101 protein-coding genes, 1 tRNA gene and 5 pseudogenes (2 of these 107 running past the window's edge) are annotated in these 113,480 nt (G+C 62.0%); 47 read left to right on the top strand and 60 right to left on the bottom strand.

Features of this window, described 5'->3' with window-relative positions:
• Positions 1-953, bottom strand: the 5' portion of a protein-coding gene (locus NKI79_RS04580) for a L,D-transpeptidase (protein WP_352800115.1). It extends 52 nt beyond the left edge of the window; the window shows 953 of its 1,005 coding nt (coding positions 1-953); its start codon is at positions 951-953; its stop codon lies off the left edge, out of view.
• A gap of 311 nt (positions 954-1,264) precedes the next feature.
• On the opposite strand from NKI79_RS04580, the gene NKI79_RS04575 reads away from it, so the two are divergent.
• A complete protein-coding gene (locus NKI79_RS04575) occupies positions 1,265-2,062 on the top strand; it encodes a TrmH family RNA methyltransferase (RefSeq protein ID WP_352800113.1) in 798 nt (265 codons plus the stop codon).
• Positions 2,063-2,172: 110 nt separating this feature from the next.
• Here NKI79_RS04575 and NKI79_RS04570 read toward each other — a convergent pair whose 3' ends face one another.
• Both NKI79_RS04570 and NKI79_RS04565 read right to left on the bottom strand, forming a co-directional pair.
• Entirely contained in the window at positions 2,173-3,336 is a 1,164-nt protein-coding gene (locus NKI79_RS04570) for a coiled-coil domain-containing protein (RefSeq protein WP_352800111.1), read from the bottom strand.
• A 147-nt stretch (positions 3,337-3,483) separates the two neighbouring features.
• Positions 3,484-4,065 carry a DUF1134 domain-containing protein gene (locus NKI79_RS04565; protein WP_023679557.1) on the bottom strand — a complete coding sequence of 194 codons (582 nt, stop codon included), beginning with the start codon at positions 4,063-4,065 and terminating at the stop codon, positions 3,484-3,486.
• Between the two features lie 339 nt (positions 4,066-4,404).
• Between NKI79_RS04565 and chpT the strand changes: the two genes are divergently transcribed.
• Together chpT and NKI79_RS04555 are read left to right on the top strand one after the other, a co-directional pair.
• On the top strand, positions 4,405-5,034 hold the full coding sequence (chpT, locus tag NKI79_RS04560; protein WP_254819119.1) for a histidine phosphotransferase ChpT: 630 nt from the start codon (positions 4,405-4,407) through the stop codon (positions 5,032-5,034).
• 239 nt (positions 5,035-5,273) lie between these two features.
• Positions 5,274-5,642: a response regulator gene (locus tag NKI79_RS04555; protein WP_352737701.1), complete on the top strand. Its 369-nt coding sequence runs from the start codon at positions 5,274-5,276 to the stop codon at positions 5,640-5,642.
• A 106-nt stretch (positions 5,643-5,748) separates the two neighbouring features.
• Here the strand turns inward: NKI79_RS04555 and ctrA are convergent, their stop codons facing one another.
• Complete coding sequence (gene ctrA / locus NKI79_RS04550; protein ID WP_006203583.1) at positions 5,749-6,444, bottom strand: response regulator transcription factor CtrA; 696 nt, start codon at positions 6,442-6,444, stop codon at positions 5,749-5,751.
• 451 nt (positions 6,445-6,895) lie between these two features.
• Between ctrA and NKI79_RS04545 the strand changes: the two genes are divergently transcribed.
• The gene (locus tag NKI79_RS04545) at positions 6,896-7,273 is read left to right on the top strand and encodes a flagellar export protein FliJ (RefSeq protein ID WP_254819117.1); all 378 of its coding nucleotides are present in this window, start codon (positions 6,896-6,898) and stop codon (positions 7,271-7,273) included.
• 62 nt (positions 7,274-7,335) lie between these two features.
• Here the strand turns inward: NKI79_RS04545 and NKI79_RS04540 are convergent, their stop codons facing one another.
• Positions 7,336-7,731 (bottom strand): winged helix-turn-helix transcriptional regulator, encoded by a 396-nt coding sequence (locus NKI79_RS04540; protein ID WP_352800108.1) that lies wholly within the window; start codon positions 7,729-7,731, stop codon positions 7,336-7,338.
• A gap of 93 nt (positions 7,732-7,824) precedes the next feature.
• On the opposite strand from NKI79_RS04540, the gene NKI79_RS04535 reads away from it, so the two are divergent.
• Positions 7,825-8,751 carry an NADP-dependent oxidoreductase gene (locus tag NKI79_RS04535; protein WP_352800106.1) on the top strand — a complete coding sequence of 309 codons (927 nt, stop codon included), beginning with the start codon at positions 7,825-7,827 and terminating at the stop codon, positions 8,749-8,751.
• A gap of 57 nt (positions 8,752-8,808) precedes the next feature.
• On the opposite strand, the gene sciP is transcribed toward NKI79_RS04535, so the two are convergent.
• On the bottom strand, positions 8,809-9,084 hold the full coding sequence (sciP, locus tag NKI79_RS04530) for a CtrA inhibitor SciP (protein ID WP_023679563.1): 276 nt from the start codon (positions 9,082-9,084) through the stop codon (positions 8,809-8,811).
• Positions 9,085-9,345: 261 nt separating this feature from the next.
• On the opposite strand from sciP, the gene mnmA reads away from it, so the two are divergent.
• Positions 9,346-10,536, top strand: a complete 1,191-nt coding sequence (mnmA, locus tag NKI79_RS04525; RefSeq protein WP_352478076.1) for a tRNA 2-thiouridine(34) synthase MnmA — start codon at positions 9,346-9,348, stop codon at positions 10,534-10,536.
• 14 nt (positions 10,537-10,550) lie between these two features.
• Here the strand turns inward: mnmA and NKI79_RS04520 are convergent, their stop codons facing one another.
• Positions 10,551-11,510, bottom strand: a complete 960-nt coding sequence (locus tag NKI79_RS04520) for a Gfo/Idh/MocA family protein (RefSeq protein ID WP_254819113.1) — start codon at positions 11,508-11,510, stop codon at positions 10,551-10,553.
• Positions 11,511-11,746: 236 nt separating this feature from the next.
• Between NKI79_RS04520 and NKI79_RS04515 the strand changes: the two genes are divergently transcribed.
• Positions 11,747-11,823: transfer RNA gene (locus NKI79_RS04515), tRNA-Met, on the top strand.
• A gap of 89 nt (positions 11,824-11,912) precedes the next feature.
• On the top strand, positions 11,913-12,518 hold the full coding sequence (locus NKI79_RS04510) for an alpha/beta fold hydrolase (protein WP_352800103.1): 606 nt from the start codon (positions 11,913-11,915) through the stop codon (positions 12,516-12,518).
• A 316-nt stretch (positions 12,519-12,834) separates the two neighbouring features.
• Here the strand turns inward: NKI79_RS04510 and NKI79_RS33200 are convergent.
• From NKI79_RS33200 to NKI79_RS04495, 3 genes and pseudogenes are all read right to left on the bottom strand, one after another.
• Positions 12,835-12,956 (bottom strand): annotated as a pseudogene (locus NKI79_RS33200) (DUF4326 domain-containing protein); the annotation flags it as partial.
• A gap of 576 nt (positions 12,957-13,532) precedes the next feature.
• The gene (locus NKI79_RS04500) at positions 13,533-14,249 is read right to left on the bottom strand and encodes a pentapeptide repeat-containing protein (protein WP_352800099.1); all 717 of its coding nucleotides are present in this window, start codon (positions 14,247-14,249) and stop codon (positions 13,533-13,535) included.
• 2,144 nt (positions 14,250-16,393) lie between these two features.
• Complete coding sequence (locus NKI79_RS04495) at positions 16,394-16,555, bottom strand: hypothetical protein (RefSeq protein ID WP_167522729.1); 162 nt, start codon at positions 16,553-16,555, stop codon at positions 16,394-16,396.
• A 224-nt stretch (positions 16,556-16,779) separates the two neighbouring features.
• Between NKI79_RS04495 and NKI79_RS04490 the strand changes: the two genes are divergently transcribed.
• Complete coding sequence (locus NKI79_RS04490) at positions 16,780-17,451, top strand: Crp/Fnr family transcriptional regulator (RefSeq protein ID WP_352478425.1); 672 nt, start codon at positions 16,780-16,782, stop codon at positions 17,449-17,451.
• A gap of 36 nt (positions 17,452-17,487) precedes the next feature.
• Here the strand turns inward: NKI79_RS04490 and NKI79_RS04485 are convergent, their stop codons facing one another.
• Entirely contained in the window at positions 17,488-17,715 is a 228-nt protein-coding gene (locus NKI79_RS04485) for a hypothetical protein (protein WP_352506240.1), read from the bottom strand.
• A gap of 81 nt (positions 17,716-17,796) precedes the next feature.
• On the opposite strand from NKI79_RS04485, the gene NKI79_RS04480 reads away from it, so the two are divergent.
• Positions 17,797-18,069, top strand: a complete 273-nt coding sequence (locus NKI79_RS04480) for a hypothetical protein (protein ID WP_352478423.1) — start codon at positions 17,797-17,799, stop codon at positions 18,067-18,069.
• Position 18,070: 1 nt separating this feature from the next.
• Here NKI79_RS04480 and NKI79_RS04475 read toward each other — a convergent pair whose 3' ends face one another.
• The 4 genes from NKI79_RS04475 to NKI79_RS04460 all read right to left on the bottom strand — a co-directional run bounded on the left by NKI79_RS04475 (position 18,071) and on the right by NKI79_RS04460 (position 19,442).
• Positions 18,071-18,340 (bottom strand): hypothetical protein, encoded by a 270-nt coding sequence (locus NKI79_RS04475; RefSeq protein ID WP_352478422.1) that lies wholly within the window; start codon positions 18,338-18,340, stop codon positions 18,071-18,073.
• A 246-nt stretch (positions 18,341-18,586) separates the two neighbouring features.
• On the bottom strand, positions 18,587-18,766 hold the full coding sequence (locus NKI79_RS04470; RefSeq protein WP_352478420.1) for a YodC family protein: 180 nt from the start codon (positions 18,764-18,766) through the stop codon (positions 18,587-18,589).
• A gap of 80 nt (positions 18,767-18,846) precedes the next feature.
• Positions 18,847-19,083, bottom strand: coding sequence for a DUF982 domain-containing protein (locus NKI79_RS04465; RefSeq protein WP_352800095.1), 237 nt, complete (start codon positions 19,081-19,083; stop codon positions 18,847-18,849).
• A 98-nt stretch (positions 19,084-19,181) separates the two neighbouring features.
• The gene (locus NKI79_RS04460; RefSeq protein ID WP_352478416.1) at positions 19,182-19,442 is read right to left on the bottom strand and encodes a hypothetical protein; all 261 of its coding nucleotides are present in this window, start codon (positions 19,440-19,442) and stop codon (positions 19,182-19,184) included.
• Positions 19,443-19,492: 50 nt separating this feature from the next.
• Here NKI79_RS04460 and NKI79_RS04455 point away from each other — a divergent pair, with 50 nt between their 5' ends.
• Positions 19,493-19,876 carry a DUF6894 family protein gene (locus NKI79_RS04455; protein ID WP_352478415.1) on the top strand — a complete coding sequence of 128 codons (384 nt, stop codon included), beginning with the start codon at positions 19,493-19,495 and terminating at the stop codon, positions 19,874-19,876.
• A gap of 211 nt (positions 19,877-20,087) precedes the next feature.
• On the opposite strand, the gene NKI79_RS04450 is transcribed toward NKI79_RS04455, so the two are convergent.
• The 3 genes from NKI79_RS04450 to NKI79_RS04440 all read right to left on the bottom strand — a co-directional run bounded on the left by NKI79_RS04450 (position 20,088) and on the right by NKI79_RS04440 (position 20,846).
• The gene (locus tag NKI79_RS04450; RefSeq protein WP_352478413.1) at positions 20,088-20,333 is read right to left on the bottom strand and encodes a DUF982 domain-containing protein; all 246 of its coding nucleotides are present in this window, start codon (positions 20,331-20,333) and stop codon (positions 20,088-20,090) included.
• Between the two features lie 89 nt (positions 20,334-20,422).
• Positions 20,423-20,665 carry a DUF982 domain-containing protein gene (locus NKI79_RS04445; RefSeq protein ID WP_352478412.1) on the bottom strand — a complete coding sequence of 81 codons (243 nt, stop codon included), beginning with the start codon at positions 20,663-20,665 and terminating at the stop codon, positions 20,423-20,425.
• Between the two features lie 4 nt (positions 20,666-20,669).
• Positions 20,670-20,846, bottom strand: a complete 177-nt coding sequence (locus NKI79_RS04440) for a hypothetical protein (RefSeq protein WP_352478410.1) — start codon at positions 20,844-20,846, stop codon at positions 20,670-20,672.
• A gap of 1,618 nt (positions 20,847-22,464) precedes the next feature.
• On the opposite strand from NKI79_RS04440, the gene NKI79_RS04435 reads away from it, so the two are divergent.
• From NKI79_RS04435 to NKI79_RS04385, 11 genes and pseudogenes are all read left to right on the top strand, one after another.
• A complete protein-coding gene (locus tag NKI79_RS04435; protein ID WP_352800092.1) occupies positions 22,465-23,667 on the top strand; it encodes an ABC transporter substrate-binding protein in 1,203 nt (400 codons plus the stop codon).
• A gap of 77 nt (positions 23,668-23,744) precedes the next feature.
• Positions 23,745-24,611: a branched-chain amino acid ABC transporter permease gene (locus NKI79_RS04430; protein ID WP_352478406.1), complete on the top strand. Its 867-nt coding sequence runs from the start codon at positions 23,745-23,747 to the stop codon at positions 24,609-24,611.
• Between the two features lie 5 nt (positions 24,612-24,616).
• The gene (locus NKI79_RS04425; RefSeq protein WP_352506249.1) at positions 24,617-25,591 is read left to right on the top strand and encodes a branched-chain amino acid ABC transporter permease; all 975 of its coding nucleotides are present in this window, start codon (positions 24,617-24,619) and stop codon (positions 25,589-25,591) included.
• Between the two features lie 4 nt (positions 25,592-25,595).
• The gene (locus tag NKI79_RS04420) at positions 25,596-26,375 is read left to right on the top strand and encodes an ABC transporter ATP-binding protein (protein WP_352800090.1); all 780 of its coding nucleotides are present in this window, start codon (positions 25,596-25,598) and stop codon (positions 26,373-26,375) included.
• A 2-nt stretch (positions 26,376-26,377) separates the two neighbouring features.
• Entirely contained in the window at positions 26,378-27,100 is a 723-nt protein-coding gene (locus NKI79_RS04415) for an ABC transporter ATP-binding protein (RefSeq protein ID WP_352478401.1), read from the top strand.
• A gap of 8 nt (positions 27,101-27,108) precedes the next feature.
• Entirely contained in the window at positions 27,109-27,849 is a 741-nt protein-coding gene (locus NKI79_RS04410; RefSeq protein ID WP_352800087.1) for an aspartate/glutamate racemase family protein, read from the top strand.
• Positions 27,850-27,951: 102 nt separating this feature from the next.
• Positions 27,952-28,656, top strand: a complete 705-nt coding sequence (locus NKI79_RS04405) for a GntR family transcriptional regulator (protein ID WP_352478397.1) — start codon at positions 27,952-27,954, stop codon at positions 28,654-28,656.
• Positions 28,657-29,336: 680 nt separating this feature from the next.
• A complete protein-coding gene (locus NKI79_RS04400; protein ID WP_352647719.1) occupies positions 29,337-30,479 on the top strand; it encodes an MFS transporter in 1,143 nt (380 codons plus the stop codon).
• A gap of 806 nt (positions 30,480-31,285) precedes the next feature.
• Positions 31,286-31,477 (top strand): DUF6494 family protein, encoded by a 192-nt coding sequence (locus NKI79_RS04395; protein ID WP_023679340.1) that lies wholly within the window; start codon positions 31,286-31,288, stop codon positions 31,475-31,477.
• A 178-nt stretch (positions 31,478-31,655) separates the two neighbouring features.
• Positions 31,656-31,776: pseudogene (locus tag NKI79_RS04390) on the top strand (AAA family ATPase); the annotation flags it as partial.
• 477 nt (positions 31,777-32,253) lie between these two features.
• Entirely contained in the window at positions 32,254-32,481 is a 228-nt protein-coding gene (locus NKI79_RS04385) for a hypothetical protein (protein ID WP_352800085.1), read from the top strand.
• Between the two features lie 14 nt (positions 32,482-32,495).
• Here the strand turns inward: NKI79_RS04385 and NKI79_RS04380 are convergent, their stop codons facing one another.
• Together NKI79_RS04380 and NKI79_RS04375 are read right to left on the bottom strand one after the other, a co-directional pair.
• Positions 32,496-32,696 (bottom strand): hypothetical protein, encoded by a 201-nt coding sequence (locus tag NKI79_RS04380; protein WP_352478394.1) that lies wholly within the window; start codon positions 32,694-32,696, stop codon positions 32,496-32,498.
• Between the two features lie 198 nt (positions 32,697-32,894).
• Positions 32,895-33,494 carry an S-adenosylmethionine:tRNA ribosyltransferase-isomerase gene (locus NKI79_RS04375; RefSeq protein ID WP_352800083.1) on the bottom strand — a complete coding sequence of 200 codons (600 nt, stop codon included), beginning with the start codon at positions 33,492-33,494 and terminating at the stop codon, positions 32,895-32,897.
• Between the two features lie 29 nt (positions 33,495-33,523).
• On the opposite strand from NKI79_RS04375, the gene NKI79_RS04370 reads away from it, so the two are divergent.
• Entirely contained in the window at positions 33,524-33,676 is a 153-nt protein-coding gene (locus NKI79_RS04370; RefSeq protein WP_352800185.1) for a hypothetical protein, read from the top strand.
• Positions 33,677-33,703: 27 nt separating this feature from the next.
• Here NKI79_RS04370 and NKI79_RS33195 read toward each other — a convergent pair.
• Together NKI79_RS33195 and NKI79_RS04360 are read right to left on the bottom strand one after the other, a co-directional pair.
• Positions 33,704-33,919 (bottom strand): annotated as a pseudogene (locus NKI79_RS33195) (S-adenosylmethionine:tRNA ribosyltransferase-isomerase); the annotation flags it as partial.
• A gap of 62 nt (positions 33,920-33,981) precedes the next feature.
• The gene (locus NKI79_RS04360; protein ID WP_352800081.1) at positions 33,982-34,704 is read right to left on the bottom strand and encodes an SDR family NAD(P)-dependent oxidoreductase; all 723 of its coding nucleotides are present in this window, start codon (positions 34,702-34,704) and stop codon (positions 33,982-33,984) included.
• Between the two features lie 94 nt (positions 34,705-34,798).
• Between NKI79_RS04360 and soxR the strand changes: the two genes are divergently transcribed.
• From soxR to NKI79_RS33190, 3 genes are all read left to right on the top strand, one after another.
• The gene (gene soxR / locus NKI79_RS04355) at positions 34,799-35,224 is read left to right on the top strand and encodes a redox-sensitive transcriptional activator SoxR (protein WP_502895522.1); all 426 of its coding nucleotides are present in this window, start codon (positions 34,799-34,801) and stop codon (positions 35,222-35,224) included.
• Between the two features lie 1,162 nt (positions 35,225-36,386).
• Positions 36,387-37,181, top strand: a complete 795-nt coding sequence (locus tag NKI79_RS04350; protein WP_352506254.1) for a Crp/Fnr family transcriptional regulator — start codon at positions 36,387-36,389, stop codon at positions 37,179-37,181.
• On the top strand, positions 37,135-37,368 hold the full coding sequence (locus NKI79_RS33190; RefSeq protein WP_502894195.1) for a DUF6894 family protein: 234 nt from the start codon (positions 37,135-37,137) through the stop codon (positions 37,366-37,368). The genes NKI79_RS04350 and NKI79_RS33190 overlap by 47 nt, the downstream gene beginning before the upstream one ends.
• Here the strand turns inward: NKI79_RS33190 and NKI79_RS04345 are convergent.
• Together NKI79_RS04345 and NKI79_RS04340 are read right to left on the bottom strand one after the other, a co-directional pair.
• Positions 37,266-37,778 (bottom strand): OmpA family protein, encoded by a 513-nt coding sequence (locus NKI79_RS04345; RefSeq protein WP_352478386.1) that lies wholly within the window; start codon positions 37,776-37,778, stop codon positions 37,266-37,268. The two genes, NKI79_RS33190 and NKI79_RS04345, sit on opposite strands and share 103 nt — an antisense overlap.
• Before the next feature lie 10 nt (positions 37,779-37,788).
• Complete coding sequence (locus NKI79_RS04340) at positions 37,789-38,448, bottom strand: L,D-transpeptidase (protein WP_254817044.1); 660 nt, start codon at positions 38,446-38,448, stop codon at positions 37,789-37,791.
• A 582-nt stretch (positions 38,449-39,030) separates the two neighbouring features.
• Between NKI79_RS04340 and NKI79_RS04335 the strand changes: the two genes are divergently transcribed.
• Positions 39,031-39,282: a hypothetical protein gene (locus NKI79_RS04335; RefSeq protein ID WP_352506255.1), complete on the top strand. Its 252-nt coding sequence runs from the start codon at positions 39,031-39,033 to the stop codon at positions 39,280-39,282.
• An 81-nt stretch (positions 39,283-39,363) separates the two neighbouring features.
• Here NKI79_RS04335 and NKI79_RS04330 read toward each other — a convergent pair.
• Positions 39,364-39,543 (bottom strand): annotated as a pseudogene (locus tag NKI79_RS04330) (FAD-dependent oxidoreductase); the annotation flags it as partial.
• A gap of 94 nt (positions 39,544-39,637) precedes the next feature.
• Entirely contained in the window at positions 39,638-40,969 is a 1,332-nt protein-coding gene (locus NKI79_RS04325; protein ID WP_352800078.1) for a PQQ-dependent sugar dehydrogenase, read from the bottom strand.
• A gap of 396 nt (positions 40,970-41,365) precedes the next feature.
• On the opposite strand from NKI79_RS04325, the gene NKI79_RS04320 reads away from it, so the two are divergent.
• A complete protein-coding gene (locus tag NKI79_RS04320) occupies positions 41,366-42,325 on the top strand; it encodes a DMT family transporter (protein ID WP_352800181.1) in 960 nt (319 codons plus the stop codon).
• Positions 42,326-42,475: 150 nt separating this feature from the next.
• Here the strand turns inward: NKI79_RS04320 and NKI79_RS04315 are convergent, their stop codons facing one another.
• From NKI79_RS04315 to NKI79_RS04290, 6 genes are all read right to left on the bottom strand, one after another.
• The gene (locus NKI79_RS04315; RefSeq protein ID WP_352800076.1) at positions 42,476-43,201 is read right to left on the bottom strand and encodes an ABC transporter ATP-binding protein; all 726 of its coding nucleotides are present in this window, start codon (positions 43,199-43,201) and stop codon (positions 42,476-42,478) included.
• The gene (locus NKI79_RS04310) at positions 43,201-44,349 is read right to left on the bottom strand and encodes an ABC transporter permease (RefSeq protein ID WP_352478379.1); all 1,149 of its coding nucleotides are present in this window, start codon (positions 44,347-44,349) and stop codon (positions 43,201-43,203) included. Before NKI79_RS04310 ends, NKI79_RS04315 begins: the two co-directional genes overlap by 1 nt.
• On the bottom strand, positions 44,346-45,482 hold the full coding sequence (locus tag NKI79_RS04305; protein WP_352478377.1) for an efflux RND transporter periplasmic adaptor subunit: 1,137 nt from the start codon (positions 45,480-45,482) through the stop codon (positions 44,346-44,348). The genes NKI79_RS04310 and NKI79_RS04305 overlap by 4 nt, the downstream gene beginning before the upstream one ends.
• 57 nt (positions 45,483-45,539) lie before the next feature.
• Positions 45,540-54,707 (bottom strand): SDR family NAD(P)-dependent oxidoreductase, encoded by a 9,168-nt coding sequence (locus NKI79_RS04300; RefSeq protein ID WP_352800074.1) that lies wholly within the window; start codon positions 54,705-54,707, stop codon positions 45,540-45,542.
• A gap of 272 nt (positions 54,708-54,979) precedes the next feature.
• The gene (locus tag NKI79_RS04295; protein WP_352506259.1) at positions 54,980-55,717 is read right to left on the bottom strand and encodes a 4'-phosphopantetheinyl transferase family protein; all 738 of its coding nucleotides are present in this window, start codon (positions 55,715-55,717) and stop codon (positions 54,980-54,982) included.
• A 258-nt stretch (positions 55,718-55,975) separates the two neighbouring features.
• Entirely contained in the window at positions 55,976-57,172 is a 1,197-nt protein-coding gene (locus tag NKI79_RS04290; RefSeq protein WP_352800073.1) for an ROK family transcriptional regulator, read from the bottom strand.
• 142 nt (positions 57,173-57,314) lie between these two features.
• On the opposite strand from NKI79_RS04290, the gene NKI79_RS04285 reads away from it, so the two are divergent.
• From NKI79_RS04285 to NKI79_RS04255, 7 genes are read left to right on the top strand one after another with little or no spacing between them, the layout of a single operon-like run.
• Positions 57,315-58,580, top strand: coding sequence for an ABC transporter substrate-binding protein (locus tag NKI79_RS04285; protein ID WP_352800071.1), 1,266 nt, complete (start codon positions 57,315-57,317; stop codon positions 58,578-58,580).
• A 57-nt stretch (positions 58,581-58,637) separates the two neighbouring features.
• A complete protein-coding gene (locus NKI79_RS04280) occupies positions 58,638-59,576 on the top strand; it encodes a carbohydrate ABC transporter permease (protein WP_254817038.1) in 939 nt (312 codons plus the stop codon).
• Complete coding sequence (locus NKI79_RS04275) at positions 59,569-60,471, top strand: carbohydrate ABC transporter permease (protein WP_352702898.1); 903 nt, start codon at positions 59,569-59,571, stop codon at positions 60,469-60,471. Before NKI79_RS04280 ends, NKI79_RS04275 begins: the two co-directional genes overlap by 8 nt.
• A 10-nt stretch (positions 60,472-60,481) precedes the next feature.
• Positions 60,482-61,579, top strand: coding sequence for an ABC transporter ATP-binding protein (locus NKI79_RS04270; protein ID WP_352664522.1), 1,098 nt, complete (start codon positions 60,482-60,484; stop codon positions 61,577-61,579).
• 3 nt (positions 61,580-61,582) lie between these two features.
• Complete coding sequence (locus NKI79_RS04265) at positions 61,583-62,356, top strand: SDR family NAD(P)-dependent oxidoreductase (protein WP_352647482.1); 774 nt, start codon at positions 61,583-61,585, stop codon at positions 62,354-62,356.
• Positions 62,357-62,393: 37 nt separating this feature from the next.
• Complete coding sequence (locus NKI79_RS04260; protein WP_352800068.1) at positions 62,394-63,395, top strand: sugar phosphate isomerase/epimerase family protein; 1,002 nt, start codon at positions 62,394-62,396, stop codon at positions 63,393-63,395.
• A complete protein-coding gene (locus NKI79_RS04255; protein ID WP_352800066.1) occupies positions 63,392-64,204 on the top strand; it encodes an SDR family NAD(P)-dependent oxidoreductase in 813 nt (270 codons plus the stop codon). Before NKI79_RS04260 ends, NKI79_RS04255 begins: the two co-directional genes overlap by 4 nt.
• 139 nt (positions 64,205-64,343) lie before the next feature.
• Here NKI79_RS04255 and NKI79_RS04250 read toward each other — a convergent pair whose 3' ends face one another.
• The gene (locus NKI79_RS04250) at positions 64,344-64,784 is read right to left on the bottom strand and encodes a DUF2267 domain-containing protein (RefSeq protein ID WP_352800064.1); all 441 of its coding nucleotides are present in this window, start codon (positions 64,782-64,784) and stop codon (positions 64,344-64,346) included.
• Between the two features lie 671 nt (positions 64,785-65,455).
• On the opposite strand from NKI79_RS04250, the gene NKI79_RS04245 reads away from it, so the two are divergent.
• Positions 65,456-65,827 (top strand): VOC family protein, encoded by a 372-nt coding sequence (locus NKI79_RS04245; RefSeq protein WP_352800062.1) that lies wholly within the window; start codon positions 65,456-65,458, stop codon positions 65,825-65,827.
• An 846-nt stretch (positions 65,828-66,673) separates the two neighbouring features.
• Positions 66,674-67,138, top strand: coding sequence for a hypothetical protein (locus NKI79_RS04240; RefSeq protein WP_352478355.1), 465 nt, complete (start codon positions 66,674-66,676; stop codon positions 67,136-67,138).
• Positions 67,139-67,175: 37 nt separating this feature from the next.
• Here NKI79_RS04240 and NKI79_RS04235 read toward each other — a convergent pair whose 3' ends face one another.
• The 3 genes from NKI79_RS04235 to NKI79_RS04225 form a co-directional block, all read right to left on the bottom strand.
• Positions 67,176-67,850 carry a LuxR C-terminal-related transcriptional regulator gene (locus tag NKI79_RS04235; protein ID WP_352478353.1) on the bottom strand — a complete coding sequence of 225 codons (675 nt, stop codon included), beginning with the start codon at positions 67,848-67,850 and terminating at the stop codon, positions 67,176-67,178.
• On the bottom strand, positions 67,847-69,349 hold the full coding sequence (locus NKI79_RS04230; protein WP_352478351.1) for a sensor histidine kinase: 1,503 nt from the start codon (positions 69,347-69,349) through the stop codon (positions 67,847-67,849). Before NKI79_RS04230 ends, NKI79_RS04235 begins: the two co-directional genes overlap by 4 nt.
• 88 nt (positions 69,350-69,437) lie before the next feature.
• A complete protein-coding gene (locus NKI79_RS04225; RefSeq protein ID WP_352478349.1) occupies positions 69,438-70,955 on the bottom strand; it encodes a S10 family peptidase in 1,518 nt (505 codons plus the stop codon).
• Between the two features lie 274 nt (positions 70,956-71,229).
• Here NKI79_RS04225 and NKI79_RS04220 point away from each other — a divergent pair, with 274 nt between their 5' ends.
• On the top strand, positions 71,230-71,733 hold the full coding sequence (locus NKI79_RS04220) for a hypothetical protein (RefSeq protein ID WP_352478347.1): 504 nt from the start codon (positions 71,230-71,232) through the stop codon (positions 71,731-71,733).
• 89 nt (positions 71,734-71,822) lie between these two features.
• Here the strand turns inward: NKI79_RS04220 and NKI79_RS04215 are convergent, their stop codons facing one another.
• Both NKI79_RS04215 and oiaX read right to left on the bottom strand, forming a co-directional pair.
• Positions 71,823-73,157 (bottom strand): four-carbon acid sugar kinase family protein, encoded by a 1,335-nt coding sequence (locus NKI79_RS04215; RefSeq protein WP_352800059.1) that lies wholly within the window; start codon positions 73,155-73,157, stop codon positions 71,823-71,825.
• A gap of 4 nt (positions 73,158-73,161) precedes the next feature.
• Positions 73,162-74,424, bottom strand: a complete 1,263-nt coding sequence (gene oiaX, locus NKI79_RS04210) for a 3-oxo-isoapionate-4-phosphate decarboxylase OiaX (RefSeq protein WP_352800057.1) — start codon at positions 74,422-74,424, stop codon at positions 73,162-73,164.
• Between the two features lie 183 nt (positions 74,425-74,607).
• Between oiaX and NKI79_RS04205 the strand changes: the two genes are divergently transcribed.
• Both NKI79_RS04205 and NKI79_RS04200 read left to right on the top strand, forming a co-directional pair.
• Positions 74,608-75,321: a transcriptional regulator NanR gene (locus NKI79_RS04205; RefSeq protein WP_023720267.1), complete on the top strand. Its 714-nt coding sequence runs from the start codon at positions 74,608-74,610 to the stop codon at positions 75,319-75,321.
• Positions 75,322-75,598: 277 nt separating this feature from the next.
• Complete coding sequence (locus NKI79_RS04200) at positions 75,599-76,567, top strand: GlxA family transcriptional regulator (RefSeq protein WP_352800056.1); 969 nt, start codon at positions 75,599-75,601, stop codon at positions 76,565-76,567.
• A 77-nt stretch (positions 76,568-76,644) separates the two neighbouring features.
• Here NKI79_RS04200 and apnL read toward each other — a convergent pair.
• From apnL to NKI79_RS04165, 7 genes and pseudogenes are all read right to left on the bottom strand, one after another.
• A pseudogene (gene apnL, locus NKI79_RS04195) lies at positions 76,645-78,554 on the bottom strand (D-apionate lactonase).
• Positions 78,551-79,585, bottom strand: coding sequence for a Gfo/Idh/MocA family protein (locus tag NKI79_RS04190; RefSeq protein ID WP_352800055.1), 1,035 nt, complete (start codon positions 79,583-79,585; stop codon positions 78,551-78,553). The pseudogene apnL and the gene NKI79_RS04190 overlap by 4 nt, the downstream one beginning before the upstream one ends.
• A gap of 1 nt (position 79,586) precedes the next feature.
• The gene (locus NKI79_RS04185) at positions 79,587-80,651 is read right to left on the bottom strand and encodes an ABC transporter permease (RefSeq protein ID WP_254817020.1); all 1,065 of its coding nucleotides are present in this window, start codon (positions 80,649-80,651) and stop codon (positions 79,587-79,589) included.
• Positions 80,648-82,192, bottom strand: coding sequence for a sugar ABC transporter ATP-binding protein (locus NKI79_RS04180; protein WP_352800054.1), 1,545 nt, complete (start codon positions 82,190-82,192; stop codon positions 80,648-80,650). The genes NKI79_RS04185 and NKI79_RS04180 overlap by 4 nt, the downstream gene beginning before the upstream one ends.
• Positions 82,189-82,842 (bottom strand): DUF2291 family protein, encoded by a 654-nt coding sequence (locus NKI79_RS04175; protein WP_352800052.1) that lies wholly within the window; start codon positions 82,840-82,842, stop codon positions 82,189-82,191. The genes NKI79_RS04180 and NKI79_RS04175 overlap by 4 nt, the downstream gene beginning before the upstream one ends.
• 111 nt (positions 82,843-82,953) lie before the next feature.
• On the bottom strand, positions 82,954-83,895 hold the full coding sequence (locus NKI79_RS04170) for a D-ribose ABC transporter substrate-binding protein (RefSeq protein ID WP_023675475.1): 942 nt from the start codon (positions 83,893-83,895) through the stop codon (positions 82,954-82,956).
• Positions 83,896-84,159: 264 nt separating this feature from the next.
• Positions 84,160-84,987: a phosphogluconate dehydrogenase C-terminal domain-containing protein gene (locus tag NKI79_RS04165; protein ID WP_352736957.1), complete on the bottom strand. Its 828-nt coding sequence runs from the start codon at positions 84,985-84,987 to the stop codon at positions 84,160-84,162.
• Between the two features lie 334 nt (positions 84,988-85,321).
• Here NKI79_RS04165 and NKI79_RS04160 point away from each other — a divergent pair, with 334 nt between their 5' ends.
• The 3 genes from NKI79_RS04160 to NKI79_RS04150 all read left to right on the top strand — a co-directional run bounded on the left by NKI79_RS04160 (position 85,322) and on the right by NKI79_RS04150 (position 87,844).
• A complete protein-coding gene (locus NKI79_RS04160) occupies positions 85,322-85,996 on the top strand; it encodes a DUF2161 domain-containing phosphodiesterase (RefSeq protein WP_352478434.1) in 675 nt (224 codons plus the stop codon).
• A 165-nt stretch (positions 85,997-86,161) separates the two neighbouring features.
• The gene (locus tag NKI79_RS04155; protein WP_254817016.1) at positions 86,162-86,587 is read left to right on the top strand and encodes a hypothetical protein; all 426 of its coding nucleotides are present in this window, start codon (positions 86,162-86,164) and stop codon (positions 86,585-86,587) included.
• A gap of 66 nt (positions 86,588-86,653) precedes the next feature.
• Positions 86,654-87,844, top strand: coding sequence for an NADH-quinone oxidoreductase subunit D (locus tag NKI79_RS04150; RefSeq protein ID WP_352800050.1), 1,191 nt, complete (start codon positions 86,654-86,656; stop codon positions 87,842-87,844).
• 263 nt (positions 87,845-88,107) lie between these two features.
• Here the strand turns inward: NKI79_RS04150 and NKI79_RS04145 are convergent, their stop codons facing one another.
• Positions 88,108-88,539 carry a hypothetical protein gene (locus NKI79_RS04145; protein ID WP_254817079.1) on the bottom strand — a complete coding sequence of 144 codons (432 nt, stop codon included), beginning with the start codon at positions 88,537-88,539 and terminating at the stop codon, positions 88,108-88,110.
• Positions 88,540-88,888: 349 nt separating this feature from the next.
• Here NKI79_RS04145 and NKI79_RS04140 point away from each other — a divergent pair, with 349 nt between their 5' ends.
• From NKI79_RS04140 to NKI79_RS04130, 3 genes are all read left to right on the top strand, one after another.
• On the top strand, positions 88,889-89,980 hold the full coding sequence (locus NKI79_RS04140) for an HlyD family secretion protein (protein ID WP_352800048.1): 1,092 nt from the start codon (positions 88,889-88,891) through the stop codon (positions 89,978-89,980).
• Positions 89,977-91,590 carry a DHA2 family efflux MFS transporter permease subunit gene (locus NKI79_RS04135; protein WP_352800047.1) on the top strand — a complete coding sequence of 538 codons (1,614 nt, stop codon included), beginning with the start codon at positions 89,977-89,979 and terminating at the stop codon, positions 91,588-91,590. Before NKI79_RS04140 ends, NKI79_RS04135 begins: the two co-directional genes overlap by 4 nt.
• A 92-nt stretch (positions 91,591-91,682) precedes the next feature.
• Positions 91,683-91,862 (top strand): hypothetical protein, encoded by a 180-nt coding sequence (locus NKI79_RS04130; protein ID WP_254817012.1) that lies wholly within the window; start codon positions 91,683-91,685, stop codon positions 91,860-91,862.
• A 48-nt stretch (positions 91,863-91,910) separates the two neighbouring features.
• Here NKI79_RS04130 and NKI79_RS04125 read toward each other — a convergent pair whose 3' ends face one another.
• Both NKI79_RS04125 and NKI79_RS04120 read right to left on the bottom strand, forming a co-directional pair.
• Complete coding sequence (locus tag NKI79_RS04125; RefSeq protein WP_352478321.1) at positions 91,911-92,663, bottom strand: metallophosphoesterase family protein; 753 nt, start codon at positions 92,661-92,663, stop codon at positions 91,911-91,913.
• Positions 92,656-93,468: a nucleotidyltransferase family protein gene (locus NKI79_RS04120; protein ID WP_352800045.1), complete on the bottom strand. Its 813-nt coding sequence runs from the start codon at positions 93,466-93,468 to the stop codon at positions 92,656-92,658. Before NKI79_RS04120 ends, NKI79_RS04125 begins: the two co-directional genes overlap by 8 nt.
• A 715-nt stretch (positions 93,469-94,183) precedes the next feature.
• Between NKI79_RS04120 and NKI79_RS04115 the strand changes: the two genes are divergently transcribed.
• Entirely contained in the window at positions 94,184-95,047 is an 864-nt protein-coding gene (locus tag NKI79_RS04115; protein ID WP_352800043.1) for a hypothetical protein, read from the top strand.
• A 59-nt stretch (positions 95,048-95,106) separates the two neighbouring features.
• On the opposite strand, the gene amaB is transcribed toward NKI79_RS04115, so the two are convergent.
• The 12 genes from amaB to NKI79_RS04055 all read right to left on the bottom strand — a co-directional run.
• Positions 95,107-96,618 (bottom strand): L-piperidine-6-carboxylate dehydrogenase, encoded by a 1,512-nt coding sequence (amaB, locus tag NKI79_RS04110; protein WP_352800179.1) that lies wholly within the window; start codon positions 96,616-96,618, stop codon positions 95,107-95,109.
• A gap of 182 nt (positions 96,619-96,800) precedes the next feature.
• Positions 96,801-98,063, bottom strand: a complete 1,263-nt coding sequence (locus NKI79_RS04105) for an RNA polymerase sigma factor (RefSeq protein ID WP_352800041.1) — start codon at positions 98,061-98,063, stop codon at positions 96,801-96,803.
• A complete protein-coding gene (locus NKI79_RS04100; protein ID WP_254817007.1) occupies positions 98,060-98,434 on the bottom strand; it encodes a YciI family protein in 375 nt (124 codons plus the stop codon). Before NKI79_RS04100 ends, NKI79_RS04105 begins: the two co-directional genes overlap by 4 nt.
• An 85-nt stretch (positions 98,435-98,519) precedes the next feature.
• On the bottom strand, positions 98,520-99,641 hold the full coding sequence (locus NKI79_RS04095; protein WP_254817006.1) for a DNA topoisomerase IB: 1,122 nt from the start codon (positions 99,639-99,641) through the stop codon (positions 98,520-98,522).
• Positions 99,642-99,754: 113 nt separating this feature from the next.
• Complete coding sequence (locus NKI79_RS04090; protein ID WP_352800039.1) at positions 99,755-100,639, bottom strand: transglutaminase family protein; 885 nt, start codon at positions 100,637-100,639, stop codon at positions 99,755-99,757.
• Positions 100,640-100,646: 7 nt separating this feature from the next.
• Positions 100,647-103,058 (bottom strand): circularly permuted type 2 ATP-grasp protein, encoded by a 2,412-nt coding sequence (locus tag NKI79_RS04085; protein ID WP_352800038.1) that lies wholly within the window; start codon positions 103,056-103,058, stop codon positions 100,647-100,649.
• 6 nt (positions 103,059-103,064) lie between these two features.
• Positions 103,065-106,436 carry a transglutaminase family protein gene (locus NKI79_RS04080; RefSeq protein ID WP_352800036.1) on the bottom strand — a complete coding sequence of 1,124 codons (3,372 nt, stop codon included), beginning with the start codon at positions 106,434-106,436 and terminating at the stop codon, positions 103,065-103,067.
• Positions 106,437-106,878: 442 nt separating this feature from the next.
• Positions 106,879-108,084 (bottom strand): acyl-CoA dehydrogenase, encoded by a 1,206-nt coding sequence (locus tag NKI79_RS04075; protein ID WP_352800034.1) that lies wholly within the window; start codon positions 108,082-108,084, stop codon positions 106,879-106,881.
• A 239-nt stretch (positions 108,085-108,323) separates the two neighbouring features.
• Entirely contained in the window at positions 108,324-110,636 is a 2,313-nt protein-coding gene (locus NKI79_RS04070; protein ID WP_254817001.1) for a Tex family protein, read from the bottom strand.
• Between the two features lie 123 nt (positions 110,637-110,759).
• The gene (locus NKI79_RS04065; RefSeq protein ID WP_352800032.1) at positions 110,760-111,941 is read right to left on the bottom strand and encodes a serine hydrolase domain-containing protein; all 1,182 of its coding nucleotides are present in this window, start codon (positions 111,939-111,941) and stop codon (positions 110,760-110,762) included.
• Positions 111,942-111,972: 31 nt separating this feature from the next.
• Entirely contained in the window at positions 111,973-113,169 is a 1,197-nt protein-coding gene (locus NKI79_RS04060; RefSeq protein WP_352800031.1) for a serine hydrolase domain-containing protein, read from the bottom strand.
• A gap of 64 nt (positions 113,170-113,233) precedes the next feature.
• A protein-coding gene (locus NKI79_RS04055) for an ABC transporter substrate-binding protein (protein ID WP_254816998.1) crosses the window boundary here: on the bottom strand, positions 113,234-113,480 show its final stretch. 788 nt of this gene lie beyond the right edge of the window; only the last 247 of its 1,035 coding nucleotides appear in the window; its start codon lies off the right edge, out of view; its stop codon occupies positions 113,234-113,236.

Genomic DNA, 113,480 nt, shown 5'->3' with positions numbered 1-113,480 from the left:
TTCGTGCCCGGCTGCACCATGGAGGCAAGGTCTTCGGCATCCCAATTGGTCAACCGGATGCAGCCATGCGAAAAGGTCGTGCCGATCTTGCCTGGTTCGGGCGTGCCGTGGATGCCGTAGCTTTCGATGGAAAGGTCGATCCAGACCGATCCCACGGGATTGTTCGGCCCGGCAGCGATGGTGAAGGGCCGCTTGGTCTTGACCCCCTTGAAAGCGAAGTCCGGATCGTAGTGATAGGTAGGGTTGTGCACCACTCGCCTGACCTCAGCCATGCCGCTTGGCGCCGGCTTCTCCACGCTCCCAATCGAGGCGGGGTAGACCGCCAGCCATTTGCCGGCACGGTCGAGCACACGCACCAGGCGAGCGCCCTTGTCGACCTCGATGGTGGCGACGCCGGCGGGAGGGTCGCCCCTGTCGACATCCGGCACCACCAAGGTCCTGCCGGGCTTCCTGAGGCTGGTGCCCGGATTGAGTATTCTCAGCAATTGTTCGCTGACATGGAAGCGCTCGGCCAATCTCTCCACCGCATTGCGGTAGCCGAGCCGCCGCAAGCGGGCCATCCTCTCCAAGCGGGCGGGAATACGCCGGGTGAACGGTCCACGCACATCCTTGCGCATCACCTCATAGGTCGCCAGCACCGGCTTGGCGGAGGTTGCGATGAGTTTGCTCCAGGTCTGTGGACTGAGCTTGCCATCGGGCGGAAGTCCGTTTGCCGCCTGAAACGCGGCGACGGCCTTGGCGAAGTTCTGGGAAAGGCGACCGTCGATCAGGCCCGGCGAGAAGCGGGCGCGATCCAGAAGGATCTGCGCCTTCAGCAGCATCGGATCGACACCCTTCGGTTCGCCGACAGTGAATTGGGCCTGATTGACGGTGGCCGGATCGAGCTTGGCGGCGCGGGCCACGCCGCATGCAAGGGCAAGCGTGGCGGCAAAGACGAGGAGGAGCCTGATCATCGATGTCCTCCCAGGACCGCAGCAGGAGCCCGCTTCTATGACGCGGCATGGCCCTGTGCGGTTCCCTCGCCCCATCGAAATTCTGCATTGAAGCGGCTTGGCCGAAGAGCCGTGCCGCGGGAATCAATATCCCCCCGTCGCCAAAGCCCGGGCAGATTCCATCCTGGCCCGGCGCCCGGTGACTGGATGACCGTTAGAACGGCGTGCATCCATTTGGACGCTGAGATACGGTCTGAGCTTCGGATCCGGCATCATGCCTTCCGAAACCGAATCCCGATTCGTGGCCGATGCCATGGTCCGCCGAGGAAGCCATGAATCCGATCCGCATAGACGACCCGCACGATCCCCGCGTCGCAGCCTACCTCGACATCCGGGAGCGAGATCTTGCCGGCCGGCGAGGCCGTTTCGTCGCCGAAGGCAAGGTGGTGCTTGACACGCTGCTCGCCGCCCGGCGCTTCGAGGCAGAATCGGTGCTGGTACTCGAAAACCGGCTGGCTGGCCTCGATGACGTCTTGCACAAGGCGCCTGCCGGGCTTCCGATCTATGTCGCATCCGGCGAAATCATCGACAGGATTGCCGGATTCCACATGCATCGCGGCATATTGGCGATCGGCCGCAAGGGTGCGGCCATCTCCGCCGAAGCCTTGCTTGGCGCGCTGCCCGCCCGCGCGCTGATCGTGGTGCTGGTCGGCATCGCCAATCATGACAATATGGGCTCGATCTTCCGCAATGCCGCGGCTTTTGGCGCGGATGCCGTGCTTCTCGACCCGACCTGCTGCGATCCGCTGTACCGCAAGGCAATCCGCGTTTCGGTCGGCGCTGCCTTGAAAGTCCCCTTCGCCTGTTTTGCCGATACCGCCGGCTGCACCGCAATGCTCGACCGGCAAGGCTTCAGCCAATTCGCCTTGTCGCCGCGCGGGCAGATCGACATTCGCGATGCCAGGAGAAACGAGCGGCTGGCGCTCTATCTCGGCACCGAGGGCGAAGGCCTGCCGGAAAGCCTGCTTGCCCGCCTGCAGACACTGCGGATCGGTATGGCGCAAGGCTTCGACAGCCTGAACGTCGCCGCCGCGTCAGCCATCGCGCTGCATCATTTTTCCGCAGCCTGATGCAGGCTGCGCAAAAGCGTGCGGCGGTTTTGCGATAACTTAAAGCACGTCTGATGAGGCCGGTCGAACGCGACGCGCTTCAGAGCCGCCGCGCTCGCGCTTGCGGAATCTCAGTCGGTCGAAGCGGCCTTCTGCAGCGCCCGCACCCGATCGGCAAGGCTGCGTCCGCCGCTCCCCGGCCGCGTATCCTCAGCCGCTGCAAGCGCCCGGGCGATCGGCGAATCCGGCCCGTCGAGCCTTGCCGTCAAGGCCACGACTTGCGCCGCCAGATCGTTCATCTCTTCGCGCAATGCCGCGCTGGGGCTGCCGGCATCATCTCCGGCCCGTGATTTCGACGTTTCGACGGCAGCAAGATCTGTCTTCAGCCGCCTGTTCTCGCGTGCCAGCGATGTCAGCCTGGCCTCCAGCCGCTCGCGGTCGGCGTCGAGCTTGGCGGTTGTCTTTTCGATGTCGCCGTTGGCGGCCGCATTGACCTGACTGCCTGGCACGCCGGCAAGACCCGCCGCAGGCGCCCTTTCAGCGCTTTTCGGCTTTTCGCGAAGGCGCACCAGTTCCCTCTCGCGGCGCTCCAGCCTGTCCTCGCGATCGGCCAGCGTGGCGAGCAGGCGTTCGATTTTCTTTTCGAGGTCGCCGGTTCTTTTCTTCTCGGCCTTCAGCGCGTCCCGCAAAGCCTTGCTTTCGGCTGCCAATTCCTGGCTGCGCCTGTCCGCCTCCTTGCGCTGGCCGCGCAGCAGCGAAATGTCGCTCGCCAGCTTCTGCAGCTCGGATTCGCGCGCCACCAGCTCGATCTGCCGGCTGCTGGATGAGAAACTGGCGTCGTCATACATGTGCTCCAGTTTCCGCAGTTCGAGCCCGCGCTTTTCGAGGGCGCGCTCGGTCTCCGCAAGCCGCTCCGACAGCTGCTGCAGCTGCTCATCGCGCTTGCGAAGCTCCTCGCCCCTGGTTGTAAGATCGGCGACGACCCGGTTCTTGTCCTGCCGCTCGGCCGCCAATTCCTTCAGGGCTTCGCGGTCGCGGCCGATCTCGACCAGCTGTTCGGCGGCCTTCTCGCGCAATGACTTGACGGTCATTTCAAGCCGGCGCACCGAAACCGCGAACTCGGCGCGAATGCGATCCTTGTCGGCCTGGATCTCGGCCAGCGTCAACGGCATCGAACTCTCGACGCGCTTGCGCGTCAGCGCCACCGCCCGCCGCCACACGGCCGGAGCAATCATCAGCGCCAGAAAGCCCGCGCAGAGAAAGCCGAGAACAAAGAACAGGATCGACTGGACCAAGATGACTATCCGTTGTGCATGGCAACCGCCAAAGGTCGACTTTGCCATCTTCGCATGACGGAAATCCGGCGCCACGGCAAGAGTATGCCGCGGCAAAGCTCGGGCCGCTGGATCACAGGCCCAATCGCCGTCGCTCCGTCATGCCGGTCAGAACGGATTCCAGGTCGCGCGCTGGGTGAGCTTGAGGTAGCCGAGATTGACGCCCAGACGGGCGCCGACGCCGGTACGGATCGGCACGAGCAGCACATTGTTGTTCTTCAGCACGTTGAAACCGACGCCGGCGACGACATAGGCGGAGCCGGCGACGCCGCCAAAACGGTTATAGAGGCTGCTCACATCGTCCAGATTGTAGACCAGCATCATGACGCGCGAGCCCTCGCCGCCGAAATCCCAGCCGAGCGACGGGCCTTGCCAGAACACTTTGTGATCGCCGGCATTCTTGGTGTAGAGCGTGCCTTCGCCATAGGTCAGGCCACCGATCAGCGCCCCGGACCCCTCCTCGCCGAGCAGATAGCCGTTCGGCAGGCCATAGGTGGCGAAAATCTTCTCGACGACGGTGGCGAGCCCGCCCGATGTCGCGCCGAAGAATTTATGACCGGAATCGACGATCTCCTGGGCCGTGTATTCCTGCGCCCGCGCCGCCGATGCCGAAAAGGCGACAAGGCCGATGAGCGCGATCGTCATTGAGATGACACGGAAAAAAGTCCGGTCGTAGAATCGGGAAACCATGCTTCCAATCTCCGTCAGGGAGCACTTTCGCCGACGCCTCGCATCCGTACGGCTCTTTGGCGGCCGTTAAGGATGACTGTTAGGGGCAAACTATGCCGTAATCCTTTTTCAACCATTAAACTCTCACATGAAGATGGCGGTTCGAAGGCTGTTTTGCATCGACCGCGCAGCACCCTGCTGCGTGAACACACCATTTTCGACAATCAAAATTTTGGATTTGTTGCTGCACGCATAAGCGCTGTGTATTCAGAATGCTTGGGAGAGAGCGTGATTCGTGTTGACAGGCGTGATCATGACCGCCCGGTCATTGTGTTGTGAAATTTGCAGGGATTTTTGCCGATGGCCGAGCTTTTCACCCTTTCCGCACCCGACCTGGCGGCGCTTTTGTGCAGCCGGGTCTGCCACGACATCATTTCGCCGGTCGGCGCCATAAACAACGGGCTTGAGCTGCTCGACGAGGGCGGCGCCGACGAAGACGCCATGAAACTGATCCGCCAAAGCGCCAAAAACGCTTCCGCCCGCCTGCAATTCGCCCGCATCGCCTTCGGCGCCGCCGGTTCCGCCGGCATGCTGATCGACACCGGGGATGCCGAGGCCGTGGCCATCGCCTTCCTGAAGAACGAGAAGCCGGAACTGGTCTGGAACGGGACCCGTGCGCTGTTGCCCAAGAACAAGGTCAAGCTGCTGCTCAATCTCATCCTCGTCGCCAACGCCGCCATTCCGCGCGGCGGCAGGCTGGCGGTCACGCTGGAGAACCTGGAGACCGAGCCGCGCTTTGCGCTCGCGGCGAGCGGCCCGATGCTGCGCGTGCCGCCCAAATTCCTGGAATTGCATTCCGGCAACAGGCCGGACGAGCCGATCGACGCGCATTCGGTGCAGCCCTATTACACGCTGCTCCTGGCCCGCGAAGCCAACATGACGATTTCGATCCACGCGACCGCCGACGAGATCGTCCTTTCCGCAGCCTGAAGTTCTCCGAAAGAGCGGGGAAAGTATTCTCTCCAAGTCCTATTTACGGCGTGGTCTTAATATCTGTGAGACGCGCTTGCAGATTGATTGCGTGAAGCATTGCGAAAGAAGATTTCGCTAAAAAACACCTTCAGGAGAATTTTACCTAACGGCTTTTCGGCTTCTTTACCAGATCGGCCTATGTTCCCCGACAGATGCCACGACGCTGTCGGTTCGCCAAACGGCAAGAGGGTCCGGGAATGAAACGCTGCATGTTCGTCGATAATTCGAGCGTCATCAGGAAGGTCGCAAGGCGTATCCTGGGCGGTTCCGGCATGATGGTGATCGAAGCCGCCAGCGGCCACGAGGCGATCGAGATGTGCGCGGCCGACATGCCTGATATCATCGTCGTCGACGGCGCCTTGCCGGACATGCAGGCGCAGGACCTCATCCGCCGCGTGCGCGCCATGGAAAGCCCGGTATTGCCGCAGGTTTTGATTTCGCTGGTCGAGGTCGATGTCGGGGCGATCATGCGGGCAAAACGGGCCGGCGCCCAGGGCTACCTGCTGAAGCCGTTCAACCGGCCGCAACTGCTCGAGTGCTTCCGCGCCTTGAAGGTTGCCGCCTGATCAGAGCTGTTCCATTCCGACCAAAATCGGATCGGCTCTCTCTTTGTTGTTTTGCCAGGTTCTTTTCCGAAAAACCCGGCGCCCACCTTGGGATCACGCCCCTGGTTCAGGCGCTGACGCGGATATCTTCGGGCTCACGCAGCACATAGCCGCGGCCCCAGACGGTCTCGATGTAATTCTGCCCGCCAGACGCGGCGTCAAGCTTCTTGCGCAGCTTGCAGATGAAGACGTCGATGATCTTCAGCTCCGGCTCATCCATGCCGCCATAGAGATGATTGAGGAACATTTCCTTGGTCAGCGTGGTGCCCTTGCGCAGCGAGAGCAGCTCCAGCATCTGATATTCCTTGCCGGTCAGATGCACGCGCTGGCCACCGACCTCAACGGTCTTGGCATCGAGATTGACCACCAGGTCGCCCGTCGTGATGACCGACTGGGCGTGGCCCTTGGAACGCCGCACGATGGCATGGATGCGGGCGACCAGTTCGTCCTTGTGGAAGGGCTTGGTCATGTAATCGTCGGCGCCGAAGCCGAGGCCGCGCACCTTGTCCTCGATGCCGGCCATGCCGGAGAGGATGAGGATCGGCGTCTTCACCTTGGAAAGGCGAAGCGTTCTCAAAACTTCATAGCCCGACATGTCGGGGAGATTGAGATCGAGGAGAATGATGTCGTAATCATAAAGCTTGCCTAGATCGACGCCCTCTTCGCCAAGGTCGGTCGTATAGACATTGAAACTTTCTGATTTCAGCATCAGCTCGATGCTTTGTGCGGTTGCACTGTCATCTTCTATCAGCAGAACGCGCATTTCATTCCCCTTTTCTGCTGCCGGACCATTTCACGACCCGTCCAGGACCGGAGCAGTGATTGCCCTGAGCAGAGGCTGCCATCGAATGGTTAATAAAACCTAATTCCCCGTCCGTGACGGTATCAGATTTTTTAACCCCTTTCTACACCTTGTTGAATCCAATAACGAATCACAGACCCAAACCGTTAATGCGGCACATTAATAAGCCAGACTAAGTGACTCTTCGGACTCGCTGGCCGGGTTTCGCGACGAGAAGCAGAATTTTTACCCGCCCTTAAGTCCTGAGCCGTATGATTAACAATGCCCGTAAACGAATGGTTACCGCCGGCAAAAAACTTTAGGAGTTTGTTTCCCATAGTTCCGGGAAAGCCGGTGGAAACGGGTCAGGCCTGGGCCGTGCCGGGTGAATTGGACGATATGTGCAGGTGTGCGTTTCCGGGAGTACCGAATCATGAAGTCACGTGAAAACCTCGTTCGGCTGAAGCAATTTCAGGTGAGCGAGAAGCGGCGGCAGCTGCTGCAGCTCGACATGATGATCGCCGAATTCGAGCGCATGGCCGTCGAGCTGGAACTTCAGATCGCTGCCGAAGAGAAGAAGGCCGGCATCACCGACATCAATCACTTTGCTTATCCAACCTTCGCCAAGGCGGCACGTCTACGCCGCGACAACCTTAGAAATTCGCAAAGCGACCTCGCCCAGCAGCGAAATGTCGCCGAATCATTGCTGGGCGAAGCCGAAGCGGAGCTTTCCAAGGCCGAGATGCTGGAATCGCGCGACACCAAGGCGCGCGACACGGAAGCCGGCGGCCGCAGCGCCATGATCGGCTGAAAACAAGACTTTAACGCGCGTCGCGCTTGCGCGCTATTGCTGCGCACCGAACTGTGCCCGCCTCAGGCACCCAGATCTTCTTGCTGTTCCGCCGCCCGTGCGCGCGCATTTTTGATGTCGGGCACATGCTGCTCCGACCAGGCTCTGATCTGATTGAGCAGTCCTGCCAGGTTCTCGCCAAGTTCGGTCAGCTCATATTCGACCCGCGGCGGAACGACCGGGAAAACCTCGCGCCGAACAAGCCCGTCGCGTTCCAGGATACGCAGCGTCTGCGTCAGCATTTTCGGCGTGATGCCTTCGAGCTTGCGCGCCAATTCGCCGTTGCGGAGCCGGCCCGGGCGCAGCGCACAGATCACCAGGTAGACCCATTTGCTGGCGAGCGTCTCGAGCACGGCGTGTGACGGGCACGACCGCCGAAAGGCGTCATAGCCGAAAGGGGAAACATCTTCACTATCCATGAGGTGCGTATATATCAAAAAGGTACATACTAGACAAGAGAATGTAACTATCCAAATGATAGCGGCACATCAAAACCAGCAGGAGAGCCTTCCATGCGTGCCATTGTCCAGAATTCCTTCGGCGGACCCGACGTCCTCGTCATTGCCGATCGCCCCGCGCCATCACCCGAGGCCGGCGAAGTGCTCGTCCGCATCGAGGCGGCCGGCATCAATCCGGTCGATGGTGCGGTGCGCGGCGGCCACTATCCGCTGCTTGGCGAGCCGCCTTTTGTCCTTGGCTGGGACGTTTCGGGAGTTGTCGAGGCGCTGGGCTCCGGCGTCTCCGGCCTCAAGGTCGGCGATGCCGTGTTCGGCATGACGCGCTTTCCCAAACAGGCGGCAGCCTACGCCGAACTCGCCGCTGTCCCGGCTGATGAGCTTGCGCCGAAACCCGAAGACATAGATCACGCGCAAGCCGCCGCGCTGCCGCTGGCCGGCCTGACGGCCTGGCAAGGCCTTGTCCGCCATGGCCGGCTCGAACCTGGCAAGCGCGTGCTGATCCACGCCGGAGCCGGCGGCGTCGGCCATCTGGCGGTACAGATCGCCAAGGCGTACGGCGCTTACGTCGTCGCGACCGCCAGCCCGGCAAAGCTCGATTTCGTCCGCTCGCTCGGGGCCGACGAGGTGATCGACTACACAAGGGATGATTTCACCGGGAAGGCCCGCGACATCGATCTGGTTCTGGACCCGTTCGGCGGCGAGCATGCGGAGCAATCGCTGAAAGTGCTCACCGCCGGCGGCGTTCTGGTGTCGCTGCTCGATGTCAGCGATGCCACCAAGGCAAAGGCCAGGACGCGAGGCATCCGCGTCGAGCGCATGTCCGTAGTGCCCGACCGCGCCGCTCTGGTGGAGCTCGGCAAATTGATCGACGCGAAAAAGCTGGCCGTCCACGTGGCAAAGGCGTTTCCGCTCGAACAGGCCGGTGCAGCCCATGCCTTTCTCGCCACCAGGCCGATCGGCAAGGTGGTGCTGACGGTCTGAAATTGCAGATCGTCACCCCTCGCAAACGTAAGGGCGCTGATCAGCGCCCTTATCCGCCTAATGCCGGTATTGCTGGATGCGCGTGGTGCGCAGGCCGGCAAGGCCGTATTCGTCGATCGACGCCTGCCAAGACAGGAATTCCTCGGTGGTGAGCTTGTAACGCTGGCACGCCTCTTCGAGGCTCAAAAGCCCGCCACGCACCGCCGCCACCACTTCCGCCTTGCGCCGGATAACCCAGCGACGTGTGTTTGTCGGCGGCAGATCGGCGATGGTAAGTGGGCTGCCGTCTGGCCCGATAACATATTTGACTCGCGGTCTAATTAGATCGGTCATCGTACTCTCTACAAAAAACTCAAAGACCCAATCGCCACCACATTACCGCCACAGCTTTAAAATTTGCCTAAGCAGACCCTAATGGTTAGGTAAGGATCATGAACGCGGCGTTAGCCTTTTCATCCGCATTTGAAACATCTGCCGGCAAGCACATTGAACCCGGCAGGAAAAATGAACCGGCCCGGCAAAGCTGGCGCAGCCGAGACGCTTGACCTATATTCCGGCCATTGGCATTGAAGCGCCGCGCAGAACGAAAGAACCATGAACAGCCTCGATCTTCCCGGACGCCCCGAAAACACCCGCGTCGTCGTCGCCATGTCGGGCGGTGTCGATTCGTCGGTCGTTGCCGGCCTCCTGAAGCGCGAGGGGTACGACGTCGTCGGCGTCACGCTGCAGCTTTATGACCACGGCGCGGCAACGCACCGGGCCGGCTCATGCTGCGCCGGCCAGGACATCGACGATGCCCGCCGCGTCTCCGAGACGCTCGCCATCCCGCATTACGTGCTCGATTACGAGGAGCGCTTCCGCAAGGCGGTGATCGACCCGTTCGCCGAGAGCTATGTGGCCGGCGAAACGCCGATCCCTTGCGTCTCCTGCAATCAGACGGTGAAATTCGCCGATCTTCTCGCGACCGCCAAGGAACTCGGCGCCGATGCGCTGGCCACCGGCCACTACATCCGCTCCGGCGCCAATGGCGCCCATCGCGCGCTTTACCGGCCGGTCGACGCCGACCGCGACCAGAGCTATTTCCTGTTCGCCACCACCCAGGCGCAGATCGACTATCTGCGTTTTCCGCTCGGCGGCCTGTCGAAGCCTGAGGTTCGCGCCATCGCCGAGGAGATGGGCCTGACGGTCGCCGCCAAGCAGGACAGCCAGGACATCTGCTTCGTGCCGCAGGGCAAGTATTCCGACATCATCGCCAAGCTGAAGCCGGCTGCCGCCAATCCGGGCGACATCGTCCATATAGACGGGCGCGTGCTTGGCCGCCACGAGGGCATTTTGCGCTACACCGTCGGTCAGCGCCGCGGCATCGGCATCGCCTCCGGCGAGCCGCTCTACGTCGTCCATCTCGACGCCGACCGGGCTCGTGTCGTCGTCGGCCCGCGCGAGGCGCTGGAAACCCACAAGATCTTCTTGCGCAACATGAACTGGCTCGGCGATGGCCCGCTGACCGATATCCCGGCGGCCGGGCTTGAGCTTTTCGCCAAGGTGCGCTCGACGCGGCCGCCGCGCCCGGCGGTGCTGCATCACCGCGCCGGCGTCACTTCGGTGGAGCTGGTTGACGGCGAGTCGGGCATCGCCCCCGGTCAGGCCTGCGTGCTCTATTCCGACCACGGCAACGAGGCGCGCGTGTTCGGCGGCGGCTTCATCGAGCGCTCCGAGCGCGGCGCCGAAGCCGAAGCGATGCTGACGCGGCTTGCCGTCCAGCCGGCGCGGGTTCCCGCCGAATAGACGGCGTTTTCTCTTTAGGGTCTGGTGTGGGCAACGGTGCCGGCGGTCAGGATGCGCAGCACGCGGATGGCTTCCTCACCGCTGGTGCGCGGTTCGGCCCGCGTCTCGATGCAGTGGATGAAATGCTCCAGCTCGCGCGTCAGCGGCATGCCCTCGCCGACCGCCACATAGGACGGCTCGTTGGCGGTGAACGCCCATTGGCCGCTGTCCTGCCACACCGCATGGCGGTAGACGGCAAGCTTGCGCTCCCACGGCTCGACATCGTCGAACACCGCCATCGCCTTGGTGCCGACCACGGTCAGCCGCCGCTCGCGGTAAGGGTTGAGCCGCGAGGCGAACAGATGGCCGCGCAAGCCGCTGGGAAAGCGCATGTGCAGATGCGCAAAGTCGCTGAGATTGTCGAGAAGGGCAGCGCCTTCGCCGCGCACTTCGACCGGTTCGGTGCCGGTGATGGCCAGGATCATCGACAGATCGTGCGGCGCCAGATCCCACAACGCGTCGTTTTCGGTGTGGAACTTGCCGAGCCCGAGCCGATGCGAGTGGATGTAGCGGACTTCGCCGAGTTCGCCATTGTCGATCAGCGCCTTCAGCGTCTCGAAGGCGGGATGAAAGCGCAGCACGTGGCCGACCATGAAGACACGGCCATTATCGGCGGCCGCCTGCACCGAGCGCTCGGCATCGGCCACCGTCAGCGCGATCGGCTTCTCCACCAGCACGTCCTTGCCGCCGAGCACGGCGCGCACCGCCATGTCGGCATGGAACTGCGGCGGCAGCGCCATGACAATGGCGTCGACATCGTCGCGGGCAAACAGCGCCTCCGGCTCGATCGCCAGGCAATCCTGCTCGCTGGCAAAACCCTCCGCACGCGCGGGGTTGACGTCCGAAACCGCGTGCAGCGCGCCGAGCGCCTTTAGGGTGCGGATGTGGTTGCTGCCCCAGTATCCGCAACCGAGGACTGCAATGCGCGGTTTCATCAATTCATGACCATGGCTTTCGTGGCCGAGACATAGCGACGTGCCTCGCTGAACTCAACCCCGGCCTGTGCGCCCAAATGTCTGCCCGGCAAAGCTTTAGGCGCCAGCAATATGCCGGCGCGGCAGCCACTTCGATGCTTGACAGGCTTGGCCTCGCAACCTTATATCCGCGCGACCTTGGCGAACGCGCCGATATGCCTGCCGATTTAAGCTGGATTTCGGGCCTTCGCCGCCCTGGCGGGGTAGCTCAGTTGGTTAGAGCACGGGAATCATAATCCTGGGGTCGGGGGTTCAAGTCCCTCTCCCGCTACCAAAAATCGAATAAGTTACTGAAATAACTAGTAAATCATGCATATGTGGTAGCGCCCCCAGACGGCTCCAGCTGGAGCAAGGTCATTTCCATTGCTGCAGAGCGCCGGACTTCGCGTCGTTGCCGTCCAGAACCCACTGACCTCGCTTGCAGACGACGTCGCTGCCACTGAACGGGCCATCGAGGCCGCGCCGGGAGATGTGATCCTCGTTGGCCACTCCTGGGGCGGAATGGTGATCACCGAGGGCGGAACGGCGGACAAGGTCAAAGCCTTGGTCTACGTTGCCGCCTTCGCCCTGCCGAAGGGCAAGTCAGTCACCAGCGCTACGGCGGGAAGTCCGCCGGCGCCTTGGACGTCGACCCCTGCAGAAGGACAGCGGCGACTTCCTGACCGTACCCCAGGAGGGGCTGGGCAAGTATTTCGCTCAGGACGCGACGCCCGAGGAGGTTGCGGTTCTCGCGGCGAATCGGCGGCCCGTCTCTTCGACGAACGGCTGACCCGGGCGGCGTCCGAGACCAAGCCCAGTTGGTTCGTGGTTGCGAAGGCTGACGGTGCGATCCCGCCGGCGTTCGAAGAGTCGATGGCCAAGGCCATCAAAGCGCATATCACCGAGCTCGAGGGCAATCACTTGATCATGTTGACCAAACCTCGTTCGGTCGCAGACGTGATCATCGACGCTGCAAAATCGGTGCGGTAGCTGTGACGGCGATGTCTCGATAGCGGTGGCAGCGCGCCTAGTGTGCGCTGTCGCTTAGGACTGTGCGAGTGGCGCCCTCTCGTGACCATCCAGCGACGCTTGCCGCGGGTCAAACTTAGCTATCCACATGCCATTGTGCGCCAAGGCCCGACACGGTGACTTACGGGCCCCTAGCGCGACTAATTCCGCTATGAAGGGACCCTGTCGATTTCAGTTCGTTGCTAGGTCTTTTGGTTCAATAGGTCCGCCAGCAAGTGCCTGCTTGGAACTACGGGCCAAGAGCGAGGGAGGGGGTTCGTCTCTTTACTCCAAGGCGCCAGCAGGCGAGGTTCTTGTTGCGCAGCTCGTCGGCGTTCTCGGCGACGAACTGGCATGTTCGCTCCAGCGCCTCAATATCGGGATCGGCGCCGACGGCAGAAGGCCGGCGAGCAGCGCCTGCACCTCAACGGTCAACGGTCACGATCTGCGCGAGATAGCCGTCGAGGAGCGCCGCGAGTTCCTGGGCGTCATCCCGCTGGACATCCGTATCCAGTTCAGCCAGGCGCTGCCGATAGGCTTCGATACCATGCCCTCCAGTCCGGCCTGATCGAGGAATATCACCTGCACGTGAGGCCGTTCGTGCTCGGCAGGGGCAAGCAAGGCCTCCGCTGCAACTGGTGTCGAGCACATTGATCGATGACGATACGGTTCATTTGATCTATGTGTGCCGCGAGACTGAACGATAAGGCGCTTCGGCGCCAACAGGCGAACCAACACGTACGTCCGCAATGGGCCTGATCCCGGACCTTCGCACCGAGGTCTCACATGTCCGCTCGCGTGCTGGGTACCCTAGCAGCGGACGGTCTGCTCGGCCCCATTTCTGCCGCCTCGGACCGCGTGGGTAGTGGAGAAATACGCCCGATTCCATTCATCCGCCCCCGGCTGTCGCAAAAGTTATATAGCGCAAACGATGACATAGGGGTTCTCAGTTTCATCCTGTCGGGCGCAGCATTGCCGCGGTTCGCTTGCCGACAACTATTCCTGCTGGAATTGACAGGGCCAATCTTCAGGCCTCGTCAGGCCAGAAGGCAACTCGGTCCGGGCGTCTCCGCAAGCCATGTTGAGCTGCCACTGGGACAGACCCACCGAATTGGAAAGGTCGACGCCCTCGATACGGGTCAGAAAGAAAAAGGCGCGGTCAAAGTCTATCGGCGCGGTGAACCTCGCTCCTCGGAAGTCCGCCCGTGCGAGATTGGCAAACGAGAAGCGGCTGCCGCTGATATCGGCGTCATGGAACTGCGCACGCCCCAGTTCTGCCTTTGTGAAATCAACATTGGTCAGATTGGCGTCCTGGAAATTCGAACGCTGCATTTCCGCGCTCGCAAACACAGCGCCCTGCGCGTCCATACGGCTGAAGTCGGTCCTGTAGGCCTCGATTCTGTCGAACCGGGCGCCTTTGGCGGTCGAGTCGGCCAGGGAAGCACGCACAAGAGTTGCCTTCTCAAGATTTGCGGCAACGAGATTGCTGTTCCTGAGGTCGGTCGAAGTGAAATCAACACCGAACAGGTTCGCCCCGCTCAGGTCCTGTCCTTCTAGGATGAGAAGCTTCTTGTCACACTCGTGCCAATTGACGCCAGGCGTCGCGGCTGCGTCGCAATTTTGAGCGGCAGTGGCGTTCTGCCAAGCAAACACAGTGCAAACCGCTAGAACCAAGCCGGATGCGCCGTAAGCTCTGGTTCGTCTCAAAGTCATTGTTGCTGGACCTCTGCCACTCGCCGACACTCAACCTTACCACATCTGCTGACACTCGAGCCACGGTGACCACCGCCGTCACAGTTGGCGCATTTCTGATATTCAAGCTTTGATGTTAATCAACCGATCAACCCGCGCGTAGGGCGCGATTTGCGAGCGCCTCCCCATATCATCCGCGGTCCAGCAGAGATTCATTTGTCACCGGCCAGGCGCATCATTCCGCAGGTATGTTTGACTAAGCCGAGGAGAGCGGTCGTTCAGGATGGCGCAGTCGCGTGCCAAGATTGGCCTCCGCTCTGGACGTTTGTCTTGCTAATGAGGAGCCTGCTCGGGTGCTGATCGCCACCGCCGGCGTCCGCTGCCGACAAGCGTGATTCCGCTTGGTTCCGCACCGATCGGTACTTGCCGACGGCGAGGTTGACCCGGCACGGGGTGCTCGTCGCGTATCCTGATTCCGCTGTCGGATAAACCCCACGACTTCGCTTAGCGAGGCCGAAGTTGATCTCTGCCATCTACCAGGTCGAACCATCAACCCCGCATATTTGTGTCGTAAGCTGACGTGCCGCGAATACGCCGTTTTCGGTGAGGGAGGATTCGAACTCCGCGCTTGGAAGAGCGTCCTTCTCGTCTTCACCGTGCATGCCGGTTACGTGGGCGGCCGAGTGCCCTTCCGCGCTTCGCCAAACCTGCCGTGGAAAAGGCCCTGCCGTTTTTTTCCGGCGGGGCTTTGGTCAGATCGCGACTATTAGTGATTTATGCTGAAACTGGTTGCGGAGTCCGGAGTCGGACTTATTTGCACTGATTAAGAGGCCCCGTCAGCAAACGAACTCGGTCACAGCACTGTATTGGCGGTATCCCTCTACCGACTCGAACCGCGACCGTTTCTTAGGTCGCGCCTACCGTTTTGCACGCCCTCCCCTGCCCGGCCGTGGCGGAAGGTTGAACCAGTTGGGCGACTGCTAGGTTCCAGACTGGAGGTAAGGTCGGCTCGCTGAAAGCGCGGCAGGTGGCACGCGGCACATGCGCGACAACGGCGGTGGAGGGTTTGAGAGGGCCGGAGCCCCGACCATTCGGCACAAAGATAACAAATAGCATCGGCGATCGGCTGAAGCCGCTCCTTCTCAGTCTGCTGGCGAACCGCGTAACCGGGGCAGATTTCCGGGCGAAGGGGTTTGCAGGCGAGCGCGTTCGTGATTCACCCTATGCGTGACGCTACCACCGACTGATTCGTTTGAAGGCTGTCGCTCGCGGAACTCCGCGGGTTGGTTACTGCGCTGATCGGCGAAGTGCGCGGTCCAAACATGGTTCGAAGTGGCCGATCGCAGGGCCGCGTCGCACGGTGCAGAAGGCCATGCATCGTTGATTATGCGCAAACTGCTATCGCGCGCCTAGTCGGAACTCGCGCATCGAACAGTACATCACATCGTCCGTCCCCAGCGCACCGGCGGCCTCCCCGCTCGCAATCCAAATAGACGTCTTTCAGCTGTTTGATTGGCATGTCAGCGTGAGCGAACGCGAGGTCCTGGGCGTCAGAAGCCGACAATGAAGCCGGACTGATTGCGATCAGCACGGTGCCGAGCGTCACAGGCGCGAGGGACTTAACAACTGACATGATCATTTTGAGATCCTCCCCAGCTCCCGTCGGTCAACATCCAGTCCTTGGGGTCGCAGGTGTAGTGCCGTTCGAAGGTCCCGTCCGCGCGCCGCTGCTTGTCGAAACCTCGATGTAAGGCTCGATCGCGCGCTCGTGGACCAGCCAAAGGGGATCTCGGCCGAGGCGTAGCCACTGCCGGCGGCCAACCGTTTCGGGATCGAGGCCGAAGCGATCCTGGTGCGCTCGATCGTCGTGCCGGCCGCGCCTGCCTCCGCATGACGGATGGCGCGGCTTCGCAAATCGCACATGATTTCGTCACGTGAGATGCCGATGTCGCCAAGGACGTCATCGGGTAAACGGCTCAACTGGTCCGTTGCCGACAAGAGAGCTTTTCGCTCGGCGCGGAGGCGTAACCACCTGCGAAATGGACCAATGGCGGCAGCATGAATTATAACCATGATTAGATCCTCCCTTCATTGATCTGAATTGACCGGTACGGAACGGCGCGAACGGCACTCCGGGCGAGAGCGTCAGCCGTCCGCGAGGCAAATTAGGCGTAGTGGTCGATGGATTGGTTTTGCCGCGGCGTGCCCATACGGCGGGCGGTGGCTGGCCCCGGGCCACGCATGTAATAAAGCTCCGGGCGGTAGCGCGGCGCGACGAATTTGCGAAACCCCGCAGCAAGTTTTGTGACGGGAGCCAAGAATTTCATGACTGTTCCCTTTCCCTTCGCCGGCTTGCACACGAGCCGGCGGGCCTGACGTTGCAACAAGGATATGACAGTCGAACCAGGCTCGGCTGTGGGAATTCCCACACCGGGAAAAAGATTGGCGAAATCCGCTCCCAGTTTGCATCCCGGAAAGCGGGGCCTGCGGCCATCAAATTTCCTTGGATAGGGAGTAAGGTGAAGTACACTTGATTGAACAAGAGACCGTTGTGACAGGCTCTCTGGCCTTCATCTCAAGACTTTGCGATGCCGACCTCGCCGCGCTGACCAAACGGTGGCACGAGCGCAGCTATCGACACAACGAGCTAATCATTTCCCACGGCGACACTGGTCGCGATGTCTTCTTCCTGCTGGAAGGACGTGCTCGCGTGACACTGGTTTCAGCGGACGGCAGGGAGATAGCGTATCGCGATGTCGAACCGGGTGACATTTTCGGGGAGCTCGGAGGCATTGACGGGATTGCACGCTCCGCCAGCGTAGTCGCGCTGGAGGCAACCCGCGCTGCACGGCTGTCCGGCACAGCATTCCGGGATATCGTGATGACCCACCCGACTTTTGCCTGGGTGCTGCTTGAGCATCTGTCTGCCCAGCTCCGGCGCATGACCGAGCGGGTATTCGAATACAGCACTCTGGTCGTGCGAAAACGGCTGATCGTCGAGATCCTGCATCGGGCGGAGAAAGCCGCACTCGTGGACGGCGAGGTGTCCATAAGCCCGGCACCGACGCATTCCGAGCTGGCGGCAACGATGAGCACGCACAGGGAAGCGGTCTCGCGCGAAATGAGCGACCTCGCCAAGAGAGGCCTGATCGAAAAGCGCGGCAGCAGGTTATTGCTGCATGACGTCTCGGCACTACGGGCGCTGGTCGACAAGAAGGAATAGCGAAGGCTGTCGCTGCGGCGGGGGGCACCGCACGTTTCATACTCCTCGGCCGCAAGTGAAGCGTTCCCGCATCTCCCGGTTCAAGGTGATAAAGGCGCTCCCGACATAGCGTCCTGTGCCACGCTCGGCCATTAGGGCGAAAGCCGGCTCGGCGTAGATGATCGACTGGATGTAGAACGCTTCGTGAGGGGGATAAATCCCGCCATACTGAACTGCAGTCAGCGTCTCCCGCCGTTTCCGAGTGTCTTCGTCCAAACCTTCCACGGCAATGCTCCCGATCCCGTCTTCTGGCCCCACTTAGTCCTTCCCGAGGACAAGGCGCAATCGTCGGTCGAAGTAACGCTTGTGAAAGACCTCACGGCCGCTCCGGAGCTTATAGGTCGTCCAGAAGTAAATGGCGTTTCTGTTGCTGCCGGCGAGATCAATCCCGGCCATTGCCTCCATGTTCGGCCTCGAAGCGGTTCGGCGGCATTCCTCAAGAAGTGCCTCGAATGGCACCGTCAGAAACTGCTTCAGTTCCGCTTCCGCGAACAGGTCCTCCACGGGATCGAACTTGCCGATGCCGACCCGCTCGCATTCGCCCAGCGGCCTAGCTGGCTTAATGCTGCGAAACGCTAGTTCAAAACCCCTGATTTCCCCCCTCCACCGGTCGCCGGTCCATCACCTCGCATACCCGCGCGGCGTGTTCAGGTTTGACACGGGGACCCAGGCACACGCGACGAAGCGCATCGTCGAGAAAGTGCTTAGGCCCGGCTTGGCCAGTAACGAAGCGCCATTCCTTCTCGTGAGCCCATTCACCGCGCTTGCGCGTGATGCGAGCGATCACCGCCTCTTCGAGATGCTGCGCCCCCATGTCGGCGAGCGTGAGCGATGGCAGAGCGTTGCGCACGCATAGGTCACCGGGCGCAGTTTCTCTGCATGGAAGTCACTGATCATGAGGTCAGCAGTATCGAACTCTAGGCACATGCCCGCGAAGTTGCTGCCGTGATAAGCCCACATCGGCAGATGGGTGGGCCGATCTTGCTCATGAGGTTCTGGGCTTTGGTAACGTTCTCCAAGATCAGCGCCATCAAGCAATGCTCCGTTCGTAACAATCAAAGGCAACGTGGGACCCCCTGTCAGGAAGGCGCGGCGACTACTTCGGCACGGCTTTGAGCATTTCACCTTTAATCCTGACGGTCTCAAGCTTGTACGCCCCGCCGTCGTTGTTGAACCATTGACACATAAACCCGCCGGCACTCTGCGCCTCGTTGATCGTCATGTTAGGACCGCCAGACTTTAGCTCCACCACATCGCCAACTTTGAAATCAGACATAAATTCTCTCCCAATGTTTGAGAACGACCAGTAATCAGACGTGGGACGCGGTGGCAAGCGGAATGGAGACCTAGCTAGATTTAGCGTAGCACCCCCTCCTCCTCGGCAGCTTCCTCGAAGGCTTTACGGACATCGTTGGGCGAGACCCGGCCCTCAAAGGCATCGCTGCAGGCTTGCACCGCCAGATTCCACTTCGGTCCCCTCTCGGTCCACTTCGTGAGTTCCTCGGCGGCACCCTCGACATTGTTGCAGCCGTAGGTGACCCCAGGTCGGTCGGTCTTGACGTACACCGGAGGGGAGAACCAATGGGTTGCCATGAGGGGGCCGCTCTGCGCTCATCATCGAAGGCCGTGGGCATACCGCTTCGCGAGCCAGAGGTCCGCTTTCGTTGCCAGACGGGCAGAGCGCCTAAACTTCAAATCGCACGGCCCAGAGCAGATGAAACTACAGCCGCATGTGTTGCCGGCAGTTCGAACAGCATGGGCAGGTGGCGACACTCGGCTTCGTCCACGATCAGCGCCTCAATAGTCGCAATGGAAAGATGGCTTCTGAGGCGCAGCCGGACAACCGCGGCGAGCTTGTGAACGGGCACCGGTACCGCCCCTGCGTACTGGTCTAGAAGATTGTTGATCTCGGCAACTACTTTTGGATCGACGGCGTGGGGCAATGGCAGCATGAGAGCGCTTCCTTTCGGAAGTAACTCTAAGCCGATCGGGGCGATGAGTCTTGGCGCGTACGTTTTTAACCAATGTCGCGGACATCATTGGACGTCAGGTCACGCTCGTTAGCGTTGCGCACATTAGAGCGGCAAGGGCCCGCTGCACAGCCAATCGCAACGCAAGCGTGAACCATTCTCGCGTTACTGTGTTTGTAGGGACGCCGCGCTATTTCTTCGACTTCACCGACACTGGCAAAGTCTTCCTTGACGTTGTGGGTACCGATCTCCCGGACCTCGAAGCTGCAAAGGCGGAGGCGGTAAAGGCCTTGGTCGAGATTACTAAGGATAAGCTGCCGGATGGCCCCTCTCGAGAATTTGTGATGACCGTTCGCGACGAGTCCAACGAAACGTTCTTAGAGGCTATGATCAAGTTTGAGATGCGGGCGCGCTAGTCTAGCTCTGCAAAGATGGTTTCCGATTGGTATCACTTAATAAACAGCTCTCGCTTACAAATAGACAGTTCTCGGTTGAATGAGCGTCGCGCGCGCGCAGACATCGATGACCTTCGGCTCTCCCTTGATGCAACCCGCCGCGTAATTGCGGCATCCCGTAAGCTGCTGGACCGGATGGCGAACCGGGTCGATGAACACGAGTGGAGGGTTCCTACTCTGGTGAGAGATACACCTTGGCTTCCTTGGCGGCAGCCTCAAAGGCCTTTCGTACCACCTGAGGGTCAATCGGATCGCCCTCTAGATCTGACAGGCAAAGGTTCACCGCCTTGTGCCAGCGGGGTCCACTGCGGGTCCACCTCTTGAGTTGCTCAAGGGCTGCCCTCGCATTGTTGCAGCCATGCCTGTCGCCGGTTTCAGTCTTCACGAACACCGAAGGAACGAACCAATGGGTTGCCATTGAGGGATAATTAGAGGGGGTGGGAATGTTTGGTAGAGATGTCTGGGCCGGTGATCGAATTTGGCTCGCGCGAAGAGCGACGCGGCCTGCTAATCAGGAAAAAGCCTACCCTCCTCCTTAGCGGCAGCCAGGAATGCCTTACGGGCCTCCTCAGCTTCCATCTCGTCGAATATCACGGCCATGCAAACGCTCACCGCGAGGTCCCAGCAAGGGCCACGCTTCGTCCACTTCAGCAGCTCCTCGCCGGCTGTCTCGGCGTTGTTGACGTTGCGAAGGGTCCCGGGACGCTCGGTCTTGACGGGGACCGGAGGGGAGAACCAATGGAGTGCCATACAGTCACTCTTTGTCGGCCCTATCAAGTTCCTGCAGCAAATGCTTTTGCTCAGCCGGCAGCTCCCGTTCTACAGGCAGATTTAGCAGGTTGCGAAGGTGATTGCGGATTACCTCTGAAGTGATCCACCGCCGCACAACTTCGGCAATAACCTTCTGTTTGGCTTTATCGATTTCAGCCATGTTCGGGCCTGCATGCTTAAAAGGACCGAACTGCACCGCGAGCGGATTTGTTCCTTTGAATGATGGGCGGAATGTTTGGTAGAAATTTCTCAGCAGGGGATCGGATTACTGGCTCGCGCGAGGCCCCCCTGCCCTCTCGACCCTATAGAGCGCGCCTCGATCCGCCTTTGGTCCCACAACCCCGGATCGGTCGTCCCGACGTACACCCGAGGCCGAACCAATGGGCTGCCGGGAGGACTATTCGTGGAGGTCGAACGCGACTGACAGTCCGAAGGCCGGGGCCGCAGTGACTATAAGGTAGACCAGCTCATCGTCAGCTTAGCGCGCTGTTTCCGCCCGGGTGGAGCTAGGCTGTCAGTTTAGTGAAGTCGTGGCGCCGCGCGCGAACATGTGCCAGCAAATTCGTTTCGTTTACGACCCCTGATTGAAAGAGATTCAGCGTGGTCGAGACCAGAATCTGACCGTCTATCGAAGTGCTGTACCATTTAGCGTCGGCGGTTATCTGGTCGACAACCCGCTGGCAAATCGCCCGATCTTTAGGTCTAAGGAACTGACTTTTCAGCGCTCGTAGCATCTCGATGCCTTTAAAGGGGAGTCACTTGTCTCCCACGCGACCACGCGTGGGTCTCCCGAGAATGGATACTAAACGCATCTGGACAGAAAATTGCCATTCGTTTGAGCGGTACCGATGCGGGGCGTTGGGTCGATGACGTGGTTGCGATCCCGGCCGCGGTACGGAGGCGGGTCACCGACGACCGCCTCAGGGATACACGCACTTCCTTAGGGGGCGGCCCAGCAGCTTGGGTTAGGGGGCCGCTTGGCCTGACCAGCGAGCGTTCGGGAATGCTCGACTGACTGGTTAGTACATTAGACAAATCTAATGTACTTGAACCATGCGAACGAAGTACGCGGCGGTAAGAAAGTGGCTGGCACGATTCACTTACCGCGCGCTTTTGCCTTGGGTTCTGGCGAGCTTTCTGACGGGTTTGCAGCCAATTTTGCAGATCGCCGATCTGTTACCCACAGGGACTTTTTCCTCGCCACCAAATCGTCACGATCGCCCTCAGCGGTCGCTCGGCTATGCATCGCAGCTGTGGCGTCGTCGGCTCTGTTGGTTCGATAGTCTTCTTTTTGGATAGTCATCGTTTGCTCCCAGTTTCATAGCCCCTCTTTTTGCCCTGGCGGGGAGATTAACTGCCGGTGCATTACGCGAGTCAATCGATTAAACGACCACCCCGCAGTCGCGAGGGGCGGGAAGCAAGCCGACAATTTTAACGTTGGAACGGCTTACAATGTGCCGGCAACACAGCCGCCCTTTCGTCGGTGTGCGTTGATCGCGTCCATGTTGCCCTTCAGCTCCCCGATACGAGCATGCGCTGAGGGCGGGACGAAGTCTATGTGCCTTGACGGCGGAATATAATCCTATTTTGTGGATGCCGCACCCTCGCCGACACGAAGCCGTTTCGGTCCTACGTCCTTCATCTACGACCGCATAAGATTGTCAACAATCTGTAAAAGTTTTGTTGACAGATAATTGATTTGAGCCTTGACTCACAAAAGTCCGCGTATCGGTCGAGTTCTGTCGCAACAATGCGCGGCCTCCAAAGGGGAAAGAACAATGATCAACAGACGTTCAATAATCACATTCGCCGCACTCGGCGCCGTCTCTGCGCTGGCAATCATGGCCGGCGGCACAATCACAGTGCAAGCCGCCAACAAGGAACTCAAGATCGGCTTTGTCGGCGTGACGAGTGGCGCGGCCGCTGCGTGGGGCACATCCAACGTCCGCTCGATGCAGACGCGCGCCGCCTGGATCAACGAAACCGGAGGTGTGAAGATTGGTGACGAGACCTATGACATCAAAATCGTCACCTTTGACGATCAGAAGGACCCGAAGCGGGCGATCGCCGGCATGGAGAAGATGGCCCAGGAGGGCATCCACTATGTCGTCGGTCCGAATGTCGACGACGGCGCGGCGGCGGTGCGTCCTGTGGCTGAATCCAAGGGCATCATCTATTTTCCCTACGCATTCCCGAAGGAACTCTACACCTCGCCGGCGTCCAACGCCGTGCTCGGCATGATCGCCAACTACCAGTCAGCTCCGGCGATCTACAAATATCTCATGGAAAACAGGGGCGTGAAAAAAGTTGCCTTTGTCGCCGCCAACGAATCCGATCCGCTGAGCCAGCGAGATGGCGGTGTTGCCGCGGCAAAGGCGCTCGGGCTTGAGGTTGTGGCTGCCACGGACGTCTACCAAAACGATACCCGCGACTTCACGCCGGTACTGACGCCGATCGTTTTGCAAAAACCGGACCTGCTGGTGCTTTCGGGTGTCGCGCCCGGCAATGCTCCGCTGCTGATCCGCGCCGCGCGCGAGCTCGGCTACGAAGGTCTGATCTCCACCGAAACGGCGCAGGATGCCAAGGTGCTGGAAGAGGGCGCGGGCGAGTTGGCCAACGGCTTCATCTCAGTCGGCGGCGCATCGACGCCCGAAATCGCGTCCGACATGATGAAGGAGTTCGTCGACCGCTATACGAAAATGTTCGGCGAATACAATGACGAGTCCAACACCAAGGTCTACGCGCTCGAATACATCATCGAGACGCTGAAGGCGAATCCGGCCGCGATCGACAATGTCGAGGAGTTCAAGAAGACGATCGACACTTTCTCGGCGCCCAATCCCTATCTGAAGGGCGATGCCAAGCTGACCTATGTCGGAATGACGTCGTTTGGCCAGAAGCGCCAGCTTTCGGTCCCGATGGTGGTCACGGAATACCGCGACGGCAAGTTCGAGACGCTCTTCGTCGCTCAAGTCGATTGACGCAATTGCACTGAAGCGGATTGCCGCAGAGGCTCGTGCATTCGCCTTGAGCCTCTGAATGGCCGGGAACCATCCTGATGGAACAAGTCATCGCCAACGGGCTTTATCTTGGTGCGCAATACGCCTTGATCGCGCTCGGTCTGACCCTGATCTTCGCTCTGATGAACGTGCTAAACTTTGCCCATGGGCAGATGTACGTTCTCGGTGGCTTCATCACCTACACCGTCTATGGCCAGCTCGGCATGCCTTTCGTCGTCGCGCTCGTCGCGTCCGGGATCACGCTGCTGGTCATTGGAGCGCTGGTCGAGAAATTCCTTTTCAGAACGGTGATTAGGCGAAGCGTGCGGGAGGAAAGTACGATGCTTCTCGCGGCGGCGGTCGCATTCTTCCTCGACGCCGTGATCCTCCTCCTGTTCGGCGAAAAGCAGCGCGGCGTGCCGAAGATCGTCAACGGCGTCTTCGTCTCCGACAGCCTCATAATGCCTTACGACCGGCTGCTGGTCGGCGCACTCGCCATACTGTTCATCGCCTCCTTCGTGCTTTTCATGCAGTACAGCAAGCCGGGACGCGCCATGCGGGCGCTGGCGCAGGACCGGGTCGCGGCACAGCTTATGGGCGTCGAGGTCGACCGCTATTCGATGATCGGCTTTGCGCTCGGCGCCATGCTTGCCGGCATAGTCGGCGGGCTGCTGGTCGCCATCACCGGCGTCAATTCGGGCATCGGCGGGCCGATCTCGATCAAGGCGTTCTTGATGGTGATGATCGGCGGCGCCGGCGTGGTCAGCGGAGCGATCGCCGGCGGCTTCATCCTCGGCATGATGGAATCGGTCGGCCTGACGGTGCTACGCCAATATGGCGACGTCACTTATCTCGTCATCTTCGCCGCGCTGATGGTGTTCCTGAGCATCCGCCCGAACGGGCTCATGGGCAAGCCGTGGGGGTGATCGACATGAAGCGTACACGCAACATCCTCGGCGTCGCTGTCTTCCTGCTGGTCGTACTCATCGGCGTGCCCTGGCTGATCGAGGCGACGGGTCGGCTCGACCTCTACTACACGCTGACTTCGGTCGCGCTGCTCAGCATCGCCAGCGCCGGGGTGTGGGTGACTTTCTACATCGGCCGCATCAATATCGGCCAGGGTGCCTTCGCGCTTATGGGCGGCTATGTTTCGGCCATCCTTGTCGTCCAGTATGGTGTGTCGTTCTGGCTGACACTGCCGCTGGCTGGGCTATTCTGCGCCGCTGCAAGCGTGCTGATCGGGCTGCCCATCCTCAGGCTTCGCGGCGTCTATTTCGCCATGGTCACGCTGGTTTTGACCGAAGTGGCGCGGCTGCTCGCACTGGCACTGCCGATCACCAACGGAGCCAAGGGCATGGTCAGCATTCCGCTCCCCGGCGGCATCTCGATATTCGGGCTGACCATCCTTCCGGATTTCGCGACGCTCGCCAATCCGCGTCCCGCCTTCTATCTGGTGTCGGTTGTGCTGATGGTGCTGTGCTTTGCAGCGCTCTACCGCCTAGTCCATTCGCGCATCGGCAAACTCTGCCAGTCGTTGCAGCAGAACGAGGAACTGGCCTCCTCGATCGGCGTCAATATCGCCTATCTGCGCGTCATCGCCTACGCCATCTCCTCGTTCCTCGGCGGTCTCGGCGGCGCGATGTTCGTCGCCATCTCTCAGTCGATCTATCCGTCCAGCTTCACCGTCACCGACTCGGTGAACTTCATGCTGAACTGCTTCCTCGGCGGGCTCAGCTACGTCTTCGGGCCGATGATCGGCACCTTCGTGCTCTATTTCGGCTGGGATTTCCTGTTCGAGACCGGCGAGTTCCAGTTGCTGATCTTCTCGTCGGTGCTGATCGCGCTGATGCTGTTCCTTCCCAACGGCCTGCTCAGCCTCCGGCTGTTCGGCAAGAAGCAGGGCTAGGACCATGACTGACCTTCTCCAGATCAAGGCAGTGACCAAACGCTTCGGCGGGCTGGTCGCGGTCAACAATGTTTCCTTCGCGGTCCGCGAACGCGAGATCCTTTCCGTCATCGGCCCCAACGGCGCCGGCAAATCGACGCTGTTCAAGCTGATTTCCTCTTTTCTCAATCCGACCTCGGGCGAAGTGCTGTTCCGGGGAGAGCGGATTTCAGGCCTGGCGCCGCATATCGTCGCCCGGAAGGGCGTCGTGCGCACGTTCCAGGAGACGACGATCTTCAAGGGCATGACGGTGCGCGACAATGTCATAATCGCGCATCACCTGCGTTCCAGTGCCAGCCTTGCCGGCTTCTATCTCGGCACGAATACCGCACGGCGCGACGAAGATGAATTCGGCCGCTCGGCCGACGAGATCATCGACTTCCTCGGTCTCGGCGCGCAACGGCATGAGATCGCCAGCACGCTGCCGCACGGCCATCTGCGCGCGCTCGGGATTGCCATCGGGCTCGCCACGAATCCGACCGTGCTTCTACTCGACGAGCCCTTCGCCGGCATGAACCATGACGAAACCGTGCGCACGGTGGAGATGGTGCGCGGCGTGCGGAAGCGCGGCGTGACTGTCCTGCTGGTCGAGCACGATATGCCCGCCGTCATGAACATTTCCGACCGAATCGTCGTCCTGAACTTCGGTGTGAAAATCGCCGAGGGAACGCCGAAGGAAATCCAGGAGAACGAAAAGGTCATCGAGGCCTACCTCGGCGCCGAAGATGAGACGATCGGATTTTAGCCATGAGCGAACTGCTGAAAGTCTCCGACGTCGAACTCTACTACGACCATGTCTATGCACTGAAGGGTGTATCGCTCAACGTCAACGAGGGCGAGACCGTCGCGCTAATCGGCGCGAACGGCGCGGGCAAATCTTCGATCCTGCGCGCCATCACCGGCCTGAAGAAGGTCCGCAGCGGCGAGATTCATTTCCAGGGCCACCGCATCGACGGAACGCGCCCTGACGAGCTGGTCAGGATGGGCATCGCCATGGTGCCGGAGGGTCGGCGCGTCTTTTCCTACATGACGGTGCGCGACAATCTGATGATGGGCGCCTTCACCCGCATCGACAAGGCCGAAATCGCAAGGACGCTGGACATGGTGCTCGGGCGCTTCCCGCGCCTGAAGGAACGCTATTCCCAGACGGCGGGTACGATGAGCGGCGGCGAACAGCAGATGCTGGTGATCGGGCGGGCGCTGATGGCCAAACCGAAGCTTCTGCTGCTCGATGAACCCTCGCTCGGCGTCGCGCCGAAGCTCGTTCAGGACATCGCCCGCTCCATCGTGGCGATCAATCGCGACGAAAAGGTCAGTGTTCTCTTGGTCGAGCAGAATTCGCGCATGGCGCTGCGCATCTCGCAGCGCGCCTACGCACTGACGACCGGAAAGATCGCGCTGGCCGGACATTCGGCTGAGCTGCTTGGCGACGACCGGGTCAAGAAACTCTATCTCGGCGGCGAAATATGAAAGCGCAAATGGACGTACTCGTCGTCAATCCGAACACCACCGCGTCCATGACCGAAAAGATCGGCGAGGCGGCGCGCCGCGCGGCTTCGGCCGGCACCAGGATCATCGCCGTCAATCCGAAGGACGGGCCGCCGAGCGTCGAAGGCTATTTCGACGAGGTCTTCGCCATCCCGGGAATGATCGGCGAGATCCAGAGACATCCGGCGGCGAGCGCCTGCGTCATCGCCTGCTTCGACGACACCGGCCTCGACGCAGTACGCTGCGTCCGCGAGATGCCGGTGGTCGGCATCGGCGAAGCGGCGTTTCACATGGCGAGCCTGATTGCCGGCAAATTCAGCGTGGTGACGACGCTGTCGCGTTCGGTGCCGGCGATCGAGCACAATCTGGTTCGCTACGGCCTCGCCAGCCGCTGCGCCAGGGTGCGGGCAAGCGACGTTCCCGTTCTGGAGCTCGAAGTGCCCGGCTCCAACGCCCGCCATCGAATTTCGGAGGAGATCGAGCGCGCCATCCGCGACGACCGGGCCGAAGCGATTGTGCTGGGATGCGCCGGCATGGCCGACCTCGCCGCCGCGCTCAGCCGCGAACATAGCCTTCCCGTGCTCGACGGCGTCGCCTGCGCAGTAAAACTCTGCGAGAGCCTCGTCGGCCTTGGCCTGTCGACCTCAAAGCGCGGCGGCTACCAGGTTCCACTCGAAAAATCCTTCGCCGGAATCTTTGCGCCCTTTTCGCCCTCCGGCCGTGTATCCTGATGCGTGCAAAATTGTTGACATTCCCACACAGGATGTTCGATGTGCGGCCGGAAACGCGGTGTTCGTGCCGCTATGCGATCCGGCCGCCGGGACAATGAGACGATGGACCTGCTTGGGCCAAAGCCACGGGATGGCGACAAGCCGACGATGCGCTGGTTTCCGGTCTATGCCGGCCTGCGCGACGCCATCGTCAGCCACCGCCTCGCACCGGGCACAAAACTACCCGAGGACGAACTCGCCTCGATCTATTCGGTGAGCCGCGCGGTGATACGCGCGGCGCTGCAGGCGCTGTCGCATGACCGCTTGGCTCGGCTCGAGCCGAACCGCGGCGCGTTCGTCGCCCAGCCGACCAAGCAGGAAGCGCGCGAGGTGTTCGAGGCGCGGGCGCTGATCGAGCCCAAGGTCGCGGCGCTTGCCGCCGAAGTGGCAAAGCCGGCCGAGATCGCGCAACTGCGGCTTCATCTCGAAAAAGAGCACGAGGCCCTGCATGCCGGCCGCGACAGCGACGCCATCATGCTGTCGGCAAAATTCCATGTCGGCATCGCCGAAATCGCCGGCCATTCTATCCTGACCGGTTTCGTCAAAGACCTGCTGTCGCGGTCGTCGCTGATCATCGCGCTCTACTGGCGCCGCCGCGACACCACCTGCGAAAGCCACGCCCATCACGCCCTCGTCGATGCCATCGAAAAGCACGACGCACAAAACGCGTCCGACCTGATGCGAAGCCATCTCGTCGAACTTCTGTCCGGCCTTGATCTCTCGCTTGGCGAGAAGAAGCCCGAGAGCCTGTCGGACATCTTGCGCTGATCTGCGTTGTCAAACTCTTCGCCAAGCTTCGCATTGCAGATGTCGTCGCGATGCTGGACGAATATCGGATCACCCGCAACCGACACCGGCCAACGAAGCTCGCGCGCAAGTGGCCGCTCTCAAAGCTAGTAAAGCCGAAGTGCCATACTTGATCGCCCCCGATCGGGCGCTCACGGCGAAGCCAGGATGCACGTCACCCCGCAATCCTGACTTGGCGCCTACCCCTGAAACGTCCCAATGCGACATTTCTACTTGCCAGCAACGCGACATTCGAACTTGGTTGCAACATGATCTCAGGTTGATTGGCGATCCTGCCCCCGGTCCACCCGGTTCCGAAACGGCACTATGCGCCATCTTGGGACGTTCAATGCGGCGGGGAACTTCGCGATCCGACCCTTCTTCCCGACCTTGACAGCCAAGTGCAATATGCACCAGTTGCGTCTTCGGTCGTTGCAAGCCGTTGACACGATATGATTCAGCATTGTTGGGCGGTAGCCCGAGGATTGAATCCGATATTCGCCTCGCTGGAATGTCTAATGCGACTCCGTCATGATCCTTCCGGCCCTGTCGAGCGACGCTGCCAAAGCCGGTGACGCCAATGCAGGTGATGAGGTCAGGCTAGATCAGTGCAGCAGATCCGCCCGGCGACTTTTCTTTTTGCGGCCCGAGCCCTGCGGGACATGGGCGACGGCTTCGTGGCCGTTCTGTTGCCGGTCTATCTCCTCGCATTAGGCTTCGCGACTCTGCAGGTCGGCATCATTGCAACCGCATCGCTGCTCGGTTCAGCGCTCTTGACCATCGCCGTCGGACTCCTTGGTGCCCGACACGATCACCGCCAACTCCTGCTTGCCGCCGCCAGTCTGATGGTCGCCACGGGTGTGGCCTTTGCTGTCGTCCACGACTACGCGCTGCTTTTGGTGATCGCCTTCGCAGGCACCATCAACCCGTCGGCCGGCAGCGTCAGCGTATTCGTGCCCTTAGAGCATGCCGTGCTAACACGCGAAGTCACCGACGCCGCGCGGACCAAGATGTTCGCGCGCTACAGCCTTGTGGGTGCGCTCGCAGCCGCGGTTGGCGCGCTCGCTTCGGCGACACCTGATCTTCTGGCTCCAGCCGGCCTCGATCAACTCACCGGCATCAAGGCGATGTTCGTGCTCTATGCGTTGCTGGGCCTGCTCGGCGGTCTCCTTTACGCGCAGATCCCGCAGCGCCGTCCAACGTCGGACTCCGGCAGCACGTCCGCGCTTGGCCCCTCGCGGAATATCGTTTTCAGGCTTGCGGCCCTTTTTAGCCTTGATGCCTTTGCAGGCGGCTTCCTCGTCCAGTCGTTGCTTGCCCTGTGGCTTTTCGAAAAATTCGACCTGTCGCTTTCGGAAGCGGGCTTTTTCTTCTTCTGGTCCGGCGTCCTTTCGGCGTTCTCATTCCCCGTTGCCGCCTGGCTGTCGCGGCACATCGGACTCATCAACACGATGGTGTTCACACACATTCCGTCCAGCATCGCCCTGATGCTGGCGGCGCTTGCGCCGACGCTCCCTCTGGCGCTCGCCCTGCTGCTGATCCGTGCCGCGCTTTCGCAGATGGACGTCCCGACGCGCTCATCTTACGTCATGGCGGTCGTCACGGAGGCGGAGCGGGCAGCAGCCGCGAGCTTCACATCGGTACCTCGCAGTTTGGCTGCCGCAGCCAGTCCCGCCCTGGCGGGCGCTCTGTTCGCTGCCTCGTTCCGGGCATGGCCCCTCCTGATCTGCGGCACACTCAAAATCATTTATGATCTGCTGCTGCTGATGCAGTTCCAGAACGTCAAGCCGCCAGAGGAACGCTGATATTTGGGTTGCTTGACCCACCGGGAGGGATCAATCGGGAAGGCAAATGTTGGAAAGGTGATCGATCACTTCGGCTCTGACTCCGGACTTGTCGAATGCCTAATGTGACCCGACATCCTCGACGCGAGGCCTGCAGACCATCACCCGCCAGCGCAGCAGACAACGAAAGTCTCCGCTGGGCTCTGCCGATCAGGCAGGCCGTGCTTTGTAAAAGCGGCACCAACCATCGGGGCTGATTTCACCTGCGACAATCTCGGATGCATTCGGCTTCAGGAAATGGGAGCACCCGGCCCAGCGGCGACGTTTGTTTGGAACATCCTAATAAAGCGCCACAGGCTTTGGGGTTGTTTCGGCGCCGCGCCGCAGGCTGACCTGTCATGCAGGAAGCAAGCCCACCTGCACCTGCAATCGCCCGCGCCGGTCATCGACACCTTAAGAAGTTTCCGGCGAGACAGCGCTTGGCCTGTTGTGCCGACCCGCAATTACCTCACCACGATCTTCTTTAATGATCTTTCCTCCCAATCGAACCCAAAGAAGCGCCGAGTGCTGATCAGATCGATTGAGGTACTCGATCAGATCACTCTTTTCCTGATCGGTCAGAGCAAGGCCGAGATAGCCGTCATAGTGCTCCTTCTGCGCAAGACGTCGATCGGTTCCACTCCTCCTGCCAGGGGCCGATCAAGTTTAAGGACCCGACGTCTCCACCCGGCTCCAGGTCTATTTCTATAAACCCGTGCGTCACCGTCCTGCTTCCTTGATCCCTTGCCTTCCCTTACAATCCCTTCCGGATACAGAGGAGTTCCGCCATGAGCGAAGACGCCGTCAACATGTCGATCCGCAAGTTCCTGAAGGAAGTCGGCGTCACCTCTCAGCGCAAGATCGAGGAGACGGTGCGCGAAGGGCAAATCGGCGGCAAGAAGCTGAAGGTCCGCATGACGCTGACGGCGGAAGGCACCGGCCTTAACCACGTGGTGGACGGCGAGATCGAACTTCCATAAGCCGGGCGAAGCGACCTAGCGAGACGGCCGAGGCGGCCGAAAGCGTCGAGACGGATCAGCGGTTGGAATGGCGTCTGGCCGGGTGGATGTAGTACCGCTCACCCCACGCTCTTGCGACTCTAACGGAACGCGAAACACCGATCCTTTCCAGTCGTTGGTTCAACGAATCTATGGAGGCGCCCGACGAGGATATGCGGTTGTCGAGGAACCGGGCCGACGTGTCGTCGCGGAGGAACTTGATCGGAACGGCGATGTGCTACCCCTGGGTTGACGCGGCGGCGTTCGCCCGCCGCGCCGTTACGTGAAGCGGCCGGGCGACCGTCTCCAACGCCGGTTGCCCGTTTGAAACTCGAGCGCGGCCGCAGCATCGATTTGATCTGTCGCCGGCCCGCAGCGTCTCCAGCGCCTCCAATTTGCCGTGCAACCATTTCCAAGGCTGGCAGGCTAATTTCGATGGGGCGCACCTCGTCCACTCTGGCGCCCGATCCCATATCGCGTTGCCCAACGACGAATGGTCCTGTCATCGCGGCCAGCATAGTCGGCGGCTGATTTGATATCCCGCACTTCATCGGGCCGCATCAGGATGGATCGAGGGGGGCGCCTTGTTTCTGGCGCTGTTTTGACAGGGAGCGCGTTGGTCATTCGGCCCATCGCGCCTGTCGCGGCTGCAAAGACGGCCGGACCATATTGGCAGCGCTCATCACTGATAGAGGAACGGCGGCACCCCGCTCGCCCGATATCAGGGAACGATATCGCCCCCCATGTATTAGAAACTGATGGACACTATGGAACCCCACGGCCACGGGATAGCGGCCGATATTTTGACATCGGAAGTTGCCATTGCCAGGCAGCGCATCCATCGGACCGAGCTCGCGCTTCAACGCACTGAAGAAATGCTGGCCAAGAATCTCGCGCTGCGCAGCAGGATACAAGCTGCGGTCGAGGCCGCAGACCGCTTGGTGAAGATCGATCCCCCCAGCTTTGAACGGCGTCGCCCAGGTTGAACTGGGCCGGCGCTTCATTCGTCGCGCCCCACCGGCCACCGGCGCCACCACTCAAGCACCGCGGCAACCATGTCCACAGACGGCGAGCGCGGTTCATCGTGGGCGGACTGGTGCTCGGCCAGGAACCGATCGTCGTCCATGCGGCCGATGGCTTCAGCGACGTGGGCCAGCGATTGGTCGATCCAGGCCGCGGCGGAGCGATCGGTCGACGTCATGCCGACGGCTCGGTGTCGGGGATGCTCGGGGCGGCAGTGGGTAGTGGTACACTCGCCGGAAAGGTCGGCAATTGGCGCGTTGTGCCGGTTCGGAACCGGGTGGACCTGGGGAGAATCGTCAATCAACCTTGGGTCTGTTCCACTTCTCCGAAGCTGACGTTCGCGGTGCGGCCCGGAATGCCACCGAACCTGCCGACATCATAGCCACGCCTCGAGTAGAGGCTTCGTCTCGAGCACCTCGGCACGGTTCCGTTCGCGCGATAGAAGCAGCGGTTGGCGATTGAGCAGCATGGAATCGCCGAATTCATGCGCGCGGTATCGATACGCGGTGAAGGCTGCGGAGGCCTTAGCGAGCAGAGCATCATCGGCAAAGGCGCGCAGGAGCTCGAAATGGCTTTCGCCGGGCTGGTGGACGCCTGTGAGAATCGCATCGACCACGCGAAGCCGCGTGCCCCGCGCGATGCGCCCTGTCGCAATGCCATTTCCGGCACGCACATTGCCGCCGGGATTGGCGGCTGCTTCAAGTGCGCGCACTACGCTTGTGCCGATCGCAATGATGCGGCTGCCGCGCAGCTTCGCCCGCGCGACCTGCGCCGCGGTGCGCCCAGGGATGCGGTATGGCTCGTCGAAGGGAAGGCGCGAGTCGAGCGCGGGATCGCCGGTGGAAGACACGCCCGCAGCATGCGTGAGTGTTGCAAAGCCAACGTCGTGCCGACGCCAGGCTTGGAGCGTGCGCCAGTCGAGCGCGAAGCCTGCCGACGGCGCCTCGAACGCGACCGGCCCGGCGGCAATCTCCAAACATCCCACAGTGCCAACGGCTGGGGAACATGCGCGTATTGGATCGGCCGGCCGTGCTGCGCCAGTCCTGCAAGCACCGCTGCGCGGTTGCCTGGGAAGTGCAACTCGAGAAGGCGTGGATGGTCGAGAAGGCGCTCGACGACGGCGTCAAGCGAGCCGAGCCGGAGGCGATCGCCTGGTGACAGCGGAGGTGGAGGCAGCCGGTCTTCCGTGCGCGTGCGGTGATCGCCCGAGCCGAAGGCAATCGCCACGAAACGGGTTGGATCGGGAAGTGACAGCCAGCCCGCCAGGCGGATCTCGATCGCCTCACCGCTTGGGACATGCGTGCCGTGCAAGCTGGCAGGCAAGGTCGCGGCGTCATTGGCGACGACCTGATCGCCGGGACCGAATAGCGTCGCGATTCCAGCGCGCGGCAGGTCGCGCATCGTGCCGTCCGCCTCGACGACCAACAGCCTGGCTGCGCGCCGATCGGAACGATCGGCGGCAATCATGCGCATGCCCCGGCGTGAAGCGTAGCGCGGACCTGTAACGCGTCGATCATCTTTTCGATGATCTCGGCAGCAGCCAGTTCGGGGCGTTTCAATGTAGACGGATCGGCGTCAGGAAGCGCTAGCGCGTGCAGCGGGGTGTCCATGTCGCCAGGGTCGGGTGCGAGGAGCCGTATGCCGTCGGCTTTCGCCTCGTCCTCCCAAATCGCCGTCAGATGGGCAAGAGCGGCCTTGCTCGCCCCATACGCGCCCCAGCCGGGATAGGCGTTCACCGCCGCGTCGCTGGAGATGTTGATCACCATCGCGCCACGGCCCTCGCGTGCGGACGCGGCAAGCGCACCGAACAGGGCCTTCGTCAGCCGGAACGCGCCGACCAGGTTGACCGCGAGCGCCACTTCCAGCTCCTCGCACTCAGTATCGGCGAGGAGCGCCAGAGGGACAGGGCCGAGGCTCGAGGCATTGTTGATCAGGACGTCGAGCCCGCCGAGGCTGGCAGTGACCTGTAGTGCGATCGAGTAGGTGTCCTCCTTCTTGCCGACGTCGCCGACAATGCCGTGCGCGCCCGTCTCGTCGGCGATGCGTTCGACATTCGCGGCGGTGCGAGCGACGAAGGCCACGCACGCACCCTGCGCGGTCAGCTGCCGCACAAGCGCCATTCCGAGCCCGGAGGTGCCGCCCGTGACCGCCACGCGAAGTCCTTGAAGATCAATATTCGACTGCATTGCCGGTGCTCCTTCAAGCTTTATGGCCCTTGCTACAAGTTCAAGTTAACTTGAAGTCAAGCGGGAATCGTGCTTTCGTTCATGCATGGATTCCATGCTGACCATCACCGACGTGTCGCGGCGCAGCGGCGTCGCCTCATCGGCCCTGCGCTTCTACGAGGAGCGCGGGCTGATCGCGTCCGAGCGGGCCGGCTCGGGACACAGACGCTATCCGCGATCCGTGCTGCGCCGGATCGCCTTCATCGTCTTCGCGCAGCGAATTGGGCTGACGCTGGAGGAGATCGGCGCCGAGCTCGCCAAGTTGCCAGCCGATCGCGTGCCGTCGCGTCGGGATTGGTCGCGGTTGTCGGGCCAGTGGACTAAGCGCATCGACCAGCGCATCGCGGAGTTGCAGCGCCTGAGGTCCGGGCTTACCGAGTGCATCGGTTGCGGCTGTCTGTCGATGGACCGGTGTAGCCTTGCGAACCCTGCCGATATGGCAGGACGCAAGGGGCCGGGGCCGAGGTATTGGCTGGGGTGAGTTGGCAGCGTGCCTGTCACTATTGCAGGACTCGGCAGCGCAAGACTTCGCCAAGTGCGAGACGCTGCGGCCCGGTAAGGTTCAGCGGCGGTATTGTTCGTCGCTGACTTTCTCCATCCGCTCGACGGCCTTGCCATCAAGTGCTTGCGTCGTCCTGCCAGATGGTCGTTCCTTCTAAAAACGCGGCTGCATTTCAGCAGGCCAAGCGAAATAAGGAAATACGTCGAACTGCTCCGGGTGCGGCAGTCATCAACCTCTTCAGTCCCGCCCGAAACGTTTGAGTATTGGAGCCGTTGCGCGTTGGCACAGGCTGATCGGATTGATCCGGCGGTTGGGGAACCTTTCTTGCGGCAACGAAGGACGAAGATGGTGTTTAGGCCATCGGTAATGGTAGCCCGTTCAAAATTTCGCCAATCGTTGGTTGATCGCCCGAACGGTACTGCATTCGGTACCGCATGACCCAAGGCTTTACGTTAAGTATCCGAATTTGTCAGCTTTTTCGGCGCAGTTCGTCCCATCCATCATCGTCGAGTTCGTGGTTGCTCGATCTCGATTTGCTGTCAGGCCGCTTGCCAACGATAGCAAAAAAGCGCCCCCTCAATAGTGGGTGTCGCGATGTAGCGGTCTCCCGCTACCAAGAATTTCTCAAGTAAACTTGACAATCGGCTAGCCCTTAAAGCTGGCCGATTGTGTTTCACGCCATGTTGCAAGCAGCCACCGGTGATTTGCAAGGATTTCCTGCGACACTCGGCAAATCCACGCGACACGCGCGCGACATGGATTGACCTCTTCAGGCACCGGCTTCGAACCTGGCCCTGGCAGCTTGGTTCCTTTCGTTATGCTTGCCACCGAGGCCGCGCGAGCGAACTTGCTGACACGTGGCTACTGGTGCCCAAACTGCCGAAATCAGTCTTGGGGAAAGACCACTACCAGGAGCGATTTGGTACGCATTTCTAGACCAGAACCGTGGAAAGCAAGTCTGCATTTAGACATGTCGGTACGAATCTGTACCTAAGCTCCGATCTGGCGCTGAAAAATGCGTTCACCATTGCTTCGCAAGGATCTGAGGAGGATACGATCGCTTGCTGATCGTTAGGGCGCAAGCGGCTGAGAAATGGCTGAGGTGTGCTCGTGCTCTTGCTCCAAAACGGAGGCTGTGGGCATGGCTCAGCTTCAGCAATCGATCCTTCGCAACCGTCTGCTGGCTTCGTTGTCGCCTGACGACTTTGTCCTGGTGCAGCCGCACCTGGAGGCGGTGTCGTTTGGACTGCGCGAACATCTGTTCAGAGCCGATCAAAGGATCACCCATGTCACCTTCCCCGAATATGGGGTTGCCTCAATCGTCGCCGACACCGGGGAAGGACGGTTCGAGGTCGGCATGGTGGGATCGGAGGGCCTGGTGGGTGCCCCCATCGTGCTCGGCGTGGACCGTTCGCCGCACACCTGCCTGGTCCAGGTCGCAGGCGAAGCATTCCGCATTGGGGCGGGCGAGCTACAGGCCGCTATGGACCATAGCCCCGCGCTGCGGGCGCTCCTTCTGCGTTTCGTGCATACCTTCATCGTGCAGGTCAGTCAGACGGCCTATGCCAACGCCGGCTACTCCGTCGAGGAGCGGCTCGCGCGCTGGCTTCTCATGACGCACGACCGGCTAGAGCAGGACGACATGCCCATCACCCACGAATTCATGAGCATTATGCTGGGCGCGCGTCGTCCGGGCGTGACACTTGCAGTGCAGATGCTGGAGGGCGCCGGTGCGATCAGGGCCACGCGTGGTCGCGTCGGGATGAGGGATCGAGCGAAGCTGGAACAGATCGCCGGCCAGTCCTACGGCTCGCCGAGAGGGAATACTCCAACGTATTCCAGTTCCCGATCAAGCGAGAGAGAGATGAGTGGCGGACTTGCGTTACTTCATGAACATTCGTTACCGCGGTCGGCTGATACCCGATCACGAAGGTGACGAACTGGCAAACGTGGAGGATCTGCGCGAGCATGCGCTCGCCACCGCGCACGATCTCGTCTTCCGAACCCGCATGGACAGCCTCTACGACTCGTCCCTCTCATCGCGCAAATTGGACACAACGCGGCGGTTCTGCGACCTGCAGGCGGTGTCCGGGCAGTCGCGGACGAGCCTGTCCTTGCCGTAGCCCTTGGCCCACATGCGGTTGCGGTCTATGCCGCCGGCGGCGAGGTAGTCCATCACCGCATCGGCGCGCTGCTGCGACAGCGCCATTTCACTTGCGCCGGGATCGTCGGCGAAACCCTGCAGCTTGAGCAGCCAGCGCGGATGCTTTGTTAACCAGGCGATCTGGGTGTCGAGGGTGGCCTTGGCGACAGAATCGAGCGCGGCCGAACCTTGCGTGAAATAGGTGCGGCGGCCGACATTGAGGATAAAATCCTCCTCGCTGCCCGGCTGCACGTTCTGGAAGCCGGCAACCTCGGTGTTGGTGATGTCAGGCGTGGAAGGGGCGAGCGTGTTGCTGGTCGAGCAGGATGCGACCAGCATCAGCAGGCCGGCAGCGAGCAGCCGGCGCGTGTTTTCAATCATACGGTTCATGAGGCGCCAATCATTCGACAGTGGTGGAAGCGGGCGCCTGGTCGGCGATGTGCGGCAGGACCTGCACCGCGGTGCCGATCGGGCAGCGCTGGTAGAGGTCGATGATGTCTTCCGGGAACATGCGGATGCAGCCGCTGGAAGCGTCGGTGCCGATGCTCCATGGCTCAAGCGTGCCATGCAGGCGGTAGCCGGTGTCAGCGCCGTCGCGGTGCAGATAGAGCGCGCGCGGCCCGAGCGGATTGTTGGACGCGCCGCCTGCGATCATGGGCGGTAGTTCCGGCCTGCGCTTACGCATTTCGGGGGGCGGGACCCAATCCGGCCACAGCGCGCGGCGGTCGATCGTCGCGCGGCCGTACCATTTGAAGCCGTCCTTACCGACGCCGACGCCGTAGCGGATGGCGGTCTTGTTTTCCATGATGACGTAGAGGAAATGGTGGCGGGTATCGACCACGACGGTGCCGACCGGCTCGCTGCTGAAATACTTGACGATCTGGCGATGCCATCTCTTGTCGATCTTGGCGAAGTTGGTCTTGCGATAGACAAAATTGTTGTCGCTGGCGGTACCCGCGAAAAAGGATTTTGCCGCCGCGGCTTGAGCAATATTGCTGGTTGCACCCACCGCGACCAGCGCCAGGCCGCCGAGCACGACACCCCTGCGTGACAAAACCATCGGCAATATCCCCCATGCCAAAAGCCTAGCTCAACCATAGTTGAGAATTACTTCGCCTCAAAGTGGAAAATGCCGCGTTGCTGCAGACCGCCGGAAGCGGACTGGCGGGCGGTGAACAGATGCCATTCCAGCACTCCGCTGTACGCGCCCGCCGGTGCCGCAACGAAGCTGCGCCGAGTTAGCCTTGAGCACGAATGTGCATGACGGAGACGAGCCAAATCCCGTCGTCGACTTTGGTGATTCCGAGCCTCTGGCCGGCGAGCGTTGCGCTCGAAGCAGAGCGGTCGCGCTATTCTGCCAGCCTCCTGCATAGCCGCATTCCGTCGCGATCGACTGCATCGCTCTCAGAAGGCGCCCGGCGGCGGAAACGGCTAAAACGCCTGCTTTTTCGCCGGCAGCTCAGCCGCTTTCCGTCGAAGGGTGAACCCGTTGCCTAGTCCGAAATGGTTACTTGCGCTGCAGCTAATGTGGTCACATTCTTGGGCAGTCGGAAGCCGCATGGATCGGCCAGGCGCGAGTAATCTCTTCGCCGGCGTCTCGAGGCAGTCGACCACACGTTTGCGGTGCTCTAAGGGGGAATCAATGAGATTGGCGATTATTTGTGCGGCAATGGTGATTGCCGTATCCACCGCCGCCGTTGCGCACGAGAAAAAGAGGCTGGTCAACACAGCGTCGGCCTGCGCCGACCTGTCGCGCAGCACGATCAAGAAAACCAGGGAAACAAAGCTGGATCGCAGTTCAACCGGAACTGTCTCCAGCGGGATTTCGAAAGACAAATCGGAGCCGCGCCTGGGCTATGAAATGGTTAATCCTGCAATCATATCTATCTATTAGCTGCGGAAAAGCAGGCAAGTCTATCGGCGTCCAGGCTACGCAGGCTTGATCCTGCGGGACAGAAGTTGCCACTGCCTGCGCTCAATGTTTGATGCGGTCGCGCAGTGCGTACCAAAGCATGCCGAGCAACGTGGAGCGGGCCGCTCAGCGCCGTGCCGCCGGGGAACGGCAGCGTCGACAGGATCACCCCTTGCCCGAATAGCCATGCGCAAAATAGACCTCGCCGTAGCGACCGACATGCGGCAGGCGCGGTGTCGTCACCTGGCATTTGCATCGAGTCGCAGCCGAATGAAAGTCATATCGGGCGTGGCGCTGTAGCCGAAGGCTGAGCTCGGACTCAGAAAGGCACCTGCGCTCAACGGCCATTCGCCCGGCGGACCCGCCAGATGACGTTACCGACGTCATCGGCGACGAGCAGTGCGCCAGTCTGATCGATAGCTACGCCGACCGGACGGCCCATCGCCTCACCATTACGCCCGATGAAGCCAGTGAGCACATCTTTCGGAGGACCGCTCGGTTTGCCACCACGGAACGGTACGAAGATCACCTTGTAGCCGCTATGCACGCTTCTGTTCCACGAGCCGTGCTGGCCGACGAAGGCGCCGTTGCCGTAGGCCGGACCGAGCCCGGCGCCTTTGGAGAAGGTCAGTCCCAGCGAGGCGGTATGAGAGCCCAGGGCGTAGTCGGGCTTGACCGCCGTCGCCACGAGATCGGGGCGCTGCGGCTTGGCGCGTTCGTCGACGTTCTGTCCGTAGTAGCTGTAGGGCCAGCCATAGAAGGCGCCGTCACGAACCGAGGTCATGTAATCCGGCACGAGGTCGTCGCCGATCTCGTCACGCTCGTTCACAGCGACCCAAAGCTCGCCAGTTTCAGGATTCCAGGAGAGCCCGTTCGGGTTGCGCAGGCCCGAGGCGAAGACCCGAGTACGACGGCTCGACCGATCCACTTCAAGGACAGCGGCGCGGTTCTTCTCCGCGGCTATGCCGTTTTCTCCAACGTTGCTGTTGGAACCAACGGTGACATAGAGCTTGCGTCCATCCGGACTTGCGATCACGTCCTTGGTCCAATGATGGTTGAGGTCCCCGGCCGGCAAGTCGATGATCTTTTCCGGCGATGTGCCGGCTCGGGTCTGGCCGTTGGAGTAGGGGAAAGCGACGAGCGCGTCGGTATTCGCGACAAAGAGCTTGCCTTTGGACAGCGTCATGCCGAACGGCGAATTGAGGCCTTCCGCGAAGGTCGTTCGCACATCCGCAATGCCGTCGCCATCGGTGTCGCGCAGGAGCGTGATGCGGTTGGCGCTTTTGGTTGCGGCGCCGGCCCGCTTCATAGCCAGGTCCATGAAGACCTTTCTAAGACTGAAGCCTTCGTCATGCTTGGCAGGGGCATTGGTTTCAGCAACCAGCACGTCGCCGTTCGGAAGCACATGCAGCCAGCGCGGATGGTCGAGGCCGATAGCGAAGGCGTTCACTGCCAGCCCCTTCGCCGGGGTCGGCATACCTCCTTTCTGCCAGCCTTTCGCCTCGGCGATGTTAACAGTCGGGATCAGCGTCGGTCTTGGTTTCGGTAAAGTGGGGTTGGGGCCATAGCCGATTATTGCCTCGGCTTTTTGCGCCGGAATGCCAGCGCAGCTCGCCATGACGGCTCCCAACAACGCTACGAGTACGCTTCCTCGGAAGCCGGCATGCATCGGAAGTCCTCCGCATGGATTTGCGTCGTGCTCTTTGTGTAAACGGAAATCAGTGGCTTATTCTTCCAATTGCTTCGAAACAGCGGTGCGTGATCCGAGGGCCAGGAATTCGCGACAGATCTGCTCTCGGTAGAAATATGGCGCGAGGAGATTGTGGCAACCGCCCGAATATCTGTCGCGCGATATGAATCTCACATTCGTATCGCGCGAAATCGATACGGCTTGCGCTTTTCGGTATCGAGTTGCTCATGGGCCAACATGCGTTGGAAAGGAACGAGACCGTGAACGGCGGGACCCACAATGACCCACCGATTGCACTGGCTGGTGAAACAGCTGTTGTCGCTGCTTAGCAAGGCGCTGCAAATCTGCTAAAGTCTGCGGTGGGAGGAGACGGATATCCAATCGCTGCCGATAGCACATCCAAGTGTAGCGAAGGCGAGACCCGACGCATCACTCCCGCTCGCCTATTCTCTCGCGACGCTCTGCTGGCTCCTGTCGGCCGGCGTCTATATCGCCGCCAAGTGGGTTGCCCCCGAGATGCCGCCTTGGGCACTCTGCTTCTGGCGGCTGACGCTTGCCTGCGCGATCCTGCTGCCTATCGTCCATCGTCATCACGGGGCGATGCTCGAGCTGATCCAATCCCGGGTGATCGAGGTGCTGGTCATCGGCGCCATCGGGCTGACCTTGTGTCAGGGCATGATCTACACGGGCCTCAACTACACCAACGCGACAACCGCCGGCATCATCATGGCGCTGTCGCCGATCATGACGATGGTGCTTGCCCGCTTCGTGCTCGGCGAGCCCCTCGGTGTCTGGAAAGCGCTTGGAGCGCTGGTCGCTCTGGCCGGGATGGTGGTGATCGTGGCGCGCGGCGACCTTGCTGCGCTGATGCAGTTGCAGTTCAATCCCGGCGAGTTGTGGATCGTCGGCAGCGCCTTTTGCTGGGGCCTCTACACCGTGCTGCTGCGTCGCGCCAAATTCGCTATCGAGCTTCTACCGATGGTGGTCCTGCTGCTGGGAGCCGGCGCGCTGGCCGCACTGCCCCTTTATCTCTGGGAACTGTTTTCCGGGGATCGTTCGGCGCTGCATGCGAACGGCCTGCTGGCCCTCGCCTATGTTGCTGGCCCGGGCGGCGCCCTGATGTACTATCTCTACAACCGTAGCGTCGAGACGCTTGGCGCCGGGCGCGCCAGCATGCTGCTCTATCTGCAGACCGCCTTCGTCGCCGTTCTCGCTTATCTGTTCCTCGGCGAAAGCTTGCACGACTACGATCTCGCCGGCGCCGCCCTCATCATCGCCGGCCTGCTGCTCGCCACAGCGATCAAGCCGAGGCAGCGCACGGTGCGTGTCGCGTAGTGAACCTCAGCACCGCCGCTTCGGCCAGCAACTCGTAAGTCTTTGACAGTCCTTTCGGCCGGTGCAGCCCATGACATTGAAGGCGGCGCGTGTTGGATCGCCATAACATCTTCTCAGCGGGAACACCGCCATGGCCGCGTCGAGCGGTGATCAATGCCGTTCAGCCATCATGCCAAAGGGAGACGGCTCTCGTGCCCGCCCATCCTCGAGCTCGAGCATCGAATCAAAATAAGTTTTCCAGCGCGTATCGTGGGTCACAACGCAGATCGCGACATTGCGGCTGTCCGCCAGATGCCTGAACACCTTCATCACCATCTCCGCCCGTGTACCATCCAGTGCGGCGGTAGGTTCGTCGGCTAGAATAACGGTGGGATCGTTTGCCAAGGCCCTGGCGATTGAAACACGCTGCTGTTCGCCGCCGGAAAGTTGGGAAGGATAATTGGAGCCGCGATGTTCGATGCCCAACGCGGCGAGAAGCCGGCTGGCTCGCGCCTGCGCCTGCTGGCGACCGACATCATTGACCTGCATGGCGATGGCAATGTTTTCGGCGGCCGTGAGAAAGGGGATCAGGTTCGCTTTCTGGAACACAAACCCAAGATGGGTCCGCCTGAAGGCCCGTAGCTCGTTGAGCTTCGCACCGGGACGCGAAATCACCGTGCCGTCGAACAGGACCTCTCCCGTTGTCGGTGTCTCCAGCAGACCGGCGATCATCAGCAGCGTCGTCTTGCCGGAGCCGCTGGGCCCGACGATACCGGTAACACTGCCGGGGCTCAAGGTCAGCGAACCTGCCGCCAACGCGGTGACCGGCGAGCCGCCGCTCTCGTAGACCTTGCTGGCGTTCCGAACCTCCAGCGTGGCGAGGCGGCGCTTCGACATCAGGCCAACACTTCCTGTGCACGGACCGCGAGCGCGCGACGAATCGCAAACCAGCTGGCCGCAAGGCTGAGTGCCATCAGCACGAACGACAACACGCCAAGATCGGATTCGGTCATCAGCACAGTTCTCGGAAATCTCGGATAGATCGTAAACGAGATGGCTATGGCCAGAACGAGGCTGCAAAAGCCGATCAACCCCGCCTGCTGCGCAATCATGCCGATGATCACCCGGTCACGGGCGCCGATCAGCTTCAGAAGTGCTATCTGCGCGACCTTCTCGATTGTCATCGTATAGATGGTCAGTGCTATGACGGCGCAGCAGATCAGCAGCGTCATCGTCGTGAAAGCCAGGATCTGGACGCGGAGCTTGCCGAGGCGGCCGTCCAGTAGAAGCGTTTCCTGGTCCTGCTGCGTGAGGACCTCGACGTCGCCCCAGCGTTTGATCGAGTCACGCACGACCTCCTTGTCAGCGCCCGGGAGAGTTTCGACGATGACCGCAGCGACACTTCCGGTCTCGTCGCCGAGACCCATGCGCGTCTTGCCCTTGGCCGCACGGTTGAGGAGGATCGCCTCGCTGGGCAGCAGTCGGTTGATGACCTGCGCGTCCGGGATGGTGACGAACAACAATCCGTCGCCACCCATGTCGACCTGCCCGGCCGACACGCCCACAATCGTATAGCTATCTCGTCCAAGCCGGATCTCGTCACCCACAACCAGGCCTAAAGTCTTGTCGGCTATGGCCTCGTAGCGATTTGATTGGAAGTACCGGCCGGCGATCAACGGTATCCAGCTGCCACTGTCGCTTGGATAGTCCACACCAGTGACGGACATTCGCAGCGGAAGCCCGTCAATTTCGAACTGCTGGTTGTATTGGATGAACCGCCGCGTTGCCGCCACACCGGCCACACCGGCCACGCGGCGATCGAGATTGGCCGGTACGGCGGAGGATTCGGCGAACGGTCCGGACTTTCCCCCTTCGACGACCCAGAGGTCGGCACCAATGCCGTCGATCACGATCAAGGCTTCGTAGACGATGCCGCGATACATGCCCAGCATGCCGATCGTCGCCGCCATCAGCAGGCCGACGCCGAAAACGGTCAGGATGAACCTCAGCAGGTTATGCCTGATATCTTTGACCGCGAGATTCACCTGCTCAATGCCTGGAGGTTAACCGCTTGGTACTGGAAGCGGCCTGTCGGACTGAGCACGACATCGCCGACCTTTAGGCCGCGCGTGATCTCGATATCGGTGCCGCTGGAGTAGCCCAGCGAAACAGGAGCCCAATAGGCCCGCCCGTCATGTGCAATCCAAAGACCCACCCGTCCCTGGTTTCTCGCCAGGAACCGCTGTGGCACCGCGATGCCCGGTGACGGCGATTCCGCTTGGATGGTGACGCTTGCACGCTGACCCACAGCCCAGTTCGCCGGCACCTCGCGCAATTTAAGATCGACCGTGAACTCGCGCGTCTCTTGATCGACCTGCCGGCCGATCCGCGCAATGGAAGCAGCGTAGGGCCGTTGCGGATCCGATGAGAAGGTGACTTTGGCTACTTGCCCCGGCCGAAGCGACCCCATCGCGGATTCGTCGAAGCGTGCCATGACCAGCAATGACGTTGGGTCGACGATCTGCATCAGTTCGACGCCCGGAGAAAGCAGGTCTCCCACCGTGCGGCTGCGGGAAACCACCACCCCATTGACAGGCGAGCGTATCGAGGTTTCGCCGAAACGGCTCCGTATCTGCTCGACCTCGGCGGAGGCGGCCGCGGCCTGGGCCTTTGCGCGCTCGATGCTAGCGGTCGCTCGCGCCAATGCGGCCTCGGCTTGTTTCTGGGTGCCTTCGAAGAGGTCGAACTCGGCCTGAGAAATCGATTTGCTGGCGAGCAGGCTCTTCCTGCGATCCAGATCTGCCTTTGCAGTACGGGCGGCGATAACCAGCCGGTCACGCTCCAATTCGGCCTCGCGCACGCTCTCCGCAGCGGCCCGGTCGTTGGCGACCGCTGCGGCAAGCTGATACTCGATTTCAGTCGCGTTTAGCGTGGCGAGGATATCGCCGGTCTTTACCTCGTCATTCCGGTCGACGCGAACGTCGGCCAGGAATGCCTGGATCCTTGCCGTCACGACGACCTGGTTGGTTGCACCAAGGAGGCCGGGTCCGGCGATTTCACGCGCGATCAGCCTTCGCTGGGCGACATAGGACTCCACCTGAGCAGGCCAGATATACCAACCAGAAAAAAGCCCGACTGCCGCCAGAACGGCAAACAAGATTAAGATGAAGCGAATCACGTGCCTTTTACCTGCACCGGCTTCCACCGGCCCCGCTGACCCTGAATCGACGCATCACTATATCGCCGCCTGCTCGGTTGAATCGACCGCCGGTTGCCCAGCCAACAGCCGTTCGATGACTTCCCTCAGGATATCTTCTGCTTCTGCACGGTCATAGCCCAATTGGTCGAATATCAAGGTCAGACCAAGACCGTTCGCGGTCGGAAAGGTACGCAGATCCATCTCGCTGGTACGTGGTTTTTCTCGTCGCATGTCAGGCAGGGGCGTCACTTTGAACATGCCGAGATCAAGTTCGCCACTGGCATGGGCCCTTTGAAGGGGGGCCGACTGTGTGGCGCGTGTCCATCTGTCGACTGTTTGGGTGCCGGCGACGAAGAGGGAGGTATAGGAGCCCTTGGCCACGACTTCGTCATGCACGTCTCCGAAGTAGTTCGAATCCATGAAGGGCGCGAACTGGATAGCCTCTTCTATCCCTTCTCCGAGCGAACCGGCTAGCGCTTCGATTGTCTCGAACCGCGACAGCCGCGCACGCACGGGGACGTCCGAGGCGACGAAATTGACATAGTTCTCCAGCCGCCGGTCGTGGCGCAAGGCTGCTGGAACCTGCATCACTATATCGTCCACGCCGCCGCGCGCCCCGATGGTCTGCGCAAAGGCCGCGATGATCATGGCCGTTTCCGTCGTGCCGGCTGCCCTGGCACGCTTGCGCAGCGCATCCTGCTGGTCGCTGGCTATCGAGAGCGTCACGTCCTCGCTAAGGCTGCAATCGATCAGGTTGACATTCGTCCGCCGGCCTTTCGCCTTGCGCCCGAGATTGGGAATTTGCGGCAAGGGCTCGGCGAATACCTTGCGCAGGAATGCGTCGCGCCGTTCGAACGAACCGGGTTTTCCGACATGGTCGAAATCCCGGATGAATCGGTCGATACTCATTTCCACCGGATCAAGAGGCAGGCCGAGATAAGCCTTGACTGTTTCCTCGACGATGAGGCCGAGGGAATAGCCGTCAATAACGAGATGATGTGCCTTGGCGACGATAAGGTCGCTCTCGGAGCCGAACCGGATGACGGTGACACGGAACATCGGCGCCTGGATATCTATGCCTTCCTGCGCGAGTTCGGTTGCGCGCTCTAACGCTTCGGATTCGTCGGCGACCTGCTCGACCCTGAAGAAATCGGTCGGGGTCCTTTCCAGATACGCGCCGTATCTAGCCCCCTTGCGGAAGAACCGGGTACGCATCACCTCGTGTCGCGCCATGACCGTTTCGATCGCCCGTCTGAGACGATCGGCGTCCATTTGCGGCCGGATCTTGAACTCCTTGCTTACAATGAATGCGGCACGCGCATGCGAAGTCGCGTCTGGATGTTCCTGGAAACGCAGTAATCCCAATTGCGTGCTAGTTACTGCTATCTCTCTTTCGACGTTGGGCACGCCGTTGAGCGGTGAGCGCTCGACATCCTGGCCTCCACTCGGCTGACCAGACCACTCGCGCAGACTCCAGCCCATTGCGATGGGCACCAGGCGGCCTGACGTTTCGAGCTCGGAGGAAAGCTCGTCGAGAAACTGATCGAGTAGCAACCGCGCTGCTGCTTCTTCGACGACGTCGAGATCCACGGTCAGCCGGCAGACAACGCCGGCTTCGCTGGTCGCTGCGGACAATTGTATCTCGTGCGCGGATGCGGGGATCGCATCGAGAGGATGGTCCAAGGCGGCGAGCCCCGTAACTTGGCTACGGTCGAGAAAAGCGAAGCCGAATTGGCGCAGCGAAACATGGCGAATGCGCAGATCTTCTTCGAGCGCCAGCTCCAGAGACGACGTATCCATTGACCGATGCGCGTGGCCGTTTGCGTCGGCACGCTCGACCTTCCTCAGCAGATCGTAACCGAGTTCATTCATGGCTCGCAGGACAATCGGATAGGACCCATCCAAGGGGCCTATCAATCCGCTTGGTGCTCCCTGCCCGCGCTCGCTATACCAGCGGTCGACGACGATTGATTGGAGCGAGAGGCGGCTTGCCAAGGCCTTGGCATAGGCGGCCAGAAAGCGCGCGGCCGTCAACTCCGATCCCGATGCGAATGCTGCTGCTGGAAGCGTGATCTCCAGCAACCCGACACGGCCCCTGTTGGTTCCCATACCGACGGGAGACGCGGCACGACTGCGGCCGGGGATCGGTGCGATCGCAGGCGCGTGGTGAAGTATCTCCTTCCAATAGGCGAGGTCGCGACGATACTCGCTCGATCCGGGCATCGGATGAGCTGTGCGCGCATAGTCGGTAAAACTAGGCCCTGCTTCGACCGCTTCTGCTTCGCCTTGCACAAGCTGCGCAAGCAAAAGATGAACCGACAACGTGTCCGCAGCCGCGCGATGAGCCCGGATTTGTAGCTCGTGACCGCCATCCTGCCGCTGCCACGCGCCGATCCGCCATAGCGGACCAGGCAGCGCCACATCGCCCAAACGACCGCCCGGCGAAAGCACTTCAACAATCGGTTGAGCCTCGAAGCCGATCTCCACGGCGCCGGACGCCGATATCGCACCGGTCATCCGGAGCGCGTCGTGTCGCTCGACCAGTCGCGCCAATCTTGTCGCAAGCGCGGCCAGCGACACGCCAGGCTCAATACTCGTCTCGACCAGGATCTGATTGTCCGCCTTTGCGACCGCCGACGACATCGGCAGTCCATCCAGCATCATCGCATTGACCTGGCGGCCAAGAGGCCGGAAGGCTTCCTGCGCTGCAACGCCATCGGAACTCGCTTGTGCGGCCAGGACCTGCAAGGCGGACGCCTTCAGCTTCGCCTCAAAAGCGGAAGCAACGAGGCGCGACAGTCCCGCGATCGTCGGCGCTTGCAGGAACTTGGCGACAGGGATGTCGACTTCGACCTGAGCCTCGACGCGGTTTTTCAGTTCGAACGATGAGAGGGAGTCGAGACCGAGCTCACTGAGTTTGCGGTCATCCGCCAAGGCGCTTGCCTCGACCTTGAGGACTTTCGCCACTTCGCGCCGGATCATGTCGGCGAGCAGGTCGTCCCACGCCTCGCGCGGCGCGGCTGCAAGCTCGGCCTGAATGCGAGACCGCCCTCCGGTTCTGTCTCCAAGCAGCGACGAAATCCTCGGATTCGTCGCTGCGCCGGGGTTCGTGCGTGCGATCGCAGCCCAGTCGATATTCGCAAAGCCGAGATTCTCCGATCTGGCGCGCACAAGATAGGACAGGGCCGCCGCCGCTTCAGAATCCTGAACCGGCTTGATGCCTACGCTATCGAGATAGTTGGTCATTGCTTCCGACCTGGCAACGAATCCACTGCCGGCAATCATGCCCCAGGCGGTGGACGAGCCGGCCAGGTTGCGACCCCTGCGGTACGTGGCGATTGCGTCCAAAACAGAGTTGGCCGCTGTGTAGTTGGCCTGCCCAGACGAACCGATAACCTGCGCGATCGAAGAGAAATTCACGAAGAAATCCAGCGGGATATCGTGTTCGACAACGGCGACGTGCAAGTTCCACCCGCCGGCTATCTTCGGCCTCAGCACACGGTCGATCTTGCCTGCATCGAGCTGCGAGACGAAAGCGTCCTCGATCACCGCGGCGCCATGCACGATGCCGCGCAAAGGAGCGTCACCCCCAGCATATTCGCCGATCAGCCTGCCGACGGCGGTGGCATCGGTCACGTCCAGAGCGGCGCGAACAATGCGCGTGCCACGTTGCTCCATGATCTCGATAGCCACAGCCGCTTCGGCATCTGGAACACCGCTTCGATTGGCAAGGATGATGGTTCCCGCGCCTTTCTGACTGAGCCACTCGGCGATCGCAACGCCAAATCCCTTGAGCCCACCGGTGACGAGGTAGGAAGCCTGAGCGGAGACGGCGAACTGTGCGCCTAGGTCAAGTTCGATGTCCACGGAAGGTTCGTCGAAAGTGACGATCACCTTGCCGATGTGCAGCGCTCGCGAAAGCATGCGCATGGCTTCCGCCGCGCGCGATGCCGGGAAGCGGGTCGCCTCCAGCGGCTTATAGACGCCGGCGGCAACCTTAGCCTCCACCTCCGCCAGCAATTGTCTGAAGAGGCTCTCCTTCTCGACGGGAAGCGTCGAGAGATCGATGACCGAATAGGCGTTGTTGCGATAAAGCGAGCGAAGCCCGATGGGCTTGTCGTCGGCGAGATCGCGCTTGCCGATTTCGACCATCCGGCCGAAGGGCGCCAGGCACTCCAGGCTCTTGTCGATGCCGTTGCCAGACAGCGCGTTCAGCACCACGTCGACGCCGCGGCCACGCGTCAAGGAACGCACCTCGTCGGCGAAATCGAGAGCGCGCGAGTTCATGACCTCATCCACGCCCCATGTCTTCAGGAAGGCGCGTTTTGTGTCGCTGCCTGCGGTGCCGAAGACTCGAGCCCCCACATCATGCGCGACCTGGATGGCGGCGAGCCCGACACCACCCGAAGCCAGATGGATCAGCGCGGTTTCGTCCTGTGCCAATCGGCCGATATGTTTGAGAGCGTAGTGAGCGGTAAGGAAGGCTGTCGGGAGGGTCGCGGCCTCGATCAGATCAATACCATCGGGTACGCGCATGGCGAGATCCGCCCGGAGCTTGGCGAAGCGTCTGAGGTAGCCCTTGCCCATGCCCATGATGCGATCGCCGGGCTTGAGATTGGTCACCCGTTCGCCGACCCTGCGGACGGTGCCGGCGAACTCCAGCCCGAGATTGCGCCAGTATGCCTCGTCATTCTCCAACTCGTCCGGCAAGATGCTGGTGGCCGCCATGATGTCGCGGAAGTTCAATCCGACCGCGGCGACCTCGACCATGACCTCGTCTGGCGCCAATTCGGGATCGGCGATTTCGCGTAGTACGATGTTGTCGATGGTGCCAGGCCCCGTCATGGTGACGGCGAAGTTGGAAGAATCCCGCGCGGTCTCCAGCGTCCGCCGCAACGGCGCCACTTCGTGCAAAGCCAGTTGCTCCAGCCGCGGGACATAGCGTTCGGCGCCGCGCAGGACGAATTCCGTCTCTGCGGTTTCCTCCAGCACGGCGCCCGAAATGCTCACCCCCGACTGCAGCGATGTGGGATCCGCATCGATAAGGCGGATGCCCAAACCTTTGAACTCGTTTGCCATTGTGCGAGCAATGCCGATCAAGGCGCTCTCACTCAGGCCTGAAAGGCTCATCGGCTGGTCACCTTGCACAAGCCGGCTGCCGGACGTGACGACAACCAGTTCGGGCCGCGGTTCGGACGAACTGTGCAGCCGGTCGATGACTTTTCCAAGCGTGATCAATTGGTGCACGATAGGCGTGATCCTGGCGAGAAGCTCGTCCCCGCCTGCTTTGTCGTCGAGTTTTTCGGGGGTGGCGGCGCTGAACAGGATGCCACCTGTCCCACCCGATTTGGTCATGAATGCCCGGATCGTGGCGAGCGCTTCATCCGCATCGAGGTTCAGGAACGGCGCGGGGTTTTCGACCTCGACCGTCGCTCCGCGGCTAACCAACTCAGCCAATGTCGCTTCGAGGCGCTGCGTTCCATCACCCACCACCAACCAGTGGGCGCAACGCAATGAGGGCGCTGCCGGTTTGGCCTCCTGCTTCTCGAAATGCTCGTCGAAAACACTGGAGCCCGAGCCGGCACCCTGCTTGGCCCTGCTGCCCCTGACCTTGCCCAGCGCCTTTGTCTGAAGGTTGTCGAGAACGATGAGCGGCTGCCCTTCCGGCGAGAACACGCTGAACCGCATCGAGTACGGGTCGAGACCCGGCTGGATATCGACGATCACCTCGGGCGTCAAAGGAGCGCCCAGCAGGATCTTGCGGGCGCCGATTGGCAGGCGCAACTGATACTGGGCCTTGTCTTCATTAGCCGGCGGCAGCGATTCACCTGGAACCCACACGCCGTCTCGATGTGAAGCCAGGCCGATGCCGGCCTGGAGCACCGCGTCCAGCAATCCGGGGAAGGCGAAATACTGCTTCGCCAAGTTGGGATCCTTGCTTGACAGCCTGGCAACCAGGCGGTCGCCGACAATGTCGAGTGCGTTCACCGACTGGAAATAGGGACCGTATTCAAGCCCGTGCCGTTCGGCGAGACGGTAGAATTCCGTCTTTTCGACAAGGTTCGGGCGATCCAGCAGCAGGTCGGCGGGAGCTGGTGCAAGTTCATATTTGTGGCTGAAGCCATAAGCTTCGGCACGCGTCCTCCAGCCATCCTCCGAGCCTCGATGGAACGTGGCGATGCGCAGCCTGCTACCGACCGGATCGAACGTGGTCGTAAACAGTACGACGTCGTCCTCCGCGATGGAAAGCGCTTCGTACAGTTTGAAATCACGCAGTTCCACGGACTCAGAGCCGAAATGGTCGCGCAGTGCGGCCCCCATGATTTCGATGTAACCGACGGCCGGGAAGAGGCAATCGCCGCTGACCCGATGATCAGCCAGGAATTTGAAGCCTCTGAGCGTGATTTCGTTCGTCCAGGACGGCGCCGCAGTGAAGTCGCGCCATCCAAGCAGTGCGTGCCGGGGTGCCTCGAACAGGAAGTTCTTGGTTTCCTCGGATGTATTCAGCAGGCGCTGGTTGTTCCAGGGTAACTTGGGAACGGCCACGTGGCCACTCAACGATTTCGGCCGGTCGAATTCGACGCCGGCAACATGAAGGCTGCCCTCGGCCCGCGCCAGCGTCCAGAAATCGTCAGTTTTGCGATCGAGCGAGTTCACCGCGGCGGCGTCTACCCCGCGCTCCTGCGAGATGCCTCGGATGAGCGGCGTCAGCGTGCGGTGCGGACCTATTTCCAGGAAAGTATTGATGCCGAAATCGAGGGTGAAATCCAAGGCCCTGGTAAAGCTGACGGGTTGGCGCAAATTGGCCCACCAGTAGTCGGCGTCGAACTTCGTCTCGAATATGCCGGTGACGGTCGAGATGATCGGCAGACGGCCTTCTTTCCAGGCGACCGGACCCAGTTCGCCGAGGAACCATTCCTTGCAGTCTTCCAGATGCGCGCTGTGCCATCCGAAATCCATGGTCATCCGGCGGGCCGTCGCATCGGGATAGGCTTCCGCGACCTTGGCCAGCACGCCAAGCACCGCGTCCTCCATGCCGGAAATCGTTTGCGCGATCGGGCCGTTGTAGGCGGCAATGACAACGCTTTCGTCACCGGGCAGCAAAGGTTCGAGTTGATGGACCGTCAGCCCTATCGTGGCCATTGCACCGCGCCGCTCGCTCTTCAGCGGGATGAGGCCGCGTTTGGCAATGATGCGAGCCGCCGTCTCGATATCGATGATACCTGAAACGTAGGTGGCCGCGACCTCGCCGAAGCTGTGGCCGATCAAAAGCTCAGGCCGCACGCCGGCCTTTGTCCAGCGCTCGTAGAGGGATATCTGCGTGGTGAAGATGGATGCCTGGGTAACGTCGGCATCGTTGATGCGGGTCTTTGTCTCGTCCCGCAGCATCTCCTCGACGGTCGACCAGCCGACCATCGGACGCAGCACCTCGTCGAACATCTCGGCGGTTCGGCGAAACGCACGGTCTTCCTTCAACAGGCGGCGCGCCATGGCCCACCACTGGCCGCCCTGGCCCGAGAAGGCGATGGCGAGCCGACGGTTGGATGCCCTCCCGGTGATGATGGTCGGCCCTTCCGCGCTTTGCTCGATGGCTCCCTTAGCTAATGCGCGCAGTTGGGCCTGGAGCGCGGCACGCTCCGGCTCGACGATGAGCGCTGCCCGTTGCGCGAAGTTATCGCGCGTGCTGCTCAAATGGGCGGTGATGTCTTCGACCGGGGTCTTCGCAAGGGAGCCCCCCTCCTCCAGCGCATCGGCCAGACGGCCTGCCCACAGTTCCAGTCCGGCCGTGCTGCCGGCCGAGATTGGGACGGCTATCGGATGGCCGGCTATCACGGGCCTTGGCGCACGGTTGGCGTTCGCGGACAACCCCCGCCATCCTTCCACTGCGATGGAGGCATTGGTGCCGCCAAAGCCGAAGGAGTTGACGACGGCCAGGACCGGCCGGCCGTGATGGTCGATCGGCGTCGGCGTCGTTGCTACAGCGATGTTGAGCGCGTCGAACGGAATGCTCGGATTCGGGCGCTCGAAATTCCGGTTCGGCAGCACGATGCCCTTTCCCGCCGTCAGCACCGTCTTGATGAAACCCGCAATACCGGACGCTGATTCGAGGTGGCCGAGATTGGGCTTGAACGATCCGACATAGGCCGGCTTTGACCGTGAATTCACACCGAACACGCGGCCGATGGCAGCCGCCTCGATTGGATCGCCGACCGGCGTGCCGGTCCCATGGGCCTCGACATAGTCGACATCGGCCGGATCGATGGCGGCGCCTTCCACCAGCGCCTCCAGCATCGCTTGCTGTGCTTCCCCGCTCGGCGAGGTCAGGGTGGGCGTATACCCGTCCTGATTGACCATCGAATGACGGATCACGCCATAGATCCGGTCGCCGTCGGCAATTGCCCGGTCAAGAGGCTTCAGCAAAACGAAACCGCAGCCTTCGCCGCGCACGAACCCGTCCGCCCTTTCGTCGAAGGTGTAGATACCGCCGGTCGGCGAAAGCATGTTGGCGCTGGAGAATGCGATAAACGGGCCTGGATCGAGCATGCAGTTGACGCCGCCGGCGAGCGCCGTCTCACAGGTGCCGGTGCTCAGGTGGCGCACCGCTTGGTCGATGGCAACGAGCGCCGACGAGCATGCCGTGTCGACGGCGATACTCGGCCCTTTCAGATCGAAACGGTGGGATATTCGGTTGGCCGCGATCGAGAACGCCGAACCGGTGCCGGCAAAAATATCCCCACCACCGACACGTCCGCGGCGCAGGTTCTGCGCGAAATCGTTGGTCGAGATTCCGATGAACACGCCGGTGCGCCCGCGGCGCAGGTCGGCCAATGTGCGCTCGGAATCCTGGACGGCCTCGAAGGCCACTTGCAACGCCAGGCGCTGCTGCGGGTCCATCGTTGTCACCTCGCGGGGCGACATGTCGAAGAAACTCGGGTCGAAGCCGAAAATGTCGCTGGCAAGAAACCCACCCCAGCGCGTCCGCATCTTTCCCCGGGCATCGGGCTCCGGATCATAGAAAGCATCGACATTCCATCGATCCGCCGGGATATCGACGATGCCGCAGTTCTTCTCCAGGAGAAAGTTCCAGTACGAGTCCGCGTCCTGGATTCCTCCAGGAAACCGGCAACCAATTCCGATAACTGCGATTGGCTGTGTTGACTCAATGAGCTGCTGAGGGGCATCGCCCCCACGATGAATGTTCATGCCCAGACCCCCGCCTAGTATACACCGTGGGTTGCCCAACCCACGGCGCACTTAAAGTCACGGCATATTTAAGTGCATGTCCTAACGGAAGCTCCAAGAGCAAAACTCGCCAGGTTAGCATTTTTATCGCAAAATGTGTCATTTAAGCCGATTTGATTACTTTTTAGGCCAATTTGATTAGTTTTTAGGCCGATGTGGCTGCTTTTGAAGAGAACCCGTCCGCTCGATTCTCGTCGCCAAAAACAGGCGTCCCCGAGGCCCGTTCCGGAGCGTCAACGCAATCCCAAGTCGAAATCGAAGCGGCGTGCGACGACCTGAGGACTGCGTGCACTCCAGGCGACGGCGGCCACGTGGTGCGCGCTTGGGCGGAACTCAATGAGCCTGAGGGGTTCAACCAATTCCAGTGGCGGCGAGAGAATATAGGCCTCGCCGCTCCCGTCCATCCCAATCTCGAGTCCCACCCCGGAGAGGCCGACGCCGGCAGCCTTGAGCACGGCTTCGCGACAAGTCCAAAGCCGGCAGAACATGAGGCGGCGGGCCTCTGGCGCCAGTGACTCAAGTTGTGCGATCTCGCCGGGCGCGAATAGAGAACGGGCCATGGACATCTCGCCGCTCCGCGGGGCGACGCGCTCGACATCGACGCCGACTTGCCCGGCGGCAGCCACGGCCACAAGGGCAAGATCCCCCGAATGCGAAAGGTTGAAGGCGAGGCGCCCGTCCGCAAGGAACGGCTTTCCCTGCGGGGTCTCCCGCAGATCGAGCTCTCCCGGCGCTCGGCCGGTGTACATGGACAGCACCCGGCGTAAGCCGGCATGAGCTGCCAGATGGCGCCGCTGATCCTGCTCGAAAACAAACCGTCCGCCCCTGGTCAATTCGGCTGGATTGAGCACGGCCATGTCCGACTGCGAAAGGGGAGCATCGAGAGCAACCCGCCACACATGGACGTCGATCCCGAGAGCCGGCACCACCCGCCCACCGCCGTGCGGCAAGACAACTCCGCTTTGCTTCATCTTACAGTTTTCCTGGCCGGGCGAGAGGTAGGGCTCGGCCTGCTGCAGCAATACGGCATTGACGACTGCTCCCCAAGCTTGCCCGTTAACACCATAAACCTACGCGATTCTTGTAACACCTCTCGGCACGCTCTTCATCGGCCACGCTCTAACGCGCCAGAGTGAACCAGTCCAAAGGCCGGAGGGACTTGGCTGCGATGCGGGTGCGCACCGATTTGGAACAACGAGCCTCAGAGTACCACCCGAAGCGGAGTCAGGTCATTGAAGCCGGCTGTTGTGGCGCAGCACGAGGCCGACCGCGCCGAGCAATGCGTCGTTCTCCGTGTGCTTGCCAACGATTATCCGCGTGCGCAGCGCAGGTGCCACATCACGGGACTTGATCAGCGTATGGCGTTCATATGACGCGATCAGTGGCGCCAGGAGAATGTCGCCCGCCAAGGCCATGCGGCCGCCGATTATGATGAGCGGCGGATTGAGCACCGAACCGATCAGGCCAAGGCCACGGCCGGCGAACTCGGCGGTGTCCTCGATCATCCGGAGCGCCCTCACGTCGCCCTGCTCGGCCATCATAATCACATCGTCCATCGTGACCGGCCGCCGTACGATGCGCGAAATCTGCTCGAGCGGCCGGGCAAAGTTGGCATAGAGCTCCAGGCATCCGCGATTGCCGCACCGGCAAAGGTCGCCGCCGGGATCGATGCTGATGTGCCCGAATTCGCCGGCGCCGCCGGCGATGCCGCTCACCAGCCGGCCGTGCTGGACAATGGCCCCGCCGACGCCCAGATCGACCTTGAACAGCACGAAATCGTCGTGGCCGACGGCCGCCCCCCACATCAGCTCGGCAATGGCCGAGCAGTTGCTCTCATTGTCGGCGAAGATCGGCTGTTCGAGGACCGGCCCGAACACATCGCGGATGTTGACCCCGGCCCAGGTCGGAACAATACTCGCGCGCAGCACCACTCCTTCGCGGCTGACTGGGCCCGAGACGGAGACCCCAACCCCCAGGAGCCCCGCCATCGGCAGACCGTTCTCTTCGTAGCATCGGGCAATTACTGACTTGGCGAGCTGGGCCGCCTGTTGCGGCTGGTAGTCCAGACCCATGGGGACAGTTTGTTCAGCAACGAAAGAATGCGAGACGTCGGCGACGACGCACCGCATCTCGTCGAGGCCCAGGTGGATGCCGACGCAGGTGCCCGCAGCGGGATTGAGCGTCAATGCGGTGGCCGGCCTGCCAATGCCCCTGGCCGCGTCATGATGGGCCGAGGATTCGATCACCATCCCTGACTTTCTCAAGCCGTTGAGCGCGGTTGAAACCGTCGACCGCGCCAAACCGGTAATGCGGGTAATTTGCGACGCGGAAAGCACGCCGCGCTCGCGCAAGCATCGGACGATCAGGCTCTCCGGCGACGCGGACGGCCTGTCGATCAGCCAATTTCTAAGCGAAGGTTTGTTCATGATGAGCACAAAGCATGTTGACTGATAGCTCAATATGTCATCTTGGAAAGAACGGAGATTACTGCATCTCGCCGGCCACGACCTCAAATCGCAGGCCACAAGCGGTCGATACGAACCGTGCATCACATATGGGAGTGAAACGATGAAATACCTGAGGACGGCCTTTGCGGCCGCTACCGCCTTCACCTTGATTACCGGAACAGCGCTCGCGGAGCCGAAGACCAACCTCTTGCATCAATGGGCCACCGGATCGGACGCCCAGGCTATCGCCAAGCTCGGCGAGATGTTTACCGCCAAGGGTGGCACCTGGCAGCAGACCTCCATCGCGGGCCATACGGCCAATACATTGGCCAAACTGCGTGCCGATGTGATCGCCGGCAACGCACCTCCCGCTGTGCAGCTAAAGGGCCCCGAGATCGCCGAATGGAACGAGACGGGCATGACGGCCAATCTCGACGACCTGGCGAAGGCGGAAAATTGGGAGAAGGTCGTCGCTCCCGAATTGCTGCCGGTGATGAAGCCGACCGGGAATTGGGTGGCAGCGCCGATGAACATCCACCGCATCAACTGGCTGTGGGCATCGCCGAAGGTCATGAAGGATGCGGGCGTCAACGAGATGCCGAAGACATGGGCGGAGTTCAACGCCGCCTGCGACAAGATCGTGGCCAGCGGCAAGATCTGCATTTCACACTCAACCGCCGACTGGACCGACTCGACGGTCTTCGAAGTGGTCGTGTACGGTCAGGACCTCGATCTCTACAGGAAAGCTTTCGTCGAGGGCGACGTCGATGCCATGCGTAGCGACGGCATGGTCAAGGCCTTCGAGCAGTTTCGCACCATGACCTCGAAGTACATGGACCCCGGCATGAACGGGCGTGACTGGGATACCATGTCGCATCTCGTCGGCCGCGGCGAGGCCGCCTTCCACATCATGGGCGACTGGACGATCGGCCTGCTGACGGCCGGCGGCTTCAAGGAGGGCACCGACTATATCTGCGCTCAGGCGCCGACCGATTGGGGCAAGCCCGGCTTCATCTTGAATTCGGACTCGGTCGTGTTTTTCAAGCAGAAGGACCCGGACTACATCGAGGGACAGAAGCTGCTTGCCAGCATCATCCTGTCGCCCGAATTCCAGACCATTTTCAATCAGACCAAAGGGTCCATCCCGGCCCGCCTCGACGTCGATCTTTCGAACGGCTTCAATCCCTGCCAGCAACTCTCGCAAAAGGATCTGCAAGCCTCGATCGCCGCCGGCACGCTCGTCCGTTCGATGGCGCACAACATGACGGTGCCGCAAAAGGTCCGCGGCGCAATAATGGACAGCATCACCGAGTTTGTAGCAACGCCGGATATGAGTGCGCAGGACGCGGCCAATGCGATGGCGGATGCGGCCGAAGCGCAGAAGTGACGCTGCCGATGATGGCCGGGGGCGAAGCGCCTGGCCAGACCTCGCCGGAGCAGCCCGATGTCCACCCATGATCTGATTGTACCAGCCGCAGCTGCCGCCGCCCGTCCGTGGCGCGAGCGCCTGGGCACGATGGTGCCCATTCTGGTGCTGGCGCCGTCGATTGCGGCGAGTTTCATCTATGTTTTCGTCTTCACATTCTGGACGCTCTACATCTCGCTGTCCAATTCGTCGCTGTTGCCGACCTATGGATTCGTCGGCCTGGACAACTACGCTTCGCTTTGGGCAAACCGGCGCTGGAACATCGCCTATACGAATCTCTTCCTGTTCAGCGGCTTCTATATCGTTGGCTCGATGGCGGTTGGCCTGCTGCTTGCGATCGCGATCGACCAGCGCGTCCGCGGCGAGGCGGTTTGGCGCACCATCTTCCTTTATCCGTTGGCGGTGTCCTTCATCGTCACCGGTACGGTGTGGAGCTGGCTGTATAACCCTGTCGACGGTATCCAGGCCTTCGTTCGCGGGCTTGGCTGGACCGACTTCAGCTTCGCCCTGACGGCCAACCGCAACACCGCGATCTATGCGGTGATCATAACCGGTATCTGGCAGTCGTCCGGTTTCGCAATGGCACTTTTCCTGGCCGGTCTGCGGTCGGTCGATCCGGATCTCGTCAAAGCCGCGCAAATCGACGGCGCGTCGGTTTTCCGGACCTATCGGAGGGTCATCCTGCCAACCATCGCTCCGATATTCCTGGCGGTGGCGGTCATTCAGATACAATTCGCCATCAAGACCTTCGACCTGGTGGCGGCGTTGACCCGGGGCGGGCCAGGTGTGTCCACGACCTTCCCCGCCATCTATGTCTACGACCTGATGTTCCAGCGCGGCCAAATCGGCGAGGGTGCCGCCGCGGCGATGATGATGCTCGCGGCGGTCGCGGTGGTGCTGGTGCCGTACTCCTTGTGGATCGTCTGGCGCCGGCGGGCGGAGGGCCGCAATGGTTGAAATTGCCCCCAATGCCCGTTTTGATCCGGAAGAAGCCGCTGCCACGCGCCGGCATTTCTGGAGCCGCTTCCTTGTCTATGCCGTGCTGACGCTTTTCGCGGTCGTCTATCTTGTGCCATTGCTGGTGGTGATCTTCAACTCGTTGCGCGAGCAGTCGGAGATTGCCCGCAACGGCCTCATCTCCGTACCGCGCAGCTTCCGGTTCGATGCGTGGGCGCAGGCCTGGGGATCCTACTGCGTCAGCGGTACCTGCGAGGGCATGAAGCGCAATTTCTTCAACTCGCTGGCGATGACGATCCCCGCCACCATCATCTCGACCATTCTCGGAGCCATGAATGGCTACATCCTCTCCAAATGGCGCTTCAGGGGTTCCGAACTGATCTTCAATCTGATGCTGCTCGGCGTATTCATGCCCGGCCAGATTTCGCTGATGCCGTGGGCGTTCCTGCTCGGCAAGCTCGGCCTGACCAATTCCACATACGGGCTGGTGCTTATCCACGTCGTCCAGGGCATCTCGTTCACCACCCTGTTCTGCCGCAATTTCTACGTCAGCATACCGGACGACCTGATCAAGGCGGCACGCATCGACGGCGCCGGCTTCTGGCGGATCTTCCGCAAGATCATCCTGCCCCTGTCGCCGCCCATTCTGATTGTCACCGTCATCTGGCAGTTCACCGGCATCTGGAACGAGTATTTGTTCGGCGTCGTCTTCACATCAGGCCAGCAGCAGCCGATTACCGCGGCACTGGTCGCGCTCACGGCCGGCGGCACGACCGCGCGTGCTTACGATGTGATGAGCGCAGCCGTGCTGATCGGCGCGTTGCCACCGCTGCTGATCTATCTGTTCGGTGGAAAATACTTCGTGCGCGGCCTCACCCAGGGCGCCATCAAATGAGGCGTCGCCCATGTCCGCGTTGATGATCCGCAACCTTCACAAGAGCTACGGCTCGCTCGAGATTCTTGCCGGCATCAATCTCGAGGCTAAGACCGGAGAATTCGTCGCCCTTGTCGGCCCGTCGGGCTGCGGCAAGTCAACCTTGCTCGCCATGATCGCCGGCCTCGAAACCGTCACGTCGGGCGAGATATGGATCGGCGACCGGCTGGTTAACTCCGTGCAACCCAAGGACCGCGACATTGCGATGGTGTTCCAGTCATACGCCCTCTATCCCACCATGACGGTGCGCCAGAACATCACCTTCGGCATGGAAAGCCGCGGCGTGCCAAAAGCGGCGCAGGCGGAAGCTGTCCAGCGGGTTGCCGCGCTCCTTCAGATCGAACAGCTGCTTAAACGCAAGCCCGGCCAGCTCTCGGGCGGCCAGCGGCAGCGCGTCGCGATGGGGCGCGCCCTCGTACGCGACCCGAAGCTGTTTCTGTTCGACGAGCCCCTGTCCAACCTAGACGCCAAGCTGCGCGTCGATATGCGCACCGAAATCAAGAAGCTTCACCATCGCGTCGGCAAGACCACGGTGTACGTCACCCATGATCAGGTCGAGGCGATGACGCTTGCATCCCGCATTGCGGTGATGAACCAGGGCTCGGTACAGCAGTTCGACACGCCGAAGCGGATCTACGACCGGCCGACCAACATGTTCGTTGCCGGTTTCATGGGATCGCCGGCGATGAATTTCATCCCCGCCCGGCTTACGGGCTCGACCAGCATCTCGGTACGCGCCGCTGACGGCAGCGACGCCAGCCTTGCTCTTGCCGCGCCGATGCCCGCCGGTGCGCCAAAGGACGTCGTGCTCGGTATCCGTCCGGAACACATCTACCGTTTCACGACCGACCTGAAGTCGCGCAAACCTGCTGTGGCGTCCATGCAGGCGCCGGTCGAACTGGTCGAGCCGACCGGGGCCGAGACACTTGCCGTGCTCAGGCTGGGTGACCTGGAGATCACCGGCCGTTTCGAGCCGGACGACGCTCCCGTCATGGGCGAGACGATAACGCTGGGCATCGATATGTCGCGCGCCTGTCTGTTCGATCCAACAACCAAGGCGCTTCTGTAATCGATGTCCGTACAATTCGCGACTTATCCGAGCTTGACCGATCGGGTCGTGCTGATCTCCGGCGGCGCCTCCGGCATCGGCGCCGATATGGTCCGTGCCTTCGCCTCGAATGGCGCCCGGGTAGCCTTTCTCGACGTGCAAGACGAGCCAGCAGAGGCGTTGGTGCGCGAGCTCGCTGGTGCCGCCGGGCAGGCTCCCTTATATCTCCATTGCGATGTGACCGACGTCGATGCGCTAAAGGCGTCGGTAGAAGGCGTGCGCGCGCGGCTTGGTCCGGTCGCCGTCCTGGTGAATAACGCCGCCAATGATCAACGCCATCCCATCGACGCGGTAACGGCCGACTATTGGGACCGCAGCTTCGACGTCAATCTGAGGCATCACTTCTTCGCCGCGCAGGCTGTGCATCCGCATATGAAGGAACTCGGCTTCGGCTCGATCATAAACTTCTCTTCCATCGCCTGGCGTTTCGGAGCGGACCAGATGGTGGCCTATGCCACCGCCAAGGGGGCTGTGGTGGCGCTGACGCGTGCTTTGGCGCGCTCGTTCGGACCGGATAACATCCGCGTCAATGCGGTCGAACCCGGCGCCGTCATGACCGAGCGGCAGCGCGAGCTGTGGTTCAAGACGCAGGAGGCAGTCGACCAGACGGTGCAGCGGCAATTGATCCGCCGCGTCCTGCTGGGCGAGGAGATTGCACGCACAGTGCTCTTCCTGGCAGCCGACGACAGCCGCATGATCACCAAACAGTCCATTACCGTCGATGCTGGTCTGCGCTAGTGACGCTTCTCCGCTCTCCATTGGAACCGCCAAGCTGATGCTTCGTCTCGGCCTCAACCCCTACGGACTGACCTATCATCTCGGACTGCAGGGCCGCGGCACGCCGCGGCACAATCCGGACGGCGTGGGGCTGGAAGGCTTCATTACGCTGGCGCAGGAACTAGGCGCACGCACGCTCGAGATCTACGAACCCTGGTTGACCGACTTGACTGACGCCGAAATCGTCGTCCTGCGCAGGCGTCTTGCCGCGCTGGACATCGTCCCGGTGGTGAGCGGCGGACTTCTAGTGGCAGGTCCGCTGGACAACGCCTTTCGGGCTGCGCGCCTGCTCGAGGCGACGACGATTCGTATCGCACTGACGCCTGTCCTGTGCGGCGACCGCAATGCGTGGGGACCGAAATGGAGTGAGTTCAACGCAACGATTCGCGCTGCCTTGACGGAATGGGGGCCGCGTGCGGCGGCCGAGGGCCGCGTGCTCGGCATCGAGAACCATCAGGACTTCGGCAGCGACGAACTGGTTGCGTTCTGCGAACTCGGCGGGCCGGGTGTCGGCATCACCTACGACACCGGCAACACCTTTCCTGTCGGCGAGGCGCCGCTTGCCTTCACGCGCCGGATCGCGCCCCATGTCCGCCATGTTCACCTCAAGGATTATCGCATTCAGTTCACGGATGAGGGCTACCGTCTGGTCCGCTGCGCGATCGGCGACGGCGCCGTGCCATTCGCCGAACTGGCAGCCATCCTTGGCGAGCACCACGACACGCTGACGGCGGTGCTTGAGCCAGGCGCGCTGGAGGCCCGTCACGTTCGCTGGCTCACCGACGACTGGTGGAACGGATATGCGCCGAAGACCGCCCGTGAGTTCGCCGCGTGCCTGAGTGCTGCGCGCGTGAACCGCCTTGCGGACGACGCCGACTACCGCACGCCATGGGAACGGGACGATGACGGCGCGCTCGTTTCGTACGAGCTCGACATGATCCGGCGCAGCGCCGCCAACATGAAGAAGTTCGATTTCATTGCAATGGAGAAATCAGCATGACTGCTCGAGAACTCAGCGGCCTGACCGCCTTCGTCACCGGCTCGGGACGCGGCCTCGGCCGCGTGATGGCCGACCGCTTGGCCGGACTTGGCGCAAACGTCGCGGTCCACGACCTCGATTGGACCCGGCCATCTCAATATGGCGAATTCGCGGATCTCGGCGACTCTGCCCGGGGCTTGGAGAAGCATGGGACGCGGGTGACCGCGGTCACCGGCAATATAGGCGACAAACAAGCTGTCGCCGAGATGAAGAGGAAGATCGAGGCCGATCTCGGCGACGTGCACATTCTGGTCAACTGCGCCGGCGGCGACATCGGCGCCAAGGGCGTAAAGCCCAATCCCAACAACGCACTCGATATCGACTACGAAGACATCAAGGTTCTAACCGAGAACAATCTCATCGGCACGATGCTGGTCTGCCAGGCGTTCGTTCCGCCGATGGTCAAGCGCGGCTCAGGCTCGGTGATCAACATCGCCTCGGCGGCAGCGCATATCGGATGCTCGCCCGAGGTGGTCTACTCGACGCTCAAGGCGGCTGTCGTCCATTATACGCGCTGCCTCGCCAAGGAATTGATCGACGATGGCGTACGCGTCAATGCGGTGAGCCCTGGCGCCACCAAGACGGCACGCTTCCAGGCGAGCCGCGTGGTCGATCCGCAGCGCATGGATTCGAGCAAGAAATCGCTGAACCGGTATGCGGAGCCTGAAGAGATCGCCGAAGCGGTGGCCTTCCTCGCCGGCCCGCGCGCGCGCTTTATCAACGGACAGGCCATCCGCGTCGACGGCGGTTTCACGATCTTTCCAGGTTAAGCCGCGACAGTTCACATCGGCCGCCCAGCTAAGCCTTGCCATCGAGCGCGGCACATAGCGTCACCGGGGTCGACCAGACCCACCCGCGCTTACGTTCGAAGCTTCGGTCCGTCGCGCGTCCGCATGAGCAGGATCGCCGCTATTTGACGCCCACGCTTTCAGGCCAGAGGACCTGGATTTCCTTTGGCAGCGCATCCCGCACCTTTGCCGACTGGCCAAGGTCGATATGCCGTGCAAGCACACGCAGCACCGAGCGTGCCGCATCCCCGGGATCGACAGCACGGGTCGATTTCAATTCATCGGCGATGTGTTGCAGGAACTCCTCGAGCGAGCGTGTCTTGTCGGGCATGTCGGCGGGCCGATAGCGATCATAGTAGGCGCCCCGCACGAGCAGCGGCAGTTCCGCTCCCAATTTGGCCGCCAGTCCGACCTGCAGCCTGTCCCGAAGGGTTCGCAGAACGGCGCCCAATGTATGCCAGGCGACGTGTCGATCCGGACCAAGATCCACCATGATCTCGTCTAGCCAGATGTTTGTTATTTGCAGCGTTTTGTCAAAAACGTCCAAGCCGGTTGCGCTCATCGTCGCCTCCTCGAAGGTTCTGCGGGCGAAACGGCGACCGGAGATAATTGTTTCGTGGTCATGTGAAAATCGCCTGGCAAAGCGGCGGAAACCGGTTCGGTCGGAGAGGCCTGTCGGCATCAGGTCTGCTCTACGCTCTGCATCTGCCGGATTTCGGCGATCTGTCGGAACCGGCCATTTGCCACCACGTTGAGTGCAGTCACCGCGGCCGGATTGTCGCCTTTTCATGGGCTCCCGATAGGCGATTCCCTTGAAACGGATATCGCGCACTGCCGCCAGAACGTCGCGCCGGCTCGGATATCCCTTGGATACAGTGCTGGCGTCTTTGATCGCGGCAAGAAGAAGACAGGCCGAATCGTGGGCGTTCACGGCATAATTGCCGATCGGTCCGAAGCGCGCTGCATAGCGCGCGGCAAACTCGGCCGAACCGCCACCCTGCCCGGTTCGGGCGTGGCGGAAAGCACAAGAACGTCTTGGCCAACACTGAGCTTGCGCTTATCGGTTCCGAACGCCGTCAGCAATGAGACCAGTCCTCACGTTGCCCGAACCCGGCTTTTGCCGGATATCTCTTGACCGATTGAGCGGCCCGCGCCGACAATGGCATTGGGAAGATGGCGGGATGTCGCCCACGGTGTTCGGCACCACTTGGCGAAAGCTGCGAAAGGGTTGTCATGGATTGGAAGCTGGAACTGGTCCCGGTCCCCGTATCGGGCGTCGACAATGCCATCGCCTTTTATGTTGGGAAGGTCGGCTTTCACCTCGATCATGATCACACGGTAAGCGACGAGATACGTTTCGTGCAATTGACGCCGCCCGGTTCGGCCTGTTCGATTGCCATGGGCAAAGGCATCGTCGACAGCACCCCGGGATCCATACGGGGTCTGCAGCTGGTTGTGCCCGACATCGATGAGGCGCACCGGCATCTGGCCGCCCAAGGCATCGAGGTCAGCGATATCAAGGATTTTCCCTGGGGCAGATTTGTCTTCTTTGAGGATCCTGACGGCAACACATGGTCTGTCCAGCAGCTCCCTCCTCGCAACTGAAGCAGCGCGCTGCGGCAGGACGATGCTCAACCCAGACGCGATGACCAAAAGAAAAGGCCGGACTGTTGAGCCCGGCCAAGCGTGAAGGTCTGTAACCTCCAGAGGGGAACGCGCCGGACGCAATGGGAGGAGACATCCGACGCAATCCGCATATGGGTCGCTACTGGTGACGTTTCAATGACATGCAGTGGACCAACGTCGCCTCGCCATAGAGCCAGGAAGGTAAAGCATTCGAAGGGACCGGTGGATCGCGCCGCCTGGTGGACACAAAGGTCGCCGAATGCAGGCGGCTCCTTGCATAGGGACTTCAGTCTGTAGGCCTGTCGACCAAGGGCCTGCACAGCCGAACTTTGGTCCGAAGCTGCTATCGCAAAAGCCCGAAACGCGAGAGTTTCAGGAACCGAGTTCAGAAGAGCCCCGTTGCGATGCCGACTGTTACAGGAGGCCGCTATGGATTCGAGCGTTCACCAGGCGCGTTGGCTGCTTTTTCCGTTATTTGGCCTGTGTTTCGGGATCGCAGCCATTGGATTTATTGTTGGCTGACGGTGAGAACTCGGCGCCCCCGCCGAGAGACGCAACGAAGCGAAGGCAAAAGACTTGCGCAGTAAATAGTCCCTTCCTGCGCCAGCGAGACCCACCAGTTACCATCGTGGGGCTGGTGGGTCTTGACCTTACCGATACAAACCATTGTTTTAAGCATCACACGAATTCGAACTGGAGGCAGCACGACAGGTCCGTATGATTAAGGGGATTTCCGCCATGCGAGTGGCAAGTTCGTTGATGACGACCCGGAGACGAAGGACCGGATCTTCGCGAGGACGTCATGTCGGCATTTCTGTAGTCGTTTTGACCTTCGTTCTCGTCGTGAGCCCCTATCGCGTCGTGTTCGACGGACTATCGCAGCCGCTCGGCCCGCAGGCCGCCTGGGCCAAAGACGGCGGGAACGGCAACGGCAATGGCGGGAACGGAAATGGGAATGGGGGCGGCAATTCCGGCAATCCGGGTGGAAACTCCGGCAATTCGAACTCGAACGCCGGTGCCGGCAAAGGCAAAGCAAAGTCGCAGGACGACAATCTCCCTGATCCCGCCGCTGCGGTAACCCCGGGCAGCAGGCCAAAACTCTTTATCAATGCAACCACGGGAGACCGGATCGAGGTGAGTGGGCCGAGCATTGGCGTGGTGCATTCGAACGGCCTCAGCGAGCGCGTTGATAGCGGCCAATATGAAATGCGCGATGCCAAGGGCCGTACCATCATTCGGCGCCTGGCGACGCGTTCCGATCGGGACAGGTTGCTTGAAATGATCAACTGAGGCCGGTTCACATAGCCGCCTGTGCGGCAATTTCGGCTCAAGCATGATCGCGAACAGGCGAATGCCGGCGCTCAGTCGCATCGCGTAAAGTCATTGCGGCTTCGGTCCTGTTGCTGACGTTGAGCTTGGCCAGGATTCGCGTCATGTGGTGCTTTATCGTTTTCTCATGCAGGTTCAGCCGAAGCCCGATCCGCTTGTTGCTCAGTCCCGCGGCAACCAGCGTCAGGATCTCCCTTTCGCGGCTGGTGAGTTCGGCAAGTCCGTCGGCTTTCGCCGGCTCATTTGATTGAGCCGACAGATCGGCCAACAGGCGTGCCGACAATTGTGGACAGACATATCGTTCGCCCGACGCTACCGTGCGCAGGATCGTAGCCAACGTCCTCGATCCGACCCCCTTCAGAACATAGCCCCTTGCCCCGCTCTGCAATGCGGTCATCACGTGCTGGTTTTCTTCCGAAACGGTCAGCATCACGATTTTCAGTGCCGGATGGCTCTCGAGGGCCGGTCCGATCACGCTGAGGCCGCCTCCGGGCACCGAGATGTCCATCAGCAGAATGTCGGGCCGCCGGTCTTCGACTATCCGCAAGGCATCATCCCTGCTGCTTCCTTCGCCGACGATCTCGAACCCGCCGATCTGATCGAGCGTGCGCACAACGCCTTCCCTGAACAGCGGGTGGTCGTCAACGATGGCGAGCCTGATGGCTGCTGTCATGTCTGCCCCATTTCAACGATGTTGAGAGCCATTTTCACGATCGTGCCACTTTGTGAGGACGTCACGGTAAACTGGCCCCCGAGGCTTTCCACCCGCTCGCGCAGCCCAACAAGCCCCAGCCCCTCGGGACGCACGATTTGTGGATCAAAGCCGGGGCCGGCGTCGGACACTTCGATACAAACGCGTTCGCCGTCGAAATGTTTCTCGACCGACTGACCTTCACCTCCGGCATGACGGAATCCATTGTTCAGCGTCTCCTGGACGAAGCGGAAGATACAGATCCTGGCCGCTGGCGACAGCGGTGTATGGCCGCCGGTCATCGATAATCTTACTTTGACGCCGGTTCGTTCTTCGTGCGCCTGTACGGCAATCTGGAGAATTTCACGCAGTTCGGCATGCTCTATATGCGGCAGGACAAGGCCCTTGCTGATGCTCCTGATCTCGCGCATGGCATCGTCCAGATGTGCTTTGATGGCCCGCAATTCCTGCGCACGCTTCGATTGCGGCGTAGCAGGATCGGCAATGACCGGGCTATCGATCCCCAGCGCCGCGAGAGCAACCAGTTGCGCGGGGCCATCGTGCAAGTCCGCGCCGATGCGCCTGAGATAGCGTTCGTTGAGTGCGGTGGCACGCTGCGAAGCGCGCTGCACCCGCAGCCTCAAAAATCTGTTTTGAGCGAGCAGATCGGAAAGCTCGGCAATGCGCTGTTTCAACGAGCGGCTCTGCGAACTGATCGTGCGGCTGCCACGAAACACGATTGCCGACAGCCCGAGAAAGAAGGCCGCTGTGACCGCGGCAACGTCCAGCCAGGTTCGAATGAGGGCCTGATGCAGGTTTCTTTCAAAATCAGTGGCGACTTCGTAGAATTCCGAAACGGCCACCACTTCCCCCGACCATGGCTGCAGCACCGGATTGTAGATCTCGAGGAGATGCAAGCCGCTGGCTCTTTCGGCCTCGCTGTCCGGATCGTCGAGCCTGTCGAACTCCGAAACCATTTGGCCGGCGAATGCCGCCCGGAGATTGTCGCTGGGTTCAAAGCGCTTGCCGATCAATGTCTTGTCGGTCGAATACAGGATGGTTCCGTCGCGACGCCAGAGCTTGAAGGATTCGAGCCTTGTGCCGAGTGCCCCTTGTCCCAGCGTTTCATCGAGCGCATGGGCTACGCTCTCGTCGAGGACTTCGCTCTTGCGCATATCCGGAAGCAGCGGTGCAATAACGCTGTCCACGTAAAGAGCCGTAGCGGAAGCCGAATTCTGCGTGACCACGGTTTCTATATGGTTCGTGACTGAAATCCCCACCACCACCATGGCCGACAGGGAGAATAGACCACCCGCGAGCAGGAACTGCGTGGCCAGCGACAGCGCATTCCAGCGGTCAACGAGGCTTGTCAGCCTGTGTGGCCTGGTATTCCGAATGGCCCGCTCGGCAGCACGCCGCGCCAGTGGCGCGATTCTGGAGAGCCGGCTAATCCGCTGTCGAACGTCGCTAAAAGACGCCATCCTAGGTGTGTAACCGATCAATCGCGATGGAACTAGGGCCTGATGAGAGGGCGAACAGCGCATCCGGCGCTTTTTTGCGCAAATCGTCTCATTGCGTTATTCGGTAAAGCTCGGACGCAGCCTGCTTCAGCGCCGCCCGCCCATCCGGCCTCAGATACATCATGTGCCCGCCTTCCAGCACCTCGCTGCGAATCGGCTTTGCGCCGGCAAGCGAAGGAATTTGACCAAGCAGGTAGCGCGAGCCCATGTACGGCGTCACCAGGTCGCTGTAGCCGTTGACGATCAGCACGCCGAGGCTGGGGTTCAGCGTGCGCGCCTGCTGAAGGTCGTCCATGACACCCGCATAGCCCTGACGCGTCGGGCTCGTTCCATAATCCCAATTGCCGCTGACTTCGCGGTTGAGAAGCCGATAGCTGATATCCGTACGGAAGTTCAATTCATCACGCACATAGCCGACGAAAGCGGAGGTAAGCGCCGGCACGCTTCGGTCGAGCACCGGATCGGGACCCTCGACTCCCAGGCTCTCTGGCGCCACGTCCGCCGTTGCGATGTTGCCGTCATAGGCGCTGAGAACATTGCCCTTTGCCCGTGCAAACTCCTTGGCGAACAGCCCTATGGGAATGCGTGCAAAGTGCCGCTGGACGAGATCGAGCGGCAGACCGGTGATTGCGGCGACACGCTGGCTCGCTAGGCGTCCACCCTGCTCCAGCCCACCTGCCAGCGCGGCCAGATAATCGCCGAGCGCATAGCGTTCGACTTCCGCCAGCCGCTTCTGCAGGGCCGGGCCGGAAACGCCTTCGCTGTGCAGGCGCACTGCCGCCAGCGACGGCAGTTCCAGCGCCCAGTGGAGCGGCTGGAACTCGTCCGGACGCACCAGTGTGAATTCGAGGGCCGGCGAAATCAGCACGACGCCGCTCGGGCTGATGCCGATGTCTTCCTGAAGCTTCCTGGCGAGCAATGCTGCTCGAAAGCCGCCATAGCTTTCGCCAGCCAGGAAGACAGGCGATGCCGTACGGCTGGTCTGCGCCAGATAGAGCCGGATAAACGCGCCTATCGACGCGGCGTCCTGGCTGACGCCCCAGAAGCTGTGTGCTTCCGTGCCGGGCGCTTCACGGCTGTAACCGGTTCCGACAGGGTCCACAAAGACCAGGTCGGTCATGTCGAGCCAAGTGTTGGGGTTGTCGAACAGCCTCTGCGGCGGCGGCAGGAAACTTCCATCGGCCGCTGTCGCCAGAACCCGCGGACCGAGCGCGCCCAAATGAAGATAGGCGGAAGCTGCTCCCGGACCGCCATTGAAAACGAAGGTGATCGGGCGACGCGGATCCGGTCCCGTTTCTTTCCCGGCGTGCAGAGCATAGGCGACATAGAAAATCTCGGCGGTGATATCGCCTTTGCCGGACGGTAACGACAGCGTGCCGGCCCTGGCCTCGTAATCGAGCGTCCGTCCGGCAATGACGATCGAATGATCGGAAGTCTGCGGCGGTGGCAGGAGCGAGAGAACCCCGCCTGTGGGCGGCGGCCGCTGGGCCGTCTCCGCATGACCGACCCCAGTTCCGGCAACCAGCAGCAGAAGAGCGAGGGCGATTTCTTGCAGCTTGATAGGCATGACGTCTCCGGAGCAATTGGCTGGAAACTAGCACACCGTCGGCCGAACCAAAGTCACAGCACCGTGCGCCAGTACATCTGACAAGAAGGGATCGGGAATCCGATACCCAGGCGGAAGATAGGGCGCGAGGGTCACGGCGGCAGCCTCAACCTCTTGCAGCAGATGCGTGCGGCGGAATGACGTGCCAAACGACTTCGTGAATTTTCTACCGGTTGACTCGATTGGCCCACTTCCTAGGTTGGCATTCGGGGCTCCCGTGCAATCCGAAGTTGGTATGATATCTTTCCACACCCGAAAGCTTGCCCTTCTCCTTCTATCGGCGGGCGCCGCCATCCTGTCTTCCTGCGTCATGCCAGACGACACGTCGAGCACCGCGAGGGAAGACGCCACGGCGGCGGCAGCCCGCAAGGAGATGGTCGGCCTTAGCGAGGCGGACGTTCGAATGTGCGCCGGCTTTCCGACCGCCACTGCCGATGTCGGCAAATCCGGCCAGATCTGGACCTATCAGCGGGTCGTTCAACGCGGCAATCTCAACATTGTGGTTCCGACCGTGGCCATTGGCCCGGTCCCTGCGCTCGGAGGTTCCGTCAACGTCGCCCCCGGCGGCTATTGCAACACGCAAATTCGAATGGTTGACGGTCGTGTTGCCGAGGTTGCCTACGCCGGCGACAACAACCTGCCGAACAACCGCGATGCGCTCTGTGTCAGCACGGTGGACGCCTGTGTCGCCTATGCCCGTCAGTATCATCCAAGCAGGGCAATGCGCCGTACAAGATAGCGGGATGAGTGGTATTGCCGCCGACCTAAACGTCTGGGGTTTCTGGATCTCGATCAAGCATCACCGATTTGAACTGATGTTCCCCGCGCTCAGCCGCCGACCCCATCGCGAATAGCGGAGAAATAGCGGTCGGTTCCGACCTGCCCGCCCTTGAGGGCAATTTCCAGCCCGTCGATCGCCTTTATGCGCGAATGCGCCACACAAAGCGGCGAGCCCGGCGATGCCGGCAGCGGCATTCGCACCGTCAGCGCGTCGACGCCCATCTGGCCAAGTGCATGGCTCGACGTGTCGCCGCCGGCGATGACCACGCGCGGCAGCTTCTCTTGAAGCGTCAGTTCGCGGAGAAGCTCGCCAAGACCGCGGCCGAGCTTATGGCGGGCGCCTTCCCTGAGATCGATTTCAGCACCGCGGTCGGCCGCAGGTCCGAGCGCGGTGTAGAGGATGACGCTCCGCCCGGCCCTTAGGCTGGAGCGGCCGGTTGCGACCGCGCGCGCAATAGCGTCATTCGAAGCCTCAGAAACCAGTTCGAGCGGGTCGAGTTCGATCCCGTCGAAGCCGTCGGCCAGGGCATGCCGGATCTGTCGTTCCGTCGTCGGCGAGCAGCTCCCCGAGACCACGGCGATCCTGTCGGCAGCGCCCGGCGGCGAAAAGGCGGGTTTGGCATCCACGATTCGGTTCGATGCCCATTCGACCAGCAAGGCATATTCGATGCCCGAAGAGCCGACGACGAAATAACCGCCCGGCTTGCGAGCGCGCCAAATCTCCTTGCCGGCAAGTGCCTGGGTTTCCAGGCTGTCGACATCGACAAGCACGATTCTTGTGCCATTCTCCACAAGCCGGTCGAATGCTTTCGACCGCGACGCAGACTGCAGCGTCGCCAGGTCGACCAGGCCCGAGGCGAGGCTGGTCTGGCGCGACAGATGGATCAGCAGGTCGGATTCGTCCATCGGCGTGGTCGGATGGCGGCTCATCACGGGATGGCGGTCGATGCGGAAATATTTTTCGCGATAGGCCGCGAACAGATGGCCGAAGGCGGTGTAGCGCTTCAGCTGCGGCGCGCCGACCACCAGCGGCACGCCGTCTTGCCGGAAAACCGAGCAGCCGATCTCGATCGCCCGGCCGATGCTGCCGATCGCCGGGCTGGAATCGAAGGTCGAGCAGACCTTGTAGTGGCAGATCTCGGCGTTAAGGGTCTTCAGCCAGGCGAAGGCATCTCGCAGATGCGTGTCCATCCACTGCGGCCTCTCGCTGCGGCTGGTGCCGGCCAGCCCGACGGCGCGGCAATGCGCAAATTGCGAAAGCAGCGCCTCGTCCGGCTGGCGCATGAACAGCACGGTCGGCGCGCCGCCGAGCTCGAGCGCCTCCATAACGTCGGTCGAGCCGGTCAGGTCGTCGCCATAGTAACTCAGAAGCAGGTTTTGCATGGCGTCAGGCCGCCTCGCCGCCGCCGAACTTCTCGATCGACCGCGCCAGCTCGACATGGCTCAAGGCATAATCCGACAACGGAATGTCCTGGACCGCCGCCTGCCAGGCCTGCTGCACGGCGCGCACGCCGGCGCCCGGCCCGTCCGGGTGGCTGACGATGCCACCGCCGCACAGATAGAGAAGATCCACCGTCCGGCCGGTTCGCTGGAACGTTTCAGGCGCCTGCCCGCCCCACTGGCCGGAACCGGCGACCGGCAATGCGCAATCGGCCGGCGAAAAGATCGGCGTGGTCACCGCTTTGAAGGACTCGACGAAGGACCAGTCGGGTTCCCAGTATTTCGAGGCGATGCCGTTGATCTGGAACTGGTCGACCCCAAGCAGGCGCCAGAACTGCTGCCAGACCTTGAAATCCATGCCAAGACCGGGATGACGGGTGAGAATGTCCCAGCCATTGCGATGGGCATGGAGCACAAGGCTGGAGCGTTTTCGAAGGTAAGCCATGCCGCCGAAACCGATCGAATTGATGTTGACCACGGCGCAATTGCCGCCGGCGTTTGCCACCAGATCGTGGTTTCGCATCATCTCGTCGGGATCGGCATGTGAGATGCCGAAGGCATACATGACCTTCTTGCCAGTCTTCTGCTCGTGGTCGAGGATCAGCGGCATGATTGCCCTCACCCGCTCCGACAGCGGTGAATAGGCCGGGCTCATCAGCTTCTCGTCGTCCTTGATGAAATCGACGCCGGCGGCAATCAGCTCTTGCACCATTGCGGCCGTCTCGGGCGGGCGGAGGCCCAGCGCCGGCTTGACGATGGTCCCGATGATCGGACGATCCGCGACACCGGTCAGCCTGCGGCTGCCCGTGACACCGAATTGCGGGCCCGGATGCGCGCCCCGGTACTCCTCGGGTAGCCTCATGTCGACGACCCGGATACCGGACAGGCCCTTGATCGAAAAGGTGCCGCCGATGGCGATGGTCATCAACGCCGACAAGTCGGTGCCGATGGCGTCTAGCGGAAACGCGATGTCGACGTCGGCGCGCTTGACCGGGCCATTGCGCGTTTCGGGACCGGTTTCGGGAAGAGACGGCCGATCCGCATCGGGCAGATGCCGTATCGCCAAGACTCGCGCCGCGACCCTGGCCTTGAGCTCTTCGGTCTCGCCGGCCAGCGCGACGAAGGTTCCGGTCGACTGGTCGCTTGCGATCTTGGCCGCCAGCGCCTCGATATTGCCGGGCGTTTCGATGCGATAGGTGAGAACAATCATATTCGCGCGGCCTGCCGGGGTGGTTCGAAAAAGGTTACTTGGCCCTCGAAATCTGGTATAATGAGTACATAAGCTTTGCAAGCCCTATCCGGCTGGGCAGAGCCGGGCGAGCCGGCAGCAGGCGTTCCGGAATTCGCGCCGGAAATGCTAGATAGGGGCCGGTCAAAGGAGTGATTCGCGACGATGAACCGTTCGGAGCCGATCGTCCGGCGCAAGCTTTCCGACGAAGTATTCTTGAGACTGAAGCGCCTGATCACCAGCGGCGAATTGCTGCCGGGTGACGACATGCCATCGGAGCGCGAATTGATGGAGCGCTTCGAGGTCGGCAGGCCGGCGATCCGCGAGGCAATGCAGGCGTTGAGCAATATGGGCCTCGTCGCGATCTCGCATGGCGAGCGGGCGAAAGTGCTGCAGCTGACCGCCAAGTCGATCATCAAACAGGTCGACGGCGCCGCTAAGATCATCCTGTCGTCGTCGAAGGACACGCTGGAGCACCTCAAAAACGCGCGTATCTTCTTCGAGCGCGGCATGGTCAGGGAGGCCGCGGAGAAGGCAACCGCCGAGGACGTGCAGCGGTTGCGCGCAACGGTTGCAGAGCAGCGCAGCCATCGTGGCGACTCGGAAGCCTTCATATCCGCCGACATGAAATTCCACACCCAGATCTCGGCAATATCCGGCAACCCGATCTATGTCGCCGTCAGCGAGGCAATGCTTGGCTGGCTAAAGGAATACCACACCGAAATGCTGATCTGGACCGGCAAGGAAAAGTTCACGCTGACCGAGCACGAAGAGATCATCGGACGCATCGAAGCCAAGGATGCGGATGGCGCCGAGAAGGCGATGATCAAGCACCTCGAACGCTCGCGTGCGCTTTACGTGATGAACTCCGGCAGCTGAAAATCAAGAGCAAGGTCCCGACCGGCGTAGCGGCCGGCACCTGCTCTCGGCCTACTGACTGACCACAGATCAGCCTGAGCCCGGACCGACGCAGTTTCTGTTGCCCTCTGAATCCGATGTATTTGCCGCGTGTTTTCATTCAACGATTTCCGCGGCCCGCTTTCGTCAGCAAGCCCGCATAGGCCCTCCTGGAGCCCCCGCGCTTGGCTTGGATTGGCAATTCTTGCAAAGACTATGCTAGGCTTGCCATCCACGAGAACGACACTGGAGTACCGCAATGGCTGTCAGGAGCCTTCACGTTGTGATCTGGCTGCCGTCGAATTTCTATTCGGCCGTCGTCTCGACGCTCGTGGAAATGTTTCAGCTTGTGAATGACGTCTGCCGTTCGCAGGTTCTCTCCTGTGAGTTCGTTTCAAGGAGCGCGCCGTCGGCATCAAGCACCGGAATTTCCTTCCCGACAAAGGCTCAACCATCCCGGAAAATGGATGTCCTGATTCTCATTGCCATGCCGGGTGTCGAGATTCCGGAGCTTCTGCGCTCGCTCGACGAGGAGAGTGAACATTCAAAACCGCTGATCGCGCTCGCGCAGCAGCAGGACGCAATCATCGCAGCACATTGCGGCGCGTGTTATCTGCTCGCCAATTCGGGATTGTTGGACGGTAAACGCGCGACGATATCCTGGTGGCTGAGAGCCGAGGCAAGCCGCCGGTTTCCGCAAGTGCGATGGGACGCTTCCCGCCTACTCATTCGCCAGGACCGCCTTTACACATGCGGAGGCGGGTTTTCCGGACTTGAACTCGCCAGGGTTTTGCTGATCGATCTGGGCTTCTCGAAGGAAGAGCGGATCATTCGAAAACTTCTGGTTCTCCCGCCGCCGCGCACATTCCAGAGTCCCTACGAATTTTCCCTCGATGGAATTTCGAACGGAGCCAGCCCATTCGAGGACAAGTTGCGTGAGCTCTCGAAAGACAAGATGTCGAAAATCGATCTGAAATTTCTGGCAACCGAATTGGGCATGTCTTCGCGAACCCTGTCTCGCAGGTTTTTCGACGAACTCCAGACAACGCCGGGAAAATGGATCCAGGAAAGGCGGCTGGAGTTGGCAAGGTCCATGCTTGAGGAAACGAAACTGAGCGTTTCAGAAATTTGCTATCGGGTGGGTTATCAGGACGTCGCCTCGTTCAGCCGTCTTTTTTCCAAGACAACTGGAATGGCACCGGGCGAGTTTCGAAAGCAAATCCGGTGACAACTCGGCAGCGGAGTGCTGCGGCTACACGCAACCGCTACGCAAGTGCGGCTACCCATGAGCCTCGGCAAATGACTTCAGCCGATCCTGACGATTGCGTAGGGTGTCATCACAAGATGGTCTCGGCCCGACGTATCGCGCGGAATCTGGCGTGACAGTCGTCCATCCCAAATCTTGAGAGGACGCTGATCGGAGCCGAGCCCGGAAACGTCGACCGGAACGTCGACCGGGGTAAGGTTCGCCAGCCAGATGATGATCTTGCCTGTCTGGGAGCGGCCGGCAAGTGCCAGCACCCGCCTCTCATCGGTCGTTGTCGCCGCCACACGCGCATGGCCGGCCAGATCGCAAAGTCCTTTCACCGCGTGGAAAATCGGCCGGGGTGTACCTTCTTCGACAGGTTCGCCCGACGAGGCCAGCACGCCGAATGGTCCGGTGAAGCTGCAGAGCGTCAGCATTTCGAGTTCGGCCAGCGCAACACGTGCGGCATAGCCGATCGTCCATGCGGCTCCGAACAGCCCGGTATGGCGAGGGTCGCGGTCGGCCATGGCAATGCGCTGACTGTCGGGATTGGCCTTGGTCGCACCGCCATAGGGGTTCTGGCGCATGGCAATGGTCGACGGCCCGATCCGATAGGGTTTTGGCCCGAAGATCGCCCTCACCGAGGCTGTGATGGAAGGCAGCGCCTCCAACGATTGCATGACGCTGAGATCGTCGGCGGCGTGCACGATCGGGCAGGTGCAATGCGTGACGAAATCGAGCGGGTCGGGCGGCACACGCTTGCGATTGAGTTCGGTGAAATAGCTGAACATGCCGCCGCCGAGGCGGCTGTCGGGAAAGGCGCGCCGCGTCGCGGCATAGACGCCTTCGAGCGGTGGGGCGGGCGGGCCCCCGCGGCCCCCGGTGGCGTCGACTGCCGGTCGACCGAGGGCGAGACGGCAATGGCCGAAAGCTTGAGCCCGGCCTGCCGCACCCTGTCGGCGACGCCTGAAAGCTCGGCGTCGAGATCGCCGTCGCCGGCAATGACACATTCGAGCGTTGTCCGGACCGGATAGGCGGCGGCGAGCCGGGCGTAGGATCGCAAGGCATCGAGCTCGTGGCCGCGCGTCGGGTCATAGTGGAACATCAATTGCTGCGGGCCAAGCTCGGACAGCATCGGCAGCTTGCCCAACGCCGCCTCGACCTCATCCGGGTAGATGATCACGCCGATATCCGGCAGCACCGGTCCGGCTTGGCCGAGCGTGACACGAATCGGTTCGGCGCGTGCCGCGGCAGCCGGCACTTTCCCGCCACCCTCCATCCGCAAGCTGATGGTCTGGCGGAAGGTCTCGCCGGCAGGCAGCACGTATGGCCATGGTAGCGCGAGCGGCCGGACATAGGTCTTGTAGGAGGCATCCGACCAGTTGCGCTGGTCCTCCATCTCGAAAATGTCGCCTTCCATCCGGCATTCAGCGGTGACGCCCGGCCGGACCTCATGGGTGATCGCCCGCAGATCCTTGAAAGGCTGCCAGGGATCGATCAGCTCTGGAAGCCTGGTCGCGACCACGCTACCATCGGTATGCTCGACCGTGACCGGGCTGCCGGCCAAGCCGGCAATCGGATGCAGGATGCAGAAGCCACAGCGATTGGTTTCGAAATCGCTGTCGGGAAGAGCGCTCACGTCGAAGACCAGCTGGCCATCGGCGGAGCCCTTGATGGTCGCACGAAAGCCGAGCCGGCTGCCGTCTGGTGCTTGGCAACTTGCCGTATAGCTGACGGAAAAAGCCTCGGCATTTTGTTCGATGGCAAGATCGGCCAGTCTCGGCTCGTAGGTGCCCCAGTCGCGATCCCTGACGATGTAGGCGATAGCGCGCAGAACTTCGGTGCCGCCATGCCGAATGGTGCGCAGATTGCCGTTGACGAAGTCTGCCGTCAGCGCGCCGGCTTGCAGCCTGACCGGTTCGGCTTCAACGGCACGTGTGCCGTAGAGGAGGAAGGCGTCGGCTGTCATTTCAGCAAGGCGTCGAGTTGCACCGGCTCCCGGCTTGCGGCGCCGGCGTACGCTGCCTCGACCAGCGCTAATGTCTTGAGGTTGTCCGCGCCCGAGGTCGCGGGCTCGGTTCCGTTGGTCAGGCAATCGACCCAATGTTTTTGAATGGCGACGACGCTTTCCTGGATGTTGTGCCACGGCCGCGATGCCCAGGCCAGCAGCGGCGGCGAGACGTCGCTAACGACCGTTCCGCTCCTGCCGGTGACGGTGAGGCGGTAGCCCTGCGCCAGCCGGATCGTGCCGTCCTTGCCATCGATCTCGATCAGCGTCTCGGGGAACGGCTCTGTCGCGAGCTTGCTGGCGTAGCTACAGTCGACCACGGAGGTGGCGCCGCCCGTGTGGTCCATCAGCATCGTCGCAACGTCCTCGCCGGTTATGCCCGGATTGACGCGCGCCGTTCGCGCGGTGACCGTCGAGACGTCGCCCAGCAGAAAGCGGGCGATGTCGAGGATATGGATGCCGAGATCCTCGATAATGAAGCGCCTTCCGGTCGCCAGATAGGGCTGGCCGGAAAACACGTCATAAGCCGATCGGAACGAGATCCGTCCGAAGAAGGGGGTGCCGATTTCGCCGCTGTCGAGCACCGCACGCACCGCCTGGATCGGCGACTGCCAGCGAAAATTCTCATGCACCATTAACGGCACGCCGGCGTCGGCGCAGGCTTTCACCATGGCCTTGGCGTCGGCAAGCGACGGCGCGAACGGCTTTTGGCAGATTACCGGAACGCCATACTGCGCCGCCATCTCCACCAGCGTTCTGTGGCTTGGTACGGTGGTAGCGATGTCGACGAAATCCAACCTTTCGCCGGCAAACAGCGCAGCCGCGTCGGTATAGCGCCGCGTGATGCCGAACTGGTCGCCGACGACCCTCAACCGGTCCGGATCGCGGTCGCAGATGGCGGCAATCGAAGCACCCTCTATGTCGCGCCAGGCATGCATCTGGTTGACGGCAAAGAAGCCGCAGCCGATCAGCGCGCCACGCAGCTCCGCCATGTCAGCCGGCCTTTGCCATCTGCATCAGCGTGACACGGCTCTGCAGCCGGCGCTGTGCCTGGTCGACGACAACGGCTACGATGATGACGAGGCCCTTGATTACCATTTGCCAGAACGAGCTCACCCCCATCATCACCAGCCCGTCCGAAAGGATGCCGATTACGAAGGCGCCGACAATGGTGCCGCCGATGGTGCCGCGTCCGCCCGACATCGAGGTGCCGCCGAGCACTGCCGCAGCAATGGCGTTGAGTTCGAAGCTCTCTCCGGTCGCCGGATGCGAGGCCATCAGTTCGGACGAGATGATCAGCCCGACGATCGCCGCGCAGAACCCGGAAAACATGTAGACGAACATCTTCACCATGTTGACGCGGACGCCCGAAATCCGCGCCGCCCGCTCATTGCCGCCAACAGCGAAGACATGGCGGCCGAGCGGGGTGTATCTGGCGAGATAGGCCGCCCCCAGTGCTACGACGACCAAGATCCATATCGAAACCGGCAAGCCGAGCAGCCGGCCGGCGCCGAGGAAGCCGAACCCGGTGGTGCCGAGCTCCGGCTTGCCGATGAGATTGGGGAAGGTGCGCCCGTCGGACGACAGCAGTGCCAGGCCGCGTGCGACATAGAGCACGCCGAGCGTGGCTATGAATGGCGCAACGTTAAGCCTGGTGATCAGCAAGCCGTTGACGGCGCCGATCAATATGCCGACGGCAAGCGTGATCAGCGCGATCTCGAAGACGTTGAAATAGATGGTGTAGCCGACCTGCAGGTCGACGCCGTTGAGCACGAGATAGCCGGCCACCATGCCGCACAGGCCGACGATCGAGCCGACCGACAGGTCGATGCCGCCGGTGATGATGACGAAGGTCATGCCCATTGCGAGGAATGCGTTCAACGCCACGTGCTTCGACATCAGGATAAGATTGGCGGCCGATAGGAAATTGGGCGCAGCTATCGAGAAGAATAACAGCACGGCGATCAGCGCGATGAACGTCCTCGCCTTCATCAGCGTCAGCAGGACCGAGCCGCTCGAAATGGAGTTGACCACCGCCTTGGCTGGAATGTCAGTCATGCGCCTTGCTCTCCGTGCGGGACCGGGCCGTGGCCGAGGGCCGAGGCAGCGACGAGCGCGGCCTCAGTCGCCTCCGCGCGATCGAAGATACCGGTCAATTTTCCATTGCTCATCACTGCGATACGGTCGGACAACGCCATCACTTCGTCGAGATCGGAGGTGGCAAACAGGATCCCTAGGCCGTCGCGCGACAGCTTGCGCATGGTGCGGAAAACGTCGGCCTTGGCGCCGACGTCGATGCCGCGGCTCGGCTCGTCCATCAGCAGCACCTTCGGTCCGGTGAGCAGCGCCTTGCCGATCACCACCTTCTGCTGGTTGCCGCCCGACAGCGACGAGACTTCCTGCGTCGGATCGGCGACCTTGATGGCCAGTTCGCGCACCGTCTGGGTCACCGCCTGTCGTTCGGCGGCACCACGAATGTGGAACAGGCGCACGAACCGCGACAGGCTGGCCAGAGTCAGATTGCTGGCGACGGAGAGGATCGACACCAGCCCTTCGCGTTGGCGGTCTTCGGGGATCAGCGCCAGCCCGCGCCGGATGCGCCGCGTCGTGTCGCGCTCGTGCACCTTTTTGCCGGCAATGAATATCGCGCCGGTCGAATGGCCGTGGCGGCCCATGATGCAATCGAACAGCTCGCTGCGTCCGGCGCCCATCAGGCCGTAGATGCCAAGGATCTCGCCAGCGCGCAGCGACAGCGAGACGTGGTCGACCGCAAGCCCGCCGGTGACGCGCGGTAGGCAAATATCCTCGGCGCGGAATATCTCCTCGCCCGGCACATGGCCGTCGGCCTTGGCGAAGTCCTTGGCGTCCGAGCCGATCATCTGCCGCACGATCCACTGGGTGTCGACGTCTTTCATCTCCGCCTGGCCGGTGATGCGCCCGTCGCGCAGCACCGTGATGGTGTCGCCGATGCGGATCAATTCCTCGAGCCGATGCGAGATGTAGACGATTGCCACGCCGCCCGCCTTGAGGTCGGCAATCACCTTGAACAGGATCTCGACTTCCGCCGCGCTGAGCGCCGAGGTCGGCTCGTCCATGATCAGGATGCGCGCATCGAGCGAAACCGCCTTGGCGATCTCGACCAGCTGCTGCTGGCCGATGCGCAGATCCTCGACCAGCATGTCCGGCCGGATGCCAGCCTCCAGGCGTTCAAGAAATTCCGCCGCGCGGCGCTCCTGCTCTTTGCGGTCGATCTTGCGGAAGCGGTTGGTGATCTCGCGGGTGGCAAAAATATTTTCGGCGACGGTCAGATTGCCGAACAGGTTGAGCTCCTGGAACACCATGCCGATGCCGCGATTTACCGCGTCCCCGGATGACGAGAAGGAGACCTCCTCGCCGTCCAGCAGAATGCGCCCGAGCGTCGGCTGCTCGACGCCGGCGATGATCTTCATCAGCGTCGATTTGCCGGCCCCGTTTTCGCCGACCAGCACGTTGACCGCACCCTTGCGCACCTCAAAATTCGCACGTTTGACCGCGACGGTGCCCGAATACACTTTCGAGACATCCTCCAGCTTCAGGATGACGTCTTGATCGCCGGTCATGGCTTCGGCCCGAGCTCTGCCTCCGCCGGCGTCACCAGCGGCAGGTCCCGGCCGCTGCCTGGCGTATAGGCACCGAGGATCTTGACGCTTCGGCCCTCGAGTGCCTCGCGCGGCAGCTTGGAAAGCACGGTCTTGTCGGCGTAGGCGTTGAAGGCCTTGCCGAACTGGGCGAAGTCGATCTGGTTGGTGAAATCGTTGAATTGAATGAAGTCAAGGCTGTCGCGCAGCGCTGTACCGCGCATGGCGGGTCCGATCTGCACCCGCGCATCCGCCTTGCCGTCGCCGTCGGCATCGACGTCCATTGTCGCCGCGCGTGACTGTGTATTGGCTGCAACGACCTTGCCCCCGAGCCGGACGGCGAAGGTCCATGGCGAATTCGCCTGCTTTTTCGGATTGCCGTATTTGGCGCCGGCAGCGGCGGGATCGGTCTTCGCCAAAGCATGAACCTCGGGAAACGGGCCGGCCTTCTGCTGCAGATAGGGTATCGCTTTCGCCGCCCAGATGTCCTCGACCTTCTTGTCGGGATTGAAGGCCGAGCCAGTGCCGCCATTTTCCGCTGACGGCGTCGGCAGGATCTTGCAGGCGGTCAGGCTGACTATAGCTGCAAGGAGCGATACGACAAGGATCGGCCGGGTCAGCGTGTTGAACATGTCGGCTCGTTCGGCATGGCGGTCAGGAGCACCCAGAGAAATGGAAGCAAGGGCGAAGTGGAAGCAAGGGACGAACCGGAGCTCGTCCCTTGCGCTTGATGTTACGCCGGCTCAGTTGGTGAGCGCGAACGTCTCCAGCTTGGCGGCATTGTCGCCATTGACCAGGACGCAATCCATCAATTGCTTTTCCTCGGCCGGAGACTTCTTGTTCTTGATGAAGTCGTTGGCCTGCTCGACCGCCATCTGTGCCTGCGCGAAGGCCGGCTGCAGGACCGTCGCCTTGATGCCGCCGGAGGTTATCGAGTCGCGCACGTCGTTCGACCCGTCGAAGCCGACGACGATCACGTCCTTGCGGCCGGCAGCGGCAAGTGCCGCGTAGGCGCCCATCGCCATCGTGTCGTTGCCGGAGATCACGCCCTTGATGTCCGGATTGGCCTGGAGGATCGATTCCATCTTGGAGTAGGCCTCGGTCTGGCTCCAGTTGGCCGACTGCTGCGCCACCATCTTCAGGTCCGGATAGTCGTCGATGACGTCGTGGTAACCCTTGGAGCGGATGCCGGCATTGGTGTCGGATTCCTTGCCGACGAGCTCGACGAAATTACCCTTCTCGCCCATCAGCTTGACGAATTCCTGCGCGCCGAGCTGGGCGCCCTGATAATTGTTGGAGACGATCTGCGCGACGGCAACGCCGGTGGCATTGATCTCGCGATCGATCAGGAAGGAAGGAACGCCTGCGTCCTTGGCCTTCTGCACCGCAGCGACTGTGGCGTCGGCGCCGGCATTGTCGAGGATGATCGCCTTGGCGCCGCGGCCGATCGCCGTATCGATCAATTCGGACTGCTTGTTGGCGTCGTCGTCATGGACGAGCACCAACGCCTCGTAGCCGAGTTCCTTGGCCTTGGCCTCCGCGCCGACAGCTTCCGCCTTGAAGAACGGATTGTCATGCGAGGGCGTGATGATGGCGATCAAATCCGCCGCATAGGCGGGTGCGGCGGTGCCAAGCGCCAGCATGCCGGCGAAAGCCGCAAGCGTCATTCTGCGTGTCAGTTTCATGTATTCCTCCCGTTGAAAATCCGCGCCTTGTCCCAAGGCTATATGCATTCGATTTCGCTAGCCGGCCGTAGGTGGCGGGTCGCATCAGATTCACAAGCCTTTGCCGGCTTCACTTCGACGGATCGCTTCCCACTACCCTCCACTCATCCAACCCTGAGCCTGCTGCGAAGCTTGACGATCCAATCCATCGAACAGCTAAGGCAACTGGTATAATGAGTCAATGACAATTTCAGGTGACATGTTCCGAAAGACGCGTCGCTGCCCTCAAGTGATGCGCTGAATGCTCGCGGCAATCTCCTCCGGCTCGAACACCCGTTTCCAGTCGTCGCGCATCAGAACCGGCTTGCCGAACTCTATCGCCTTGTTGCATGCGTCGGAGAACACGCCTTTGGTCTCGCCGAAGATGACGGCGCCAAGCACGTTCATATGACCAAGCAGGAAGTCGAGCGCCGCCTGCTTGTCGACCCCGCGCGCCACCACCTCGTCGACCGCCTCTTTCATGACGACGAGCAGCGAAGCGCATACCGTTTCCGAAAGGCCGGGCTCGAGCAGGGCCATCTGATCGACAGTGACGCGATGGGAGCGCATGACCGGCGCCCAGATGATCTTTGCGATCGCCTCACCCTTGGCGAAATCCTCCTCCGGTCCCTGCATCAAGGCGCTGACCATATGCTGCTTGGCCTTGACGCCGCCGAAATAGTCCTTCTTGGCCGCCATGTCGGTCTCGTCGTTGAAGATCGGCGGATGGCAGGGGTGGGTGACGAAATAGGTCAGATCCGGCCGGTTCGGCAAATGCCCGGCGAAAGGTGCCGCGGCGTCGAGCACGACGACCATCGTGCCTGACGCAAGCTTGCTCTCGATACTCGCCGCAACCTTGCCGATGTGCGTGTCCGGCACAGCCAGGATCACCACATCGGCGCCATCAAGCGCCTCATCGGCGCTGACGGCATCGATGCCGAGGCCCGACTTCAGCCGCTCGCGGCCGGCGTCGCTGACCTCGACATGGCGTATCGTATACGAAGATCCGCGAAAATTGGTTGCCAGACGGTAACCCATTTTGCCGCCTGCACCAAACAGCGCAATCGTTGTCATATGTCCGTTACTCCTGAATTCCAACGACGGCCCTAGCGATCGTCATCCCATTGACCTGTATGCACATTGCCGCCGGCTGGCGGATTAAAAACGCGGGGAAGCCGCCGCTCAAATGACGATGCCTGGACGATGTCTCGGGCGCCCGGATGTCCAGCGCAGCCACGCGGAGCATGCTACCTCAGGTACACATTATACCAGCATACCAAATTCGCAAGCGGCCGCGGCACTGCTCTGACCATTTGTTTGGCCGTCGTTTACCTCCTGTTCAACGGCAAAGAGCGATCATCGCGCTGAACCGCCGATCGGCGGGATGATTCGCAGCCAACAAAGGCCCATGCTCGAAACTTCACTCTACAGCCCGGTCAAGGCCTTCCTCGAAGGCCTGGGATTTATGGTCAAGGGCGAGATCGGCGGCTGCGATCTGCTGGCGCTGAGTGCCGACTCTCCACCGATCGTCGTCATCTGCGAGCTGAAGCTGAAGTTCAATCTCGAGCTCATCCTCCAGGGCGTCGACCGTATGGCGGCGAGCGACGAGGTCTGGCTCGCGGCATGCATGTCGGCCCGCGGCAAGGGCCGCGAGAGTGACGTGAGATACCGCAATCTCTGCCGTCGGCTCGGCTTTGGCCTGCTTGGCGTGCGACCGAACGGCGAGGTTCAGGTGCTGCTCAGCCCGACGGCATTGGCCCCGCGTCGGGATCCCCGGCGCCGCTCGAAACTAATCGACGAACATCGGCGTCGGCAGGGCGATCCTGTCGCCGGCGGCGGCTCACGTGCGCCGATCATGACCGCTTATCGCCAGCAGGCATTGGCATGCGCCGCAGCACTCGCCGACGGCCCAAAACGGCCGCGTGACTTGAAGCCCAACCTGCCGAACGCACCTAAGATTCTGCTGCACAACGTGTATCGCTGGTTCGCGCGCACCGATCGCGGGATCTACGAACTGACCGCCCAGGGCCGTGAAGCCTTGCAGCGCTGGCCGCAGCCCGATCGCAGCCACGCCGCTGCCTGAGACAGGCAACGCCGGATTTCGCGCCCTGCTCTCCGCGACAATCACGGCTTTCGGCCAGACAGCACTCAGTACAAGACAGCACCTCAGTCACGGAACCATATTTCGACACGATGGTTTTGTCGTCACCGAATTGATCGTCCGCTGAGCAAACGGAAGGAAACGGCCATGCGCCTATCGACGACAATTGCCACACTTTCGGCACTGGCCCTTGCCTCGCCGGTCTATGCGCAATCCGTGGGACCAGAGCTTGCCCCTGTGCCGCCGACGGCGCCGCAAACCTTGCCGGAGCAAGCCACGCCCCAAGGGACCACTCCCGACCAGGCTACACCGGACGATGCCTTCTCCGCCCAGAATTTCACCGCAGTGACAATCGTGGCGATGGAGGATCTGCCTCCTGACATCAAGGCACAGGCGGAGGCCGTCGTCACCCAGACCAGCGCCGAGGATTTGCGCATCCTGCAAAGTTCGATCGACGCATCGCCGCAGGCGGCATCGGCACTGGCGGCGAACGGGCTCAATTCCACGCAGGTCGTGGCGGCCAATATCGACGGCGACGGCACGCTGACGCTGATCATCCAGACGACGACGTGAGCGGCTGAAAGCGGACAAGCCGGCTCCGGCACGGAACCAAAGCCCGCCTGATCGCGGAGGACTATCATGGTCGAGGCTGCAGTTCGCAACTTCACCATCAATTTCGGGCCACAACATCCCTCCGCTCACGGCGTCCTGCGGCTGGTGCTCGAACTCGACGGCGAGATCGTGGAACGCGCCGATCCCCATATCGGCCTGCTGCATCGCGGCACCGAAAAGCTCATCGAATACAAGAACTACCTGCAGGCCTTGCCCTATTTCGACCGGCTCGACTACGTCGCGCCGATGAACCAGGAGCATGCATTCTGTCTCGCCGCCGAGAAGCTCCTCGAAATATCGGTTCCGAAACGCGGACAGCTCATTCGCGTGCTTTTCTGCGAAATAGGCCGGCTGCTGTCGCACCTCCTCAACGTCACCACGCAAGCCATGGACATCGGCGCGCTGACGCCGCCGCTCTGGGGTTTCGCCGAGCGCGAGAAGCTGATGGTCTTTTATGAGCGCGCGTCCGGCGCCCGCATGCACGCGAATTATTTCAGGGTCGGCGGCGTGCATCAGGATCTGCCGCCGGAACTCCTCGACGACATCTGGAAGTTCTGCGATCCGTTCCTCAAGGTCTGCGACAATCTCGACGAGCTGTTGACCGAGAACCGCATCTTCAAACAGCGCAATGTCGATGTCGGCGTGATCGGCCTCGATGATGCCTGGGCCTGGGGCTTTTCCGGCGTGATGGTGCGCGGATCGGGGGCATCCTGGGATTTGCGCAAGGCGCAGCCATACGAATGCTATTCGGAGATGGATTTCGATATTCCGGTCGGCAAGCATGGCGACTGCTACGACCGCTATCTCGTACGCATGGAGGAAATGCGCCAGTCGGTGCGGATCATGCGGCAATGCCTGGAAAAGTTGCGCTCACCCGAAGGCCAGGGACCGGTCGCGATCCCGAACCACAAGATCACGCCGCCGCCGCGTGCCACGATGAAGCGCTCGATGGAAGCGACGATCCACCATTTCAAACTCTACACCGAAGGCATTCGCGTGCCGAGCGGTGAAGTCTATGCCGCCGTCGAGGCGCCGAAGGGCGAGTTCGGCGTCTACCTCGTGTCGGACGGAGGCAATGTTCCCTACCGATGCAAGATCCGCGCACCTTCGTTCGCTCACCTGCAGGCGATGGATTTCCTGTCCCGAGGCCATATGATCGCCGATGTTGCCGCGATCATCGGCTCGCTCGACATCGTGTTCGGAGAAATCGATCGTTAGTCACGTCGAAGGGTCGCGGGTCCATCCTAGCCAGATCGCACCTGCCTCGACTGCGCTCGAACGCCGGTCGGACGACGGCTCTCACTTGCGGCGGGCCAACTCAAATTCTCGCATCAAAACGGACGCATGGCCGCGACTAGGCGCAGCCAAGCGTCGAGGACTTTCACAATCTGCGCGGCCCGACGTGGCACGTGCCCTTCCAAGTTCGGAAGCGCTCTCCACGGCGCGGAAAGAACGCGTGTTCCGCCGTCCCTCGTACCGCGTCAATGCGCGATCAATCCCTTCAACCAGGCAACAAATCTGTTGCCGCGGACTATCCCGCGCACCCTGGCAGCGGCCCATCGCGCTTGCATCGTAGCACCGACATGGCAATGGCAAACGATTTGGTGCAACTGCCGATCGCTCAGTTCGAAGAAGCGCTTTGCCTCACCGTAGGTATCGTCCTTCAGCCCCATGGCACGCAGAACCGGATCCTCGAAGGCGACGGTGAGCGGCGTTCCAGCACCACGCGATCTGTCGCGCGCTTCCCTGTTCATATATTCGGTGCCTGGAAGCGCCCCAAGGCATCGCGTCGGATTTTGTTCGAGAAGTTCCGCCCAACGTTCAATCCGCTGGTTTCGAGTCATCGCCGGATACGCCGCGAAGGACTCAACTTCCGCGACGGCTTGCAGTTGGTCGAGTGTTTGATGTTTCATGGTCGGCTCCTGTCGACAGGTGAATTTGCCCACGCCTTTATGAGCAATTATCGCGCCGTGGAGCGCTGACAAGGCCGGACCGCCGCAACATGAAGCATATGAATCACCTACCCGGTGAAACGGCGCTCTAGTTCGAACGCGCCGGCACCGCTCGGTGGGTTCGATGTCGACCCGTTAACCCGACTACCGCATTCCGGACAGGAACTTTTGCGGAAGCTTGCCGTTTGGCTTTGCGTTCGCTTCGGCGGCTGCAATATCAGTCTTGAAAGCAATTCCGTTGGACACGAAGCCTCAAAGCGTCGAACGAGACGTCGAGCCTGTAAATGAAACTCGGGAGCAACCGGCCCGGGTGCGAGGATCGGCACAGCCCCGGCAGGAAAAGCCCGACGGGAATGCCTCGCAGCGAAAGGCCGGTCTGCTCGGCTTTCCCAGGTGCCATCCCTATGCGGCCGCAGCGATAGCACTTGCGCTGTTGCTGGGCGCGGCAGGCATCGCGATCTGGTGGCTGAACGCTCGCCAGTACGAATCGACCGACGACGCCTTCATAGACGCGCGCACGGTGACGATCGGCGCGCAAATAGCCGGTCGCGTTACCGAGCTGGCGGTTACCGACAATCAGCATGTGCAGGCCGGCGATGTCCTCCTGCGTATCGATGACAGCGACTATCAGGCAAACCTGAAGCAGGCCAATGCCGGCGTCGCTGCGGCCGAGGCCGCAATCGTCAATGTCACCGCCCAGGTCGAGGCTCAAAACGCAAAGGTGAACGCTGCCCAGAGGCAGGTTGCCCAGGCCAAGGCGGCGCTGGATTTCGCCAAGGCCGAGGATCAACGCAACCGCGAACTCCTGGCCAGGGGCACGGCAACGCAGCAGCAGGCGCAGCAGGCGGCATCGACGTTGCGTCAGGGCCAGGCCGCGCTGGACAGCGCCGAGGCCAATGTCGCCTCGGCAAAAAGCCAGGTTTCGGTCTTGCAGGCACAGGCCAGGAGCGCCGAGGCGCAGCTCGAGCAGGCCAAGGCCAGCCAGGAGCAAGCTCGCACGACGCTGTCGCGCACGACTATCACAGCACCCGCAGCCGGGCGCGCAACGAGCATTTCCGCCGCGAACGGCACCTACGCCCAACCCGGCCAGGTATTGATGATGTTCGTTCCCGACGAGGTCTGGGTGAAGGCCAACTTCAAGGAGACGCAGCTCGATCTGATGCGGCAGGGACAGCCGGTCGAGATCGACATCGACGCCTACCCGGACAAGTCCTTCCATGGCCGCGTCGACAGCATCCAGGCCGGCAGCGGCACCGCCTTCAGCCTCCTGCCGGCTGAAAATGCCACCGGCAATTACGTCAAGGTGGTGCAGCGCGTGCCGGTCAAGATCGTCTTCGACAAGCCGCCGGATGTGCTTCTCGGTCCCGGCCTGTCGGTGGTGCCGACGGTCAAGGTGCGATGAACGGCGAAACCGCCAGAAATCAGGGCGAAAGCCGATCCGCCGCCGGGACGCACAATCCCTGGCTTATCGCCGTCGTCGTCTCCATCGCCACTTTCATGCTGGTGCTGGACACCTCGATCGCCAATGTCGCCCTGCGCAATATCGCCGGCAGCCTGGCGGCCGGAATGGACGAAAGCACATGGGTGATTACCACCTATCTCGTTGCCAACTCGGTGATCATCCCGGTCAGCGGCTGGCTGGCAAACGTCATCGGCCGCAAGCGCTACTACATGCTCTGCGTTGCGACCTTCACCGTCGCGTCGCTGCTGTGCGGACTGGCGCCCAACCTGGAACTGCTCATCCTGTTCAGGGTCCTTCAGGGACTCGGCGGCGGCGGCATGGCGCCAAGCGAGCAATCGATCCTTGCCGATACGTTCCCGCCAGAAAAGCGCTCGCAGGCCTTCGCGCTTTACGGCATTGCGGTCATCGTCGCACCGACGGTCGGGCCGACGATCGGCGGCTGGCTGACGGACCATTTCTCCTGGCACTGGATCTTCTTCATCAACGTGCCGTTCGGCATCCTGTCGCTGGCGCTGGTGCAGTGGCTCTTGGTCGAACCGGACGTACTCGAACGCGAACGCAAGGAACGGCTGAAAGGCGGCCTGAAGATCGATGGGGTCGGTTTCGTCCTGGTGGCGATAGCCTTGGGGTGCCTGGAGATCTTTCTCGACCGGGGCCAGCGTTACGATTGGTTCGCCTCGAATTTCATCACCACTTTCGCAGTGATTTCCGCGATCGCGTTCCTGCTGCTTATCCCATGGGAAATCAGTCGCAGCGATCCGGTCGTCGACATGCACCTATTGTTCACGCGCCAGTTCGGCACGGCGTTCCTGGTCATGATGGCAGTCGGTGCTATCCTGTTCAGCACCACCCAGATCGTGCCGCAGCTGCAGCAGACGACATTTGCCTACACCGCGACGCTCTCGGGCCTTTCGATGATGCCGGGCGGCATCGCCATGCTGATCTTGATGCCGGTGTCCGGATTTGTAGGCAGCATCGTGCAGCCCAAATATCTGATCATGATGGGCATGTCGGTGGTCGCAGTGGCCCTTTGGCATATGACCTCGCTTACTCCGGACGCCAGCTTCCGCTTCTTTGCCTTTGCCCGTGTCTTCCTGATGGTCGGGCTGCCGTTCCTGTTCATTCCCATTTCAACCGCGGCCTATGTCGGCCTGCCCCCGCAGAAGACCAACCAGGCATCGGCGCTGATCAACGTTGCACGCAATATCGGCGGCAGCATCGGCGTCTCGCTGTCCAACACCGTCATTTCGCAAAGCTCCCAGATCCATCAATCGAATCTGGTCGGCCACACCGTGCAATCGTCGCCCGCCTATCAGCAGGCGCTTCGGCAGGCGACTGAGCATTTCGTCGCCCAGGGTTCACCGATGGTCGAGGCGAAGCAGCAGGCGATCGGCTGGCTTGGTCAGTTGATCGCCCGCCAGGCCACGCTGCTCGCCTATATCGATGTCTTCCGCTACTGCGCGGTGGCAACCGCCCTGCTGGTTCCGCTGGCGCTGCTGCTGCGGTCAAGCAAGTCGGGTGGCAGCCAGCCGAATCCCGAAATGGGCTGACCGGCAAGTGCGACGGTGTGGTTTTCAAAAACGGGCAAGCCGGGAACCAGCCGACCTGTTGCGTTGTTCTGCGCCAAGAGGAGATGATTACGATGGCCACTATTCCCACACCCGAGCCGACACCGACGCCGGTGCCACCGCCTCCCATTCCCGATCCCAAGCCCGTGCGTGAGCCGGACCCCGACAGGCTCCCCGACGAGGACCCCGTTCCCAACCCGGATGAAAACGACATTCCACCGAAGCGGACGGCTTTTAGCCGGCAATTGCCGTGATCGTTCTGCAGTGTGTACTGCGATTGCCTGCGCCCGTGGCGCCGCCTGTCAGATTTCGAGCATGGCGTAGGGGCGGCCGGTCGGCTTGGCGACATGCATGGCAACGTTATAGACCGACGCCCCGCCCGGCGTGCGGCCCTCGTAAGCGCCGCGATGCGCATGACCATGCACAACCGCGCTGACCTGGAACCGGTCTATCGTCTCGGCCAGACGTGACGAACCGAGAAACGGGAAGATCTCCAGCGGCTCGCCTTCGACCGTCTCGACGACCGGCGCGTAGTGCAGAACGACAAGCGTGCGTTTGGCGCGGACCTGCCGCATCGCGTTTTCAAGCCGCATCGCTTCGTTCACGCTTTCCGCCACCATCGACTTGATGGCCGGTTCGCCGAAGGAGCCGAGCATGCGCGACCCAAAACCGCCAACGAAACCCTTGACCCCCACGAACCCGACCTCGTGAATCTCCGTCGCCTCGCCGTCGAGGAGGTGAACGCCCGCCTGGCGCAGAATATCGGTGACCTGCTCGACGGCGCCTGACTCATAGTCGTGGTTGCCAAGCACGGCGACGACCGGGATCGTGCAGGCACGCAGTTCCTCGGCAAGGATTTCGGCCTCCCTAGGCTTGCCGAGATTGGTAAGGTCGCCCGTCAGCACGAGAACCTGGGCTTCACGCGACATCTCGCCGAAAAGGTCGCGGTACGAGGCCTGGTCCTCCTTGCCGACATGCAGATCGCCGATGGCGGCGACCTTGAGAGTGCCGCCATTTTCCGCCTTTGCCGAAGCAGATTCGAGCCCGTCAGCCATCGCTATATTCTCCTTCACCGCCAACGTCGGCAAAGCCCCATTGCTTGACGTCGATCTCATAGTCGGTTCGTGAAAGCATGCGCCCGCGGCAGATCCGCATCCGGGAAGGCGGCAATTCGCGCTGCTTGGCCAGCCGGTCAAGCAGTTCGTCGAGCAGCCACGCGGGCACCCGGTCGCGCTCCGTCGGATAGATCCATCGGAAGTTCAAGAGATGCATCAGCAGAACTTCCCAATGGACTTCCATGTAGGAAAGCAGCCTTTGCCAGTCGATCTGGTCGTGCGCCTTGAGGATGGTATGCGCGACGTCGGCCCCATCGTGGCGGCCGCGGTCCTGGATGAAGCATTTGGACCAGATAAGCTCGGTTGGGCCGATGATCCGCACCTGGCTGCCCAGCAATTCGGCCTGGCGAGCATGCTCCAGCCACTGGTCGTCGACTGGCATTGTGCCGTTCATCGAGGTGAAGATGACGTCGAAAAAATGCGTGCCCTTGAACACTTTGCCCAGCCACCGGTCGTCCTCGACCACGACGGCGTAGCCGATCTGCTTGAAATGGGCGAGGATGCGCGCGCAGTCGCCGGCCCTGCAGAAAATGTCCAGATCCTTGGTCGGGCGGGTGATCCCGGTATAGGCGCTTACGGCATAGGTGCCGGCGACGAGAAAGGGGATGCCGGTCGCGACAAGCTCGCGGATCGCTTCGATATAAAAGACCTCCGCTTCGGCATTGCGAGGCGTCGGGGCGGCTTTTGGATCGACCGACGGAACTGATGCCGGGATGGCGCTTTTCGGTGGGGGATCGATGATCATAAGCAATGGCTCCTGGCTCGGCAGACCAGCAGCCGCCTGTATCTAATAGCCAAGCATGCCCGATGGTTCCCGCCTGCTGCATCAGGCCGACACGCCGCCGTGGCCGGCCTTCGAAGCGGCTATGGGCGTCGGTTGCGGCGGCGGCCATAAAAAGAAAAAATATGTGAGCGGCTATTTTTGGAGTCAAAATCGCAGCGCGGTCGGCCTCAAACGCGTCGGGATCGGCTCAAACGCGTCGAGGCGGAGTGGACCCGCCATCATCCTCCGGTCCAGCAAGGATTGGCTTCAACATGGTTCCGGAGCTGTCGGAGGCGCTGCGCACCCGGCTTAACAGCCACTTGAGCGCCCGTAGCCAAACCGACTCTGTTTTTCGGAACGCTGCAGGCGGCGTGGCGAAAAGCCCATTCTCCATTTTGTAGTTCCTCACTGTCTCAGTCCAATCGGCGTTCTTCAACGAGCAAAACCGGTGTTGGTTCCGCCTCGCCGTCGGGGAATGCGGGCTGGCCAGGCGAAGCCACCATTATGGGTTCAAGCAGGTTAGTCTCGCGCGGCAAGATCAGCGCCTCGCGAGATCGCATCCTCGGCGACCAACTCGCGTAATTGCTAGCCGGCGAGATTCAGCTCGTATCCTGGTGAGCCGGCTCTGGACACGGTCCGCGAAGGCTGAAATTGTGACCGGTATTTCCAGTTGCAAATTTGGTTGGGCTCGGCGGGGATGGCGCTGGTTTCTGAAGACATTGCCAGCCATCCGGCATTGCGTCGGCACGTCCAGGCTCAGTCGCGGACGCTGCTCCAGACCTATGAAGCAACCCCGCGGCTGGCTTCGGTGTTCGCCACGCAGCAACGCTGGCTGATGGCCCATATCGGCCTTGCCTTGTATTTCGATCGAGAGCCGGACGACCATCGCAAGGGACTTACGTCCGCACGGTTCATGGACGGCATCCGCCGGCATTCGGTGGCCAGCCGCAACACCGCCGATGCCTTCCTGAAGGAGATGCTGCATTACGGTTTCATCCGGCATCTGCCGATTAAATACGGGCGCATCCGTCCCTTTGAGCCGATCGCGGGCACTCTGGAGACGGTTGCCGGCTGGGTCATGGCTCATCTGAAAACGCTGGACAGCCTGGACGGTGGATCTCGACTGGCAGCATTCGTCGCACAACCGGACGTGCTCGCCAAACTGCAGCCGCTGGTGGCTGACGGCCTGCTTTCGTCGCATGCCGTGCGGGAGCCGAGACAGACCTTTTCCTTGTTCACCTGGCTCGACAATGGCGGCATTGTCATGGATTGGCTGATGTCCGGCATCGATCCCGATCATGCCGACCTGGACCGAATTCCGACTGGTGTCGTCTCAATCGGGGATTTCGCGAACTGGCTCAAGCTTTCCCGGACCCACCTGTCACGCAAATTGCGCGCTGCCGAGGAACTTGGCAGCATTGGCTGGCTGGGCCAGCGCGGTCATTCGGTCATGTGGGTGTCGAGCGAGTTCTATCAGGAATACATGACCGCCCACGCGGTCAAGCTCGCCATCATCGATGCAGCCTTCGACAGTTGTGTTGTAACTCCCGACGCCAGCTGAACCGCGAGCCGAACGCCGTCGTGGGGGCCTTGGAGCCGCCGCGACGAAGGTCTGGCATTTCAATCGATATCGAACGACACGCCCTGCGCAAGCGGCAGCGCCTTGGAATAATTCACCGTATTGGTAGCGCGCCGCATATAGGCCTTCCAGGCATCGGAGCCGCTCTCGCGGCCGCCGCCGGTTTCCTTCTCGCCACCGAAGGCGCCGCCGATCTCGGCCCCTGACGTGCCTATATTGACGTTGGCGATGCCGCAGTCCGATCCGTCGACGCCAAGAAAGCGCTCGGATTCCTGCAGGTCGCGGGTAAAGATCGACGATGACAGCCCCGCTCCCACCGCATTGTGTTCTTCTAGCACGGCGTCGAAGTCCGAATATTTCATCACGTAGAGGATGGGCGCGAAGGTCTCGTCCGTTACTGGCGAAACCTGCCGCGGCATTTCGACCAGCGCCGGACGCACATAGTAGGCCTCGGGATGGCCGTTCTCGACCCGCATTCCGCCGGTTATCTTACCGCCATGCGAAGCCGCCTCCTCCAGCGCCTTCTGCATATTCTCGTAGGCAGCCTTGTCGATCAGCGGGCCGACCAGAGCGCTTGTCTCCAGCGGATTGCCGACCGAGACGCTTTCATAAGCCTTCTTCAGGCGAGGAACGAGCTGGTCGTAGACGCTCTCATGCACGAACAGGCGCCTGAGCGTCGTGCACCGCTGACCGGCCGTGCCCATGGCGCCGAAGGCGATGGCGCGGAGCGCCATGTCGAGATCGGCCGTCGGGCAGACGATGCCGGCATTGTTGCCGCCGAGCTCCAGCACGGCACGGGCAAAGCGCTTCGCCAGCCGTGGTCCGACGTCCCTGCCCATGCGCGTCGAGCCGGTGGCCGAGACCAGCGGCACCTTGGGATGATCGACCAGGATCTCGCCGACGGCGCGGTCGCCGATCAGAACCGGCGCCAGTCCCTTCGGCGCATCGCCGAAACGTTCTGCTGCACGCTTGAAGATCGCTTCGCAGGCGAGCGCCGTCAGCGGTGTCTTCTCGGACGGCTTCCACACCACCGCGTCGCCGCAGACCAGCGCAAGTGCTGCGTTCCACGACCATACCGCCACCGGAAAGTTGAAGGCCGAGATGACCCCGACGACGCCGAGCGGATGCCAGGTTTCCATCATGCGATGGCCGGGACGCTCGGTGGCGATGGTCAGGCCGTACAGTTGCCGGGAAAGACCGACGGCGAAATCGCAGATATCGATCATCTCCTGCACTTCGCCAAGACCCTCGGATGGGATCTTGCCGACTTCGATCGATACCAACCGGCCAAGCTCGGTCTTGTGTGTGCGCAATTCCTCGCCGAGCAGCCGCACCAGTTCTCCACGCTTGGGAGCTGGTACCTGCCGCCACGCCAGGAAAGCTTTGTAGGCATTGTCGATGGTCGTCGTCGCATCGGCCGGCGAGATGGTCTTCAGCGCGGCGATCTGCTCGCCGGTCACCGGGCTGCGGACGATGAGGTCGCCGCCCGTGAGCGCGCCTTCGGCAACGCCCAGTTTCGCCAGAAGCCCGGCCGTTTCCTTCGCAATCGTCATTTTCATCCCTTTCAGATCCCGTCGCTCATATGGCGTCGGGCCAAGCCTTGCGCCATACCCGCCCCTGCCGGTCGGCACACCAGGCGCTGTCATGGCGTGGCATTACTCGCTTCAAGGAAAAATCGCCACCCCGGCATGGTCTAAGCAAAGGTCAGACCGTTGAACCAGGCGAAGGCGTCGGATCAATGCGCCGTTTGCTTGGCGCCTTCTTTCATCAGCCGGTCGATATGCATGCGGATATGCGCGGCCTCGGCGGCCGTATTGGCAAGCGCGATGGCGCGGTCGAAAGCGACGCGCGCCTCCTCGCCGCGGTCAAGCTGCATCAGCAGTCCGCCCTTGAGGCCGAAGAAATGGAAATAGCCGGAAAGCCTTCCCTCCAGCGGCTCGATCATGGCGAGTGCGGCTTCCGGTCCACGCACCTTGGAGACCGCGACGGCGCGGTTGAGCGTCACCACCGGCGACGGCTGCATCTGCTCGAGCAGACCGTAGAGCAGGTCGATCTCGTTCCAGTCCGTATCCTCGGGTTTTTCCGCCCGCGCATGCAGTGCGGCGATCGCCGCTTGCACCTGGTAGGGACCGGGCTTGCGATGGCGCAACGCCTTGTCGACCAGCGCCAGCCCTTCATCGATCATCTTGCGGCTCCACAGGCTGCGGTCCTGGTCTTCGAGCAGCACGATCTCGCCGTTCTCGTCGAAGCGGGCAGGCGAGCGTGCATGCTGCAGCAGCAACAGCGCCGTAAGTCCCATGATCTCCGGCTCGGTCTGGAACAGCCTGAGCAGCAGCCGGGCCAGCCGGATCGCCTCTTCGCAAAGCGGCGCACGCGCCGATGCCTCGCCGCTATTGCTGGAATAGCCTTCGTTGAAGATCAGGTAGACCATGGCAGCGACGGCGGCGAGCCGTTCGGAGCGCTCGACCGCTCCCGGCGTCTCGAACGGCACCCCGGCGTCGGCGATACGCGCCTTGGCGCGCGTGATACGCTGCTCCATCGCGCTTTCACCGACGAGGAAGGCGCGGGCGATCTGCTTGACCGTCAGGCCGGAGACGATGCGCAACGCCACGGCGATCTGCTGTGTGGCCGGCAGGTCTGGATGGCAGCAGATGAACAGCAGCCGCAAAATATCGTCACGGTAATGCGCCCCGTCCAGCCGCTCGGCGACGTCGCTCTCGGCATCTTCCAGGTCGGAGATCTGGTCCTCCTCCGGCAGCGGCGCCTGCTTGGCGCGCTTGCGCACCGCATCGATGCCGCTGTTACGGCCGACGAAGATCAGCCAGGCTGCCGGATCGCGCGGCGGGCCGTTTTTCGGCCAGTTGTTCAGTGCCCTGAGGCAGGCGTCCTGGAATGCTTCCTCCGCCGCGTCGAGGTCGCGGAAGTAGCGCAGCAATGCCCCCATCACCTGCGGGCGAGCGGTGCTGATTGCCGTGCTGATCCAGGCGAGTTCGGTCATGCGGAAACCTTGGCGGGATTGAAGAGCGAGACCGGCCGGATTTCATAGGAGCCGCCGCTCGGGTTGACCTCGGAAAGCTCACGCGCGAAGTCGACAGCCTCATCGAGGTCGGCGCATTCGAGCGTGTAGAAGCCGAGGAACTGTTCCTTGGTTTCGGCAAACGGGCCGTCGATGACGATCGATTCGCCCTTGACCTTCCTCAGCGTCGTCGCCGCGGTCGTCGGCAAGAGCCGCGCCACCGGGCCAAGGCGGCCCGCCTGGGCATATTTTTCCTGCACACCCAGAAGTTTTTCCATGACGGCATCGTCCTGCTCCTTGCTCCAGGAGCAGACGACGTCTTCAGAGGCATAGCAGAGGATCGCGTAGAGCATGGTTCGTCCTTTTCTCTGTCAAAGGACGAAACACTAGGACCGATGCCGACATGGCGTCGACAAAAAAATACGCCGCGGTCCGACGTCAGCTTTCTCTCGCCTTCAGCCATCTCAAGACCAGGGCCTCCTCGTCGTCGAGGCCGGCGATCGAGCGCTTGCCTTTGTTGGCATCCGCCATTTCGTCGAGCAGCCGTCCTTCGGACCAGGCGCGGAACACTTCCGGATGGATGTAGCATTGGCGACAAACCGCGCGTGTGTTGCCGAGCCGCTCGGCAACCTTGTCGATGACATTGTTCATCACCCGCTTTTGCTGCGCCTGGCTTTCGGGACGTTCGGTTTGGGCAAACAGCGACGCGGCATGAATGGTGCCGCCCCAGGTTCTGAAGTGCTTGGAGCTGAACTCCGCTCCGGCATTCTCCCTGATATAGCGGTTGACGTCGTCTGAGCGCACCGGATGCCTGTTTCCGCCCTCGTCGAGATACTGAAACAACTTCTGCCCCGGCAAGTCCTGCGCTCCGCGCACGACCTTGGCAATCCGGCGATCGACAAGCTTCAATCTCCATTCCTTGCCGGATTTGCCGACGAAGGCAAAACGCAGGCTCGAGCCCCTGATGTCGACATGGCGGTCCCGCAGCGTGGTCAGCCCAAAACTCTTGTTGTCGCGTGCATAGGCGGCATTGCCGACACGGATCATCGTGTTGTCGAGCAACCAGACTATAGCCGCCACGACGCGTTCCAGCGGCAGGCCGTGACGGCGCAAATCGACGTCGATCTGCCGCCGCAGTTCGGGCAGGCCTTCGGCGAAGGCGACCAGGCTCGAATATTTGACGCCGTCGCGCTCCTCGGCCCAGTGCGGATGATAGCGGTATTGCTTGCGCCCGCGCTGGTCCCGACCGGTCGCCTGGATGTGACCGTCGGCATCCGGCGAGATCCAGACATCCGTCCAGGCCGGGGGGATGGCGAGCGCCTTGATGCGTGCCAGCGCCTCCCCGTCGACAATCCGCCCGTCGGGTCCTTTGTACGAGAACCCCTTGCCCGAACGCAGCCGGCGAATACCGGGTTCAGTGTCGATGACATAATTGAGCGAGGCCCGAACGGCCGAGGCTTGCGCGCCGTTCTCCGGCGCTCCATTCTGCCGCACCCCGTTCTTTGGTGCAGCTTTCCTCACAGCCGATTGGCCAGACGACGATCCGGATTTGTCCAGCATGTCCTCTCCACGGAATTTCCGTAGATAAGCCGCTTGCCGGCTGCGGGTTCCACCGCCTCTTGATCTCTTGGTTCCAGCCTATCGCCGCCGCCGTGCAACGAAGACGTGCGTCATCACGCCTTTTCGAGCACGACCGGTATGACGTCGACTGCCTGCTCGCCAACCTGCCCGCCCGTGGTTTTCAACACGCCGACGATCGGCGCCACATCGGAGTAGTCGCGGCCGTAGCCGACCGTGATATGGTCGTTGCTTGCCCGCATGCCATTGGTCGGATCGAATTCCTGCCAGCCGGCATCGCGTCCGCACCACACCTTGACCCAGGCGTGCATGGCGTCGGCGCCTTCGAGCCGCGGCTTCCCGCGCGGCGGGATGGTGCGGAGGAACCCGCTGACATAACCCGCGGGAATGCCGAGGCCGCGCAGGCCGGCGATCATGATGTGGGAAAAATCCTGGCAGACGCCGCGCTTCAGGCCGAAGGCGTCGCTGGCCCGCGTCTGCACGGTGGTCGCGTCGCCGTCATAGGTGAAATCGCGGTGAATGCGGTTGCACAGAGCCATGGCCGTGCCGACTGTCGAACTGCCGGCACTGTCTTTCGCATAGGCAGTGATTGCCGGGTCGATGCCGGCATGATCGCTGGCGGCCAGAAAGTGATGCGGCGACGCCGGCGCCAGCGAGTGCACGGCGCCGAGTTCTTCCCTCAGCCGGCGTATGTCCGGCGATACGTCGAGCCCGGGCTCCGGCCGCGACACTGAAACACGCGCGCTCATCCTGATGTCGAGCGCATCATGCGCGTCACGAAAGGCGATCGAGGTGACACTGTTGCCGAAAAAGTCGGAAAAGTCGGAGCGTTCGCTGGGCGCCGGCACAAAGGACAGCGACGCGGCGACGACGCGCTGCACGCCAGGGATGGTCGGCGGCAGCACGCGCACCTGATGGCGGCCGCCGCCGGCCGCCGCATCATAGTCGTAACGCAGGTGAAGCCTGATGTCGTAGAGCATGCTGTCTCTACCCGAAATAGGCTTTGGCGAGGCTGTTGTAGAGCCCGCCGATTTCATTGGCGAGATCGCCGAGGGCCTCGGCCGTCATATCCGAGGGCTCCTTGATGGCGATCGACGTGTTGAGCTGCAGAATTTCCTTGGCCGCCGGCGACATATGGCCTTCAGCGCCGACGGAGGGCAGCAGCGCGATTTCGGCCTTCAGCCGTTCGAGCTGGAAAAGGATCGAGCGCGGGTTGAGCGGATCGAGCGCCAGAAGGTCGACCACGGTGCGCCGCCCCGCCTGCACCGGATATTGCCGACGGTGCGTCATGACGCTGTCGCCGATCTCCAGCATCATGTCGAGTGCGCCTTCAGGCGCCTGGGCTCTGGTCAGCCGGGCGAGCGTGCGGGCGATCTGGATGCCGCGTTCGAGCCTGCGGCCGATTTCGAGGAAACGCCAGCCGGCAAAGCGGTACATGTTCTCGTGCAGCAGGCCGGAAAACCCGGCCAGCTTGCGCAGGATCACCGTCATTGCCCTTGTCGCGTCATCGCCCGGCGCCACCGTGGCGGCAAATTGATGGATGGTCTTCGACAGATCCTTCAATGCCAGCCAGCCATCCGGCGAGAAACGATCTCGGATCTGTCCGGCACTGTAGACGGCGCTGTCCAGGGTGCTGATGAGCCCCAATGGGATTGCCGTCTCGACATCGATGCCGAACGGCGCGAGATGGTCCCTGATATCGGCGAGCAGCGGCATCTCGGGATCGGATGTCTCGGCCAGCCGCACATGGTAGGCGCGCAGGATGCGCACCGTGTCTTCCGACCGCTCGATATAGCGCCCAAGCCATGTCAGGTTTTCCGCCGCGCGGCTGGGCAGGCTGCCTGGCAAGGTTCGGGTAAAGCTGTCGTGCTCCTGCGGCAGCAGCGTCTCGCGCTCCACCGGCCTGTCGCTGACCACCCAGACATCCGCCGCCTGGCCGCCGCGCTGCATGGCGATGGCCGTCGGGTCGAGCGAAAAGCCGACACGGGCAAAACCGCCCGGCATCACGGTCCAGCCTTCGGGCGTCCGCGCCAGATAGACGCGCAGGCTTGCCGGCCGCGGCTCCAGCCAGCCGCCGACATAGACCGGGGTGGTCGACAGCGTCACCGCTTCCTGGCCGACGAAGTCGCCGCCGTCCCGTTCGATCCGGGCGACGAGTTCGGCCCGCTCCTCGACCGACAGCGCTGACCCGAGCTTGGTCGAGCCGTCATCCTCGAAGGCGAGCCGCGTCGACAGCGCCGGGCCGATCACCATGCTATCGATATTGGCGAGCACATGCTCGCGCTCCGCCTCCTGCCCGCACCACCACGTCGCGACGGTCGGCAGCAGCAGCTCCTCATTGCGCAGGGCGCGCGAAATCTTCGGCAGGAAGGCGAGCAGCGCGCGTGTCTGCATCAGGCCGGAGCCCAGCGCGTTGACGGCCGAAACCGCCCCCTGCCGGACCGCTTCGACTAGCCCCGGCGTGCCGATCTGCGAGTCCGGCCGCAGTTCGAGCGGATCTGCGAAGGCGGCGTCGAGCCGCCGCCACAAGACGCTCACCGGCATCAGCCCCGAAACGGTGCGCACCATCAGCCTGCCGCCCGAGACGGTCAGGTCCTCGCCCTCGAGCAGCATGATGCCGAGATAGCGGGCGATATAGGCATGTTCGTAATAAGTTTCGTTCAGCGGTCCCGGCGTCAGGATGGCGACACGGCCGCCGGCTTGCTTGGCCATGCCGATCAGCGCATCGCGAAAACGGCGGAAGAAGCCGGCCAGGCGGTGCACGTGCATTTCGCCGTAGATGTCGGACAGTGCCCTGGTGGTGGCGACGCGGTTTTCCAGTGCGAAGCCGGCGCCGGATGGGGCCTGTGTGCGGTCGCCAAGCACCCACCAGCGGCCGTCCGGGCCACGACCGAGCTCGAAGGCGCAGAAATGCAGGAAATGGCCGCTGGCCGGCCTGGTGCCGACGACCGGCCGCAAATATTCCGGGCTGGCCGCGATCAATCCGGCCGGCAGAATGCCTTTCTCGACCAGCCGGTTCGGCCCGTAAATGTCGGCGATGGTCTCCTCGAACAGATCGGCGCGCTGGACCAGGCCGGCGCTGATGTCAGCCCATTCCTGCTCCTCGATCAGCAGCGGCACATGTGCCAGCGGCCATTCCCGCTCGTTGGCGCCGGCCTTGTCATAGACGCGGTAATAGACGCCGGCGTCGCGGAGGTATTGGTCGGCGCGGGCGAAGCGCTGGGCAAGCTTTTCCGGCCCCAGGTCCTCCAGCGCCTCGATGAAGTGCCGCCAGGCCGGCCGCGGATTGCCCGACGCATCGACCATCTCGTCGACGACGCCGTCGATCGGCTGGTAGTGCTCCAGCAGACTGTGGGTCTGCGGCTTGCTGCGCAGCCTTTTGTGATTCCCCTTCGCCATGGCTGATCAGAGTCTTTGCGGTCGCCGAAGGTCAAGGGTCATCGGGAAATCTTCAGAGGCTTCTTCGTTGCGCAGCACATAACTGGACGGCGTATGGCCACGCGGCTCGAAGCGGGCGAGCCGCCGCGCCTCCGCTTCGTTGCCGTTGACCGGGAACGTGTCGTAGCTGCGCCCGCCGGGATGCGCGACGTGGTAGACGCAACCGCCGACCGCGCGGCCCGACCATCGGTCATAGATGTCGAAGACCAGCGGGGTGTTGACCGGCAGCGCCGGATGCAGGCCCGACGCCGGCTGCCAGGCCTTGAAGCGCACGCCCGCCACCGCGATCTCGCGGTTGTCGGTCACCTTCATCGGCACCAGGCGGCCGTTGCAGACGACCGCGTGACGCTCCGGGTTGAGCCCCTCGGTCTTCACCTGCAGCCGCTCGACGGAGGAATCGACAAAGCGCACGGTGCCGCCGATCGCGCCTTGCTCGCCCATCACATGCCACGGCTCCAGCGCCTGCCTGAGCTCCAGCTTGAGACCGGCATGCTGGACCTCGCCGCAGAACGGGAAGCGGAATTCGAGCTGGGCGTCGAACCATTCCGGACGGAATGCAAAGCCGTTCAGCTTGAGGTCGTCCAGCACATCGAGAAAGTCAGCCCAGACATAATGCGGCAGCATGAAACGGTCGTGCAGCGAGGTGCCCCAGCGCACGAAGCGGCCGTCAAGCGGGTTCTTCCAGGCCCGAGCGATGATGGCGCGCACCAGCAATTGCTGCGCCAGGCTCATGCGCGCGTTGGGCGGCATCTCGAAGCCGCGGAATTCGACCAGCCCGAGCCGGCCGGTCGGCCCGTCCGGCGAAAACAGCTTGTCGATGCAGATTTCCGAGCGATGGGTATTGCCGGTCACGTCGGTCAGAAGGTTGCGGAACAGCCGGTCGACCAGCCACGGCAGGGGTGCCGCGCCCTTGTCCGGATGCGGCACCTGCGCCATCGCGATTTCGAGTTCGTAGAGCGAATCGTGGCGTGCCTCGTCGAAGCGCGGCGCCTGGCTGGTCGGGCCGATGAACAGGCCGGAGAACAGATAGGACAGCGACGGATGCCGCTGCCACTGCAGCACCAGGCTTTTCAACAGGTCGGGGCGGCGCAGGAACGGACTGTCATTGGGCGTTGCGCCGCCGACGACGACGTGGTTGCCGCCGCCGGTGCCGGTATGGCGGCCGTCGATCATGAACTTGTCGGCGCCAAGCCGCGTCTGCCGCGCCTCCTCGTAGATCGCCGTGGTCGTCGCCACGCAATCCTGCCAATTCGCAGCGGGGTGGATATTGACTTCGATAACGCCGGGATCAGGTGCCACACGGATGACGTTGAGGCGCGGATCGTGCGGCGGGCCGTAACCCTCGATATGCACAGGCAGGCCAATAGCCTTTGCCGCGTTCTCCGCCGCCGCGACCAGTTCGAGATAGTCCTCCAGCGCCTCGACCGGCGGCATGAACACACAAAGCCGTCCGTCGCGCGGCTCGACCGAAAGTGCCGTGCGCACGGCGCCACCGATCTCGGTGATCTCCTGTTCGACGCGGTCCTGCTGGCCGGTGGCGGCCGTGAAGGAAACGGCCTGCTGGCGTCGCGCCATTTCGTCGGCGCCTTCAAGTTCGGCCGGAGCGGGCGAAGAAACAGAACCGGGCAAGATCGCCTCACGCGCCGGCAATGGTCCGCGCGGCAGCGATGGGTCGACCGGCACGATGTAGGGGAACTGCGCCGGCGGCACGTAAGGCAGCGTGCCGAGCGGCAGGCGGTAACCGACCGGTGAATCTCCCGGCACCAGGAACAGCCTGCCGCGCCGCGTCTTCCACTTCTCCGAGCGCCAGCGCGGTCCTGACGCCTGGCTGTTCCAGCGCTGGACAGGCAGCACATAGCCCGACGGCTTGGTCAGCCCGCGTTCGAACACCCGCGCCATGCGGCTGCGCTCCTCCGGGTCCTCCAGCTTCGAATTGGAAGGATCGACGTTGTCAGGCAGCTTGCCCTCCTTGAGCAGCCATTCGGCGGGATCCTCATAGGCTTCGCTGACCATCGTCTTGTCGATGCCGAGTTCGTCGGCAATCGCGGTCAGGAGGCTCTCGGCCTGCATCGGTCCGACATCCGCCTCGCTCTTTTCATGCGCGATCAGCGACGGGTCGCTCCACACCGGCTCGCCGTCGGTGCGCCAGTAGAGTGAGAAGGTCCAGCGCGGCAGGCTTTCGCCGGGATACCACTTGCCTTGCCCGTAATGCAGGAAGCCGCCCGGCGCGAAGCGCTCGCGTAGCCGGCGGATCAGCGCATCGGCCTTTTCGCGTTTGGTTGGCCCGACGGCGGCGGTGTTCCACTCTGCAGCCTCGAAATCGTCGATCGAGACGAAGGTCGGCTCGCCGCCCATGGTCAGCCGCACGTCGCCGGCATCAAGCGCGGCGTCAACCTGATTGCCCAGCGCATCGAGCGCCTGCCAGCTCTCGTCGGAGAACGGCTTGGTAATGCGCGGATGCTCGGCGATGCGGTCGACCCGCATGTCGAAGCCGAACTCGACATTGGCGAAGCTCGCCATGCCGGAGATCGGCGCGGCATTGCGGAAATGCGGCGTTGCCGCGAGCGGCACATGGCTTTCGCCGGTGAGCAGGCCGGAGGTCGGGTCGAAGCCGATCCAGCCGGCGCCCGGCAGATACACCTCGCACCAGGCATGAAGATCGGTGAAATCGGTCGCCGTGCCGGGCGGCCCGTCAAGCGCGACGAGGTCGGGCTTCAGCTGGATCAGGTAGCCGGAAACGAAGCGCGCAGCGATGCCGAGGTTCCTCAATATCTGCACCAGGAGCCAGCTGGAATCCCGGCACGACCCCTTGCCGGCGGCCAGCGTTTCCTCGGGCGAGAAGACGCCGGTTTCCATGCGCACGATGTAGGCGATCTCGCGCTGCAGCCGCGCATTGAGGTCGACGACAAAATTGACGGTGTTGGTCGGGCCGCGGTCGAGGGTTTTGAGGAATGCCTCCAACAGCGGCCCCGCCGGTTCCGGCGTCCGGTAGATGGTCAGATCGTCCCTGATCTCTTCGGGGTATTCGAACGGAAACGTCTCGGCCGAGGGCTCGACGAAGAAATCGAACGGATTGTAGACCGTCATGTCGGCAACGAGATCGACCTCGATCTTCAGTTCCGTCACCGGCTCGGGGAAGACGAAGCGGGCAAGGAAATTGCCGTAGGGGTCCTGCTGCAAATTGACGAAGTGATTTGCCGGCCCGACCTTCAGCGAATGGCTGAGCACTTTCGTGCGGGAATGCGGCGCAGGCTGCAACCTTATGACTTGCGGGCCCAAGACGACCGGCCTGTCGTATTTGTAGTGGGTCAGGTGATAGACGGCTGCCAGAATTGCCATGGTGCCCCTGAAGTCGGTGTTTCAAAAGGAGTTCGCTGAACCCTGACACGAATGCTGAGCATTCTCCAAGCAGAGATGTTGCGCTGCACCTAAATTAAGCAGCTTTCATAGCTCACGAAACGGAGCGCCGACCCCTGGATTCCGCAGTGTGGCGGCAAAACGTTGCAACGCTGCAGAGCCGAAGTGCGGCGGGTCAGCACCGGGCGCTTCCCGCCGATATCGATGATCGGCAGCACCGCGATGCTTCGTCCAAAACAGCGGAAAAGAAAAACCCGCCTCGGCGGGCGGGTCGTTGGAGCCAATTAGCACCATATCCAAGTTAGTAGCATAGCTGCCGGCACAAAGCAAGAACAAAATGTGGCATGGTCGACGAAAGTTGCCGATCTCCCGCTTTGCGAGGGGAGATACCAGTTACGGGCATCCTGGAAGCGGAGCCTGAACCCTAAAAGAACGCCTGCAACCCGGTCTGCGCCCGTCCGAGGATCAGCGCATGCACGTCATGCGTGCCCTCATAGGTGTTGACGGTTTCCAGGTTCTGGGCGTGTCGCATGACGTGGTAGCCGATCTGGATGCCATTGCCGCCATGCATGTCGCGGGCCTGGCGGGCGATGTCGAGCGCCTTGCCGCAATTGTTGCGCTTGACGAGCGAGATCATCTCCGGCGCCATCTTGCCTTCATCCATCAGCCGCCCGACGCGCAGGCTGCCCTGCAGGCCGAGCGCGATCTCGGTCTGCATGTCGGCGAGCTTCTTCTGGAAAAGCTGCGTCCCGGCCAGTGGCTTGCCGAACTGCTTGCGATCAAGGCCATACTGGCGGGCGCGGTGCCAGCAATCCTCGGCCGCGCCCATCGCACCCCAGGAGATGCCGTAGCGCGCCCGGTTGAGGCAGCCGAACGGTCCTTTGAGACCCGAGACATTGGGCAGCAGCGCATCTTCGCCGACCTCGACGCCTTCCATCACCACTTCGCCGGTGATCGATGCGCGCAGCGACAGCTTGCCGCCGATCTTCGGTGCCGACAGCCCTTTCATGCCCTTTTCCAGGACAAAGCCGCGAATCTGGTTGTCATGCGCGCCCCCAGTTTCCTCGGACAACTTTGCCCAGACGACGAAAACATCGGCGATCGGCGCGTTGGAAATCCACATTTTCGAGCCGGAGATCCTGTAGCCGTTCGCGGTCTTCTCGGCCCGCGTCTTCATGCCGCCCGGGTCGGAACCGGCATCAGGTTCGGTCAAGCCAAAGCAGCCGATCCATTCGCCCGACGCCAGCTTCGGCAGGTATTTCCTGCGCTGTTCTTCCGAGCCATAGGCATGGATCGGATACATCACCAGCGACGACTGCACGCTCATCATCGAGCGATAGCCGGAATCGATCCGCTCCACTTCCCGCGCGACCAGCCCGTAGGTGACGTAGTTGGCGCCGAGCCCGCCATATTCCTCGGGGATGGTAATGCCGAGCAGACCCGCCTCGCCCATTTCGCGAAAGATCCCGGCGTCGGTCTTTTCCTCGAGGTAGGCTTCCTCGATCTTCGGAGCGAGCTTGTCGGCTGCAAACGCCGCGGCGCCATCGCGCACCATGCGCTCGTCCTCCGAAAGCTGGTCCTCGATCAGGAAAGGATCATCCCACACGAATGCGTTCTTGTCGGCGGCCATGGCTCTCGGTCTCCCAAACTCATGCATGTCGCCCAAAGCTTGCCCGCGGGCCTGACCCGAGGGTGTTCGGCAGCCTGGAGATAACGACATGCATCGAAACAGAAATCTTGAAACGCGCGGCTTATCGGCTCCCGTCCTGAAAAAATCAAACGAAATAGCTTCGCCGATCTATGAGCATTGGTGATGGATCATCAATGTCGAGCGCCGCCGTCTGACCTGCCACAGCCCGGCTCGCGAAATTATTTCCGCTTTAACGCATCGGCCAACGCGGCGCCGAACGCGCCCTGCTGCGCCGGCCGCTCCGGCTGGCGTTGGGGCGCCGGCGCGCGCGGCACCGGCCTGCTGCCATTGTCGCGTGGCTTCGGTGCGCCACCGTCGCCATCCTTGCGCATCGACAGGCCGATGCGCTTGCGCTTGATATCGACGTCGACGACACGCACTTTGACCACGTCGCCGGCCTTGACCACCTCATGCGCGTCCTTGATGAACCGATCAGCCAGTTGCGAGACGTGCACCAATCCGTCCTGGTGCACGCCGATATCGACGAAGGCACCGAAGGCCGCGACATTGGTGACGGTGCCTTCAAGCTGCATGCCGGGCTTCAGATCCTTGATGTCGTCGATGCCATCGGCAAAGGTCGCGGTCTTGAAGCCGGGGCGCGGATCGCGGCCGGGCTTTTCCAGCTCCGCCAGGATGTCGCGCACCGTCGGCAGGCCGAAGCGCTCATCGACGAAGACGCGCGGATCGAGCGCCTTGAGTGCGGCGCTGTCGCCCATCAGAGAGCGAACGTCGCGCCCGCAGGCCGCAACGATCTTCTTGGCCACGCCATAGGCTTCCGGATGCACGGCGGAGGCATCGAGCGGCTCGCTGCCGTCGGGAATGCGCAGGAAGCCGGCGCATTGCTCGAACGCGCGGGGTCCAAGGCGGGAGACCTTCAACAGCTCGCGGCGGTTTGCGAACGGGCCGGTCGCGTCCCGGTGCGCAACGATCGCCTCGGCCAGCGATGCGCCGAGACCCGAAACCCGCGCCAGAAGCGGCGCTGACGCCGTGTTGAGGTCGACGCCGACGGCGTTGACCGCATCCTCGACCACCGCTTCCAGCGAGCGGCCGAGGCGGTACTGATCGACGTCGTGCTGATACTGGCCGACGCCGATCGACTTCGGCTCGATCTTGACCAGTTCGGCGAGCGGATCCTGCAGGCGCCGGGCGATCGACACCGCCCCGCGCAGCGACACGTCGAGGCCGGGAAATTCCGCCGCCGCCGTTGCCGAGGCGGAATAGACCGAGGCACCGGCTTCGCTGACGATCACCTTGAGCGGCTTCGGCCCGGACCCGGCAGGCATGTCAGCCAGCATGTCGGCCACCAGCCTTTCGGTCTCGCGGCTGCCGGTGCCGTTGCCGATCGAGATCAGCTCGACTTTATGCAGCCGGATGAGCTTGGCCAGTTCGGCCTGCGTGCCGCGGACATCGTTCTTCGGCGGGAACGGATAGACCGTCGTCGTCGCCAGCAGCTTGCCGGTGCCGTCCACCACCGCCACCTTGACGCCGGTGCGAATGCCCGGATCGAGGCCCATCGTCGGCCGTGAGCCGGCAGGGGCGGCAAGCAGCAAATCCTTGAGATTGCGGGCGAAGACATGGATCGCTTCTTCCTCGGCCCGTTCACGCAAGTCCCGCATCAGATCGAGCGTCAGGTGCAGCGACAGCTTTATGCGCCAGGTCCAGCTGGCTACTTCCATCAGCCAGCGGTCTCCCGGCAACTGGCGGCCGATGGCATAAGCATCGGCAATCATCCGCTCGACCGGCTTCACCGGCGAGGCATCGTCGGCATCGACCTCGATGTCGAGCGACAGAACCTCCTCGTTGCGGCCGCGCAGCATGGCCAGCGCGCGATGGCTCGGCACGTTGGCCCAGCGCTCGACATGGTCGAAATAGTCCGAAAATTTGGCGCCGGCCTCCTGCTTGCCGTCGACGACGCGCGACCGCAGGAATGCGCGTTCCTTCATATAAGTCCGCAATCTGCCGACCAGGTCGGCATTCTCGGCGAACTGCTCGGACAGGATGTCGCGCGCACCCTCGAGCGCTGCCTTGGCGTCTGCCACGTCTTCGCTGATATAGGCCAGCGCCAGCTCGGCGGGCATGGCCGTACGGTCGGCGAGAATAGCTTCCGCCAGCGGGCCCAGCCCACGCTCGCGCGCGATCTCAGCCTTGGTCCGGCGCTTCGGCTTGTAAGGCAGGTAGATATCTTCGAGTTCCGCCTTGGTCACGGCAGCAGCGATTTTCGCTTCAAGCTCCTCGGTCAGCTTGCCCTGCTCGCGGATCGAACCAAGGATGGTGTCGCGGCGCGCGTCGAGTTCGCGCAGATAGGCGAGCCGCTCGGCAAGATCGCGCAGCTGCGTGTCGTCGAGGCCGCCGGTGACCTCCTTGCGGTAACGCGCCACAAACGGGACTGTCGCGCCGTCGTCCAGCAAACCGATCGCCGCCGCAGCCTGTTCGGGCCGCGCGCCGATTTCGGCGGCTATGATGGTTGCGATGCGCTTGATGTCGGATGCCATGTCCTACCTGTCGTTGGTCGAAAAGAGCAGCGACCATAGGCGGAGACGCCCGCTGCGCCAACCGCAGCGTTTTCAACCCGCTGAAAGGTCCACAGGAAAGCTGCATAAGCGGTACGGATCGGATCAGACCATCCGGCTCAGCGCCTCGAAGAAAGAAATCAAATCCAGATCGAGCGGATCGTCGACCGGTACCGGCTGCGACGACATCTTTGCGATCACCATTTCAGCCATCGGATTGACGTAAAGCCACTGGCCGTGGATGCCGATGCCGCAGAAGGCGCCGCTTGCCGCGCCCGTCTGGTACCATTTGTTGCGATAGCGGCCACGCGGAAACAGGGACGCCATCGTGCCGCGCCGCCATGCCTCGGCGTCACCGCCGGTTTCGGTCGTGTCGCGCATCCAGGCTTCCGGCACGACGCGGCGGCCATTGGCCACGCCGCCTTGCCGCATCATCTCGCCGACGCGCGCAAGGTCGCGCGGTGTCACCGAAATGCCGCCGGCGGTACGCGCCGTGCCTTCCATGTCGACTGTCACCGAGGCGTCGCCGACGGCGCCGAGCGGCTCCCATAATTTCTCGCGCATCAGATCGGCGAAACGCTGGCCTGACGCGCGTTCGAGCAGGATGCCGAGCAGGTCGGAATTGGGCGAAAGGTAGCGGAACGTCCGGCCATGCGGCTCGGTCAGGCCCTGCAGCGTCGTGAGGAAAGTGGCCAGGCTCTCGGTACCCCCGCCTGGATTCCACAGCATTGCACGGCGATAGCGGGCGAAGGCGCTTTCCGGATCGAGATAGGCCTCTTCGAAATCGAGGCTGACACTCATGTCGAGCACGTGCCGCACACGCGCATCGCCATAGGCCGAGCCGGCGGCTTCGGGCAGGTAGCGGCTTACCGGAGCCTGCGGATCGAAAATCCCCTCGCCTTCCAATATGCCAGCAACAATGGCGGTCAGCGACTTGCTGATCGAAAAGACGATGTGGCGCTCACCGAACTCCATATGCGGTGCAAACCAGTCGCCGACGAATTTGCCGGCTTTCATGATCGTCAGCGCGTCGGTGTCGGAGCGCGCGAGAAACGCCGCGACAGTCTCCGCGCCGCCTGCCAGAGTGACCTTTTCGCCAAGTAGCCCGCCGAAATCCTGCGCCGGCGCCTCGCTGCTGCCCGGCCTTGCCGTCACGGCAGCGCTCGGCACCAGCTCGCCGACATTCTGGAACGACCACCGGCTGAACGGGCTTTCCCGCCAATTGCCGAGCAGCACTTGGTTTCGGGCAAAGCCATACCTGGTCTCGAACGCGGTCTTGCCGGTCATAGCGTTTCCTTCAGTATCTTTTGGCCGAGTTTCAGGCGAGCGCCGCGGCGATGGCGTGCACCGCTTTCAGCGTCGCCACAGAATAGGCGACGTTAGTGAAATCCGGATAGCTCGAAAGCTTGACCACGACCATTTTCGTATCCCAGTCGATGTGGATCAGCTGCCCGAACACGCCACGGCACATCAGCGCCCGCGAGCGCGGATCCTCGATCCAGAACTGGTTGCGATAGCTGCCTTCCGGCAGGCTGGGACTGAAATCCGGCCCATGCCTGCCATTGCGCGTCGCCTCGATCCAGTCGGCCGGCACGACGCCGCCGCCATTGCCGAGGATCAGCTGGCCGAAGCGGCCATAGTCGCGCAGCGTGGCGTTGAAGCCGCCATCGGCAACCGCATAGCCGGCGCTATCGACGGTGAAGCAGGCACTTTCATCCGCGCCGAGCTTCTGCCAGAGCTCTTCCGAGACCAGCTGCGCCAGGCGCTTGCCGCTCACCCGTTCCATGATGAAGGCAAGCACGTCGGTCTCGATCGAGCGGTATTCGAAGGCAGCGCCGTGCGGCCGGCTCTTTTCCTTGAGCCCCAGGATCAGTTCGAACATATGCGATGGCCAGCGCAATTCCGGATCGCTGTCCGGCGGCACCGGCTTCCAGCCGGTGGCGACATCGACCTGGCCGATGTCGGAATAGGGGTCGGTGTATTCCTCGGAAAAGCGCAGCCCGCTCGTCATGTCGAGCACATGCTGCACGCTGGCGCCCTCCCAGCCGGTCGCTTCCAGCTCCGGCAGATAGGTGGTCACCGGCAAACCCGGATCGATCAGTCCGCGTCCGACCAGAATGCCGAAGACCGATGCGGTGACCGACTTCGCCATCGACTGCGACAGATGCAGCGTGCGCTCGGTCATGCCGTTGAAGTAGCGCTCATAGGCGACCTTGCCGCCCTTCAGCACCAGGAAGCCGTCGGTGTAAGTCTCGTCAAGCAGTCCAGCCAGCGTCGTCGGCTGCCCCATGCTGTCGCCCACCGGCAGCACGTCGAGATCGACCTCGGCTCGCTCCAGCCTGTGGCGATGGCCATTGCCGCGCCAGACCTCGACGGTCGGCAGGATTTCGCGAATATGCTGGAACGCCCAGCGGTTCCATGGCGGCCGGTCCCAGTCGAGCTTCGGCGGCACCATCCGCGGCGGCGAACCCTGCATGATCGGCGGCGCCGGTTCGCTGTTGCGATAAGAAATCATAGGCAGTCCGATCGCCGGGAAAAGGCCCGGCGGCAATTGCCGCCGGGATTCGTCCGGATGTGGATTACTTCTGCAGTTCGGTCCAGATCTTGCTGTAGATGGCCTGCACTTCCTCTGAACACAATTTTTGCAGCTCGCCATGCGCCTTGACGTCTTCCGGGATGATGACTTCCGGCGCATCCTTCATATCGGCTGGCATGTACTTGTCGGAACCGGCAATGCCGTTGGCGTAGCGGTGGAAGGCGGACAGGCCGGCGGCGTTTTCCGGATCCATGATGAAGTTCTGGAACAGCTTGGCGTTCTCGACATTC

The organism is Mesorhizobium sp. M0340, from assembly GCF_040321535.1.
GTDB lineage: Bacteria > Pseudomonadota > Alphaproteobacteria > Rhizobiales > Rhizobiaceae > Mesorhizobium.
This window is presented reverse-complemented; position numbering and strand designations above follow the sequence as displayed.

Bases quoted from the DNA above. Each gene is read 5' to 3' on its own strand.
- NKI79_RS33190 (WP_502894195.1), top strand. From the start codon at position 37,135: ATGAACATTCGTTACCGCGGTCGGCTGATACCCGATCACGAAGGTGAC.
- NKI79_RS04275 (WP_352702898.1), top strand. From the start codon at position 59,569: ATGGTTGAAATTGCCCCCAATGCCCGTTTTGATCCGGAAGAAGCCGCT.
- NKI79_RS04220 (WP_352478347.1), top strand. From the start codon at position 71,230: ATGATATCTTTCCACACCCGAAAGCTTGCCCTTCTCCTTCTATCGGCG.
- ctrA (WP_006203583.1), bottom strand. From the start codon at position 6,444: ATGCGCGTTCTGCTGATAGAAGATGACAGTGCAACCGCACAAAGCATC.
- NKI79_RS04075 (WP_352800034.1), bottom strand. From the start codon at position 108,084: ATGGCCGCCGACAAGAACGCATTCGTGTGGGATGATCCTTTCCTGATC.
- NKI79_RS04545 (WP_254819117.1), top strand. From the start codon at position 6,896: ATGAAGTCACGTGAAAACCTCGTTCGGCTGAAGCAATTTCAGGTGAGC.
- NKI79_RS04270 (WP_352664522.1), top strand. From the start codon at position 60,482: ATGTCCGCGTTGATGATCCGCAACCTTCACAAGAGCTACGGCTCGCTC.
- NKI79_RS04420 (WP_352800090.1), top strand. From the start codon at position 25,596: ATGACTGACCTTCTCCAGATCAAGGCAGTGACCAAACGCTTCGGCGGG.
- NKI79_RS04215 (WP_352800059.1), bottom strand. From the start codon at position 73,157: ATGCAAAACCTGCTTCTGAGTTACTATGGCGACGACCTGACCGGCTCG.
- NKI79_RS04360 (WP_352800081.1), bottom strand. From the start codon at position 34,704: ATGCAGTCGAATATTGATCTTCAAGGACTTCGCGTGGCGGTCACGGGC.
- sciP (WP_023679563.1), bottom strand. From the start codon at position 9,084: ATGACCGATCTAATTAGACCGCGAGTCAAATATGTTATCGGGCCAGAC.
- NKI79_RS04225 (WP_352478349.1), bottom strand. From the start codon at position 70,955: ATGCCTATCAAGCTGCAAGAAATCGCCCTCGCTCTTCTGCTGCTGGTT.
- NKI79_RS04575 (WP_352800113.1), top strand. From the start codon at position 1,265: ATGAATCCGATCCGCATAGACGACCCGCACGATCCCCGCGTCGCAGCC.
- NKI79_RS04095 (WP_254817006.1), bottom strand. From the start codon at position 99,641: ATGCTGGACAAATCCGGATCGTCGTCTGGCCAATCGGCTGTGAGGAAA.
- NKI79_RS04125 (WP_352478321.1), bottom strand. From the start codon at position 92,663: ATGGCTGACGGGCTCGAATCTGCTTCGGCAAAGGCGGAAAATGGCGGC.
- NKI79_RS04410 (WP_352800087.1), top strand. From the start codon at position 27,109: ATGGACGTACTCGTCGTCAATCCGAACACCACCGCGTCCATGACCGAA.
- NKI79_RS04350 (WP_352506254.1), top strand. From the start codon at position 36,387: ATGGCTCAGCTTCAGCAATCGATCCTTCGCAACCGTCTGCTGGCTTCG.
- NKI79_RS04260 (WP_352800068.1), top strand. From the start codon at position 62,394: ATGCTTCGTCTCGGCCTCAACCCCTACGGACTGACCTATCATCTCGGA.
- NKI79_RS04290 (WP_352800073.1), bottom strand. From the start codon at position 57,172: ATGAACAAACCTTCGCTTAGAAATTGGCTGATCGACAGGCCGTCCGCG.
- NKI79_RS04540 (WP_352800108.1), bottom strand. From the start codon at position 7,731: ATGGATAGTGAAGATGTTTCCCCTTTCGGCTATGACGCCTTTCGGCGG.
- NKI79_RS04460 (WP_352478416.1), bottom strand. From the start codon at position 19,442: ATGCTGCCATTGCCCCACGCCGTCGATCCAAAAGTAGTTGCCGAGATC.
- NKI79_RS04130 (WP_254817012.1), top strand. From the start codon at position 91,683: ATGGCCACTATTCCCACACCCGAGCCGACACCGACGCCGGTGCCACCG.
- NKI79_RS04155 (WP_254817016.1), top strand. From the start codon at position 86,162: ATGCGCCTATCGACGACAATTGCCACACTTTCGGCACTGGCCCTTGCC.
- NKI79_RS04295 (WP_352506259.1), bottom strand. From the start codon at position 55,717: ATGAAGCAAAGCGGAGTTGTCTTGCCGCACGGCGGTGGGCGGGTGGTG.
- NKI79_RS04555 (WP_352737701.1), top strand. From the start codon at position 5,274: ATGAAACGCTGCATGTTCGTCGATAATTCGAGCGTCATCAGGAAGGTC.
- NKI79_RS04450 (WP_352478413.1), bottom strand. From the start codon at position 20,333: ATGGCAACCCATTGGTTCGTTCCTTCGGTGTTCGTGAAGACTGAAACC.
- NKI79_RS04335 (WP_352506255.1), top strand. From the start codon at position 39,031: ATGAGATTGGCGATTATTTGTGCGGCAATGGTGATTGCCGTATCCACC.
- NKI79_RS04060 (WP_352800031.1), bottom strand. From the start codon at position 113,169: ATGATTTCTTATCGCAACAGCGAACCGGCGCCGCCGATCATGCAGGGT.
- NKI79_RS04405 (WP_352478397.1), top strand. From the start codon at position 27,952: ATGGACCTGCTTGGGCCAAAGCCACGGGATGGCGACAAGCCGACGATG.
- NKI79_RS04385 (WP_352800085.1), top strand. From the start codon at position 32,254: ATGGACACTATGGAACCCCACGGCCACGGGATAGCGGCCGATATTTTG.
- NKI79_RS04200 (WP_352800056.1), top strand. From the start codon at position 75,599: ATGGCTGTCAGGAGCCTTCACGTTGTGATCTGGCTGCCGTCGAATTTC.
- NKI79_RS04255 (WP_352800066.1), top strand. From the start codon at position 63,392: ATGACTGCTCGAGAACTCAGCGGCCTGACCGCCTTCGTCACCGGCTCG.
- NKI79_RS04435 (WP_352800092.1), top strand. From the start codon at position 22,465: ATGATCAACAGACGTTCAATAATCACATTCGCCGCACTCGGCGCCGTC.
- NKI79_RS04470 (WP_352478420.1), bottom strand. From the start codon at position 18,766: ATGTCTGATTTCAAAGTTGGCGATGTGGTGGAGCTAAAGTCTGGCGGT.
- NKI79_RS04565 (WP_023679557.1), bottom strand. From the start codon at position 4,065: ATGGTTTCCCGATTCTACGACCGGACTTTTTTCCGTGTCATCTCAATG.
- NKI79_RS04265 (WP_352647482.1), top strand. From the start codon at position 61,583: ATGTCCGTACAATTCGCGACTTATCCGAGCTTGACCGATCGGGTCGTG.
- NKI79_RS04100 (WP_254817007.1), bottom strand. From the start codon at position 98,434: ATGCTCTACGCGATCCTCTGCTATGCCTCTGAAGACGTCGTCTGCTCC.
- NKI79_RS04190 (WP_352800055.1), bottom strand. From the start codon at position 79,585: ATGGCGGAGCTGCGTGGCGCGCTGATCGGCTGCGGCTTCTTTGCCGTC.
- amaB (WP_352800179.1), bottom strand. From the start codon at position 96,618: ATGACGATTGCGAAGGAAACGGCCGGGCTTCTGGCGAAACTGGGCGTT.
- NKI79_RS04070 (WP_254817001.1), bottom strand. From the start codon at position 110,636: ATGGCATCCGACATCAAGCGCATCGCAACCATCATAGCCGCCGAAATC.
- NKI79_RS04135 (WP_352800047.1), top strand. From the start codon at position 89,977: ATGAACGGCGAAACCGCCAGAAATCAGGGCGAAAGCCGATCCGCCGCC.
- NKI79_RS04080 (WP_352800036.1), bottom strand. From the start codon at position 106,436: ATGGCAATTCTGGCAGCCGTCTATCACCTGACCCACTACAAATACGAC.
- NKI79_RS04175 (WP_352800052.1), bottom strand. From the start codon at position 82,842: ATGTTCAACACGCTGACCCGGCCGATCCTTGTCGTATCGCTCCTTGCA.
- NKI79_RS04285 (WP_352800071.1), top strand. From the start codon at position 57,315: ATGAAATACCTGAGGACGGCCTTTGCGGCCGCTACCGCCTTCACCTTG.
- mnmA (WP_352478076.1), top strand. From the start codon at position 9,346: ATGAACAGCCTCGATCTTCCCGGACGCCCCGAAAACACCCGCGTCGTC.
- NKI79_RS04380 (WP_352478394.1), bottom strand. From the start codon at position 32,696: ATGACGTCGACCGATCGCTCCGCCGCGGCCTGGATCGACCAATCGCTG.
- NKI79_RS04105 (WP_352800041.1), bottom strand. From the start codon at position 98,063: ATGACCGAACTCGCCTGGATCAGCACGGCAATCAGCACCGCTCGCCCG.
- NKI79_RS04535 (WP_352800106.1), top strand. From the start codon at position 7,825: ATGCGTGCCATTGTCCAGAATTCCTTCGGCGGACCCGACGTCCTCGTC.
- NKI79_RS04495 (WP_167522729.1), bottom strand. From the start codon at position 16,555: ATGAAATTCTTGGCTCCCGTCACAAAACTTGCTGCGGGGTTTCGCAAA.
- NKI79_RS04160 (WP_352478434.1), top strand. From the start codon at position 85,322: ATGCTCGAAACTTCACTCTACAGCCCGGTCAAGGCCTTCCTCGAAGGC.
- NKI79_RS04440 (WP_352478410.1), bottom strand. From the start codon at position 20,846: ATGGCTGAAATCGATAAAGCCAAACAGAAGGTTATTGCCGAAGTTGTG.
- chpT (WP_254819119.1), top strand. From the start codon at position 4,405: ATGGCCGAGCTTTTCACCCTTTCCGCACCCGACCTGGCGGCGCTTTTG.
- NKI79_RS04465 (WP_352800095.1), bottom strand. From the start codon at position 19,083: ATGGCAACCCATTGGTTCTCCCCTCCGGTGTACGTCAAGACCGACCGA.
- NKI79_RS04090 (WP_352800039.1), bottom strand. From the start codon at position 100,639: ATGCTCTACGACATCAGGCTTCACCTGCGTTACGACTATGATGCGGCG.
- NKI79_RS04250 (WP_352800064.1), bottom strand. From the start codon at position 64,784: ATGAGCGCAACCGGCTTGGACGTTTTTGACAAAACGCTGCAAATAACA.
- NKI79_RS04245 (WP_352800062.1), top strand. From the start codon at position 65,456: ATGGATTGGAAGCTGGAACTGGTCCCGGTCCCCGTATCGGGCGTCGAC.
- NKI79_RS04120 (WP_352800045.1), bottom strand. From the start codon at position 93,468: ATGATCATCGATCCCCCACCGAAAAGCGCCATCCCGGCATCAGTTCCG.
- NKI79_RS04370 (WP_352800185.1), top strand. From the start codon at position 33,524: ATGCGCGTATTGGATCGGCCGGCCGTGCTGCGCCAGTCCTGCAAGCAC.
- NKI79_RS04115 (WP_352800043.1), top strand. From the start codon at position 94,184: ATGGCGCTGGTTTCTGAAGACATTGCCAGCCATCCGGCATTGCGTCGG.
- oiaX (WP_352800057.1), bottom strand. From the start codon at position 74,424: ATGATTGTTCTCACCTATCGCATCGAAACGCCCGGCAATATCGAGGCG.
- NKI79_RS04085 (WP_352800038.1), bottom strand. From the start codon at position 103,058: ATGGCGAAGGGGAATCACAAAAGGCTGCGCAGCAAGCCGCAGACCCAC.
- NKI79_RS04315 (WP_352800076.1), bottom strand. From the start codon at position 43,201: ATGTCGAAGCGCCGCCTCGCCACGCTGGAGGTTCGGAACGCCAGCAAG.
- NKI79_RS04145 (WP_254817079.1), bottom strand. From the start codon at position 88,539: ATGAAACATCAAACACTCGACCAACTGCAAGCCGTCGCGGAAGTTGAG.
- NKI79_RS04520 (WP_254819113.1), bottom strand. From the start codon at position 11,510: ATGAAACCGCGCATTGCAGTCCTCGGTTGCGGATACTGGGGCAGCAAC.
- NKI79_RS04430 (WP_352478406.1), top strand. From the start codon at position 23,745: ATGGAACAAGTCATCGCCAACGGGCTTTATCTTGGTGCGCAATACGCC.
- NKI79_RS04150 (WP_352800050.1), top strand. From the start codon at position 86,654: ATGGTCGAGGCTGCAGTTCGCAACTTCACCATCAATTTCGGGCCACAA.
- NKI79_RS04415 (WP_352478401.1), top strand. From the start codon at position 26,378: ATGAGCGAACTGCTGAAAGTCTCCGACGTCGAACTCTACTACGACCAT.
- NKI79_RS04345 (WP_352478386.1), bottom strand. From the start codon at position 37,778: ATGAACCGTATGATTGAAAACACGCGCCGGCTGCTCGCTGCCGGCCTG.
- NKI79_RS04230 (WP_352478351.1), bottom strand. From the start codon at position 69,349: ATGGCGTCTTTTAGCGACGTTCGACAGCGGATTAGCCGGCTCTCCAGA.
- NKI79_RS04235 (WP_352478353.1), bottom strand. From the start codon at position 67,850: ATGACAGCAGCCATCAGGCTCGCCATCGTTGACGACCACCCGCTGTTC.
- NKI79_RS04205 (WP_023720267.1), top strand. From the start codon at position 74,608: ATGAACCGTTCGGAGCCGATCGTCCGGCGCAAGCTTTCCGACGAAGTA.
- NKI79_RS04445 (WP_352478412.1), bottom strand. From the start codon at position 20,665: ATGGCACTCCATTGGTTCTCCCCTCCGGTCCCCGTCAAGACCGAGCGT.
- NKI79_RS04425 (WP_352506249.1), top strand. From the start codon at position 24,617: ATGAAGCGTACACGCAACATCCTCGGCGTCGCTGTCTTCCTGCTGGTC.
- NKI79_RS04300 (WP_352800074.1), bottom strand. From the start codon at position 54,707: ATGAACATTCATCGTGGGGGCGATGCCCCTCAGCAGCTCATTGAGTCA.
- NKI79_RS04065 (WP_352800032.1), bottom strand. From the start codon at position 111,941: ATGACCGGCAAGACCGCGTTCGAGACCAGGTATGGCTTTGCCCGAAAC.
- soxR (WP_502895522.1), top strand. From the start codon at position 34,799: ATGCTGACCATCACCGACGTGTCGCGGCGCAGCGGCGTCGCCTCATCG.
- NKI79_RS04325 (WP_352800078.1), bottom strand. From the start codon at position 40,969: ATGCATGCCGGCTTCCGAGGAAGCGTACTCGTAGCGTTGTTGGGAGCC.
- NKI79_RS04340 (WP_254817044.1), bottom strand. From the start codon at position 38,448: ATGGTTTTGTCACGCAGGGGTGTCGTGCTCGGCGGCCTGGCGCTGGTC.
- NKI79_RS04500 (WP_352800099.1), bottom strand. From the start codon at position 14,249: ATGACTTTGAGACGAACCAGAGCTTACGGCGCATCCGGCTTGGTTCTA.
- NKI79_RS04395 (WP_023679340.1), top strand. From the start codon at position 31,286: ATGAGCGAAGACGCCGTCAACATGTCGATCCGCAAGTTCCTGAAGGAA.
- NKI79_RS04280 (WP_254817038.1), top strand. From the start codon at position 58,638: ATGTCCACCCATGATCTGATTGTACCAGCCGCAGCTGCCGCCGCCCGT.
- NKI79_RS04400 (WP_352647719.1), top strand. From the start codon at position 29,337: ATGGGCGACGGCTTCGTGGCCGTTCTGTTGCCGGTCTATCTCCTCGCA.
- NKI79_RS04185 (WP_254817020.1), bottom strand. From the start codon at position 80,651: ATGACTGACATTCCAGCCAAGGCGGTGGTCAACTCCATTTCGAGCGGC.
- NKI79_RS04180 (WP_352800054.1), bottom strand. From the start codon at position 82,192: ATGACCGGCGATCAAGACGTCATCCTGAAGCTGGAGGATGTCTCGAAA.
- NKI79_RS04165 (WP_352736957.1), bottom strand. From the start codon at position 84,987: ATGACAACGATTGCGCTGTTTGGTGCAGGCGGCAAAATGGGTTACCGT.
- NKI79_RS04170 (WP_023675475.1), bottom strand. From the start codon at position 83,895: ATGAAACTGACACGCAGAATGACGCTTGCGGCTTTCGCCGGCATGCTG.